Source organism: Hyphomonas sp. (genome assembly GCF_041398385.1).
In the GTDB taxonomy this organism is placed as follows: domain Bacteria; phylum Pseudomonadota; class Alphaproteobacteria; order Caulobacterales; family Hyphomonadaceae; genus Hyphomonas.
The window spans coordinates 395,284-506,366 of record NZ_JAWKUW010000001.1 but is presented as its reverse complement, the minus strand read 5'-3'; the positions used below and the strand labels follow the sequence as shown (position 1 = coordinate 506,366).

109 protein-coding genes, 1 tRNA gene and 1 other RNA gene (2 of these 111 only partly in view) are annotated in these 111,083 nt (G+C 63.1%); 63 read left to right on the top strand and 48 right to left on the bottom strand.

Annotated elements, in window-relative coordinates:
- Window positions 1–851, bottom strand: partial view of a patatin-like phospholipase family protein gene (locus R3C13_RS02440; RefSeq protein ID WP_371309204.1) — the 5' end (the start) only. The gene continues 952 nt to the left of window position 1, outside the view; 851 of the gene's 1,803 nt are visible here — the first part of the coding sequence; its start codon is at window positions 849–851; its stop codon lies off the left edge, out of view.
- A gap of 116 nt (window positions 852–967) precedes the next feature.
- Between R3C13_RS02440 and R3C13_RS02435 the strand changes: the two genes are divergently transcribed.
- The 4 genes from R3C13_RS02435 (at window position 968) to R3C13_RS02420 (ending at window position 4,617) form a co-directional block, all read left to right on the top strand.
- A complete protein-coding gene (locus R3C13_RS02435; protein WP_371309203.1) occupies window positions 968–2,575 on the top strand; it encodes a carboxyl transferase domain-containing protein in 1,608 nt (535 codons plus the stop codon).
- Between the two features lie 76 nt (window positions 2,576–2,651).
- Window positions 2,652–3,233 carry an NAD(P)H-dependent oxidoreductase gene (locus tag R3C13_RS02430; RefSeq protein WP_371309202.1) on the top strand — a complete coding sequence of 194 codons (582 nt, stop codon included), beginning with the start codon at window positions 2,652–2,654 and terminating at the stop codon, window positions 3,231–3,233.
- Between the two features lie 123 nt (window positions 3,234–3,356).
- The gene (locus R3C13_RS02425; RefSeq protein ID WP_371309201.1) at window positions 3,357–3,659 is read left to right on the top strand and encodes an EF-hand domain-containing protein; all 303 of its coding nucleotides are present in this window, start codon (window positions 3,357–3,359) and stop codon (window positions 3,657–3,659) included.
- Window positions 3,660–3,816: 157 nt separating this feature from the next.
- Entirely contained in the window at window positions 3,817–4,617 is an 801-nt protein-coding gene (locus tag R3C13_RS02420; RefSeq protein WP_371309200.1) for an enoyl-CoA hydratase-related protein, read from the top strand.
- A 6-nt stretch (window positions 4,618–4,623) separates the two neighbouring features.
- Here the strand turns inward: R3C13_RS02420 and R3C13_RS02415 are convergent, their stop codons facing one another.
- Window positions 4,624–4,980 carry a hypothetical protein gene (locus R3C13_RS02415; protein WP_371309199.1) on the bottom strand — a complete coding sequence of 119 codons (357 nt, stop codon included), beginning with the start codon at window positions 4,978–4,980 and terminating at the stop codon, window positions 4,624–4,626.
- Between the two features lie 129 nt (window positions 4,981–5,109).
- Here R3C13_RS02415 and R3C13_RS02410 point away from each other — a divergent pair, with 129 nt between their 5' ends.
- From R3C13_RS02410 to R3C13_RS02400, 3 genes are all read left to right on the top strand, one after another.
- A complete protein-coding gene (locus R3C13_RS02410) occupies window positions 5,110–5,997 on the top strand; it encodes a DUF817 domain-containing protein (RefSeq protein WP_371309198.1) in 888 nt (295 codons plus the stop codon).
- Window positions 5,994–7,898: a biotin carboxylase N-terminal domain-containing protein gene (locus tag R3C13_RS02405; RefSeq protein ID WP_371309197.1), complete on the top strand. Its 1,905-nt coding sequence runs from the start codon at window positions 5,994–5,996 to the stop codon at window positions 7,896–7,898. Before R3C13_RS02410 ends, R3C13_RS02405 begins: the two co-directional genes overlap by 4 nt.
- A gap of 205 nt (window positions 7,899–8,103) precedes the next feature.
- Entirely contained in the window at window positions 8,104–8,649 is a 546-nt protein-coding gene (locus R3C13_RS02400; RefSeq protein ID WP_371309196.1) for a peroxiredoxin, read from the top strand.
- A gap of 83 nt (window positions 8,650–8,732) precedes the next feature.
- On the opposite strand, the gene R3C13_RS02395 is transcribed toward R3C13_RS02400, so the two are convergent.
- A complete protein-coding gene (locus R3C13_RS02395; RefSeq protein ID WP_371309195.1) occupies window positions 8,733–9,062 on the bottom strand; it encodes a hypothetical protein in 330 nt (109 codons plus the stop codon).
- Window positions 9,063–9,226: 164 nt separating this feature from the next.
- A complete protein-coding gene (gltX, locus tag R3C13_RS02390) occupies window positions 9,227–10,567 on the bottom strand; it encodes a glutamate--tRNA ligase (protein ID WP_371309194.1) in 1,341 nt (446 codons plus the stop codon).
- A 146-nt stretch (window positions 10,568–10,713) separates the two neighbouring features.
- Between gltX and R3C13_RS02385 the strand changes: the two genes are divergently transcribed.
- Window positions 10,714–11,544, top strand: coding sequence for a hypothetical protein (locus R3C13_RS02385; RefSeq protein WP_371309193.1), 831 nt, complete (start codon window positions 10,714–10,716; stop codon window positions 11,542–11,544).
- Here the strand turns inward: R3C13_RS02385 and R3C13_RS02380 are convergent.
- From R3C13_RS02380 to R3C13_RS02360, 5 genes are all read right to left on the bottom strand, one after another.
- Complete coding sequence (locus R3C13_RS02380) at window positions 11,541–11,699, bottom strand: hypothetical protein (RefSeq protein ID WP_371309192.1); 159 nt, start codon at window positions 11,697–11,699, stop codon at window positions 11,541–11,543. The two genes, R3C13_RS02385 and R3C13_RS02380, sit on opposite strands and share 4 nt — an antisense overlap.
- 2 nt (window positions 11,700–11,701) lie before the next feature.
- Window positions 11,702–12,595 carry a lysostaphin resistance A-like protein gene (locus tag R3C13_RS02375; protein WP_371309191.1) on the bottom strand — a complete coding sequence of 298 codons (894 nt, stop codon included), beginning with the start codon at window positions 12,593–12,595 and terminating at the stop codon, window positions 11,702–11,704.
- A complete protein-coding gene (locus R3C13_RS02370; RefSeq protein ID WP_371309190.1) occupies window positions 12,549–13,076 on the bottom strand; it encodes a winged helix DNA-binding protein in 528 nt (175 codons plus the stop codon). Before R3C13_RS02370 ends, R3C13_RS02375 begins: the two co-directional genes overlap by 47 nt.
- A gap of 110 nt (window positions 13,077–13,186) precedes the next feature.
- The gene (locus tag R3C13_RS02365; protein ID WP_371309189.1) at window positions 13,187–14,839 is read right to left on the bottom strand and encodes an NAD+ synthase; all 1,653 of its coding nucleotides are present in this window, start codon (window positions 14,837–14,839) and stop codon (window positions 13,187–13,189) included.
- A gap of 88 nt (window positions 14,840–14,927) precedes the next feature.
- On the bottom strand, window positions 14,928–15,293 hold the full coding sequence (locus tag R3C13_RS02360; protein WP_371309188.1) for a hypothetical protein: 366 nt from the start codon (window positions 15,291–15,293) through the stop codon (window positions 14,928–14,930).
- 36 nt (window positions 15,294–15,329) lie between these two features.
- Here R3C13_RS02360 and R3C13_RS02355 point away from each other — a divergent pair.
- Window positions 15,330–16,510 (top strand): IS3 family transposase gene (locus R3C13_RS02355; protein ID WP_371309187.1). Its coding sequence is split into 2 segments (ribosomal slippage): window positions 15,330–15,588 and window positions 15,588–16,510, totalling 1,182 coding nucleotides; the frame shifts between segments, so codons are not numbered across the junction.
- Here the strand turns inward: R3C13_RS02355 and R3C13_RS02350 are convergent.
- Together R3C13_RS02350 and parE are read right to left on the bottom strand one after the other, a co-directional pair.
- On the bottom strand, window positions 16,433–17,872 hold the full coding sequence (locus R3C13_RS02350; RefSeq protein WP_371309186.1) for a P-loop ATPase, Sll1717 family: 1,440 nt from the start codon (window positions 17,870–17,872) through the stop codon (window positions 16,433–16,435). The two genes, R3C13_RS02355 and R3C13_RS02350, sit on opposite strands and share 78 nt — an antisense overlap.
- A 399-nt stretch (window positions 17,873–18,271) precedes the next feature.
- Complete coding sequence (gene parE / locus R3C13_RS02345; RefSeq protein WP_371309185.1) at window positions 18,272–20,275, bottom strand: DNA topoisomerase IV subunit B; 2,004 nt, start codon at window positions 20,273–20,275, stop codon at window positions 18,272–18,274.
- A gap of 53 nt (window positions 20,276–20,328) precedes the next feature.
- Here parE and R3C13_RS02340 point away from each other — a divergent pair, with 53 nt between their 5' ends.
- Window positions 20,329–21,630 (top strand): NADH:flavin oxidoreductase/NADH oxidase family protein, encoded by a 1,302-nt coding sequence (locus R3C13_RS02340; RefSeq protein WP_371309184.1) that lies wholly within the window; start codon window positions 20,329–20,331, stop codon window positions 21,628–21,630.
- A gap of 164 nt (window positions 21,631–21,794) precedes the next feature.
- On the top strand, window positions 21,795–24,212 hold the full coding sequence (gene lon / locus R3C13_RS02335) for an endopeptidase La (RefSeq protein WP_371309183.1): 2,418 nt from the start codon (window positions 21,795–21,797) through the stop codon (window positions 24,210–24,212).
- A gap of 63 nt (window positions 24,213–24,275) precedes the next feature.
- Here the strand turns inward: lon and R3C13_RS02330 are convergent.
- Window positions 24,276–24,351: transfer RNA gene (locus tag R3C13_RS02330), tRNA-Val, on the bottom strand.
- Between the two features lie 275 nt (window positions 24,352–24,626).
- On the opposite strand from R3C13_RS02330, the gene R3C13_RS02325 reads away from it, so the two are divergent.
- The 9 genes from R3C13_RS02325 (at window position 24,627) to R3C13_RS02285 (ending at window position 35,189) form a co-directional block, all read left to right on the top strand.
- The gene (locus tag R3C13_RS02325) at window positions 24,627–25,214 is read left to right on the top strand and encodes a chemotaxis protein CheB (RefSeq protein ID WP_371309634.1); all 588 of its coding nucleotides are present in this window, start codon (window positions 24,627–24,629) and stop codon (window positions 25,212–25,214) included.
- A 64-nt stretch (window positions 25,215–25,278) separates the two neighbouring features.
- A complete protein-coding gene (locus tag R3C13_RS02320) occupies window positions 25,279–25,821 on the top strand; it encodes a chemotaxis protein CheD (protein ID WP_371309182.1) in 543 nt (180 codons plus the stop codon).
- A 108-nt stretch (window positions 25,822–25,929) separates the two neighbouring features.
- Window positions 25,930–27,699, top strand: coding sequence for a hypothetical protein (locus tag R3C13_RS02315; protein WP_371309181.1), 1,770 nt, complete (start codon window positions 25,930–25,932; stop codon window positions 27,697–27,699).
- 315 nt (window positions 27,700–28,014) lie between these two features.
- On the top strand, window positions 28,015–29,055 hold the full coding sequence (locus tag R3C13_RS02310) for a rod shape-determining protein (protein ID WP_371309180.1): 1,041 nt from the start codon (window positions 28,015–28,017) through the stop codon (window positions 29,053–29,055).
- Window positions 29,056–29,097: 42 nt separating this feature from the next.
- Window positions 29,098–29,979 carry a rod shape-determining protein MreC gene (gene mreC / locus R3C13_RS02305; RefSeq protein WP_371309179.1) on the top strand — a complete coding sequence of 294 codons (882 nt, stop codon included), beginning with the start codon at window positions 29,098–29,100 and terminating at the stop codon, window positions 29,977–29,979.
- Window positions 29,979–30,530 (top strand): hypothetical protein, encoded by a 552-nt coding sequence (locus R3C13_RS02300; protein ID WP_371309178.1) that lies wholly within the window; start codon window positions 29,979–29,981, stop codon window positions 30,528–30,530. The genes mreC and R3C13_RS02300 overlap by 1 nt, the downstream gene beginning before the upstream one ends.
- Window positions 30,527–32,464 carry a penicillin-binding protein 2 gene (gene mrdA, locus R3C13_RS02295; RefSeq protein WP_371309177.1) on the top strand — a complete coding sequence of 646 codons (1,938 nt, stop codon included), beginning with the start codon at window positions 30,527–30,529 and terminating at the stop codon, window positions 32,462–32,464. Before R3C13_RS02300 ends, mrdA begins: the two co-directional genes overlap by 4 nt.
- Complete coding sequence (gene rodA, locus R3C13_RS02290) at window positions 32,461–33,684, top strand: rod shape-determining protein RodA (RefSeq protein ID WP_371309176.1); 1,224 nt, start codon at window positions 32,461–32,463, stop codon at window positions 33,682–33,684. The genes mrdA and rodA overlap by 4 nt, the downstream gene beginning before the upstream one ends.
- An 83-nt stretch (window positions 33,685–33,767) precedes the next feature.
- On the top strand, window positions 33,768–35,189 hold the full coding sequence (locus R3C13_RS02285; RefSeq protein WP_371309175.1) for a sodium-dependent transporter: 1,422 nt from the start codon (window positions 33,768–33,770) through the stop codon (window positions 35,187–35,189).
- A gap of 68 nt (window positions 35,190–35,257) precedes the next feature.
- Here the strand turns inward: R3C13_RS02285 and pip are convergent, their stop codons facing one another.
- Entirely contained in the window at window positions 35,258–36,247 is a 990-nt protein-coding gene (gene pip, locus R3C13_RS02280) for a prolyl aminopeptidase (RefSeq protein WP_371309174.1), read from the bottom strand.
- 173 nt (window positions 36,248–36,420) lie between these two features.
- On the opposite strand from pip, the gene R3C13_RS02275 reads away from it, so the two are divergent.
- Window positions 36,421–36,984 carry a hypothetical protein gene (locus tag R3C13_RS02275; protein ID WP_371309173.1) on the top strand — a complete coding sequence of 188 codons (564 nt, stop codon included), beginning with the start codon at window positions 36,421–36,423 and terminating at the stop codon, window positions 36,982–36,984.
- On the opposite strand, the gene R3C13_RS02270 is transcribed toward R3C13_RS02275, so the two are convergent.
- Window positions 36,981–37,340 carry a DUF423 domain-containing protein gene (locus tag R3C13_RS02270; protein ID WP_371309172.1) on the bottom strand — a complete coding sequence of 120 codons (360 nt, stop codon included), beginning with the start codon at window positions 37,338–37,340 and terminating at the stop codon, window positions 36,981–36,983. The two genes, R3C13_RS02275 and R3C13_RS02270, sit on opposite strands and share 4 nt — an antisense overlap.
- A complete protein-coding gene (locus R3C13_RS02265) occupies window positions 37,337–37,765 on the bottom strand; it encodes a PaaI family thioesterase (protein ID WP_371309171.1) in 429 nt (142 codons plus the stop codon). The genes R3C13_RS02270 and R3C13_RS02265 overlap by 4 nt, the downstream gene beginning before the upstream one ends.
- Before the next feature lie 102 nt (window positions 37,766–37,867).
- On the opposite strand from R3C13_RS02265, the gene R3C13_RS02260 reads away from it, so the two are divergent.
- The gene (locus R3C13_RS02260; protein ID WP_371309170.1) at window positions 37,868–38,977 is read left to right on the top strand and encodes a hypothetical protein; all 1,110 of its coding nucleotides are present in this window, start codon (window positions 37,868–37,870) and stop codon (window positions 38,975–38,977) included.
- On the opposite strand, the gene R3C13_RS02255 is transcribed toward R3C13_RS02260, so the two are convergent.
- Complete coding sequence (locus R3C13_RS02255; protein ID WP_371309169.1) at window positions 38,978–40,105, bottom strand: serine hydrolase domain-containing protein; 1,128 nt, start codon at window positions 40,103–40,105, stop codon at window positions 38,978–38,980. It abuts the gene before it with no gap.
- 79 nt (window positions 40,106–40,184) lie between these two features.
- On the bottom strand, window positions 40,185–40,847 hold the full coding sequence (locus R3C13_RS02250; protein ID WP_371309168.1) for a TetR/AcrR family transcriptional regulator: 663 nt from the start codon (window positions 40,845–40,847) through the stop codon (window positions 40,185–40,187).
- Window positions 40,848–41,103: 256 nt separating this feature from the next.
- Between R3C13_RS02250 and R3C13_RS02245 the strand changes: the two genes are divergently transcribed.
- Both R3C13_RS02245 and R3C13_RS02240 read left to right on the top strand, forming a co-directional pair.
- Window positions 41,104–42,270, top strand: coding sequence for an HlyD family secretion protein (locus R3C13_RS02245; RefSeq protein ID WP_371309167.1), 1,167 nt, complete (start codon window positions 41,104–41,106; stop codon window positions 42,268–42,270).
- Window positions 42,271–42,324: 54 nt separating this feature from the next.
- On the top strand, window positions 42,325–43,884 hold the full coding sequence (locus R3C13_RS02240; protein WP_371309166.1) for a DHA2 family efflux MFS transporter permease subunit: 1,560 nt from the start codon (window positions 42,325–42,327) through the stop codon (window positions 43,882–43,884).
- A 7-nt stretch (window positions 43,885–43,891) separates the two neighbouring features.
- Here R3C13_RS02240 and dgcA read toward each other — a convergent pair whose 3' ends face one another.
- Window positions 43,892–44,875: an N-acetyl-D-Glu racemase DgcA gene (gene dgcA / locus R3C13_RS02235; RefSeq protein ID WP_371309165.1), complete on the bottom strand. Its 984-nt coding sequence runs from the start codon at window positions 44,873–44,875 to the stop codon at window positions 43,892–43,894.
- An 87-nt stretch (window positions 44,876–44,962) separates the two neighbouring features.
- On the opposite strand from dgcA, the gene R3C13_RS02230 reads away from it, so the two are divergent.
- From R3C13_RS02230 to R3C13_RS02215, 4 genes are read left to right on the top strand one after another with little or no spacing between them, the layout of a single operon-like run.
- On the top strand, window positions 44,963–46,084 hold the full coding sequence (locus R3C13_RS02230) for an ABC transporter permease (RefSeq protein WP_371309164.1): 1,122 nt from the start codon (window positions 44,963–44,965) through the stop codon (window positions 46,082–46,084).
- Window positions 46,081–46,845 carry an ABC transporter ATP-binding protein gene (locus tag R3C13_RS02225; RefSeq protein WP_371309163.1) on the top strand — a complete coding sequence of 255 codons (765 nt, stop codon included), beginning with the start codon at window positions 46,081–46,083 and terminating at the stop codon, window positions 46,843–46,845. Before R3C13_RS02230 ends, R3C13_RS02225 begins: the two co-directional genes overlap by 4 nt.
- 15 nt (window positions 46,846–46,860) lie before the next feature.
- Window positions 46,861–47,823 carry an MlaD family protein gene (locus tag R3C13_RS02220; protein WP_371309162.1) on the top strand — a complete coding sequence of 321 codons (963 nt, stop codon included), beginning with the start codon at window positions 46,861–46,863 and terminating at the stop codon, window positions 47,821–47,823.
- A complete protein-coding gene (locus tag R3C13_RS02215; RefSeq protein WP_371309161.1) occupies window positions 47,820–48,416 on the top strand; it encodes an ABC-type transport auxiliary lipoprotein family protein in 597 nt (198 codons plus the stop codon). Before R3C13_RS02220 ends, R3C13_RS02215 begins: the two co-directional genes overlap by 4 nt.
- Here the strand turns inward: R3C13_RS02215 and R3C13_RS02210 are convergent.
- From R3C13_RS02210 to R3C13_RS02185, 6 genes are all read right to left on the bottom strand, one after another.
- Entirely contained in the window at window positions 48,405–49,568 is a 1,164-nt protein-coding gene (locus tag R3C13_RS02210) for a low temperature requirement protein A (RefSeq protein WP_371309160.1), read from the bottom strand. The two genes, R3C13_RS02215 and R3C13_RS02210, sit on opposite strands and share 12 nt — an antisense overlap.
- 73 nt (window positions 49,569–49,641) lie before the next feature.
- Window positions 49,642–49,836 carry a DUF2892 domain-containing protein gene (locus R3C13_RS02205; RefSeq protein ID WP_371309159.1) on the bottom strand — a complete coding sequence of 65 codons (195 nt, stop codon included), beginning with the start codon at window positions 49,834–49,836 and terminating at the stop codon, window positions 49,642–49,644.
- Between the two features lie 63 nt (window positions 49,837–49,899).
- Window positions 49,900–50,517, bottom strand: coding sequence for a Crp/Fnr family transcriptional regulator (locus R3C13_RS02200; protein WP_371309158.1), 618 nt, complete (start codon window positions 50,515–50,517; stop codon window positions 49,900–49,902).
- Window positions 50,518–50,559: 42 nt separating this feature from the next.
- Window positions 50,560–51,765 (bottom strand): acyl-CoA dehydrogenase family protein, encoded by a 1,206-nt coding sequence (locus tag R3C13_RS02195; RefSeq protein WP_371309157.1) that lies wholly within the window; start codon window positions 51,763–51,765, stop codon window positions 50,560–50,562.
- Between the two features lie 17 nt (window positions 51,766–51,782).
- Entirely contained in the window at window positions 51,783–52,262 is a 480-nt protein-coding gene (locus R3C13_RS02190) for a hypothetical protein (protein ID WP_371309156.1), read from the bottom strand.
- Window positions 52,259–53,374, bottom strand: coding sequence for an acyl-CoA dehydrogenase family protein (locus R3C13_RS02185; protein ID WP_371309155.1), 1,116 nt, complete (start codon window positions 53,372–53,374; stop codon window positions 52,259–52,261). Before R3C13_RS02185 ends, R3C13_RS02190 begins: the two co-directional genes overlap by 4 nt.
- A gap of 197 nt (window positions 53,375–53,571) precedes the next feature.
- Here R3C13_RS02185 and R3C13_RS02180 point away from each other — a divergent pair, with 197 nt between their 5' ends.
- Window positions 53,572–54,156 carry a hypothetical protein gene (locus R3C13_RS02180; protein WP_371309154.1) on the top strand — a complete coding sequence of 195 codons (585 nt, stop codon included), beginning with the start codon at window positions 53,572–53,574 and terminating at the stop codon, window positions 54,154–54,156.
- 6 nt (window positions 54,157–54,162) lie between these two features.
- Here the strand turns inward: R3C13_RS02180 and R3C13_RS02175 are convergent, their stop codons facing one another.
- Complete coding sequence (locus tag R3C13_RS02175) at window positions 54,163–54,525, bottom strand: VanZ family protein (protein ID WP_371309153.1); 363 nt, start codon at window positions 54,523–54,525, stop codon at window positions 54,163–54,165.
- A gap of 126 nt (window positions 54,526–54,651) precedes the next feature.
- On the opposite strand from R3C13_RS02175, the gene pepN reads away from it, so the two are divergent.
- Window positions 54,652–57,228 carry an aminopeptidase N gene (gene pepN / locus R3C13_RS02170; protein WP_371309152.1) on the top strand — a complete coding sequence of 859 codons (2,577 nt, stop codon included), beginning with the start codon at window positions 54,652–54,654 and terminating at the stop codon, window positions 57,226–57,228.
- A gap of 111 nt (window positions 57,229–57,339) precedes the next feature.
- Window positions 57,340–59,721, top strand: a complete 2,382-nt coding sequence (locus R3C13_RS02165) for a PAS domain-containing sensor histidine kinase (RefSeq protein ID WP_371309151.1) — start codon at window positions 57,340–57,342, stop codon at window positions 59,719–59,721.
- A gap of 3 nt (window positions 59,722–59,724) precedes the next feature.
- Here R3C13_RS02165 and R3C13_RS02160 read toward each other — a convergent pair whose 3' ends face one another.
- From R3C13_RS02160 to R3C13_RS02140, 5 genes are all read right to left on the bottom strand, one after another.
- Complete coding sequence (locus R3C13_RS02160; RefSeq protein ID WP_371309150.1) at window positions 59,725–60,330, bottom strand: histidine phosphatase family protein; 606 nt, start codon at window positions 60,328–60,330, stop codon at window positions 59,725–59,727.
- A 5-nt stretch (window positions 60,331–60,335) separates the two neighbouring features.
- Window positions 60,336–61,145 (bottom strand): 3-deoxy-manno-octulosonate cytidylyltransferase, encoded by an 810-nt coding sequence (locus R3C13_RS02155; protein ID WP_371309149.1) that lies wholly within the window; start codon window positions 61,143–61,145, stop codon window positions 60,336–60,338.
- 9 nt (window positions 61,146–61,154) lie between these two features.
- Window positions 61,155–61,601 (bottom strand): hypothetical protein, encoded by a 447-nt coding sequence (locus tag R3C13_RS02150; protein WP_371309148.1) that lies wholly within the window; start codon window positions 61,599–61,601, stop codon window positions 61,155–61,157.
- 147 nt (window positions 61,602–61,748) lie between these two features.
- A complete protein-coding gene (locus R3C13_RS02145) occupies window positions 61,749–63,740 on the bottom strand; it encodes a M56 family metallopeptidase (RefSeq protein WP_371309147.1) in 1,992 nt (663 codons plus the stop codon).
- On the bottom strand, window positions 63,737–64,099 hold the full coding sequence (locus R3C13_RS02140) for a BlaI/MecI/CopY family transcriptional regulator (protein ID WP_371309146.1): 363 nt from the start codon (window positions 64,097–64,099) through the stop codon (window positions 63,737–63,739). The genes R3C13_RS02145 and R3C13_RS02140 overlap by 4 nt, the downstream gene beginning before the upstream one ends.
- Window positions 64,100–64,318: 219 nt before the next feature.
- Between R3C13_RS02140 and R3C13_RS02135 the strand changes: the two genes are divergently transcribed.
- The 3 genes from R3C13_RS02135 (at window position 64,319) to R3C13_RS02125 (ending at window position 67,933) form a co-directional block, all read left to right on the top strand.
- Window positions 64,319–65,044 carry a DUF4197 domain-containing protein gene (locus R3C13_RS02135; protein ID WP_371309145.1) on the top strand — a complete coding sequence of 242 codons (726 nt, stop codon included), beginning with the start codon at window positions 64,319–64,321 and terminating at the stop codon, window positions 65,042–65,044.
- The gene (locus R3C13_RS02130) at window positions 65,044–66,021 is read left to right on the top strand and encodes an alpha/beta fold hydrolase (protein ID WP_371309144.1); all 978 of its coding nucleotides are present in this window, start codon (window positions 65,044–65,046) and stop codon (window positions 66,019–66,021) included. The genes R3C13_RS02135 and R3C13_RS02130 overlap by 1 nt, the downstream gene beginning before the upstream one ends.
- Window positions 66,022–66,109: 88 nt before the next feature.
- The gene (locus tag R3C13_RS02125; RefSeq protein ID WP_371309143.1) at window positions 66,110–67,933 is read left to right on the top strand and encodes an SLC13 family permease; all 1,824 of its coding nucleotides are present in this window, start codon (window positions 66,110–66,112) and stop codon (window positions 67,931–67,933) included.
- Between the two features lie 6 nt (window positions 67,934–67,939).
- Here the strand turns inward: R3C13_RS02125 and R3C13_RS02120 are convergent, their stop codons facing one another.
- Window positions 67,940–68,407, bottom strand: coding sequence for a MarR family winged helix-turn-helix transcriptional regulator (locus R3C13_RS02120; protein WP_371309142.1), 468 nt, complete (start codon window positions 68,405–68,407; stop codon window positions 67,940–67,942).
- 86 nt (window positions 68,408–68,493) lie between these two features.
- On the opposite strand from R3C13_RS02120, the gene hppD reads away from it, so the two are divergent.
- From hppD to R3C13_RS02080, 8 genes are all read left to right on the top strand, one after another.
- Complete coding sequence (gene hppD / locus R3C13_RS02115) at window positions 68,494–69,585, top strand: 4-hydroxyphenylpyruvate dioxygenase (protein WP_371309141.1); 1,092 nt, start codon at window positions 68,494–68,496, stop codon at window positions 69,583–69,585.
- Window positions 69,582–69,779 (top strand): hypothetical protein, encoded by a 198-nt coding sequence (locus R3C13_RS02110; protein ID WP_371309140.1) that lies wholly within the window; start codon window positions 69,582–69,584, stop codon window positions 69,777–69,779. Before hppD ends, R3C13_RS02110 begins: the two co-directional genes overlap by 4 nt.
- Before the next feature lie 10 nt (window positions 69,780–69,789).
- A complete protein-coding gene (locus R3C13_RS02105) occupies window positions 69,790–70,341 on the top strand; it encodes a VOC family protein (protein WP_371309139.1) in 552 nt (183 codons plus the stop codon).
- Window positions 70,342–70,473: 132 nt separating this feature from the next.
- Complete coding sequence (locus R3C13_RS02100) at window positions 70,474–71,484, top strand: fumarylacetoacetate hydrolase family protein (protein ID WP_371309138.1); 1,011 nt, start codon at window positions 70,474–70,476, stop codon at window positions 71,482–71,484.
- Between the two features lie 46 nt (window positions 71,485–71,530).
- On the top strand, window positions 71,531–72,238 hold the full coding sequence (locus tag R3C13_RS02095; RefSeq protein WP_371309137.1) for a CoA transferase subunit A: 708 nt from the start codon (window positions 71,531–71,533) through the stop codon (window positions 72,236–72,238).
- Window positions 72,238–72,867, top strand: coding sequence for a CoA transferase subunit B (locus R3C13_RS02090; protein ID WP_371309136.1), 630 nt, complete (start codon window positions 72,238–72,240; stop codon window positions 72,865–72,867). The genes R3C13_RS02095 and R3C13_RS02090 overlap by 1 nt, the downstream gene beginning before the upstream one ends.
- 5 nt (window positions 72,868–72,872) lie before the next feature.
- On the top strand, window positions 72,873–74,060 hold the full coding sequence (locus R3C13_RS02085; RefSeq protein WP_371309135.1) for an amino acid aminotransferase: 1,188 nt from the start codon (window positions 72,873–72,875) through the stop codon (window positions 74,058–74,060).
- 357 nt (window positions 74,061–74,417) lie between these two features.
- A complete protein-coding gene (locus tag R3C13_RS02080) occupies window positions 74,418–74,990 on the top strand; it encodes a hypothetical protein (RefSeq protein ID WP_371309134.1) in 573 nt (190 codons plus the stop codon).
- Window positions 74,991–75,039: 49 nt separating this feature from the next.
- Here R3C13_RS02080 and R3C13_RS02075 read toward each other — a convergent pair whose 3' ends face one another.
- Both R3C13_RS02075 and R3C13_RS02070 read right to left on the bottom strand, forming a co-directional pair.
- Complete coding sequence (locus R3C13_RS02075) at window positions 75,040–75,963, bottom strand: thioesterase family protein (RefSeq protein ID WP_371309133.1); 924 nt, start codon at window positions 75,961–75,963, stop codon at window positions 75,040–75,042.
- Window positions 75,960–76,439: a transcriptional repressor gene (locus R3C13_RS02070; RefSeq protein WP_371309132.1), complete on the bottom strand. Its 480-nt coding sequence runs from the start codon at window positions 76,437–76,439 to the stop codon at window positions 75,960–75,962. The genes R3C13_RS02075 and R3C13_RS02070 overlap by 4 nt, the downstream gene beginning before the upstream one ends.
- Before the next feature lie 143 nt (window positions 76,440–76,582).
- Here R3C13_RS02070 and R3C13_RS02065 point away from each other — a divergent pair, with 143 nt between their 5' ends.
- Both R3C13_RS02065 and R3C13_RS02060 read left to right on the top strand, forming a co-directional pair.
- Window positions 76,583–76,969, top strand: coding sequence for a MarR family transcriptional regulator (locus tag R3C13_RS02065; protein ID WP_371309131.1), 387 nt, complete (start codon window positions 76,583–76,585; stop codon window positions 76,967–76,969).
- Window positions 76,970–76,991: 22 nt separating this feature from the next.
- Window positions 76,992–77,870, top strand: coding sequence for an NlpC/P60 family protein (locus tag R3C13_RS02060; protein WP_371309130.1), 879 nt, complete (start codon window positions 76,992–76,994; stop codon window positions 77,868–77,870).
- Here the strand turns inward: R3C13_RS02060 and R3C13_RS02055 are convergent, their stop codons facing one another.
- The gene (locus R3C13_RS02055; protein ID WP_371309129.1) at window positions 77,871–78,707 is read right to left on the bottom strand and encodes a cytochrome c family protein; all 837 of its coding nucleotides are present in this window, start codon (window positions 78,705–78,707) and stop codon (window positions 77,871–77,873) included. It lies immediately after the preceding gene.
- 138 nt (window positions 78,708–78,845) lie between these two features.
- Between R3C13_RS02055 and R3C13_RS02050 the strand changes: the two genes are divergently transcribed.
- The 5 genes from R3C13_RS02050 (at window position 78,846) to R3C13_RS02030 (ending at window position 81,939) form a co-directional block, all read left to right on the top strand.
- Window positions 78,846–79,682: a prephenate dehydratase gene (locus R3C13_RS02050; protein ID WP_371309128.1), complete on the top strand. Its 837-nt coding sequence runs from the start codon at window positions 78,846–78,848 to the stop codon at window positions 79,680–79,682.
- Window positions 79,683–79,734: 52 nt separating this feature from the next.
- Window positions 79,735–80,343 carry a hypothetical protein gene (locus R3C13_RS02045; RefSeq protein ID WP_371309127.1) on the top strand — a complete coding sequence of 203 codons (609 nt, stop codon included), beginning with the start codon at window positions 79,735–79,737 and terminating at the stop codon, window positions 80,341–80,343.
- Between the two features lie 151 nt (window positions 80,344–80,494).
- Entirely contained in the window at window positions 80,495–81,016 is a 522-nt protein-coding gene (locus R3C13_RS02040; protein WP_371309126.1) for a hypothetical protein, read from the top strand.
- Between the two features lie 79 nt (window positions 81,017–81,095).
- Window positions 81,096–81,554, top strand: a complete 459-nt coding sequence (locus R3C13_RS02035; protein WP_371309125.1) for a YHS domain-containing (seleno)protein — start codon at window positions 81,096–81,098, stop codon at window positions 81,552–81,554.
- Window positions 81,555–81,648: 94 nt separating this feature from the next.
- Complete coding sequence (locus R3C13_RS02030) at window positions 81,649–81,939, top strand: hypothetical protein (protein ID WP_371309124.1); 291 nt, start codon at window positions 81,649–81,651, stop codon at window positions 81,937–81,939.
- A gap of 65 nt (window positions 81,940–82,004) precedes the next feature.
- Here the strand turns inward: R3C13_RS02030 and nudC are convergent, their stop codons facing one another.
- Window positions 82,005–82,928: an NAD(+) diphosphatase gene (nudC, locus tag R3C13_RS02025; protein ID WP_371309123.1), complete on the bottom strand. Its 924-nt coding sequence runs from the start codon at window positions 82,926–82,928 to the stop codon at window positions 82,005–82,007.
- Window positions 82,929–82,953: 25 nt separating this feature from the next.
- On the bottom strand, window positions 82,954–83,910 hold the full coding sequence (locus R3C13_RS02020) for a glycoside hydrolase family 43 protein (RefSeq protein ID WP_371309122.1): 957 nt from the start codon (window positions 83,908–83,910) through the stop codon (window positions 82,954–82,956).
- A 74-nt stretch (window positions 83,911–83,984) separates the two neighbouring features.
- Here R3C13_RS02020 and R3C13_RS02015 point away from each other — a divergent pair, with 74 nt between their 5' ends.
- Window positions 83,985–85,694, top strand: a complete 1,710-nt coding sequence (locus tag R3C13_RS02015) for a hypothetical protein (protein ID WP_371309121.1) — start codon at window positions 83,985–83,987, stop codon at window positions 85,692–85,694.
- 93 nt (window positions 85,695–85,787) lie between these two features.
- Window positions 85,788–87,620: a translational GTPase TypA gene (typA, locus tag R3C13_RS02010; protein WP_371309120.1), complete on the top strand. Its 1,833-nt coding sequence runs from the start codon at window positions 85,788–85,790 to the stop codon at window positions 87,618–87,620.
- Here typA and R3C13_RS02005 read toward each other — a convergent pair whose 3' ends face one another.
- Together R3C13_RS02005 and R3C13_RS02000 are read right to left on the bottom strand one after the other, a co-directional pair.
- A complete protein-coding gene (locus R3C13_RS02005) occupies window positions 87,621–88,028 on the bottom strand; it encodes a globin (RefSeq protein WP_371309119.1) in 408 nt (135 codons plus the stop codon). It abuts the gene before it with no gap.
- A 96-nt stretch (window positions 88,029–88,124) separates the two neighbouring features.
- Window positions 88,125–90,803, bottom strand: coding sequence for a caspase family protein (locus tag R3C13_RS02000; RefSeq protein WP_371309118.1), 2,679 nt, complete (start codon window positions 90,801–90,803; stop codon window positions 88,125–88,127).
- Between the two features lie 144 nt (window positions 90,804–90,947).
- On the opposite strand from R3C13_RS02000, the gene ffs reads away from it, so the two are divergent.
- An RNA gene (gene ffs, locus R3C13_RS01995) (signal recognition particle sRNA small type) lies at window positions 90,948–91,040 on the top strand.
- A 19-nt stretch (window positions 91,041–91,059) separates the two neighbouring features.
- Here the strand turns inward: ffs and R3C13_RS01990 are convergent.
- Together R3C13_RS01990 and R3C13_RS01985 are read right to left on the bottom strand one after the other, a co-directional pair.
- Window positions 91,060–91,659 (bottom strand): YiiX/YebB-like N1pC/P60 family cysteine hydrolase, encoded by a 600-nt coding sequence (locus R3C13_RS01990; protein ID WP_371309117.1) that lies wholly within the window; start codon window positions 91,657–91,659, stop codon window positions 91,060–91,062.
- Window positions 91,644–92,444, bottom strand: a complete 801-nt coding sequence (locus tag R3C13_RS01985; protein ID WP_371309116.1) for a hypothetical protein — start codon at window positions 92,442–92,444, stop codon at window positions 91,644–91,646. Before R3C13_RS01985 ends, R3C13_RS01990 begins: the two co-directional genes overlap by 16 nt.
- Window positions 92,445–92,897: 453 nt before the next feature.
- On the opposite strand from R3C13_RS01985, the gene R3C13_RS01980 reads away from it, so the two are divergent.
- The 6 genes from R3C13_RS01980 to R3C13_RS01955 all read left to right on the top strand — a co-directional run bounded on the left by R3C13_RS01980 (window position 92,898) and on the right by R3C13_RS01955 (window position 101,029).
- Window positions 92,898–94,670, top strand: coding sequence for a ribonucleoside-diphosphate reductase subunit alpha (locus tag R3C13_RS01980; protein ID WP_371309633.1), 1,773 nt, complete (start codon window positions 92,898–92,900; stop codon window positions 94,668–94,670).
- A 380-nt stretch (window positions 94,671–95,050) separates the two neighbouring features.
- On the top strand, window positions 95,051–95,902 hold the full coding sequence (locus R3C13_RS01975; RefSeq protein ID WP_371309115.1) for a hypothetical protein: 852 nt from the start codon (window positions 95,051–95,053) through the stop codon (window positions 95,900–95,902).
- A gap of 18 nt (window positions 95,903–95,920) precedes the next feature.
- The gene (locus tag R3C13_RS01970; protein ID WP_371309114.1) at window positions 95,921–96,961 is read left to right on the top strand and encodes a lipid A deacylase LpxR family protein; all 1,041 of its coding nucleotides are present in this window, start codon (window positions 95,921–95,923) and stop codon (window positions 96,959–96,961) included.
- 84 nt (window positions 96,962–97,045) lie between these two features.
- Window positions 97,046–99,025: an alkyl/aryl-sulfatase gene (locus R3C13_RS01965; protein ID WP_371309113.1), complete on the top strand. Its 1,980-nt coding sequence runs from the start codon at window positions 97,046–97,048 to the stop codon at window positions 99,023–99,025.
- Window positions 99,026–99,126: 101 nt separating this feature from the next.
- A complete protein-coding gene (locus R3C13_RS01960) occupies window positions 99,127–99,816 on the top strand; it encodes a TerC family protein (RefSeq protein WP_371309112.1) in 690 nt (229 codons plus the stop codon).
- 97 nt (window positions 99,817–99,913) lie between these two features.
- Window positions 99,914–101,029 (top strand): acyltransferase family protein, encoded by a 1,116-nt coding sequence (locus tag R3C13_RS01955; RefSeq protein WP_371309111.1) that lies wholly within the window; start codon window positions 99,914–99,916, stop codon window positions 101,027–101,029.
- Here R3C13_RS01955 and R3C13_RS01950 read toward each other — a convergent pair.
- Entirely contained in the window at window positions 101,026–101,880 is an 855-nt protein-coding gene (locus R3C13_RS01950; RefSeq protein ID WP_371309110.1) for an alpha/beta hydrolase, read from the bottom strand. The genes R3C13_RS01955 and R3C13_RS01950 overlap by 4 nt on opposite strands.
- A gap of 157 nt (window positions 101,881–102,037) precedes the next feature.
- Between R3C13_RS01950 and R3C13_RS01945 the strand changes: the two genes are divergently transcribed.
- Complete coding sequence (locus R3C13_RS01945; protein ID WP_371309109.1) at window positions 102,038–103,756, top strand: SulP family inorganic anion transporter; 1,719 nt, start codon at window positions 102,038–102,040, stop codon at window positions 103,754–103,756.
- A 483-nt stretch (window positions 103,757–104,239) separates the two neighbouring features.
- Window positions 104,240–104,590, top strand: a complete 351-nt coding sequence (locus R3C13_RS01940; RefSeq protein ID WP_371309108.1) for a UrcA family protein — start codon at window positions 104,240–104,242, stop codon at window positions 104,588–104,590.
- 123 nt (window positions 104,591–104,713) lie between these two features.
- Here R3C13_RS01940 and R3C13_RS01935 read toward each other — a convergent pair whose 3' ends face one another.
- On the bottom strand, window positions 104,714–105,055 hold the full coding sequence (locus R3C13_RS01935) for a hypothetical protein (RefSeq protein WP_371309107.1): 342 nt from the start codon (window positions 105,053–105,055) through the stop codon (window positions 104,714–104,716).
- Between the two features lie 14 nt (window positions 105,056–105,069).
- Window positions 105,070–105,402, bottom strand: a complete 333-nt coding sequence (locus tag R3C13_RS01930; RefSeq protein WP_371309106.1) for a hypothetical protein — start codon at window positions 105,400–105,402, stop codon at window positions 105,070–105,072.
- Between the two features lie 18 nt (window positions 105,403–105,420).
- Here R3C13_RS01930 and R3C13_RS01925 point away from each other — a divergent pair, with 18 nt between their 5' ends.
- Window positions 105,421–105,738 (top strand): hypothetical protein, encoded by a 318-nt coding sequence (locus R3C13_RS01925; RefSeq protein WP_371309105.1) that lies wholly within the window; start codon window positions 105,421–105,423, stop codon window positions 105,736–105,738.
- A 127-nt stretch (window positions 105,739–105,865) separates the two neighbouring features.
- On the opposite strand, the gene R3C13_RS01920 is transcribed toward R3C13_RS01925, so the two are convergent.
- Both R3C13_RS01920 and R3C13_RS01915 read right to left on the bottom strand, forming a co-directional pair.
- Complete coding sequence (locus R3C13_RS01920; protein ID WP_371309104.1) at window positions 105,866–106,552, bottom strand: hypothetical protein; 687 nt, start codon at window positions 106,550–106,552, stop codon at window positions 105,866–105,868.
- A gap of 29 nt (window positions 106,553–106,581) precedes the next feature.
- Complete coding sequence (locus tag R3C13_RS01915; protein ID WP_371309103.1) at window positions 106,582–107,613, bottom strand: ribonucleotide-diphosphate reductase subunit beta; 1,032 nt, start codon at window positions 107,611–107,613, stop codon at window positions 106,582–106,584.
- 207 nt (window positions 107,614–107,820) lie between these two features.
- Between R3C13_RS01915 and R3C13_RS01910 the strand changes: the two genes are divergently transcribed.
- Window positions 107,821–108,540, top strand: a complete 720-nt coding sequence (locus tag R3C13_RS01910) for a hypothetical protein (RefSeq protein ID WP_371309102.1) — start codon at window positions 107,821–107,823, stop codon at window positions 108,538–108,540.
- An 8-nt stretch (window positions 108,541–108,548) separates the two neighbouring features.
- Here R3C13_RS01910 and hemN read toward each other — a convergent pair whose 3' ends face one another.
- Complete coding sequence (hemN, locus tag R3C13_RS01905) at window positions 108,549–109,901, bottom strand: oxygen-independent coproporphyrinogen III oxidase (RefSeq protein WP_371309101.1); 1,353 nt, start codon at window positions 109,899–109,901, stop codon at window positions 108,549–108,551.
- Between the two features lie 114 nt (window positions 109,902–110,015).
- Between hemN and R3C13_RS01900 the strand changes: the two genes are divergently transcribed.
- The gene (locus R3C13_RS01900; RefSeq protein ID WP_371309100.1) at window positions 110,016–110,540 is read left to right on the top strand and encodes a DsrE family protein; all 525 of its coding nucleotides are present in this window, start codon (window positions 110,016–110,018) and stop codon (window positions 110,538–110,540) included.
- On the opposite strand, the gene R3C13_RS01895 is transcribed toward R3C13_RS01900, so the two are convergent.
- On the bottom strand, window positions 110,537–110,896 hold the full coding sequence (locus R3C13_RS01895; RefSeq protein WP_371309099.1) for a RusA family crossover junction endodeoxyribonuclease: 360 nt from the start codon (window positions 110,894–110,896) through the stop codon (window positions 110,537–110,539). The genes R3C13_RS01900 and R3C13_RS01895 overlap by 4 nt on opposite strands.
- A gap of 5 nt (window positions 110,897–110,901) precedes the next feature.
- On the bottom strand, window positions 110,902–111,083 hold the 3' portion of the coding sequence (locus tag R3C13_RS01890; RefSeq protein ID WP_371309098.1) for a ribosomal protein L7/L12. The gene runs 133 nt beyond the window's last position; only the last 182 of its 315 coding nucleotides appear in the window; the start codon falls outside the window, past its right edge; the stop codon is at window positions 110,902–110,904.

The following is a 111,083-nucleotide window of genomic DNA, read 5'->3' as shown; positions in this document are numbered from 1 at the left end:
CGCGCGCCGCCGGGATGCAGAAGCACCACGTCGACCAGCTTCAGCGCGCGGGCAGGGGAATGATCGTCCGGCATCAGCGGGTTGGACGGGCGTGCATCGGCCCGGCCCACCACCCAGATCCGGTCCGCCTGCCGGATCGACAATTTGTACCAGGATGTGTCGCCGATGGCCGACACGAGGATCACCACATCGTGGCGCAGTTCCAGGTCGTCGAAATAGGAGGCGGGCTTTTCCTGCCCCTGCGCTTCCTCGACGATGACGACGCGGCGGCCGATCTTTTCAAGGCTGGCCTTGAGGGCCTTCGCCCTCAGATTCAGGTCGATGGTTGGTGAGGTGGCGATCAGGGCAAACACTTTCGGCGCCGAACGGACATTGCGCTGCCCTTCCCGGCCGACCCGCCGCAGGATGATGCGGATCATGTGCTCCAGCAGTTCCGGCTCTGCCTTGACCAGCTTGTGCCAGCCTTCACGCGAGAAGCCGACAATCTCGGAATCGCGCAGGGCGTAGACAGAACTCGTATGCGGTGCATCGTCCGGCGTGCCGTCGCCGTCGAGGTCGATCCCGCCGAGGAACAGGGCCATTTCGCCGACCGGCTCGCCCGGCCGGATATGGCCGATGAATTCCGAGCGTCCGTTGGCGCCGTCACGGAAGGCGCCCAGCGAGCCCGACAGGACAAAATAGATCCGGTCGGCCGCTTCGCCCTTCAGGAACAGGGTCGCCCCGGCGGGCAGGGAAAACCAGTTGGCTTCCCGCCCGGCCGCGCGCATGGCACGGGCCGGCACGTCCTTGAGGAAGGAAATGGTCTTCAGCGACGGGGTGATGTCCAGGCTCATCCCCTTGAAAATGCGCATTTCCGTAGCCCTTTCAACGGTGAGGCCCGGCCAGCCATGTCAAAATCCGGTGACATGCGCGTGACACCTGTGCCGCACCTCGCTAAGCCTGCCAGAAAGAATTGAAGGGAGGCTGAATGCCCGTCCTGAAATCCACTCTGGACGTCGCGGGCGCCAAGTTCGCGGCCAACAAGGCCGTCATGCACGGCCTCATCGACGACCTGCGCAACCATACCGAAAAGGCCGCGCTGGGTGGCCCGGAAGCCTCCCGCCAGCGCCATGTCGAGCGCGGCAAGCTGCTCCCCCGCGAGCGGGTCGAGCGCCTGCTCGACCCCGGCAGCGCTTTCCTCGAAATCGGCGCGCTGGCGGCGCATGGCATGTATGACGGCGAAGCGCCGGGCGCCGGCATCATCACCGGCGTCGGCCGCGTCGAGGGCCGCGAATGCATGATCGTGTGCAATGACGCGACGGTCAAAGGTGGCGCCTACTTCCCGGTCACGGTGAAGAAGCATCTCCGGGCTCAGGAAGTCGCACTCGAAAACCATTTGCCTTGTATCTACCTTGTCGACAGCGGCGGCGCCAACCTGCCGCACCAGTCGGAAGTCTTCCCCGACCGGGAGCATTTCGGCCGCATCTTCTACAACCAGGCCCAGATGAGCGCGAAGGGCATCCCCCAGATCGCCGCCGTCATGGGCAGCTGCACGGCAGGCGGCGCCTATGTGCCGGCCATGTCGGACGAGACGGTGATCGTGCGCAAGCAGGGCACGATCTTCCTCGGCGGCCCGCCGCTGGTGAAGGCAGCGACGGGCGAGGTGATTTCGGCAGAGGATCTCGGCGGCGCCGACGTGCATGCCCGCCGCTCCGGCGTTGCGGACCATTACGCGGCCCATGACTCTCATGCCCTCGCCATCGTGCGCTCCATCGTCCGCACACTGGCAAAGCCGAAGCCGCAGCCATTCGAGCTGACCGATCCGGCAGAGCCGCTCTACGACCCGGCCGAACTGCACGGCCTCGTCCCGCAGGATGTGCGCGAGCCCTATGATGCCCGCGAAGTCATCGCCCGTCTCGTCGACGGCTCCGAGTTCCACGAGTTCAAGAAGCTCTATGGCGAAACCCTCGTCTGCGGCTTCGCGCGGCTCTACGGCATGCCGGTGGCGATCCTTGCCAATAATGGCATCCTCTTCTCGGAGAGCGCGCAGAAGGCCGCGCACTTCATCGAGCTGGCGGACCAGCGGCGCATTCCGCTCGTCTTCCTGCAGAACATCACCGGCTTCATGGTCGGCTCGAAATACGAGGCCGGCGGCATCGCCAAGGATGGCGCCAAGATGGTGACCGCCGTTGCCACCGCCTCCGTGCCGAAATTCACCATCGTCACCGGCGGCAGTTTCGGGGCTGGCAATTACGGCATGTGCGGCCGCGCCTATTCGCCCCGCTTCCTGTTCATGTGGCCGAACGCCCGTATCTCCGTCATGGGCGGGGAGCAGGCAGCCAGCGTGCTGGCCACCGTCCGCCGCGAAGGCATCGAGCGCAAAGGCGGGGAATGGTCCACCGCCGACGAGGAATCCTTCAAGCAGCCGATCCGGGATCTCTACGAAACCGAAGGTTCGCCCTATTACTCCACCGCGCGCCTCTGGGACGATGGCATCATCGACCCCGCCGACACCCGCCGCGTCCTCGGCCTCGCCCTTTCGGCCAGCCTCAATGCTCCGTTCCCGGACCGAGGCTTCGGCGTTTTCCGGATGTAGTTTTCCAGGCGTTTGACCGCCATCAAGCGCCTGTCATCCTTTCCTGCTAGACATGGCGGGGAAGGGAGCGACGCTTATGCCTCAATCCATCTGTATCCTCGACGGCCACCCGGACCCGGAAAAGCACCACCTGATTCATGCCCTGTGCGATGCTTATGCCGACGGGGCGGCTGCCGAGGGCCATGAGGTGTCGCGCATCGATATCGCCGGCATGGACATTCCCCTGCTGGAAAAGCCCGACGACATGTTTACCCCTCCACCGGAGCCCATCCTGTCCGAGCGGGAAAAGATCGGCGCGGCCGACCATCTGGTCATCGCCTTCCCGCTATGGATGGGCGGCATGCCCGCCAAGCTGAGGGCCTTTTTCGAACAGGCCGCGCGCGGCGGCTATTTCGTGAAGATGCAGGATGAAGGCTGGCCCGCGCAGATGATGAAGGGCAAAAGCGCGCGTGTCATCGTCTCCATGGCCATGCCCGGCCTCGTCTATCGCTTCGGAATGGATGCCGGCGCCCTGAAGGCGCTGGAGCGCGGCATCCTTGGCCTGTCGGGCTTCAGGAGCGTGCATCACACGATCATCGGCATGGCAGGCGATCTTGGTACCGAGGATTTCCGGTCCTGGCAGACGCATTGCCGCCAGCTTGGCACCGAGGGCGCCTGACCGGCATTATTAAATCCGCGTCGTGAACGTGTTTTCACGCCACATGAACCCGGTCCTCATTTAATCTCCCTTCCATGGCGCTGGCATCCGGGTGGCGGGGGCATAGCAAGAGGGAGACCTGACATGAAACGCACCCCATTCCTGGTGCTCGCAGCCTTTGCCACGGCCCTGATGGGCCATGCCGGCGAATTGCCGGACTTTGCAGATTTCGACGCCGACGATGACGGCCTGATCAGCGAGGCGGAGTTCGTTTCCCACAAGACAGGTGATGGCCGCACGACGGAAGCCGAAGCGGTCGCGAAGTTCGGAAAATTCGACATGGATGCCAATGGCTCGGTAAGCGAAGAGGAGTTTGTGGCCACGCTGGAAGCCTGGAAAGCGAGGCAAGCTCAGCCGGTCCCGGAAACGAGCGGTCTGACGAACTAGGTTCGTCGTCCCCGCTCGCCCCGGACGGCCTCCCCGCGCGCGGCGGGGGGGCCGTTTTCTTTGGCCCGCACCTGCTGCGGCATCTTGAGGACACAGGCCCGGTTGCCCCGCCCGCCGTCCGGGTCCAAAACACAAGGGACATTCCAGGAGGGCTCCCATGCGCGATTCCAATTATGACCTGATCCAGCTCTTTGCCACCGAGGAGGGCCTCGCCGTCGTCACGCTCAACCGTCCGGACGTGCACAATGCCTTCAATGCCGAGCTGATCGCGGAGCTGACCGACGCCTTCAAGTCGATCGCCGACGAAAGCACCATCCGCATGATGATCCTGCGCGGGGCAGGGGCGAGCTTTTCCGCCGGTGCCGACCTCGACTGGATGAAGCGCGCCGCCCTTCACACCAAGGAAGACAATGTCCGCGACGCGATGAACCTCGCTGAAATGCTGCGCACGCTCTGGGAGATGCCGCAGATGACGCTCGCCATGGTGCAGGGCGCGGCCATGGGCGGCGGGGCAGGGCTGGTCGCGGCCTGCGATGTCGCCGTCGCCATGACCGATTCCAAGTTCCGCTTTTCCGAAGTCCGCCTCGGCCTCACCCCGGCCACCATCAGCCCTTATGTCATTGATGCGATCGGCCCGCGCTGGGCCCGCGCCCTGTTCACCACCGGCGAAGTCTTCGACGGGGCGTTCGCCGAGAAGATCGGCCTCGTCCAGTATACGGTCGCCAACATGCAGGAGATGACGAAAATGGAGGAACACCTCGCCGGCCTCGTCTTCTCCGCTGCGCCCGGCGCCGTGTCGGACGCTAAGAAGCTGGTCGCCGATGTCACCGGTGAAGTCATCGACAAGAGCCTTGGCCATGAGACGGCCAGGCGCATCGCCGAACGCCGCGCGTCCGACGAGGGCAGGGAAGGCATCACGGCCTTCCTCGAAAAGCGCAAACCCTATTGGGTGAAATAGGCGCGGTTATTCGGACGGTTCGCCGATCGCCTTGCGGATGCTCTTCACCGGCAGGCCGATGTCTTCCATCATCGAGATCGTGGCATTGACCGGGTTTATCCCGGTTAACTGCTCGATTTGGGTCTGGAATACCCAGGCGAGCACGCCGAACATGATCAGGTAGATCAGGAACTGCATCAGCGACTTCAGCAGGAAAGCGCCCGCACTGCCGACCACAAGGCCGACGCCGCCAAGAATGACCGCACCGGCAATCGGCGTCAGCTCGCTGACATTGGCAGCTTGCGTATATCCGATATACCCGCCGACAGCCGCCCCGACCAATCCCGCAAGGCTGCTCAGTTTAACCCCAGACGCATAGGCCATGTTTCTTCCCCTCGTTTCAGGATGGTTAACCCTCGCAAACCGCACTCGCCTGCACAAGGCCGGATTTGCGGTGCGGATAGCCGCGAACGCGCCTGAAACCCGCCGCGATCTGAAGCGACACCGGCAGGCATGACACCGCCCCCGTTCGCCCCGAAACCCCCGAATGCCGTCCAGCGCTGGCTGCACCGGGAGCGTGAGGCCTTGCGGGCGCGCTGGGTGAAGGGGCCGTGGAGCCTGGCGGCCTTCGAATTCGTCAGTTTCGGCATCAAGCAGGGCTGGGCCTGCCTGTTCGGCGGGGCCATGCTGGGGCTTCTGCTGGCGACGTTCCTGTTTTATCCGGAGCACGCCCCGCTTTCGCGTTACGATTTTCTGGTTATCGGCGCAGTATGTATCCAGGTGCTGATGCTCTGGATCGGCCTCGAAACACTGGAAGAGGCAAAGGTGATCTTCGTGTTCCATGTCGTCGGCACGATCATGGAACTGTTCAAGACCGCGCATGGCAGCTGGATCTATCCGGAGGACTCAATCCTGCGGATCGGCGCGGTGCCTCTGTTTTCTGGATTCATGTATGCCGCCGTCGGCTCCTATCTTGCCCGGGTCTGGCGGATTTTCGAGTTCCGCTTCACGCAGTTTCCGTCACTCTGGCTGCAGGGCCTGCTGGCGGCGGTGATCTATGTGAATTTCTTTGCGCATCACTGGCTGCAGGACATCCGCCTCGGCCTCTTCCTGGCCACCTTTCTGATCTATGGCCGCTGTTTCGTCTGGTTCCGGCCGGACCAGCATCACCGGCCCATGCCGCTCGTCATCGGCTTCCTGCTCGTCGCCCTGTTTATCTGGTTTGCCGAGAATATCGGCACCTTCGCCCGCGCCTGGGCCTATCCCGGCCAGGAAAATGGCTGGCACCCGGTCTCTTTATCCAAGCTCGGATCATGGTATCTCCTCATGATCATCAGTTTCGTCCTGGTCGCCGCGGTGCATCGCAGCGGGCATCGGGACGCCGGAGGGGCCGGGCAATGACCATCAGAAAACTCCTCGTCGCGAACAGGGGCGAGATTGCCTGCCGCATCTTCGAAACCTGCCGCGCGCTCGGCATTGGCACCGTCGCGGTCTATTCCGACGCCGACGCGGCGGCCAAACATGTCCGCGAAGCGGATGAGGCGGTGCATATCGGCCCGGCGCCCGCGGCCGAAAGCTATCTCAAGATGGACGCCATCATCGCTGCCGCACGCTTTGCCGGGGCCGACGCCATCCATCCCGGCTATGGCTTCCTGTCGGAGAATGCCGACTTTGCCGAAGCGGTCACGAAAGCCGGCCTGATCTGGGTCGGCCCGCCGCCGGCTGCCATCCGCTCCATGGGCCCGAAGGATGAAGCGAAGCGCATCGCGGAAGCGGCGGGCGTGCCCGTGCTGCCCGGCTATCGCGGTGAAGCGCAGGACGCAAAAACCCTCACCGAGGCGGCAAAGGAGATTGGCTTCCCGCTGCTCATCAAGGCGGTTGCCGGCGGCGGCGGCCGGGGCATCCGCCTCGTGACCAAAGCCGCCGATCTCAAGGCAGAACTCGAAAGCGCCGTGCGCGAAGCGGAATCCTCCTTCGGCGACGGCCGGGTCATGCTGGAAAAGCTGGTCGAGCAGCCGCGCCACATCGAGGTGCAGGTGTTCGGCGACAGCCATGGCAATGTCGTGCACCTCTATGAGCGCGACTGCTCGCTGCAGCGCCGCCGCCAGAAAGTCATTGAGGAGGCGCCCGCGCCCGGCATGCCGGAAGACGTGCGCAAGGCGATGACTTCTGCCGCCGTCGCATTGGCAAAGGCCGTGAAGTATGAAGGCGCCGGCACGGTGGAATTCATCGTGGACGGATCAAAACCGCTGTCGCTCGACACGTTCTGGTTCCTTGAAATGAACACCCGCCTGCAGGTGGAACATCCGGTAACGGAAATGATCACCGGGCAGGATCTGGTCGAATGGCAGCTGATGGTGGCGGGCGGCGAGGCCCTGCCGCTGGCACAGAAGGACATTCCGCTGCATGGTCACGCCATCGAGGCGCGGATCTGCGCCGAAGACCCGGCACAGGATTTCCGCCCCGGCGCGGGCCTCATTCTCGAATTCGGCCTGATCGAGCCGGTGGATGGCGAGATTGTGCGCTGGGATGCGGGCTTCGAGACCGGCGACCGCGTGCCCGGCAATTACGACTCCATGATCGCCAAGCTGATCGTGCACCAGGGCAACCGCCGCGCCGCCTGCGAGCAGCTGATCGAGACCCTGTCGCACCTCCAGCTTGCCGGCGTGCCCTCCAATGCCGGCTTCCTCAGCCGGTGTGCGGCATCGGACGATTTCCTGAACCATACCCATCATGTGAACTGGATCGCGGAGCAGGGTGAGGCGCTGACCCATCCGCCGTCGGAGCATCAGCATGCGTCCGTCTTGGCGGTGGCCGATGTCCTGCTGACCGGCACGGGCGGGGCCAGCCCCTGGGACATCCGCGATGGCTGGCGATCGAATGCGGCGCCCGTGCGCAAGGCCATGGTGGCCGTCGGCGCCGATGCCGACTGGCTCGATCCCGATGATTTCGATTTGGACGCAGAGACGCCGATGCCGGTGGTGACGGACCTCTCGCCTCGCCGATATGCGGTGACGACCGGAGGCGACACCGTGCTGGTCGAGGTGCCGGATTTCGATGCCGATGCCGAGGCGCTCGCCGGCGGCGACATGGTCAAGGCGCCGATGCCGGGCAAGGTTCTGTCGATTTCCGTGAAAGCGGGCGCTGAAGTGAAGCGTGGCGACACGGTCGCCGTCATGGAGGCCATGAAGATGGAACATGCCCTGACGGCGCCGCGCGATGGCGTGGTCGAAACCGTCTCGGGCAAGGCCGGCACTCAGGTCGCCGAGGGTGATATCCTCGTCCAGCTGGTGGCGGAGTAGGGCGGCGCCGCACACGGGGCGAGCAAGACTGCACGGGAATCGGGCCCGGGCCCGTGCGCCTGAATCTGCATGCAGGGCATGACGATGTGTCGCCTTGAATTTCTGGCTGATTCCCAATAGCGGCTTGGGTCTGGCGGCCGTCCGGCTGTCGATTCACCGTTTGCCGTTCCGGCTCCAACATCCGAATTTCAAGAGAGGTCTGGCCATGACCCCTGGCTATCGCATTCCGAATGTAACTTTCCACACGCGTGTCCGCGACGAGAGCGTCGGAGGTCCTAACCCCTTCCGCTGGCAGGACATGACGAGCGACGATTATTTCAAGGGCAAGCGCGTCGTCCTGTTCTCGCTGCCGGGCGCCTTCACGCCGACCTGCTCGACCTACCAGCTGCCGGGCTTCGAAAATTCCTTCGACGCGTTCAAGGCGCAGGGCATCGACGAGATCTACTGCATGTCCGTCAACGACAGCTTCGTCATGAACAAATGGGCCGAAGCGCAGGGCCTGAAGAATGTGAAAGTCATTCCTGATGGCGCCGGCGAGTTCACCCGCCGCGTCGGAATGCTGGTCCGCAAGGACAATCTCGGCTTCGGCCTGCGCTCCTGGCGCTATGCCGCCATCATCAATGACGGCATCGTCGAAGCCTGGTTCGAAGAGCCGGGCCTTTGCGACAATCACGGCGAAGACCCTTACGGCGTCTCCTCGCCGGAGAATGTGATGAAGTGGCTGAAGGAAAACCAGCTCGCGGACGCGTAAGCCTGCCGCCGACGGGCTCCGCCCTCACGGCCGGTCCGAAACAATGCCGGCATCTCCGCCTTGGGATGCCGGCATTTCTGTTTTCAGGCGGCGACGGCGTAGGCCGGCCGCGTGTGAACCGGGCGCACCGGCACGGCGCGATAGCGCGGGCGGATGACCGGCGGGGCGATGATCTCGCCGAGATGGTTGGCGGCAAAGGCGGACGGGTCGGTCTTCAGGATGCGCTCGCCATATTCGTTCACGCCGATGACCACGCGCGCCAGCGTCACATCCGGCCCGGCGGCCCAGAATTCGACGCCTGCCTCGGACAGTTCCATCACCTTGTCGAGCCCGAGCCGGAAATGGTCGCCATAGACCACATCCCGGTCTTCGGCCGCATCGAACTCACATCCCTGAATGACCATCCGCACCATCACGCAACTCCCAGCCTGTATCTGAACCCATTTGCGCGGGCATCCGTGTGCCCCGCGATATGAGAACATAAGCAGAATATTTACGCTTTGGAAAGAGAAAAGTTCCATTTTTGTTCACGGCGAACTAAAACGGAACAGAATCAAGCAACTGGCCGCGCCGGTCTCTAGCCGCCCAGCCGCATCAGCGCCCGTTCGCGCCCGATCAGGGGCAGCAGCGCGCCCATGTCCGGCCCGTGTTCCTGGCCGGTCAGGGCCTTGCGGAGGGTCATGAAGAGGGCCCGGCCCTTGCGGCCGGTCTTGTCCTTCACGGCATTCGCCCAGGCGCTCCATGTTTCGGCGGTCACGTCACCTGCCGGGAAGAGCGCCGCCGCCTCGGCCACGAAGTCCTTGTCCTCATCGGCCACAATCGGGTCGATGTCTCCGAACACGGTTTCCACCCAGGCCTTCACGTCCGGCAGGAGGGAACAGTTCTCGCGCACCACGGTCCAGAAGGCCTCGTCTGCCGCGCGCGGGTCGGCCTCCGCCAGCCGCTCCTTCACCGCGTCGAAGGGCAGGGCATGGAGGATGGCGGCGTTCAGGTTCAGCAGTTCCGCCTCGTCGAAGCGCGCCGGCGCCCGGCCGATCTTGGCAAAGTCGAATTCCGCCGCCAGTTCGCTGAGGCTGCTGCGCGCTTCCACATTGTCCGACGTGCCGATCTTCGCCAGCAGCGAGCAGATCGCCATGGGCTCATAGCCCTGCACGCGCAGTTCGCCCATCGACAGAGAGCCGAGCCGCTTCGACAGGCCCTGTCCGTCCGCCCCGATCAGCAGCGGTGTGTGCGCCATCTCCGGCGCCGTGCCGCCGAGGGCGCGGAAAATCTCGATCTGCGCGCCGGAATTCGTCACATGGTCTTCGCCGCGCACCACATGCGTGATGCCGGCATCGATATCGTCCACCACGCTCGGCATGGTGTAGAGATACGATCCGTCCTCGCGGATGAGGATCGGGTCCGACAGGCTGGACGTGTCGATGCTCTGCGGCCCGCGCACGAGGTCGTTCCACTCCACCCGCTCACCGGAAAGCCTGAAGCGCCAGTGCGGCTTCACGCCGTCGGCTTCCAGCTTCGCCTTTTCTTCATCGGTCAGCTTCAGCGCGGCGCGGTCGTACACCGGCGGGCGCCCGCGCGAGAGGGCGATCTTGCGCTTGCGCTCCAGTTCGTCGGCCGTCTCATAGCACGGATAGAGCAGGCCCATGGCGCGCAGCTTGTCGGCCGCGGCATCGTATTCGGCAAAGCGGTGCGACTGGCTGAAGGTCGACTCCCAGACAAGGCCCAGCCAGGTCAGGTCTTCCCGCAGGCCATCCTCATATTCCTGTGTCGAGCGCTCCAGGTCCGTATCGTCGATGCGCAGGATGAACTTGCCGCCATTGGCATGCGCAAACAGCCAGTTGATCAGCGCCGTGCGCACATTGCCGACGTGCAGGCGGCCGGTGGGCGAGGGGGCGAAGCGGACGATGGGGGCAGTCATGAGCGTGATGGGGGCCTGTTTTGCAGGTGAAATTGTGCCGCTTTCGACACCAAATCGCAGAAAAAGCCAAGCGATCCCTGCCACATTGTTGCTATTCTATGCACTAATGTGGCACCGGCAGGTGAGTCGTATTCCAGGAGGGGACAATGAGACAGGCCCTGTGTCTTGCTCTGGCAGCAGGCCTTGTGGCGTGCGGAAAGCCTGCGCCGCCGCCGGAAGCGCCCGATGTGAGCGTCACCGAACCGGCCGCGCCCGGCGCCGACGAGATCGTCAAGTCGCCCTATGAGATCGGCCAGCCTTCCGAGGATGACGTGGACTATGCCGCACTCGCCGCCTATCCGGCCGGCTGGCATGTCTCCACCGGATGGCCGGGCGAATACCCGGCCGGGTTCGTGGTGCTGGATCCCGGCGTGAAGGTGGCCGGCCGTGCGCGCCCCAACCCGGACGAGCCGGCAAGCCTCACCTGCCCGCTGCCTGAATATGCGAATTACCAGATCTGGAACCAGCCGCGCGTCGCCGCCGACGACCTCATCTTCATCGTCGCGACGAAAACCGTGCCGGTGACGATGACGGCCGACGCCTCGATCGAATACCCCACCGACAATGGCATGAAGGTGCTGGAGCTGAAGCGCGGCGATGTCCTCTCCTATCTCCGCTATCTGGGGGAGGGGTTCGCCATCTTCGGCTTCAATGATGCCGAGTATGACATCAACGAGGCAGAGCTGCGCGATATTTCCGATCTCACCGCCGGCGTGGTGGACGAAGACCAGTGGGTGGACGTCACCTGCATGGACGGCACGCGCGCCTGGCTGCTCTATGACGAGGTGATCGCCCACGACTCCATCGTGCCCTCGCCCATCGTCGGCTTCGGCGAAGCCTCCGACATCTATCCCGACGAAGTCGAGCGCGTGCGCGAAGACGGCCTGCAGGCCGAGGCGCTCAGCGACGAGCCATTCGACGGCGGAACCGGGGACTAGGTTCCGGCCCTCCAGGCGCGTCCCGCGCGGCTAGATATCCCATCCCATGTGCCTCCGGTGATGCCGGGCGAGTCCACAAAGGTGTGGGCGATGATCAGGGGCCTGAGGTTTCGCCTGTAGAGCAGGAACAGGCCGCCGAGGACGACCCCGATCATGCCTACATCCCCTCGGCTTTTGCGCGCCGCCAGTAATAGATTGCCATGAGCGTGACGATGAGGGGGACCATCAATCCATATTCGTCGATCCAGAACCGCGTCTGATCATTGGGTGTGGTCAGGGGTGAGAAGATCTTTTGGATGTAGATGTTGTGGGCGCCGTGAAAGAAGACAGCGGGCCAAAGCGAATTCGACCGGAACGCATAATACGCCATGATGACCGACATGCTCGTGATCATCAGGGTGAAGCAGGCGACCTGGAATAGCGGGTCTCCAGATCCGTATTTGAGGACGATCGGATAGTGCCAGGCGGACCAGACGACGCCGCTGACCAGAGCAACGCCGCCAAACGGCAGAACCTTCCTCAGTTCCCAGATGAAGAAACCGCGCCAGCCGATTTCCTCTCCCGCGATCGTGCCGAGGGATTTTGCGAATTGTATCGTTGCGAACAACGCCACCATCAGCGCCGCCGCCAGACCCGGGCTGTCCGGCAGGCCAAGTTCTTCAGACCAATCGGACATCGTGTCGGCGTCGAATGCGCCGCCGAACCCGACACTCCAGGCGATCGCATAGCTGATCGTCACATAGGCGACCGGGACCAGATAGGACTGGATGTTGTCGCGCCAGTTCCCGATCCTCCACGGCAGCGAAGCAATTTTTCGCCCCGTGATCTTGAGCGTCAGAAACGCGGCGATGGCCGGACACCACATCAAGGCGCCCACATAGATGCTGACCGGCGCGAGGCCGACAATGGCGAAATGCCCCACCGCACTGATGGCCGTCAGGATAATCAGGAATATGGCGATCGACTTCCGTGCAGCCCGCTTATCCGCTTCGGCGACCGTCATCCTATTTCGCTTTCTGTTTTTTGCTTGATGCGCCGGCCGTTGCCGCATGCTTGCGAATGCGCTCGAGCAGGGGCGTGCGCCGCAGCGCATCGATCGCGCGATCCAGGATCGCCGGAAGGTCGTGATCGATCTCGGCGTACAGTTCGGTGAGCGCCTGTTCGATCTCTGCCAGGCGAACGAGCAGGCGCTGATACTGTGCCTTTCCGCTTTTCGTCAGACGCAGAACCTTGCGCCGGCGATCCTTTGGGTCATCCCTGCGTTCCAGCAAGCCAAGCTCTATGAGACCCTCGACACGTTGAGCCGACAATTGGTGGGGTTCATCGAGGGCCTTGGCGATGTCCGCCAGGGATACCTGGCCTTTGTCTCCGATGAACAGGGTGCAGGCGACCGCCCTTGCGGGGACGGTAATGTCCGCCTCACGCAACAGATCGTCGCCCTGGTCGGCGATCAGGTCCACCAGCCTCAGGAGTTTGTTGGACACGAACGCGCCCTTCAGCGCGTGCTCGTCTCTGAAGTTCATCGCCGCCATGCTCTGAGCCTTCCAACATAAAAGCAATTAATTGCGCAATAAGTTGCATGTATGTCTCGAGCGAGGGAATGTCAAACTGAGCGCTGGTCGTCTCGTCCGACTGCGGAGATTTAATCGTCCCGGAAGCGGTTGGTGATCGGGTAGCGCCGGTCGCGGCCGAAATTCTTGCCGCCGATCTTGACGCCGGGCGGGGCCTGGCGGCGCTTGTATTCGGCGATGTACAAGAGGTGCTCGATGCGGCGCACGGTGGCCGCGTCATGCCCGCGGGCGAGAATTTCGTCGACATCCTCCTCGCCCTCGACAAGGCCGCGCAATATATCGTCCAGCACGTCATAGGGGGGCAGGGAGTCCTGGTCCGTCTGGTCTTCGCGGAGTTCCGCGCTCGGCGGCTTGGTAATGATCCGCGTGGGGATCACTTCGCCGCCCGGCCCCAGCGCGCCCTTCGGCACGGCCATGTTGCGCCAGCGGGCCAGCTCGAACACTTCGGTCTTCCAGAAATCCTTGAGCGCGTTATAGCCCCCGCACATATCGCCATACAGCGTCGCATAGCCGACGGCCATTTCGCTCTTGTTGCCGGTGGTCACCACCATGTGCCCGAACTTGTTGGAGAGCGCCATCAGCGTCACCGCGCGCAGGCGCGACTGGATATTCTCTTCCGTCGTATTGGGCGCCAGCCCGGCAAACTGCGTGGCCAGCATCTCGTCCAGCGCATTCACGCCGGGGCGGATATTGATGATGTCATACTTGGCGCCCAGTGCCTCGGCACACAGTTTCGCATCTTCCAGACTGTCCGAGGACGTATATTTCGACGGCAGCATTACGCACCAGACGCGCTCCGGCCCGAGGGCATCCACCGCAATCGCCGCCGTCAGCGCTGAATCGATGCCGCCCGACATGCCCAGCACGACGCCCGGAAACCGGTTCTTGTCGACATAATCGCCGAGCGCCAGCATCGCCGCGCGGTATTCCGCCTCCCAGCCTTCCGTAAGCGGAACAGTCGGCCCCTCAGGTGCAAACCGGTGCGCGGTGCCGTCATACGTCACCATCGCCGTGCCGGTGACGAAATCGCCCAGCAGCTGGTGCTCTGTCCCGTCGAAATCGACGGCATAGCTCGCCCCGTCGAAGACGAGTTCGTCCTGCCCGCCCACCTGGTTCACGAAGAGATAGGGCACGCCGGTCTTGCGCCAGGCCGAGAAGGTCGTGTGCCGCTCCACCTGCACGGTGCGCCGCCAGGGGCTGCCATTCGGCACGACCAGCATGTCCGCCCCGGCCTCGGCCAGCGCCGAGGGCACGCGCGGGAACCAGATATCCTCACAGATGGCGATGCCGAAGGTCACGCCGTTCAGCGCGAACACCGGCATCTCGCCGTCGCCGGCATCGAAGATGCGCTTCTCGTCGAACACGCCATAATTCGGCAGCTCGCGCTTGTCATAGCGCCCGGCGATTTTCCCGTCCGCCAGCAGCACGGCGGAATTGTGCCGCTTTCCCCCCTCGGCCCAGGGCGACCCGACGATCACCGCCGGCCCGTCCGCCGTCTCGCGCGCCAGCTCATGCACCGCGCTCATCGACAGCTCGACCGCGGCCGGCTTCAGCACGAGGTCCTCCGCCGGATAGCCGAGAATGAAGAGTTCCGACAGGACGACCAGGTCCGCGCTCTTGTCCTTCGCCTCACTGAGCGCCCCCCGCGCCAGCGCGAGATTCCCCCGGATGTCCCCCACCACGGGATTCAACTGCGCGACAAGAATGTTCAGCTTTTTGCTCATGGGGAGCATTTAGGGGGGAAAGGATGGTGAGGCAATTGTCTCGCCGGACAGTTTCGCTTTGGTATGGTGCTTTGACGAGTGCGGCGGTTTATTTGGCCGATGTACCGGCTATTTCGCCTTTTCGCTTTCTAATGATTTGTAGGGCCGGCCATAACATCGGCGAAACCGACAAGTAAGTGTCATCAGTCAATGTCTTCAAATCCAAATCATATGGATGCTGATATGCGTACACAACCTTATCAGAGTGAGGGGTTTTTACCCCAACGGTTCCCGTCTTATAGAGTATTGATACCAATGCATGCATGAACTCTTTGCGTATATGCTGATCGCTCGTCGGCCCTAAGTAGGTAACAGCAATTTGTTGGATCAATTCCTTCGCACCGTCGTTTGTTGATAAAGAAAGAATACACTGTTCTGCTCCAACTCGTGACCCAGCCCCCTGAATTCCGGCCATGATTTTGCAGACTCTCTCGATTAGAGAGGATGACACATGCGCAAGAGCAGATTCACAGACGAGCAGATCATCGCGATGATCCGGGAGCACGAGAGCGGCGTGAAGACGGCAGACATCTGTCGCAAGTACGGGCTGTCGGATGCGACCTTCTACAAGCTGAAGGCCAAATTTGGCGGGATGACGGTGTCGGACGCCCAGCGGCTGCGGACGCTGGAGTCGGAGAACAGCAAGCTGAAGCGCCTGTTGGCCGAAGCGATGCTCGACAATGCTGCGCTGAAGGATCTTGCCTCAAAAAACTTCTGACGCCCGATGTCAAACGCAAGGCCGTGCAGCACCTAATGGCGGTGCATGAGCTGAGCGAACGTCGGGCCTGCAAGCTGGCTGAGCTGGATCGATCAACGTTCCAATATGAGAAACAGGCGGGCGATGACGCGGCCATGCGGGAGCGTCTGCGAGCGCTGGCTGCGGCACGCCGCCGGTTCGGTTACCGCCGGCTGGGGATACTGCTCGACCGGGAGGGGCTGGGCGCCAACCACAAGAAGATCTTCCGGATCTACCAGGAGGAGGGTCTCGCCGTGAAGCGCCGGCGCGGCCGCAAGCGCGCGGTCGGCACCCGCAGCCCGATGCACCTTCCCGAGGGACCGAACCAGAGATGGAGCCTCGACTTCGTCTCCGATGCCCTGAGTGATGGCAGGCGGTTCAGGACGCTCTGCGTGGTCGATGACTTTACACGCGAGGCCCTGGCGACGGTTGTCGATGTCTCGCTGTCGGGCATCCGCGTCGCCCGGGAGCTCTCGCGGCTGATCGACCAGCGCGGTCGTCCTCAGATGATCGTCTCTGACAACGGCACGGAGCTGACCAGTCACGCAATCCTGAAATGGGTCAAGGAGGCCCGGATCGAATGGCACTACATTGCGCCCGGAAAGCCAACGCAGAATGCGTTTGTGGAATCATTCAATGGCCGGCTGCGGGACGAATGTCTCAACGAGCACCTGTTCGACCGTCTCAGCGAGGCTCGCAGCATTATCGAAGCCTGGCGGATCGATTACAATACCGTCCGCCCTCATACATCCCTCGGCGGCCTCGCTCCGGCGAGGTTCGCTGATAATGTCAGGCGAGCCCGGCCCGCTTCGCCTGAGCTACGCAAGAGCTCCGCTCAGCGGGCCTTGACCACCACCACCCAACCAGAAAGAAAGGCGAACGGAGTCTCCAAATAAACGGCCCGGATCAGGGGGCTGGGTCACTCGGTCCAACTCTTTGATTGAGAAGCGAGAGGGCATGCCACGAATTGTGTCGAGGCAAGTGGCGAGATTGGGGTGTTCATCGCCCCATTCGTCAATCAAAGCCTGTTTTCGTTTCTTTGAGTATTCGTTTTCTGCGTCATCAATTTGATCAGCCGAAACACGCGGGGAATTCGCGCTCTTTTCAAAAATTGTATTTGTGAATGCGATAATGTCTCTAGGGCGAAACTGAGTTCTGTGGATCAAGTGGTCTTCGATAGAAGTCCGATTTCTATATCGCTTTGGGAAAAGGTCATAAAAGCCGACGCTGTCCGTGGTATAGCGTCTCTTATAAGTGTATTTGATCCGCTCACTGATCAAATCGATAAGCTGAGTCTTTGTCCATCTTATTGGAATTATGTAGTCTTCAAACTTTTCTCTTTGAAATCCAGAAGTCTGAGTATGCTTGAGAGTTCGCTCAAGGAGATCAAAGCGAAGTGCAACGAGAATTTTGACATTTCGGACTTTTCTAAATGCTCTCAAAGTCTCAATCAGCGCTCTAATCAGTCGATACCGAAGATCGTCGTCGACCCAATCCTCGTCGAGTTGGTCTATCATCACATAGTATTTTTGCTGCTTGTCCGTGAAAATCTCTTCGGCCATCAGGTCCATAAGATCAGATAGCTTTTTTATCTGGACTTGGCTAACGACGTTCTTTGCGCGATGGATCACTTCGGACTTTTGCTCTTGAGAAAGGGTGTCTGCCAAACCCACCTTTCCCGATACGGTCTGCGCGTCAAACCCCACTCCAGATTTTAGTTCGTGTTCGAACTTTTCTACGATCTCTTTTATGCGCACTTCAGTTTCTTGCCAGAATTTTGTTCCCCATTCTTGAAGGTACTCAAGTGAGAGCTTCCTTGCTTGGTTTAGCCCTGCGAAGGAGCTGAGTCGCGCGAGAACGCTTTCAAAATCGCCTTCGTTTTTGACTTTGTAGCGATAGTTGAGAAGTTCGAGCACAAGCACATGGCGCCAAAGCAACTGAAAGAACAAATCGAGATCGACGCCCAGGTCATGGAAAAAGCGGATAATCGTAGAATTTGAAATGAACTGTAGAGATAGGTTTGATGGCGTGAGAACGATGCAATTCTCTTCCGTACTCCGAATCTTGTACAATGCAGCGGATTTTCCTGCGCCTGTCCTACCTAGAATTATGCATCCGGGGTCTTCAGTGTTCTTCGCGCGATCAATTGCTGTGTTTGAAATGAAGCAGTTATCTAGAAACTCTTTGTCTTCATCTGCATCGGCATAGCCAATTTTGATTCCCGGTCGGACTACAATTGAGTTTTGGCTTTTGTTCATGAAAGTCTCCCGACGTTCGCAAAATCCATCGGTTATCGACTCGTCTTCAACCCTGAATGGACTCGCCGGTGAGCATCTTTTGTGGATTTTTGAGTCGGGGAAGAGGCAGTGCGGTGTGACACTCCATGATCTTACTGTGGTGCCGGCTTAGAGGGGTATTGTTGTCTTTCTCACCCCTCAATCCCCCCTCCAATCCTACAAAATCTCTGGCCGGAGCCTTCCCGGAGCCTCAGCGGAGTTTTTTCCGGAGCCTGAGGGGCGGGTTAGTCCCCCGAGGGGGTGTGGGAAATGCAGCGCCGGGGAAGGGGGAGAGAGGGGCGGCCGCGGGCCCCCTCCGTCAGCCGGCGTCGCCGTCTGCCACCTCCCCCGCGGGCGGGGGAGGATGAAGGGGCTCAGGCCCTAGATATCCAGGTCTTCCACGAAGGCCGCGTTTTCCTGGATGAAGCGGAAGCGCAGCTCGGCCTTCTTGCCCATCAGCGTGTTGATGAGGTCGGCGGGCTTCATCTCGGTCAGTTCGTCCATGGAATCGGGCAGCGTGACACGGGCGAGCGTGCGCGTCGCCGGGTTCATCGTCGTCTCTTTCAATTGGCCGGGATTCATCTCGCCAAGGCCCTTGAAGCGCGTCATGTCGACCTTCTGGTTCGCCTTGAAATGCTCCTTCATCTTCTCGGCGCGGTCGGCATCGTCCATGGCATAGACGATCGTGCCCTTGTTCGAGAGCTTGTAGAGCGGCGGCATGGCCAGGAACAGGCGGCCGGCCTCGATCAGGCCCGGCGTCAGGCGGTAGAAGAAGGTGATCAGCAGCGCCGCAATGTGCGCGCCGTCGACGTCGGCATCGGTCATGATGATGATGCGCTCATAGCGCAAATCGTCGACGCTGAACTTGCGGCCAAGGTCCGTGCCCAGAGCAAGGGCGAGATCGTTGATCTCCTGATTGTTCATCAGCTTGTCGTCGCTGGCGCTTTCGACGTTCAGGATCTTGCCGCGCAGGGGCAGGATAGCCTGCGTCTTGCGGTCGCGCGCCTGCTTGGCGCTGCCGCCGGCCGAGTCGCCCTCGACCAGGAACAGCTCGGTGCCCTCCGGGCCCTTTTCCGAACAGTCGGCCAGCTTGCCGGGCAGGCGGAGTTTCTTGGTGGCCGTCTTGCGGCTGATCTCTTTCGCCTTGCGGCGGCGGGCGCGCTCATCGGCGCGGTCGACGGCCCAGCTGAGCAGCTTGTCGGCTTCTTTCGGGCTGCCGGCCAGCCAGTGGTCGAACCGGTCGCGCACGGCGTTTTCGACAAGGCGGAAGGCCGCCGTGGTGGACAGCTTGTCCTTGGTCTGGCCGACGAATTCCGGGCCCTTGATGAAGACCGACAGCAGCAGGCCCGAATGGCCCATGATGTCCTCGGCGGTGATGTCCGAGGCTTTCTTGTTGCCGGTCAGTTCGCCAAAATTCCTGAGGCCCTTGGTGATCGCGCTGCGGAAGCCCGCCTCGTGCGTGCCGCCTTCCGGTGTCGGGATCGTGTTACAGTAGGAACGGGCAAAGCCGTCGGCCTCGCCGAAGCCCGCCTGTGTCCAGGCGATGGCCCATTCCACCTTGCCTTCGCCCTTCATATCGACCAGGCCCGTGAACGGACTATCCGTGATCGTCGCCTTGCCGGCGAAGACTTCGTCCAGCTGGTCGGCGAGGCCGTTCGGGTAGGAGAGGACGGCCTCGGCCGGGATCTTGGAATCTTCCGGCAGCAGCGACGGGTCACAGGCCCAGCGCACTTCCACGCCGCGATAGAGATAGGCCTTCGAGCGCGCCATCTGGAACAGGCGCGCCGGGCGCCAGCGCATCTTGTCGCCGAAGATCTGGTGGTCCGGCTTGAAGCGGACGGACGTGCCGCGCCGGTTGGGCGCCGTGCCGACCTTGGCGAGCTTGCCCTGCGGCAGGCCGCGCGAGAAGATCTGGCGGTAGAGCAGGCGGTCGCGCGCGACCTCCACTTCCACCGTCTCGGAGAGCGCGTTGACCACCGAGATGCCGACCCCGTGCAGGCCGCCCGCGGTCTCATAGGCCTTGTCGGAGAATTTGCCGCCCGCGTGCAGCGTCGTCATGATGACTTCGAGGGCAGACTTCTTGGGGTATTTCGGGTGCGGGTCGACCGGGATGCCGCGGCCATTGTCGGTCACGGTCAGGTAGCCGTCGGCCTCAAGCTTGATCTCGATCCGGTTGGCATGGCCGGCGACGGCCTCGTCCATGGAGTTGTCGAGCACTTCGGCGAACAGGTGGTGGTAGGCCCGCTCATCGGTGCCGCCAATATACATGCCCGGCCGCTTGCGCACCGGCTCGAGGCCTTCAAGGACTTCAATATCCTTGGCCGAATATCCTGATGTGTCGGAGCTCATTTGGTCGAACAGCTTAGCTTGCTTGGCGGCAGCCATGTATGGTCTCCCTTAGGGGCGCTGCGAGTCGGTGTCGATATGGGAGCACATCAATGCCTGCTACGATTAACACGCCATTAACCCTGCAGAGCGGGCTGACATTCCCCAACCGCCTTGTGAAAGCGGCGATGACAGAGGGACTCGCGGATCCGCGCAATAGGGTCACTGAAGCTCACCTCCGTCTCTATCGCCGCTGGGCCGAAGGGGGCCTTGGCGGTATCATTACAGGCAATGTCCAGATTGACCGGGACCATCTGGAACAAGTGGGCAATGTAGTCATAGGGCCGGGCCTGTCGGATAAGGATCTCGACGGTTTCGCCCGCTGGGCCGAGGCGGCCAAGAGCCATGGCGCCGCCCTCATAATGCAGGTCAGCCATGCCGGGCGGCAGACGCCGAAGGCGGTGAACCCGCGCCCCGCCGCGCCAAGCCCGGTCCCCCTCGGCCTGCCAGGCGGGCAATATGGCGCGCCGAGGGCCATGACGGCTGAAGAAATACAAGGCGTTATCGTAGGATTCGGCCGCGCGGCCAGGGTCGCCAAACAGACCGGCTTTGACGGCGTTCAGGTCCATGCCGCGCATGGCTATCTCCTCTCGTCCTTCCTCTCGCCGCTTGCCAACCAGCGTCAGGATGAGTGGGGCGGGCCGCTGGAAAACCGCGCCCGGCTGCTGGTTGCCTGTGTGAAAGAGGCGAAAATATCCGCCGGTCCCGGCTTTTCCGTCTCGGTGAAGCTCAATTCGGCCGACTTCCAGAAAGGCGGCTTCAGTTTCGAGGACTGCCTCGGCGTCATCGACATCCTGAACACGCTGGGCGTTGATTTCGTGGAGATTTCCGGCGGCAACTATGAACAGCCCAGGATGATGGACCTCGAAGGCCTGCAACCCGTCTTCGAAGAACCCGTCCGCGAGTCGACCCGCGCCCGCGAAGCCTATTTCATCCGCTACGCCCGCGCCGTGCAGGACCGGGCGAGCATGCCGCTGATGGTCACCGGCGGGTTCCGCACCACTGCCGCCATGAACGAGGCGGTGGCAGCCGGGGAGGCGGACCTGATCGGCCTCGGCCGCCCGCTCTGTGTCGATCCCGATGCCCCGGCAAGGCTGCTTTCTGGCGAAGCCGCTTCGATTGATGGCTGGGAGAAGCATTTGCGCATCGGCCCCGGCCTGTTGGGGCCCCAGTCTCCGCTAAAACTCGTAAAAGCCCTTAACGGATTTGCGGGCATGAGCTGGTACTATGAACAGCTCAAGCTGATGGGCGCAGGAGGGGCCCCTGACACACGGCTTGGCGTCTTGTCCGCTTTCATGACCAACCAGCGCGCGATGGCGGCCGGAGCGAAAGCCTGGAAGGCAGCCGCGCCCTGATTTCAAGCGGATGCGCTGTTCACAATTTTGTTGCGCATATGCCGGGTTGAAGCCCCCGGTTTCGCGTTCCACATCTAGTCCATCGCCCGACTCCCGCCATGATTGGCGGTCAGGGTCACATGGTCGCCGCCAGATGGGGCCATAAACTCGAAGGAGGCATGCAGATGCCAAAGATCAAGAACCTTCCGGTGTTGCCGCTTCGGGACATCGTTGTGTTCCCGGACATGGTCGCCCCGCTCTTTGTGGGCCGCGACAAGTCCGTCCGCGCTCTCGAAATGATCGAGGAAACGGACAATGAAATCATGCTGGTCGCCCAGCTCGACGCCGCGATCGACGATCCCGGCCCCGATGACGTGCACGGCACGGGTACGATTGCGACCATCCTTCAGCTCCTGAAACTGCCCGACGGCACCGTGAAGGTGCTGGTCGAGGGCAAATCCCGTGCGCACCTGCGCCAGCTTCACGATCGCGGCGACTATTTCGAAGCCGAGATCGAGACGCTCGACGAAGCCGACACCGACGGCAGCGACATTCAGGCCCTGATGCGCGCCGTGCAGGAGCAGTTCGAAAACTATGTGAAGCTCAACCGCAAGATTCCGCCGGAATCGGTCGGCACCATCGGTGCCATAACCGAGCCGGGCCGGCTTGCCGATGCGGTCGCCTCCAATCTCTCCGTCAAGCTCACCGACAAGCAGGAACTGCTTGAACTCGCCGATGCGAAAGACCGGCTCGAAAAGGTCTTCGCCCTCATGGAAGGCGAGATGGGCATGCTGCAGATGGAGCGGAAGATCAAAAACCGCGTCAAGCGGCAGATGGAGAAGACCCAGCGCGAGTATTACCTCAACGAGCAGATGAAGGCGATCCAGCGCGAGCTGGGTGAGCAGGGCGGCGAAGGTGGCGAGCGCGATGAACTTGCCGAACTCGAAGCCCGCATCAAGGAAACGCCGCTGTCTGACGAGGCCCGGACCAAGGCCGATGCGGAGCTGAAGAAGCTGCGCCAGATGTCGCCCATGTCGGCAGAATCGACGGTCGTGCGGAACTATCTCGACTGGCTGCTCTCGCTGCCCTGGGGCATGCGCAAGGACATCCAGACCGATCTCGTCAAAGCCGAGAAACAGCTTGAGGACGACCATTACGGCCTCGAGAAAGTGAAAGAGCGGATCCTCGAATATCTCGCCGTGCAGAAACGCACCGGCAAGATGAAGGGCCCGATCCTTTGCCTCGTCGGCCCGCCCGGCGTCGGCAAGACCTCGCTCGGCCGCTCCATCGCCGAAGCCACGGGACGCGACTTTGTGCGCGTGTCGCTGGGCGGCGTGCGCGACGAAAGCGAGATCCGCGGCCACCGCCGGACCTATATCGGCTCGATGCCGGGACGCATCATCCAGTCGCTGAAGAAGGTGAAGAGCGGCAACCCGCTGTTCCTGCTCGACGAGATCGACAAGATGGGCATGGACCATCGCGGCGATCCGGCCTCGGCCCTGCTGGAAGTGCTCGATCCTGAGCAGAACTCGACGTTCAACGACCACTATCTGGAAGTCGATTACGACCTGTCCGACGTGATGTTCGTGACCACGGCGAATTCGCTCAACATGCCCCAGCCCTTGCTGGACCGCATGGAGATCATCCGCATCGCCGGCTACACGGAAGACGAGAAGCTGGAGATCACCAAGCGCCACCTGATCCCTCAGGTGCGTGAGGATCATGGCCTCAAGGCGACGGAATTCGTGGTCACCGATCAGGCCATCCGCGACCTCATCCGCTACTACAGCCGCGAAGCCGGCGTCCGCAGCCTGAAGCGCGAGATTGCGCGCCTTGCCCGCAAGGCGGTGCGCAAGCTGGCAGAGCAGGGCGATGCCGCCGTGCTGACCATCACGCCGGAAAATCTCGGCGAGTTCGCTGGCGTGCGGAAGTATCGCTACGGCCTTGCCGACGAGACCGACCAGGTGGGCGCCGTCACCGGCCTTGCCTGGACCGAGACCGGCGGCGACCTCCTCACCATCGAGGCGGTCAAGATGCCTGGCCGCGGCAACATGAAGGTCACGGGCAACCTCCGCGACGTGATGAAGGAATCGATCCAGGCGGCGAGTTCGCTCGTCCGCGCCCGGTCGGTGATGTTCGGCATCAGGCCGACCGTCTTCAACACGACGGACATCCACGTCCACGTGCCGGATGGCGCCACGCCGAAGGACGGTCCGTCTGCCGGTGCCGCGATGACCACGGCCATCGTTTCGCTGCTCACCGGCGTGCCGGTGAACCGCGAAGTCGCGATGACGGGCGAGATCAGCCTGCGTGGTCGTGTGCTGCCCATCGGCGGGCTCAAGGAAAAGCTCCTCGCGGCCCTGCGCGGCGGCATCAAGACCGTCATCATTCCGGAAGAGAACGAGAAGGATCTCGAGGACATTCCGGACAATGTGAAGGAAGGCCTCCGCATCATCCCGGTGTCCGACATCGAGGAAGTGCTGAAGATCGCCCTCACGCGGCCGCTGACACCGATCGAATGGTCGGAAGCCGACGAGGCGGCCCTGCACGCCTCGCTTTCCGGACAGGGCGGCGAAGCCGGCGACCAGCCGCGCGCGCACTGATCCGAGGGCACTGAAAAAACAAACGGCCGCTCCTGACGGGGCGGCCGTTTTGCTTTGCGGGGATGGTGGGCGGTAACGGGCTCGAACCGCTGACCCTCTCGGTGTAAACGAGATGCTCTACCAACTGAGCTAACCGCCCATCCGGGCTGGGGATATGCCGGGCCTTCGGGCAAAAAGCAAGACGGCCTGTCCGGTCAGGGGCAGTTGGCAGCGTCGTAGCGCTGCGGAAGGCTGGCAGTCGGGCCAAACCGGACCACCGGCACGGAGCTACCGTCCCGCTGCGAACTTTTTGCCGGGGCGCAGGGCGGGGGCGCCCGCCGCCGGCCCCGGCAACGAATTATTAGGTATATCTGAAGACTATCCGCCATCCCCGTATCCCGGCGCGCGGGGGCTATGCCGGAGGATTCCTTGTCCGTGACTCTCGATACGACCGCCGAAATCCATCAGGATCGGACCGTTTTGCTGGGCGCCCGGGTGAACACGGATGACGCAGTCAGCCTGCGCCGGACCCTGCTCGAGCTGGGCCCCGGCGACATCGTCGTGGATGCGTCGGCCGTCGAGTTCCTTGGCGCCGCCGGACTGCAGGTCTTGCTGTCTGCCGCCCGGACCGTCCGGCGCGACGAAAAATCCCTCACACTCAAAGATCCATCTGACGCATTCCTCACGAGCCTCGCACGGCTGGGGGCAGGGCGCGGCGATCTGGCGCCCGGCGGCGACTATCACCTTGAGGTCGATGGAGGCGGTCCGACTCCGAAATGCCGATTGAAGGCCGGGGATCTGCATTCCGGCCACCGCCCGTCCGTAGACGTCCTGTTCAATTCGATGGAGCAATTCGGCAGTCGTGTTGTCGGTGTCATCCTGACAGGCATGGGCAAGGATGGCGCGGCCGGCCTTGGTGCCATCCGCAATGCGGGCGGCACGACCATCGGGCAGGACGAAGACTCCTGCGTCGTTTACGGCATGCCGCGGGTCGCATTCGAAACCGGGGCGGTGCAGACTTAGTTGCCACTGGATGCCATCGCGCCCGAAATCCTGCGCCTCTGCGCAGCAAGCGAGGTGTCCCGCCGTGCAGGCTGAAGCCGATCTCGCAAGCGGCGCGCGCAGCATCCATGTCATTCAGGGCACGCATGCGGTGTCCGATGATCCAAATACGATGCTTGTGACTGTGCTGGGGTCTTGTGTCGCCACCTGCCTCTGGGATGAAACGGCCGGCATCGGCGGCATGAACCATTTTCTCCTGCCGGAAGCGACCGGGAACGATACCGAAGCCACCTTGTTCGGTGCCTTCGCTATGGAACTCCTGATCAACGAGCTCCTGAAGCGCGGGGCGCGCAAGGACCGGCTCAACGCCAAACTGTTCGGCGGCGGGCGGATCGTCAGCGGGCTCAGCGACATCGGCGCCAAGAATGCGGAATTTGCGCGCCGCTTTCTTGCCCGCGAGGGAATCCCCTGTGTTTCCGAAAGCCTTGGCGGAGACCGGGGGCGGCGGATTCGCTTCTGGCCCGTCACTGGCCGGGCGCAACAGATGTACCTCAAATCGGCGGTGGCGGAGCAAGTCGTGGCGCCGCAGCCGGCCGCTCCGGACGCTGGCGAAGTCAGCCTGTTCTGAGTGCTCCCGGCAGATCGGGCAGAACCGGAACCTCTCTGCTCGCTCTTAGGCTTTCCTACACTCCGCCAGAGTTAGTTTTGCCGTTCGAGGAAGGGGCTACACACCGCCATGTCCGGGACATCGCAAATCAGCCGCACGTCCTGGCAGTGGGCCCTGGGCATCGCCGGCCTCATCTTTGCCAGCGTCATTGTCTGGAGCCTTCTGGATGGCCATGTGGGCCGGCCGGGTCCGGATGGCGACGATGTCATGCGCCTTGTCCAGATCCGCGATCTGCTCGCCGGGCAGGGCTGGTTCGACATGCACCAATATCGCCTTGGTCCCGAAGGGGGCACGCTGATGCATTGGTCGCGCATTCCGGACGTGCCGATCCTGCTGTTCTATCACCTGTTCGACCTGTTCATGCCGTCGGAAACCGCGCTGATGTGGGCGATTTCGGTGTGGCCGCCGCTCAGCATCCTGATCGTGCTGGCGGGCCTGATCCTGGGGGCACGTCATCTTGGCGACGGGCGGGTGCTGGTCTTCACCCTGATTGTGGCGCTGCCGGTATTCCTGGTGCACTTCCGCTTCCTGTCCGGCGCAATCGACCATCACAACCTGCAGCTCGGCCTGCTGGCGCTTGCCGTCGGCGCGAGCCTCGATCCGCTCGCACGGCCCGGGCGTTACAGCCTGTCCGGCATTGCGCTGGGCCTGTCTGTGGCCATCGGTGCCGAGACATATCCCTATATCGCGGTGCTGTGCGCCTTCCATGCGCTGGATTGGGCGAATTCAGGCGCGCGCGTGCGCCGCGGCACGGCCGCATTCGGCGGCGCCTTTGCGGCCACAGTGCTGCTCAGCTTCCTCACCATGGTCGGCCCCGCGCAATGGGGCGCAGCCTATACCGACACTCTGTCGGTCATCAGCCTCGCAGGGGCACTGATCGGCGGTACGGGGCTTGCCGCAGCTGCCTGGTTTGCATCTGACAGGCCGAAGCCGGTCAGGTTTGGCGCCCTCGCCGCAATCGGTCTTACGACAGCGCTGGCCGTGGCCGTCCTTGCGCCAGACGGCTTTGCGAACCCACTCGATGCGCTTCCGGAAGAGGTCCGCACCCTCTGGCTCAGCAATGTGTCGGAAGCGCGGGCCATGTTCGCGCCGGCCGACGATCGCTGGCAGTTTGCTGCCTTTGCGCTCGGCCTGCCTGTGTCGGCGCTCGCCATCTCCGCCTTGGCCATCCTTCGGGGCCGTGAGACGCGCGTGCATGTCCTGTTCGCGGCCTTGCTGGTCGTCGCCATAGCGCTGATGTTCTACCAGATTCGCTTCTATGTGTTCGCCCATCTGATCGCGATCTGGCCAATGGCGCTCTGGTGCGCCTCGGCCTTCCAGTCGGGACGGGACGGGCAGGGGAGCCGGGTCGCCTATCTTCTGCCGCTGGCCCTGGCGAACCCGATGCTGTGGATCCTGCCGGTCATGCTGGTGGAGCCGCCGGTGCCGCCGCAGGGGACGACCGATGCCGCCTGCCTCAGCCCGCAAATGCTCGCCCTCCTCCACCAGGTTCCACCCGGCACCATCGTTGCCGGGGTCAATATGGGCAGTCCCATCCTTGCCGAGACGCCGCATCGCGCGCTCAGCGGCAATTACCACCGCGATGCGGCCGGGATTGCTGCGGCATTCGATATTTTCGCAGCCGAACCGGCCGAAGCCCACCAGAAGCTTGAGGCAGTAGGCGCCTCCTATGTGCTCTTCTGTGCGGGCACGCCTGAAAACCGGATCCTGGCGAAAACGCGCCCTGACGGCCTGCTCGCCCGGCTCGATGCCGGGGCCGCGCCGGGCTGGCTTGAGCCGCTCGGACGGGAGGAAGATCCGGCCGGCGGAAGGCTCTATGCGGTCAGTTCCGGCGAGTGACGGCCCGTACGCTGCCGCAGCCTCGGGCCGGGTCCGGACTCACCTGGAAGTCTGGAAATTAACGGATCGGCCACCCCCGTTAAGCTTTGGTGTACGGGCCGTTCCGATCGGGCGTCCGCATAGTCAAGGCTCTGCCGGAAATCTTCAATAATACCAACACAATTGAATATTAAGAACGCAGCGTTCCGTTTATCTGCGTGCCGTCTCTTGCATTAAAGCGGCGTTAACGGCAAGTGAGGTATGGGGCTGTGTAGGAAATTGCACACGCGCGCCGGGATTTGTCGCCCGGCCGCTCAGGAAAGAGCGCGGTACGACATGATTGGTAGCCTCCTCGGCATGCTGTCCACGGACATGGCCATCGACCTCGGTACGGCCAATACGCTGGTCTATGTGAAGGGTCAGGGCGTCAAGCTCGATGAGCCTTCGGTCGTCGCCTACATGACCCAGGGCGGCCGCAAGATCGTCTATGCGGTCGGCGAGCAGGCCAAGAACATGCTCGGCAAGACGCCGGTGAACATGGAAGCCATCCGCCCGATGCGCGATGGCGTGATCGCCGACTTCGAAGTCGCCGAGGAAATGATCAAGCACTTCATCCGGAAGGTTCACAACCGCCGGGCGTTCGTGTCCCCGCTCATCATCATCTGCGTGCCCAGCTCCGCCACCAGCGTCGAGCGCCGCGCCATCCACCAGTCGGCCCTTGCGGCCGGCGCCCGTCAGGTCGAACTGATCGAGGAACCCATGGCCGCTGCCATCGGGGCGGGGCTGCCGATCGACGATCCGGCCGGCTCCATGGTCGTCGATATCGGCGGCGGCACCTCGGAAGTCGCGGTCCTGTCGCTGGGCGGCATCGTATATTCCCGTTCCGTACGCATCGGCGGCGACAAGATGGACCAGGCCATCGTCAACTATCTCCGCCGCGAGCAGAAGATCCTGATCGGCGAAATGTCGGCCGAGCGGATCAAAAAGGAAATCGGCACTGCCCAGCCGCCGGAAAACGGCACCGGCATGTCACTCACCGTACGCGGCCGCGGCACCCTCGATGGCGTGCCGAAGGAAACCGAAATCAACGAGGCGATGATCGCAGAAGCCCTGCGCGAGCCCGTGACCGACATCATCGATGCTGTTAAGATCGCCCTCGAAGCCATGCCGCCGGAACTGGCGGCTGACATCGTGGACCGTGGCATCGTGCTGACGGGCGGCGGTGCGCTGCTGCGCAATCTCGACGCGGTGATCCGCGAACAGGCGCAGCTGCCGGTGATGATCGCCGACGATCCGCTGAAATGCGTGGTCAATGGCTGCGGCCACGTGCTCGAGAATTTCAGCAAGATGCGCAACGTGCTCTCACCCGAAGTGTGAGTCACTGAACTCTAGAGGCAGAACAGGCAGGGAATCCGCCACATGGCACGCTCCGGCCGGACAGGGCAGAAAAGCTCCCGGCGCTCGCCGAAGCGCCTCGTCCTCGGCGTGTTCATTTTTGCCTTCGCCGCCCTCATCATCGCCCAGTCCGCCCCGCAGATCGCCGGCGCATTCGATCCGGTACGCACCTCTGTCGGCGACCGGCTGGGCGCGGGCGAACGCATCAGCCTCTGGTCACGGATCTCAGGCCAGGCCGCCAAGGATGAGCGCATTCGCGAACTCGAAGCCGCGGTGCGCGACCTTGCCCGCTACAAGGCGGCCGCCATCTCCATGGCCGAGCGCCTCGAAGCCTATGAGCAGATCCTCAACCTGATGGGCGAACCGCCGGCCCGCGGCGTGACGGCGCGCATCACATCGGAAAGCGAAGGCCCCTTCGCCCAGACGCTGCTCGCCAATGCCGGCCGCGCCCAGGGCGTCGAGCCGGGCTCGGTCGCCATGAATGAAGGCGGCCTTGTCGGCCGCGTCATCCAGCTCGGCGAGCGTTCGTCGCGCATCCTTCTGGTGACGGACTTCAACAGCCGCGTGCCGGTGATTGGCGAAGTGTCGGGCGTCCATGCCATCATGCAGGGGGGCAGCACCGGTAGCGGTACGCTCACCGACATGCCCGAACGCAGCGACTTCATCGAAGGCGAGCGCATCCTCACCTCGTCCGAAGGCGGAGCTTTCCCGCGGGGGCTCGTCGTGGGTGAAGTCGTCGAATCCGGCAATGGCTGGCGCGTGAAGTATGCGATGGCGGAAGGCAGTGCCGGATATGTGCAGCTGATCCCGCCGCCGATCATTTCGAAGCCCATACCGGAGCCGGATGTTCCGCCAGCGGAGGAAGGCGCACCCGCCGCCAGCCCGACCCAGGGAGCCCGGCAGTAATGGCCCGCTCCTACGCCGAACGGCGCAAGCCCGGTCTCTGGTCAAAGGCCGGCCCGACACCGCGTCTCATGCTTGGCAGCCTCGTGATCGCGGCCGTCGGCCTGTTCGGTCTGACGCGGAACGATATTTTCGGCATGTCTTTCGCCTGGCCGCACGCCGCGCTCTGGGGCGCGATCGGCTGGGGAAGGGTGGGCCTGTCGATCCGCCCCATGCTGATCCTGATTGCGTTCGGCCTGATCCAGGACGTCACCTTCCACGCACCGTTCGGCTGTTTTGAAGTCGTCAACCTGCTCACCTATGCCGGCTCGACGGCCATCGCCAGCCAGTTCGATGTTACCAGCGAGCCGCTGATCGCGATTGTGGCGACCGTGCTGCTGTTTTCCGGCGCGTTCCTGTTGCTCTGGCTCATGGCGTCGACCCTGGAAGACCATCCGGTCCGCATCCTGCCGCTGGTCGCCTCCATGCTCACCACCGGCGCGCTCTATGCCCTCATTCAACGTGTCTTCGATCTTGGCCGGCGGCCGGGCGAGCTGTCGGGGCAGGCGGCATGAGCAAGACATACAATCCCGAGATCGAATTTTCCCGCCGTATGCTGATGACCGGTGTCGGCGGCGGAGTCGTCTGGGCCGGCCTCGTGGCGCGCCTTTTCCAGCTGCAGATTCTCGAAGGCGAGAAATACGATCAGCTGGCCAACGCCAACCATATCAAGCTCGAACTCGCGCCGCCGCAGCGCGGGCGTATCCTTGACCGGTTCGGAAAGCCGCTCGCGTCCCACCGCCGTGCGGGGCGCGTGACCGTCATTCCCGAACAGCTTGAAGATCCCGCCGCCACGATCGCCAGCATCGCCGCCCACATCGACCTGTCGGATACGCAGGTCAACCGCGTCCTGGAAGACATCCAGCGCGCGCGCCGCCGCCGCGCGGCCTTCCTGCCGGTCATTGTCGCCAATGAGCTGACCTATGAGGACTTCGCCCGCATGAATGTTCATGCGGTCGAATTGCCGGGCGTGCAGGTCGAGATGGCGCTCACGCGCTCCTATCCGCGCGGACGGGATTTTGCGCACGTCCTTGGCTATGTCGCCCGCGCCAGTCAGGACGACCTGGAGCGCCTGACCGAAGGCAAGACCCAGGACGAAGCCAAGACGATGGAGGACATGTTCCGCCATCCGGACATGCGCACCGGCCGTCAGGGCATGGAGCGTTTTGCCGAGGAATGGCTGCGCGGCAAGCCCGGTTTCCGGAAGCTTGTCACCAACGCCGCCGGCCGGATCATCGATCAGATCCCGGATGAACGCCTCGCGCCGGAGCCCGGCAAGGATCTGTTCGTCACCATCGACATGGATCTCCAGCGCGTCGCCATTGAACGCTTTGCCGGCGAGAGCGGCGCCGCCGTCGTGCTGGAAGTGGAAACCGGTGACGTGCTCGCCATGGTGTCGACGCCGGCCTTCGATCCCAATGATTTTGTCAACGGCATTTCCGGTACGGACTATGCCGCGCTGCGCGACGATTCCAGGGCGCCGCTCTATCCGCGGGCCCATGGCGGCGTGTACCCGCCGGGCTCGACCTTCAAGATGGTGGTCGCCACGGCCGCGCTCGAAACCGGCGCGATCAAGCCGACCGACCGGGTGCATTGCAATCGCTACTACCATTTCGGCAACCGGACCTGGCACTGCTGGAAGCCGGGCGGCCACGGATCGGTGGACATGCACGCCGCCATCAAGGGCTCGTGCGACGTCTATTTCTACGAGGTCGCGCGGCGCACCGGCGCGCAGGCCATTGCCGACACGGCCCGCAAGTTCGGCTTCGGCGAGGCCTGGTCCCTTGGCATGACCGGCGCACGCGGCGGGCTGGTGCCGGACCCCGAATGGAAGATGCGGGTCCAGAAAGAGCCCTGGTTCGAAGGCGAGACGCTGAACTTCGGCATCGGGCAGGGACAGCTGGGCGTGACGCCGCTGCAGCTCGCCCTGATGACCGCACGGATCGCTGCCGATGGCGCGCCGCTGAAGCCGAACCTGATCGGCCTCGGTCCGAAGGATCCGGACAAGCATGTGCTCGACGCACCGCTCGACCCCAAGATCATGGAAATCATGCAGTCGGGCATGTATGGCGTGACGTCCGAGGCGGGCGGCACCGGCTATCGCTCGGGCGATCTCGGCCTTGGCGGCCCGCGCCTTGCCGGCAAGTCCGGTACGGCGCAGGTTCGCCGCATCACCCAGGCGGAGCGCGACAGCGGCATCCGCAAGGGTATCAATATCGAGCGCGAACTTCGCGACCACGCCTTGTTCGTGGCCTATGCGCCTGCCGACAATCCGAAATATGCCTGCGCCGTCGTCGTCGAGCATGGCGAGAGCGGCTCGGGCGCGGCCGGCCCGGTCGCGCGAGACATCCTGTCCTATGCGATCCGCTCCAACAGCGGCCGCAAGCCGGCCTGGTCCCAGAACGCCGCGCTCAAGCCAACCGAGGATGAAGAGGGGAGCCCCGCATGAGCCGTGACGGCAGCTTCCAGGGCTTCAGCCGCGGCGAGGCGCGCACGCGCACCGCCACGACGCTCAACTTCGACGCCTCCGCCGGCAGCATCTTCAGCAAGCTCGCGCGCCTGCCATGGGGCTTCATCCTGCTGGTCGTCGCCATGGCGCTCATCGGCATCGCCATGCTGTATTCCTCGGCCCATACGAACCCGGCCGAACAGCATCTCTGGCGGGTGCAGCTCATTCGCTTCAGCTTCTTTTTCGGTGTCATGATCGTTCTGGCGCTGTTGCCGCTCAGCTGGTGGATGAACCTGTCCTGGATCGCCTATGCCGGCACCATCGTCCTGCTGGTCCTGACCGAAGTGATGGGCGTGACCGGCGGCGGCGCACAGCGCTGGCTGCAGATCGGCCCGGTCGCCGTCCAGCCGTCGGAATTTGCGAAACTTGCCGTGACCCTTGCGCTCGCGCGGTATTACCACGCCATGCTCGGCGTCAACGGCAGCCGCTTCCTCGTCCATATCGGGGCGGGCGCGATCATCATGGTTCCGTCGGCCCTCGTCTTTATCCAGCCGGACCTCGGCACCACGCTCGCCATCATCGCCTCAGGCGGGGTGGTCGTGTTCCTTGCCGGCTTGTCGGGCCGGATCATCCTCGGCGGTATCGCTGCCGGCGCGGCGGCCGTCTGGCCGATCTACCAGTTCGTCCTCGAACCTTACCAGCGCGGCCGGGTCGACACGTTCATCGCTCAGCTGTTCGGCTCCAGCGGCGCGTCCACCTCGCTCGGCGAGAGCTACCAGATCGAACAGGCCAAGATCGCGATCGGCGCGGGCGGCCTCAACGGCAAGGGCTGGCTGCAGGGTGTCCAGTCGCAGCAGGACTATGTGCCTGAACAGCATACCGACTTCATCCTGACGGTGATCGCCGAGGAATTCGGCTTCCTTGGCGCAACGGCCATCCTGATCGGGTTTGCCATCCTGCTCGGCTGGTCCCTGAACACCGCCCGGCAGGCGAACAGCAATTTCGGCCGCTTCGCTGCGGCGGGCGCGGCTGCGACGGTCGCCTTCTATGTCGTGTTCAACGTCGCCATGGTGATCGGCCTCCTCCCGGTGGTGGGCATGCCGCTGCCGCTGATTTCCTATGGCGGCACGGCCATGTTGACAGCCATGTCCTGCTTCGGCCTGATCCTGTCGGTCTACATGCACCGCGATGACAAACTGAACACGACCGGGTTGTTCTGACCCGAACACAGCACCAAGCGTTGCTTTTTGTTTCTTCGCGGCTAGGTTCGCGCGAAATCTTTTACCCTGGGGAGAGGGAACTCATGGCGACAATCGCCCGTAAATCGGAAACCTGGGGCTCGCGGTTCGGCTTTATCATGGCCGCCGTCGGCTCCTCTGTCGGTCTCGGCAATTTCTGGCGTTTTCCATACACGGCAGGGGAGAATGGCGGCGGCGCCTTCATCCTGATCTACATTGCCTGCGTGGTGCTGATCGGCCTGCCGGTGCTGATGGCGGAATATGCCATGGGCCGGAAGTCGGGCATGTCGGCCGTCGAGGGCGTGGAATCGCTCGCCCGCGCCGAAAGCAAGAGCGGGAACTGGGGGATCGTCGGCTGGGTCGGCACGATCACCGCCACCTTCATCCTCACCTTTTACATGGTGATTTCGTCCTGGCTGCTCGCCTTCGTGATCCAGGCCTTCAAGGGCGGATTTGATGGCATGGACGCGGCCACGTCCGGCGCCAATTTCGCCAATGTCATCGGGCAGGGCGAGCATCCGCTGGCCTCGAAGTGGTACATGCTGATGCTGCTCGCCATCTTTATCGCGGCAAACGTCGCGATTGTCGGCCGCGGTGTCAAAGGCGGCATCGAGAAAGCCGCTTCGCTCCTGATGCCGGCCTTCTTCATCATGCTGGTGGTGATCCTCGGCTTCTCACTGACCAAGGGCGATGCGGGCCAGACCGTCTCCTTCCTGTTCCAGCCGAAATGGGAAGATGTCGGCTTCAAGACCTTCCTTGAAGCGATCGGGCAGGCCTTCTTCTCCATCGGCGTCGGCTCCTGCCTGATGATCACCTATGGCGCCTATCTCGACCGGGGCACGAACATTCCGCGCGCTTCGGCCATCGTTGCCGGATCGGACACGTTCGTGGCGCTGATCGCCGGTTTCGCCGTGTTCCCGATCGTCTTCGCCGCGGGCCTCGACCCGGCCGGCGGTCCCAGCCTGTTCTTCGTGTCGATGCCGGTCGCCTTCGGCGGGCTCGGCCAGATCGGCTACATCATGGCCGTCCTGTTCTTTGCACTCGCGCTTTTCGCGGCCTACACATCCTCGATCTCGCTGCTCGAAGTGTCGGTGTCGTGGCTTGAGGAACGTCAGGGCGTCACCCGTATGGGCGCCGCGCTCGGCGTCGGCTTCATCCTCTGGCTGGTCGGGGCGGCGTACATCTTCTCGACCGAATATCTCGACTTTGTGGACTTCATCACCGGCAACGTCCTGCTGCCGTTGGGCGGCCTGATGGTGGCGGTCTTCGGCGGATGGATCCTGTCGCGCGACATGCTGACGTCAGAGCTCGGCGAAGGCACGATCATGAATGTCTGGCGCTTCCTGATGCGCTGGTTCGTGCCGGTGTTTGTCGGGCTCGTCCTGTTCTTCGGCTTCTTCGACAAGATCCAGGACCAGTACCACGTCCAGCTGCCGTCCTTCCTTGAGGGCCTGCTGGGCGCGAATTACGAGCTGCCCGCAGAATAATCCGCAAGCCAACAAAAAAGCCCGCCATCCCAATGGGGTGGCGGGCTTTCTTCATGTGGGCCCAAAGATCAGGCGCCGGCCTTCTCGGCATAGATTGCGGCAAAATCATCCGTCGCCTGAATCAGCTTGTCGACGATGCCGGGTTCCATGGACGAGTGTCCGGCATCCGGAATGATGTGCAGCTGCGCCTTCGGCCAGGCCTTCGACAGCGCCCAGGCCGTCGAGAGCGGCGTGACCACATCATAGCGGCCATGCACGATCACGCCGGGAATGTTCTTCAGCTTCTTGCTGCACTCTTCGAGCAGCCAGGTGTCATGCGCGAAGAAGCCGCGATTGACGAAGTAGTGGCATTCGATGCGCGCGAACGCATCGACGAAATCATCCTCATTGAAGCGGGGCGGGGTGGTCACCGGGCCCTTGATTGACAGCGTCTCTCCTTCCCAGCGCGACCAGGCGCGGGCCGCATCGAGACGTGCCTGCTTGTCGTCGCCGGTCAGGCGCCGGTGGAACGCCATCAACAGGTCGCCGCGCTCCGCTTCCGGGATCGGGGCGACATAGCGGTCGTAGGCATCGGGGAAGAGGCGGCCCGCCCCGTTCTGGTAGAACCACTGGATCTCGGCTTTCGACACCAGAAAGATGCCGCGCAGGACGAGGCCCAGCACGCGCTCGGGATGGGTCACCGCATAGGCGAGCGACAGGGTCGAGCCCCACGAGCCGCCGAAAACCAGCCATTTGTCGACGCCGACATGGTCGCGAAGTGTCTCAATATCGTCCACCAGGTCCCAGGTCGTGTTTTCGCGCAGCTCCGAATGCGGCGTCGAGCGGCCGCATCCGCGCTGGTCCATCAGGAAGATGCGATAGCGCTCAGGATCGAAGAAACGCCGCATTTCCGGGCTCGATCCGCCGCCCGGCCCCCCATGCAATGCAACCACAGGCAGCCCGTCAGGGTTGCCGGATTCCTCCCAGAAGATTTCGTGCAATTCTGACACACGCAGGCGCCCTGTGCGCCGCGCATCGTGTCTGGGGTACAAAATGCGTCTCGGGGCGCGTCTGTTCATGCGGTCTTCACCTAATCTCTGCCAAACTGCCGTTACGTTCTGGACAGGCCCCCCGACTAAACGTAGAGATTATTACGTTTTTGGGGCCCAAACAGGTTGTAGGTGGCTGTTTGATGCGTAGCGTTTTTCTCGGTGTATCCCTATGCCTTCTTGCAGGATGCGCAACCGTTTCGATGGTTCCGGGTGAAACGACTGTCAAAACCGGTATTTCCCAGTCACAATCTGCCCTGCGTACAGCGTCCAGCGATTATTGCGATGAAGCGGTCGAGGCCGGCTGGGTGAAATCCGGCGGCGGTCTTGCCGGCCTCGCCGACACACTGATCAACGGCATCACCAATGAACAGGCCCGGGCCGACACGTATGCCGCGCGCATCGGTGCCGACACACGCGCGCCGGTCCTCGTGCTCTCGCGCATCGTGAAGGACACCAAGGACGCCCGCGCCGGCCTGATCGATGTCAACCGCGAAGCCCGCGTCCTGCTCGAAACGCCTGCGGCTGTGGACGGCGCCACCCGGTCAGACCTCATGAGCTATGAGCGTGCGCTGGTGAAGGCACAGATGGCCTATCGCAGCTTCCAGAGCGCGCTCGGTGAAGTTGCCGCGCGGCCGGAGCTCGACCTCGACACCGGCGTTGTCGACAAGGAACTCGATGCCTTCGCCTCGACCATCGACGAAGCGCGCGACGTGGCCGATGAACTCGCAGACAAGTATGCGTCTGTCGGGACGGCTGCGTCCTAAGTCTTCCGTGCGCCGCCGATTGCCGCGAGCGTCCATCCTGCCAGCATCAGAACCCCGCCGATCGGTGTGATCGCCCCGAACCAGCGCGGCGCGCCCAGCGCCATCGCATAGAGCGTTCCCGAGAAGATAAGCGCCCCCGCCACCAGCAGCCATCCGCCGGTCTTCAACATGCCGGCGCGTCCGCTCAGGCTGATCGCCAGTGCCGCCGCCGCATGGGGCAGGGCATACAGCGTCGCCGTGTGCCACCAGGCCTCGCCCTCGGCCGTCAACTGCCCCTCCAGCGCATGCGCCCCGAACGCGCCAAGCGCAACGGTGAGGAAGCCGGTCAGGGCGGCGGCAACAACAAGACGGTTCATGCGCGGGCCTCCTTGCGCGGAATGGCATAAGTGACGATAGCGTGGCTGGAGGCTTTCTCCGCGCCTTCGATCCTTATATCCACTTCGATCACCGCCAGCGCCGCGCCGATCTTCATGACTTCGCCATGCGCCACCACAACCGTCCCGATGCACGGCCGCAGGAAATTGATGTTGAGATTGCTGGTCACCGTCATTGGTTCCAGTCCGATCAGCGACATCACGGCGAAATAGGCGGCCGTGTCGGCCAGTGACATCTGCGTTGGTCCGGAGATGTAATTGCCGGGCCTCAGATGCGTGTCGTCAGCGACCAGCCGCACGGTCGCTTCCCCTTCGGCGAGGTGGGTGATCTGCGTGCGCGACTGGTTGCCTGGAAAGGCCTCATTGATGAAGCGGTTGGATTCCTCGATCCCGATCTTGCTGGCCACGATGCCTCCCTTGCGTCACCCCTTGCCGTGCTCCGGCGCCCGGCTACCCTAGCGGCCGGAGAAGGCCCGCCAAGTGGTCACGCTGAGGAAGGAACCTAAGCCATGCTCACCGCCGGTGACGAATACCCGATCCACCAGACGCCGGAGCCCATCGCCTATTCGGGCTCCGACCGGAATTTCTACGACCGCTATTTCTACAATGGCTATTCGGCCGACGGCAGCGTGTTCTTTGCCGCGGCCATGGGCGTCTATCCGCACCTGAATGTCATCGACGCCTCCTTCTCCGTCCTCCGGAACGGCAAGCAGAGCTCGCTCTACTTCTCCCGCCCGCTCAACATGGAGCGGATGGATACGTTCGTGGGCGGATTTTCGGTCGAGGTGGTGGAGCCTCTGAAACGCATCCGCCTGCAGGTGAAGGAAACCGAGGGCATCGCCTTCGACGCGGAATTCACCGGCCGTTCTTTCCCCATCGAGGAACCGCGCTTCACCCGCCGCCAGGGCCCGCGCATGCTGATGGACCTTACCCGCATGACGCAGAATGGCCGCTGGTCCGGGACGCTGAAGATCGATGGCGAGGAGATCCAACTCGACCCCGCCTCATGGACCGGCACGCGCGACCGCTCCTGGGGTGTGCGCCCGATCGGCGCACCGGATGCCCAGCCGCTGATCCCGCCGCTCGACCCGCAATTCTACTGGATCTGGACGCCCACCAACTTCCCGAACCTGTCGCTTTACTTCCACGTCAATGACGATGCGAAGGGCGACGCCTGGAACAAGCGCTCCGTCCTCGTCATGGATGGCGCAAAGCAGGGTGAGCGCCTGCATCTCGATGAGGCGCAGATGAAAGTCACCTATGCCCCCGGCACCCGCCGCATGGCGAAGGCGACGCTGAATGTGAAAGACGGGCAGGGCAATCCGCATGCGGTGCATTTCGAGCCCATCGGCACTTTCCTCATGAAGGGCATCGGCTATGGCCACGCCAAATTCCGGCACGGCATGAGCCATGGCGACCAGCTGGTCGTCGAACGCGAGGACATGGACCCGAACGCTGCCTGGAATATCCCGGAAAACCTGCACATCCAGGAAATCGTCCGGGCCCGCCATGAAGGGCCGGGCGGCCTCGCTTCCGAAGGCATCGGCGTGTTCGAGCAGCTGTTCATGGGGCCGCACGGTCCCAGCGGCTTCAAGTCGATCCTCGACGGCGCGGCCTGATCAGGCCATCGCCTGCCAGACCTGAGCGGCCAGCGTGATGGCGCGCATGTCGCCGGTCGTCGTGCCCTGCATCCGGTTCATGGCATAGGCGATGGTCAGCCGGTTCTTCAGGTCGACCAGCACGAGCGAGCCGCCATAGCCACCCCAGAACATGGACTCGTCATTCAGCGCCGGCGACAGCGGGCCGGAGAGGCCAAAGCCCATGCCATAGCGCACCGGCATGCCCAGAACGATGTCCGTCGTATCGATCTGGCACTCCAGCGCCCTGCGGCATCCGGCTTCCGACAGGAAGCGCCTGCCGCCCATCTCGCCATGGTTTGCAAGGATCGACTGCACCATGGCGACCGAGCGGGCATTGCCGGTACCGCCGGCGGCCGGAATTTCCGCGCCGCGCCAGGCCCGCGTGCGCGTCTCGCTGACATCGACCGGCGGATTGTTGAAGGCCGCCTTCTGCGCTGCGTTCTGCTCTCCGGAGGCAAGGCCGACACCCGGCGGCGGCGTCAGGTCTGCGACGCGCGCATCTTCCGTGGCCGGAAGGCCGATATGGAAATCGGCGCCCAGCGGTCCCGCAAGCTCCTCGCGGAAAACGGTGCCCAGCGAACGCCCGTCGATCCGCCGCACGACTTCGCCGACCAGATAGCCCTGCGTCACCGCATGATAGCCGGCCTGCGTGCCCGCCTCCCATAGCGGGGCCTGCTCGGCCAGCAACCCGCACGCCTTGTCCCAGTCGTAAAGGTCATGCTTGTCCATCGGCGCGGTCCAGCCGGGCAGGCCGGCGGAATGACTCATCAGATGGCTGACTTTCGTTGCCGCTTTCCCGTTCGCCGCAAACTCCGGCCAGTATTCCGCTACCGGCGCATCGAAATCCAGCCTGCCCTGGTCGGCCAGCCAGAGGGCGGTCAGGGCCGTCATGGTCTTCGTCGTCGAATACACATTGACGATCGTGTCGCGCTCCCAGGCCCGCGTCTTTTCCGGATCGGCCCAGCCGCCCCAGAGGTCGACGACCGTCTCGCCATCCTTCACCACGCAGAAGGAAGCGCCGATGTCCGTGCCGTCATCCAGGTTGCGCTCGAACTGGTCGCGCACCGCCGCAAATTTCTCGTCCGTAAAGCCGCCCGCTTGCGCCATGCTGTACCTCCTGAGTTTCGCGGGAACCCTAGGCAGGGCAGGGCGGCACGGCAATTCCGTCCGTGGCGGAAACTCCGGATCAGCGCCGCGCGGCGACGCCGTTCAGGAAGATGCTGACGGCGCGTTCGACATTCGCCGAAACATCCGCCTCGGTCGGCTGGATGGTCGAGTCGAGCAGCGCGCGGGTCTGGATGCCGGAGCGGACCATGTCGAGGAACATCGAGGCCAGCTGTTCGAAATCGCCGGCTTCGATCTCTCCGGCCGCCTGCCGGTCTTCCAGATAGGCAGCCAGCGCGGCCCGAAGGGCGTTCGGCCCCCGGTCGAGAAAACGCCGGGCGATATCCGGAAACTTCCGGGCGAGGCCGACGATCAGCCGGTAAAGCTCCAGCGACTGCGGCTGCACCAGCTTGCGGGCATATTGCTCGCCGATCCGCGTCAGGCCCACCGCGATCGGCGTATGCGCCTTCAGTTCCACTTCCAGCGCCTCGGTGAACTCCGCCATCCGTGCTTCCAGCATGGCGAGGAAGATGCCTTCCTTGTCGCCGAACTGGGCGTACAGCGTCGCCAGCGATCCGCCGGCCCGGCGCACGATTTCGGACATGTTGGCCGCTTCATAGCCCTGTTCGAGGAACACTTCCCGCGCCGCCTCAAGGAAGGCGGCCCGCCGCAATTCGGCGCGCGAGCCCGCTTCGGCCTTCCGGCGTCCGGGCTGTGCAGGGGAGCTATGCTTCATCGCAGTCATGTTTAGCCGATCTGGTTACTTGATTCTTGCGTAATACAGATTACATTGCAAGCCGATGTAACACCAATTACACTTTTTGGGCGTACCACCGGCGCCAGAAAAGCCAACTCGCAAAGCTAGTGCCCCGGAACCTGACATGGCCGTCAAACCGTTCAAACGAGAATCCGCGTCTTCCTCCCAGACGCTGCCTGTGGCGGAGGTCGTTCCTCCGCCACAGGCACTTCCTCAGGCTGAGCCCCCCGTCGCGAAAGAGGCCATGCCCTCGTCCGCTGTTTCGGCGCTCCTCTACCGCTTCAGGGCTGATCCCCGCCGCTACATCCTCTCTGGTATCGGCGCCGTGGCGGCCCTGTTTCTTGTCTATCAGGGTGTCCACTGGCTGATCGCCGGCCGGTATGAAGTGACCACTGATAACGCCTATATCCGGGCCGACATCGCCACCATTGCGCCGAAGGTGCAGGGCTATGTCGACCAGGTGCTGGTAACGGACAACCAGGTTGTCAAAGCGGGTGACCTGCTGGTGACGCTGGAAGTTGCCGACTATTCGACTCGCATCGCCGAAGCCGATGCCGGCCTTCAGCAGGCGATCGCCGACGCCCAGCAGGCGCGCGCCCGCGTCGCCTCCGCCGAAGCGGCCCTCGAGACCGCCAAGGCACAGGTGGCCGCCCAGCGCGACCGGCTGACCCAGACCCGCGCCCAGACCGACGCCTCCAAAGCCGATGCGGACCTCGCCGCTTCGGATCTCGCGCGCTATTCCGAACTCGCCGCCAAGGGCCACTATCCGAAAGCGAGCCTCGATGCCGCCGCGACCAAGGCGGAAGCCGCACGGGCAACGCTTGCCCAGTCGAAAGCCGCCATCACCACCAGCCAGAGCGAACTCAGCGTCGCGCAGGCCTCTTATCACCGCGCCGAGGAAGACCTCGCGGCTGCGAAGGCCGCCGTGGCGGGTGCCGATGCCCGCATCGATGCGGCGAAAGCCGGTGTCGATGCGGCGAAGCTCGATGCGACCCGCACCGAACTGCGCGCGCCGTTCGACGGCGTCGTTGCCAATCGCGTCGTCGCCCCCGGCCAGCTGCTCAATCCGGGCCAGCAGACCATGGCCATCGTGCCGGTCTCGGAAGCCTATGTTGTCGCCAACTTCAAGGAGACCCAGGTCGAGCGCATGGTCGCCGGCCAGAAGGTCCACCTGCATGTCGACGCCTATCCGGACCTCGCAGTCGAGGGCACGGTCGAGTCCATCGCGCCGGCCACCGGCGGCCAGTTCAGCCTGATCCCGATGGACACGGCCACCGGCAATTTCACCAAGATCGTCCAGCGGGTTCCGGTGCGCGTCCGTCTCTCCGATGAGGCGCTCGCGACCGGACTCATGCGGCCGGGTCTGTCGGTCGAGGCAACCGTCATCGCCCGCACGCCGTCGGCCGATTAATCTGCAATCCGGATCGCGAAAAACCGGTCCGCAAAGTCAACGCTGTCGCCCTCCATGGTCACCTCTCAGGCACGTCCGGTCAGCAATGTGGCGCTCAACATCGGCTTCTTTGCCATGGTGATCGGCATGTTCATGGCCATTCTGGACATCCAGATCGTGGCCAGTTCCATCCGCCAGATCCAGGCGGGCGTGTCGGCCAGCCAGGAAGAAATTGCCTGGATTCAGTCCGGCTATCTGGTTGCTGAAGTGGTCGGCATTCCGCTGTCGGGCTTCCTCAACCGCGTCTTCGGCCTTCGAAAACTGTTTATCATCTCCGCCGGAGGCTTTGTAATCTCTAGCATTTTGTGCGCACTGTCCTGGGATCTCGACTCTCTGATCCTGTTCCGCGTGCTGCAGGGCTTTGCAGGCGCCGCCATGGTGCCGACCACGATGGCGGCAAGTTTTACCCTTTTCCCGGCCGGTCGCTCGATGAACCAGCAGGTCGCCATCGGCATGGTCGCCACGCTGGCTCCCTCCATCGGCCCGACCCTCGGCGGCTGGATCACCCAGCATGCCTCCTGGCACTGGCTGTTCCTCATCAACGTCGTCCCCGGCATCATCGCGATCACCCTCGTCTCCCTGTATATTCCACGACAGAAAGGGGACATGGCGCTGCTCCGCCGGCTGGACCTGACGGCCTTTGTCGCGATGGCCCTGTTCCTCGGCCTGCTCGAATGGATCGTTGATGAAGCCCCCGGCGACAACTGGTTCGAGAGCAGCACGATCGTGAAGGCGACGGCTGTATGCGCCGCTGCAGGGTTCATCTTCATCAGCCGCGTCCTGAAGTCGCCGACGCCGCTCGTCGACCTCACCGTGTTCAGGGACCGGAATTTCGCCTCCGGTGCCCTGATTGGTTCGGTCATGGGCTTTGGCCTGTACGGCTCGGTCTTCCTGCTTCCGCTGTATCTGGGGCAGGTCCGGGGTTATTCCTCTCTTGAGATCGGGCAGGTGATGAGCGTCGCGGGCATTGCCATGTTCATCGGCGGACCGCTCGGCGGTGCCCTGACGCGGCGCTACGATCCGCGCTATGTCCTGGCGCTCGGCCTTGTCCTGGCGGCTTGCGGCACCTGGATGAATGGCCACCTCAACAGCGAGTCGGGCTTCCGCGAACTGCTCTGGCCGCAGGCGTTCCGCGGCATGGGCCTGATCCTCACCATGATCCCCACGACCAATCTCGCACTGGGCACGCTGCCGCCCGACCGGGTCGCCAATGCGTCCGGCCTGTTCACCGTCTGCCGTAACCTCGGCGGCGCCATCGGCATTGCCATCCTGACGACCATGATGATCGGCTACAACCAGCTGCACGAGCAGCAGATTGCCTCCGGCCTGTCGCTGTCGCGGCCGGACGTGCAGTCCTTCCTCGCGATGATGACCGAGCGGATGCGCGCGGCCGGCGTTGCCGATCCGGAAGCGTCGGCGATGGCGCAGCTTGTCTACCGCACAAAGCTCGAAGCGGCGGTGATGACCTACAACAACCTCTTCCTGACCATGTCGATGTCGTTTGCCCTGATCCTGCTGGTCGTCCTCGTGCTCGACAAACCCAAGCAGGTCGGCAGCGCGCAGCCGGCGCACTGACGGGGCGCTATCCCCAGAGCGCCGCGTCGGGCGGCATGACCATACCGTCCGAATATTTCAGCCCGTTGGCGACATCCTCTTTCAGCCAGAGCGGCCCATCGACATCCGCCGCATCGGCAAGGCCGGCCAGCAGCACGGCCGGCGCCATGGAAACCGATCCCGCCACCATGCAGCCGATCATGACACCCAGTCCGCAGGCGCGCGCTTCGCGGACCATGGCCAGCGCTTCGGTCAGCCCGCCCGCCTTGTCGAGCTTAACGTTCACGGCATCATAGCGCCGGGCAAGATCCTGCAGGTCCGCGCTCGTATGCGCGCTCTCATCGGCACAGATCGCCACCGGTCCAGGCCGGCGCATCAGGCCGGCATCCTGTCCGGCAGGGAAGGGCTGTTCGATCAGCACCACGCCCAGCCGCGCCGCAGCACTGGCCATGGCGGGGAGCTGGTCTGCGCCAAGGCCTTCATTCGCGTCCACGATAAGCCGTGCATCCGGCCGGGCCGCATGCACGGCCTCGACGCGTTCGAGGTCTTCCGGGCCGCCGAGCTTCAGCTTCAGCAACTTGCCGGATGTAGTCTTCGCGGCCGCCGCCATCGCCACCGGCGTGTCGAGGCTGATCGTGACGGCGGTTTCCAGCGGCTTTGGCTGCGGCAGTCCGGCGAGCTGCCAGACCGGCTTGCCCGTCAGCTTCGCTTCGAGATCCCACAGTGCGCAGTCAACCGCGCAGCGGGCCGCCCCCGGCGGCAGCAGGGTCTGTAGTGCGGCCCGGTCCAGACCGCCTTCAAGTTCCGGCCGGATCGCCTCGATGGATGCCACCACACCCTCGACCGTTTCGCCGTAGCGGCCATACGGCACGCACTCGCCCCGGCCGGTGGCGGCGCCCTCTGTCAGGGTGATCAGAACGGTCTCTGCACGCGTCTTGGCGCCCCTGGAAATGGCAAATGCCGCCCTGAGGGGGGATGAAACTGCTTGAATTTCGAGGATTCGTTTGCCCATCGCTCGCCCGGACCGATAAAATTTCACACACTTCCGTTCGTGGTGCTTAAGCATGTTTTGCTAGAAATAACAGGCCAGTTGCCAGAGATGCCAGATACAAGGGCCCCCGGTTTCGCGCTCGATGAGAGCGGCGAAGTGCTCCGCCTCCGACTTTCCGGGGACTGGACGGTCATGACGATTCACCAGGTGGCCGAAGGCATCGAGGCGCTTCAGCCGGCCCGGCCGCTGCAGGTGGATGTCAGCGGTCTCGCCCGCATCGACACTGCCGGCGCCTATCTGATCGACAAGGCGATGCGTGCGGCGCCGGCCGGCTCCGGCCTTGAAGGCGATCATGCGGTCGCCCGGCACCTGCTGCAGCAAGTACATGCCGTGTCGGACCCTGTTCCGCCGGCGCGCAGACCGGACCATGGCTTCACGGCCCTGCTGGAGCGCACCGGCCGCGGTTTCATGAACATCCTGTCGGAGCTTGTCGCCACGCTCGCCTTCCTTGGTGAAACGCTGGTCACGACACTCCGCCTCCTGATGAATCCGTGGAAGATGCGCTGGACGTCGGTCGTTGCGGTGATGGAGGAGGCCGGACTCGACGCGATGCCGATTATCGCTTTCCTGTCCTTCTTCGTGGGGCTTGTCGTTGCTTTTATCGGCGCGACGACGCTGCGCGACTTCGATCTTGAAATCTACACAGTCGAACTGATCGGCTATTCCATGCTGCGGGAATTCGGCGTTGTGCTGACCGGAATCGTGCTCGCCGGACGCACCAATTCCTCGTTCACTGCCCAGATCGGCACGATGAAGATGCGGCAGGAAATCGACGCGATGCAGACGCTGGGCCTGAAGCCGATGGATGTTCTTGTGGCGCCGCGCATTATTGCGATGGTTCTGATGACGCCCGCGCTGGCATTTGTTGCGACGGCTGCCGGGATTGCCGGCGGCATCGTTGTCGGCTGGACGTCGCTCGACATAAATCCGGGCGTGTTCATCGAGCGCCTGCGTAACAATGTGCCGGTGGACCAGTTCTGGGCCGGGATCGCCAAGGCGCCGGTATTCGGCTTCGTCGTATCCCTGATCGCATGCCGCCAGGGGCTGAATGTCGGTGGCAGCGTCCAGTCGCTCGGGCATTCGACGACGACCTCCGTCGTTCAGGCCTTGTTTGCCATCATTGTTCTCGATGCCATGTTCGCCGTCTACTATATGGAGATGGGGATATGAGCGGCGACGTCATCATCCGTATCCGGAATCTGAAGACCGCCTATGGCACCCATGTCGTTCATGAGCATCTCGACCTCGACATCTATCGCGGCGAGATCATCGGCATCATCGGGCCGTCCGGCTGCGGCAAGTCGGTCCTCCTGCGGGCCATCACAGGTCTCAAGGAAATTGCGGACGGCAGTGTCGAAGTCTTCGGCGAGCGGCTCGAAAAACTCGACCCGGAAGAACGGGCGGAAATCGAGCAGCGCTGGGGCGTGATGTTCCAGGATGGAGCCCTGTTTTCGAACCTGACGGTACGGGAAAACGTGGAAGTCCCGCTCAAGGAACATACGCAGATAGACCCGGTTCTCCGGCACGAAATTGCCGACATGAAGATCCGCATGGCAGGGCTCGAACCGTCGGCGAGCCCGAAATATCCGTCCGATCTCTCCGGCGGGATGCGCAAGCGCGCCGCGCTCGCACGGGCGCTGGCGCTGGATCCGGAGCTTCTCTTTCTCGACGAACCGACAGCAGGCCTCGATCCCATTACTGCGGCGGGTTTCGACACGCTGATCCGCAGTCTGCAACAGGCGCTTGGCCTGACGGTCTTCCTCGTGACGCATGATGTGGATACGCTGCATGCAGTCTGCGACCGGATTGCGGTGCTGGGCGACAAGCATGTATTGGCAGTTGGCACGATCGATGAATTGCGTGCCTTCGATCATCCGTGGGTGCAGGAATACTTTGGCGGGCCGCGCGGGCGGGCCGCTACGGGACACTAGAAAGGGGGCCCGGAGATGGAAACGCGAGCGAATTATGCGGTGATCGGCGCCTTCGTCATCATAGCCACGCTGGCCATTGCAGGCTTTGTCCTCTGGCTGGGCCAGTCGCAGTTCCGGCAGGATTTCAAGGCCTATGACGTCGTTTTCGACGGGCCGGTTTCCCTGGAACAGGGTTCTGACGTCCGCTATATCGGCATCAAGGTCGGCGAAGTTTCCTGGGTCCGCATTGACCGGGGCGACCCCTCAAAAGTCCGGGCACGGATCCGGATTGACCGTGAAACGCCGGTCAAGACCGACTCCAACGCCTCGATCCAGCTTGCCGGCATCACGGGCCTCACCTTTGTGCAGATCAGCGCCGGGTCGCCGACCGGAAAATTGCTGGAGGCGCGCGCCGGAGATCCCGTTCCGGTCATCCAGGCCGAACGGACGCCGCTGGATGAAATCGTCGCCGGCAGCGCGCAGGTGCTCGGCCGGGCCAACACTGCGATCGAGAAACTGAACGTCCTCCTGACCGAAGAAAATATCGCGTCGCTCAGCCGCTCGATCGGAAATATCGAAACGATCACAGCGAAACTCGCGGCAGATGACGGCTTGATCACGCAGGCGTCTGTGACGCTGCGCGATGTCTCTTCGGCCAGCAACCGGTTCGAAACCGCATCCGCGTCCCTCGGAGAGTTCGGCGCGACAGCAAACACCGAAATCGGCGACATCGGAGAAGACCTGGATGAACTCCTGGTCGAGTTCCGCAATGTCGTTGCCTCTGCCAACACGGTTGTGGGCGAAGGGGGCAAGGCGCTGACGGCGGCGCGAACGGTGATTGAAGGGCCGGCAACCGGCGCGGTTGAGGATTCTCGGCTCGCCGCTCAGGACCTGCGCGTCCTCATCGCGCGGCTTGACCGGCTTGCCCGTGACCTTGAACAGAACCCGCAGGGCGTCCTGGTCGGACAGCCCATTCCCTACGAGGACAAACGCAAATGATCCGCTTTCTGACGATCTCTGCACTGCTCGCCGCCACGGCCGCTTGCGTGAGTGTTCTGCCGGAACCTGAAACGCCGGACGGCCTCTATCGGTTCGGAGCCATGGCGCAGCAGGCATCCCTCGATGCGACGGTCATCGTGCGCGAGCCGGAGGCCTCCCGCCTCTTCGGTGGTCGGGCCATCGCCGCGGAAGACAGCACCGGCGCCCTCCGTCTCGTTCGCGGGGTCGAATGGGCAGACAGCGCCACGCGCATGATGCAGGTGGCCCTGCTGGATTCCTTCGACAGCGATGGCAAGGGCGTCGCCATCGCCGCTGAGTCCGGCGCGACGGCCGACTATGAGCTTGCCTGGCGCGTCTCGGATTTCACACTCTCGGGCACAACGGCGCGCTGCGGAATCGAGGCGACCTTGCTCGCCGCTCGCACGCGCGATGTGGTCGCTCAGACGAACGTGTCGTCCCGTGCCGATGCCAGCGGGTCTTCAAACGCCTCGCGTGCCCAGGCGCTTGCTGAGGCGGGCCGCACCTGCGTGCGCGAGGTCAGTCGGTTTGTCGCTGCACGCGCAGTCGCCATCCCGGACCAGTCAGGCGAATGACGCCACGACCTTCGGGTCGTTCTTCGCAAGGATAGTCCGGATCGCCGCCGTCGCGACCATCAGCGTTGCAAGCGATTCCATCGGCCAGGGCAGCAACGGCGTGGCGAGGCTCAGCAGGGCGCCGGCGAGCAGGATGAACCGGTTTGCCCCGGTGAGGTTGAAGGCTTCCCGCGCGATTGTCAGTCCGACAAGATAGACAGCAACAGCGATCGCGATCGCCCAGTGTCCGGCAGCGAGCGGCGCATGCGCATGATGCGTCTGCATGTCGATCGCCGCCGCGACGCCCGCGCCGACCGCTGCGGCGCCGGCAAATATCGGGATATGACCATATCCCCAGGTGAAGATGCGCCAGGGTTCGCGTCCCTGCACACTGTCTTCGCGCGTGAAATACACCCACCACATCGCGAACGTGATGATGGCGGCGCTGGCCGCCAGCCGGATCAGCGCGACGTCGACCTCTCCCGCGTCGAAGGTTTCGCGCAGCGCGAAGGAGGTCGACAGAAGCGTCTCGCCGAGAACGATGATGGTCAGCAGGCCGTAGCGTTCGATGATGTGATGCCGATGCCAGGGCGTCATCCCGGCGCGCTCCGACCAGAAGGGAATGATCAGTTCAAGGACGGCGCCAACGGCAAACAGGACGAGCATGGGCGGGGCCCATTCCCACAGGAACAGGCCGAGGACGACCCAGTAGACCTGTACGGCCAGGATGGACCACCCATAGCGCAGGCAGGTCGCCCTGTACCGCGCCGATCCCTTGGCAGCAGAAAACCAGAGATAGGCCATCGCAAGGCGCATGATCACATAGCCGATCACCATGACGCGGATCAGGCGGGAATGCGTAAACTCTGTCACGCCCGCCGCCATGACGAGAGATCCGGACAGGAAAACGAATGTTGCCAGTTTGAAGGACACGCTGTCATCGTCGAACGCCGAGGCGAACCATGTGTAGTTCAGCCAGGCGATCCAGATGGCGAAAAAGGTGATCAGGAAGACCAGCAGGCCTTCCAGATAGTGCGCTTCGGCAAGGGCGTGGTGCAGGCCGGCCGCCGCCGCCGCAATTGCGATGACGGAGGCGAGGTCCACAAACAGTTCGAGCGGCGTCGCAACCCGGTGGTGCTCGTCCGGGTCGCGCTCTTCAAGTCTTCCGATCATTCCCCACCCCTCGCCTGGAACTGCGTCTCAGGCAGGAGTAGGGGCCTCTGCGACCGGGATCAAGCGTGGGGTGCTAGCGCTTCAGCTTGCAGGTATTGATGCCGAGCAGCGAATAGACCGGACATGTGCCGGCAAGTCCCGTCAGCAGCGGTACGAGGCCGATCCAGCCGAACGGTGTCTTCGGGCCGACGAACACGATAGCGATCAGGGCCAGGCCGACGATTACGCGCAGGACGCGATCGATGGTGCCTTCATTGGTCTTGAACATGGCGGGTCTCCTTTTCCAATGACGCCATCATGCCATGTCTGCCGCAACGCTTCCGTGACTAAGTCACGCTTCGTGTGTTTTTTGCTCGAGCCCCTGACGGCGGAGGATTTTTACCCGCCCCCGGCTGCTGTCGACCAGCCCGGACCGGGCAAAGCGGGCGAGTTGCCGGCTGACGACTTCTCGCGCCGAGCCGATCTCGGCGGCGAGCGCTTCGTGCGTCATCTGGATTTCACCTGAAGGGTCCGCCAGCCGCAGCAACGCCTCGGCGAGCCGGGCCTCCAGCCCGGTCAGGGCGAGGCTTTCGACCAGGTGTTCGAAGTCGGCGAAGCGATGCGCGATCGCGCTCGATATGTGTGCGCGAAAGGCGCTGTCCTCTGCCATCAGCCTTTCATAGACCGGCAGGGGAATGATCTCGGCGACGATGTCGGTCTCCGCGATGCCTTCGGCTGTGTAGGTGCGCCCGTCGGCGAGGCAGGCAAAGGTCTGCAGGCAGACATCTCCCGGCTTGACGCGATAGAGCACGATTTCGCGTCCTCCTGGCCCGGTCAGCGACACCTTGATCGTGCCCTCATGCACTGAGACGAAACCGGGACATTCATCCGTGGGCCGGAACAGCACAGTGCCCGCCTGACAGGTCATCGGGCGGGCACCGGCAATGGGGGGAATCGGGCGTGCACTCATGACATCAAACTGCCGTGTGACCGCCCGCGCGCCAAGGGGCGGTCAGCCGCTCTTCATCTGGTCGAAGGGTAGATCCTTGTCGACGCGCACATCCTGGGGCAGGCCCAGCACGCGCTCGGCGATGATGTTCTTCAGGATCTCGTCCGTGCCACCGGCGATGCGAAGGCCCGGCGCCCACATGAAGCTCTGCTGGAAGATCGCATCGGCCGGCATCCGGTCGGGCTCGTTGATGATGCCGTAATGGTCCTGCATCTCGATCGCGGAGTTGCAGATGTCCTGCAAGTGGTTTGCGGTGATGATCTTGCCGATGGAGTTTTCCGGACCCGGCGTCTGGCCCCGTGACAGGGCCGTCTGGGTACGGAACTTGGTCAGCTTGTAGCCCTGCGCCGCGACATACCAGTCCGCCAGCTTTTCGCGGAAGGCCTGGTCCGACAGCGTGCCCGATTGGCGCGCATAGTCCATGATCTCGCCCCAGTCCGGGCCGGGAGAGCCGCCGACGGCAAGCCGCTCATTCATCAGCGTGACGAGCGCCACTTTCCAGCCTGCGCCGACCTCGCCAAGCCGGTCGCTATCCGGGATGCGCACATCCGTGAAGTACACCTCGTTGAACTCGCGCCCGCCGGAGGCCTGATGGATCGGCCGCGCTTCGACGCCTTTCTGCTTCATGTTCACGATGAACATGGTGAGGCCCTTGTGCTTCGGCACTTTCGGATCCGTCCGGACAAGGAGGATGCCGAAGTCCGAATAGTGCGCGCCGGAGGTCCAGACTTTCTGGCCGTTGATCACCCAGTCGTCGCCATCCTTCACGGCGCGGGTCTTGAGGCCTGCGACGTCAGACCCGGCAGAGGGTTCGGAGAACAACTGGCACCAGATTTCCTCGCCCATCAGGGCCTTCTGGACATACCGCTCCTTGTGCGCATCAGAGCCAAAAGCGATGACGGTTGGGATGCACATGCCGAGGCCGATGGCAAAGGGGCCGGTGGGCGCGTCGAATTTCGACTCTTCCTGGCCCCAGATGACGCTTTGCATCGCGGTGCCGCCGCGGCCGCCCCATTCCTTGGGCCAGGTGATTTGGGCGAACTTGTTTTCGGCTTTGATCTTCTGCCAATCCTTTGCCTTCTGCAGCAGGTTCACCCGGTCGCGGCTGGAGGCCATACGACCCGAGCCCTTGGGCTGGAGGTGCTTTTCAAGGAAAGCGCGCGCTTCGGCGCGGAAGGCGGCTTCTTCAGGCGTGTCGTTGAAGTCCATGATGTGTCTTCCTTACCTTATTCCATACCTTTGGCCGTCGAGCTGAGCACAGTCTCGCGGTCTTCATCGGTTAAAAAACTCTGGGCATGCTGTGCAACAAGTGCGGCAAGTTCCGGGCTTTTCATGTAGGTCACCATGACATCGCCTTCTGAGTCCCACTTTATGCCGTCGTCAGGGTTCCTTCCGTCATCGCGCAAGGATTGACGCAGCATCGCTTGCCAGCTGTATCCGCCGCCTTGAAACCCCTGACTCTGCAAGCGTTCAGAGCTCTGATCAATCAGCGGGTCCACTCCTGCAGCAATCTGCACGCTATAGTCGCCGGACTCGGCAACTCGGTTCCAGACAATAACTGGACTGAATGTGGAACGATCAACTCCGAACTCATCATCGAAATTAAACGTCACTTCCATGGGTTCCAATACCTTACCTTGAGGCTCTTGCTTCGAGCAGCCCGATATCATGAGGCTTGCGGCCAGGATGCCAGTACTTGCCTTCAAGCTGCATTCTTCTGTTCAAGGGCTCGCACAAGTTTCTCTTTCCACACCTTCGGTCCGCCGGCCTGCACGGCCAGCAGTTTTGCACGGCGGTAGTAGAGGTGGCAGTCCACTTCCCATGTGAAACCCATGCCGCCATGCGTCTGGATGTTCTCCTTGGAGGCATACCAGAACGCTTCCGATGCCGCGACGCGCGCGGCGGCGGCCGCTTCCGGCATCTCCGGCGCGTCCGTCGACAGGGCCCAGGCTCCATAGAAACAGTTCGAGCGGGCCACCTCGTTCTTCACATACATTTCGGCCAGCTTGTGCTTGATCGCCTGGTTGCCGCCGATCGGGCGGCCGAAGGCGTAACGCTCCAGTGCATACGCCTTCGCCATCTCCAGCGCTTTCGAGGCGCCGCCCAGCTGTTCGAAGGCAAGCAGCACGGCCACCTTGTCCATCAGCGCATCATTCAGTGCCGCGCCATCGCCTGCTTTTCCAAGGCGCGTTGCCGGCGTCTTGGTGAAGGTCAGTTCGGCATGGCCGCGGGTCGGATCGAGCGTGGCTAGCGCGCTGCGTGTCACGCCCGCGCCGGAGAGGTCCACCAGGACGAGGCTTGCGCCCTTGCCTTCCTTGGCGAGGACCACGGCATGGGTGGCGATGCCGCCATCGGTCACCGGAATTTTGGTGCCGCTGATCGTCTTGCCGTCGAATTCGGTGCTGAGATGCGCCGGGTCCGGATGGCCGGGGCCTTCGCTCGCGGCGTAGCAGCCGATGATCTCGCCCGCGACGATGCGGGGCAGGATGTCGTTCTTCTGCTCGTCGGATCCGGCCAGCTTCACCGCTTCGGTCAGGAAGTAGGCCGTCGACGAGAAGGGCACCGGCGCCAGAACGCGGCCCATTTCCTCTGCCAGCACGCACATTTCAAGCATGCCGAGGCCGAGACCGCCCTGTTCCTCGGGGATCGCGGTGCCGAGCCAGCCCATTTCCGCGATCTTCTTCCACAGGCCTTCATGATAGGCCTTGGAGTCATCGTTCAGGATCTCGCGCACGACAGGGATCGCGCTCTCGGCCTCAAGGAATTTCCGCGCCTCGCCGGCAAGGAATTTCTGGTCTTCGGAAAAGTCGAAGTTCATGAGTTTCTGGCCTCCCTCCGCCCGTTGCCCGGGCGCAATTGCATTGTCTGACGGGAAAATAGCGCGCTTTACGTGCGCGGAAAGCCGTGACCACGCGGAAAGGACGAAAGCCCGATCGGTGAAATTTGATCCATGCGTTTCACCGTGCCGCAATCCGCACGTGCCATGATGGTCCATCTTATGGGGAGACACTCAGTATGGCGAAAGCCCTCTTTCACAAGTCGCAGCGCGTCTATGTAAAGCCGGTCGGCACATGGGCCCTGGTCGAGAACGTCGTGCCCCATTGGGTCAAAGACGTCGATGAACCGCTGCGCGTGACCTATGAGTGTGGCCTCGGCCGCCAGTTCCAGGCGCACGAACTGGTCTCCGAACAGGCGATGCAGAATACTGACCGGTCCGATGACGATGACGAAGACCTGCTGATGGAGCATTGGCGGATCAGCCGCCGCAGCCCGTCACGCCGTGCCGAGCTGGGATTGACCCAATCTTCGGTCCAGCAGGGCACCTATCCGGTCGTCCTGACCGACGAGGGCGAGGCAGGCGGCTGGCGCGTTGGTCCGACCGTCTATGACCGTGACCCGCAGCGGATCGAGCACCAGGCCCGCATGATCGTGCACACGCCCGACCTTCTGCGCATCGCGCGCCGGATCGCCGAATTCGCCTCCGAACGTCCGAACGAGTTTCCGAGAGACCTGCGCCCGGTGGCACAGGGCTGCGCGTCCATCCTTCGGTTCGTTTACCAGCTCGACGATGCGCCGGAGGCCGTTGCCGCCGCCGAATAGGCGCCGTCAGCGCTTGCGCAGCGCAAGGGCGAGGCCGGTGCCAAGCGCACCGCCCAGCACATTGGCCAATTCGTCCAGCAGCGACCCCTCCCGCCCGGTGGGCGCCAGCAACTGCGCGACTTCCACACATCCGCCGAACAGCGCCGTCAGCACGAGCGCGCGCAACGCCTTTCCGGGTCCGGCCCAGACCGCCACTGGGAACCCAAGTGCCGCATAGGCGACGAAATGCTTGACCTTGTCGGAACCTTCCACAGGCGGCAGGTCGGCCGATGGCAGCAGCGACAGCGTCGCAATCACAGCCATCAGGAATAGGGCAGCCACACCGGCAACCTGCCGGGCGCGTGGGGAATCCTGGAATAGTGCGATCAATACGGCCTCCGGCGCTTCGCCAGACCCATAGCAAACCATATGTCAGCGCTGAAGCCCCCCTCTCTCGACGTGCGGCACGGCTTGTCCTATCTCAGACCCACCGTTTTCTTTCCCTCCGGAGTTCCCATGCGCACCGAAGCTCCCGTCGCCGTCCATTTGTCCGACTATGCGCCGTTCCCATTCCAGATTGACCAGGTGAACCTTGAGTTCGACCTCGATCCCGACGCGACGCGGGTAAAGGCGACGCTGGCGATCCGCCGCTCCGGCGCTGCGGATGCGGGGCTGACGCTCGATGGCCAGGGCCTGAAACTGATGAAGATCGCAATTGACGGGGCGCCGCTCGATCCGTCCGCCTATACGGTGGAGGAGGAGCGCCTGGTGATCCCGTCAGTGCCGGATGCCTTCACCCTGACCACGGAAGTTGAAATCGCTCCGGCGAAGAACACGGCTCTCTCCGGCCTTTACATGTCCGGCGGCCGCTTCTGTACCCAGTGCGAAGCCGTCGGCTTCCGCCGCATCACCTATTATCCGGACCGTCCGGACGTGATGAGCGCCTTCCATGTCCGCATGTCGGCAGACAAGAAGAAGTATCCGATCCTCCTCTCCAACGGGACGCCCGGTGAAAGCGGAGACGAGAAGGGTGGGCGTCACTTCGCCACCTGGGACGACCCGCACAAGAAGCCGTCCTATCTCTTCGCGCTCTGTGCCGGCGATTACGACGTCTATCGCGACCGCTTCACCACGATGAATGGTGACGAAATCGCGCTCGCCATTCATGTCGACAAGGGCGACGCCGAGCGCGCCGCCTGGGCCATGGACAGCCTCAAGCGCTCGATGAAATGGGATGAGGAAGTTTACGGTCGCGCCTATGACCTTGGCGTGTTCAACATCGTGGCCGTGCGCGACTTCAATTTCGGCGCCATGGAAAACAAAGGCCTCAACGTCTTCAACTCCGCCTATGTGCTGGCGGACGAGGCAACGGCCACCGATGCGGACTTTGAAGCCATCGAAAGCATCGTCGCCCACGAATACTTCCATAACTGGACCGGCAACCGCATCACCTGCCGCGACTGGTTCCAGCTCTGCCTGAAGGAAGGCCTGACGGTCTTCCGCGACCAGAACTTCTCCGCCGACATGCGCTCGCGCCCGGTGCAGCGCATCAAGGACGTGATCCGCCTCCGGGCCCGTCAGTTTGCGGAAGATGCCGGCCCGCTCGCACACTCCGTGCGTCCGGACACCTATGCCTCGATCGACAATCTCTACACCGCGACCGTGTATGAGAAGGGCGCGGAGATCATCGGCATGCTCCGCAGGATGATCGGCGAAGAACAGTATCGCAAGGGTATGGATCTCTATTTCGAGCGTCATGACGGCGAAGCGGTGACGATCGAAGACTTCTATAAGTGCTTTGAAGATGTGACCGGAGAGGATTTCGCTGCCTTCCGCCGCTGGTACGCTCAGGCCGGCACGCCTGAGGTGACGGTCGCCGAAACATGGAATCCCGATACGAACGAAATCGAGATTACCCTGTCGCAGAAAACGGCGCCGACACCGGGACAGCCAGACAAGAAAGCGGTTCCCATTCCGCTGCAAATGGCGCTGGTCGATGGCGAAGGCAATCTCGCGGAATGGATGACGCTGCTCGAAGACGAAGACGTCACCCTGACCATGGAATTGCCAGAAGGCACCGGGCGTCCGCTCGTCTCGGTCAACCGCGATTTCTCCGCGCCCGTCCGCCTGAAGCGCGACCTGACGCGAGATCAGCGCCTTGCGCTGGTCCGTGCAGAGACGGATCCGTTCAACAAGTGGGATGGCGTTCAGTCACTCGTCAAAGAGGAAATCCTCGCCTTGTCCGAGGGCAGCCAGGCCGAACCTGACAGCGCGCTGGTCGATGCGCTCGGCGGGGCGGTGGAGCAGGCCGCCGGCGATCCGGCCTACGCGGCCTTGCTGACGCGCCTTCCGGATGTCGGGGAGCTCTTCCTCGAGCGCCAGCCAGCCGATGCTGTGGCACTCAACGCAGCCCGCCGCAAGCTGCAGACGGCTCTGGCCGCACGGCTTGGCCCCTTCATCGCCGAAACGCTCGGCAAGCCGACGCCAACGCCTTACGATCCGGGTGCGGAACAGGCGGGGGTCCGTGCCCTGCGCACGGCATTGATCGTCCTTCTGGGCGTTGCGAAGGAGCCTTCCGCTCCGGCGATGCTTGAGCGTCTCTATAGTGAGGCGACCAACATGACCGAACAGATCGCCGCGCTCCGCGCCCTCTGTGTTCAGGGGGGCGGGGCCGCAACGGCACCGCTCGCCAAGTTCGAAGTGGAGTGGAAGTCCAATCCGCTCGTCATGGACAAATGGTTCGCCGTCCAGGCATCGACCGGGACAGCGGAGACCGTGGCCAAGCTCGCCGCTCATCCGGCATTCGACCTGCTCAATCCGAACCGTGTCCGCTCTGTCGTCGCCACCTTTGCGATGCAGAATCTGGCAGCTTTTCACGCGCCGGACGGATCGGGCTATCGCGCGGTCGAAACGATCGTCCTGTCGGCGGACAAGGCCAACCCGGCCCTCGGCGCCCGGCTGTTGACCGCATTCGAGCAATGGCGCGTGCTGGAGCCGAAGGCGAAAGCGGCAGCCGAAGCGACGCTGAAGCGTCTCCAGGCGGCGGACCTCTCTCCAAACTCGGCCGATATCGTTGCCCGCGCGCTGGGCTGAGTCCAGGTATCGTTAACGAATCTGTCTGTTTCGTTAACGAACGGGCAAGGATTCCAGCCGAGAACAGAGTGTGCGCGCTTGCGATCCGCCCTGCGCAATCGGGGTAAGCCATTGGCCAAGAAAGACCGATTTTCCCAGCCAGAACAGGCTGTTGGCGATGTGTCAGCGGCCGAATCGGCGCGCCTGAAATGGACGATTGCCGCCGTCATCGCCCTCCTGGCCATCGCGCTCGGTCTCAAGGCCTGGGACGAGCACCAGCGCGCGGATGCGGATCTGCTGAATTCGTTGCAGGCTGAATCTTTCGCGCTGGCCGGCCGGATCGAAGGCCGGGCTGAAATGGTCGAGACAGCCATCAGGCTGGTTGCCGAAGGCAGCGCGTCCGGTTCCTCCGTTGCCGCGAATACGCCAGGCGTCGATGTTGTCGTGTCGCTGAACGACGCGGCCCTCGCGCCTGAGGGCAGCCGCCTCAAATCTGCCGCCGAAGTTGCGGAAGCGCTGTTCACCGCCGAACAGCGGGCCGGCCTCACCGATTTCGGCGACATTGTTCTCGTGTCGAGGGTTGGCAAGCGGACCATGGTCGCACTTGCGCCTGCGGGCACCTGGCTCCCGGCATCGGCGGGCGCCCATCAGGTCTCGCTCATCCATGAGGGCCGCAAGGTGCTCGCCGGTGATCCGAATGTGCGGCCCGCCGGTGGTCTTTCGCCGCCACGCTCCGCGCATTTCGCGCGCGGCTCCGGCCTTGAACGGTCGGCTGCGGCCTGCACCAGGATTTCCGGTGGCGCGCTTGCCGTCTGCACGGCGGTGCGTGCCGACCTCCTGACCATCGACGACCTCATCAGCCTGTCGATCTTCGCGCTTCTGTTGCTGGCGCCGATGCTGGCTATCATCGGCCTCATGAACCGGCTTTTGCGCACGAAGACAGAGACGATTGTCGAGGCCGTGCGCGACGAAACCGCCGACCGTATCATGACGACCGTGATGCGGGGCGCGCGCGCCGGTTACTGGGAATGGACGGACAATATGGACGCCATCTTCCTCAGCGAGGCGACCGGCGAACTGTTCGGACGACGTGACCTCGGCAAGGTGCGCGTGGATGAACTCCTGCCTCTGGTTCACCCGGAACATCATGCCCGTGTGCGCGACGCCTTTCTGAAATCCCGCAGCATCGGCTGGATCCAGGTGAGCTTTGCTACCGCCGAGTCCCCGCATCGCTGGATCGAACTGCGCGGGGCGCAGACCGATACGGATGCGGGCTCGGTGTTCGGCGGCATCGCGCTCGACATTACCGAACGCAGGCAGGCAGAAGACCGCGTGAAAGCGGCCGAGCGGCGCCTGCGCAATGCCATCGAAGGCTTCAACGGCCCGTTCTCCCTGTGGGACAATCGCAAGCGGCTTCTCTACTGGAACCGCGCTTTTGCCACCGATTTCCGCCTCACGGACACCCTGCGTCCGGGCATGTCGCACCAGACCGTGGCCATCGCCCGCGCAGGCGCGATCCGGTCCGAACGTCAGTCCTCGGAAGACTCGCAGACGCTGCTCGTCTGCCTTCAGAACGGCCGCTGGCTGAAGCTGGTCGAACGCCCCACACCGGATGGCGGCCTCATCACGGTTGGCATCGATGTCACCGAGAACGTCCTCAACGAAGAAGAACTGAAGCGCCAGAAGGAACGCATGCGCAAGGCCGTGCTGGACCTTGAGCGCTCAGAAGGCCGTGCGGGCGAACTTGCCCGGAAGTACTCGGAAGAAAAAGCAAAGGCGGAACACGCCGCCAATTCCAAGTCTGCCTTCCTTGCCAATATGAGCCATGAGCTGCGCACGCCGCTCAATGCCATCAACGGCTTCTCGGAAATCCTGGCGCACGAACTCTACGGGCCCCTCGGTGACAATCGCTACAAGGGCTATGCGCAGGACATCCTGACATCTGGCCAGCACCTGCTCGACATGATCAACGACATTCTCGACATGGCGAAGATTGAAGCCGGCAAAATGACGATCAATCCGCAGCCGATCGATCCGGTCGAGCCGGTGGATGCGGCCGTGCGCATGATCCGCAGCAAGGCGGCCGACAAGAATGTCGACCTGGTCCTCGATACCCAGCCGGGCCTGCCGGAGATCGACGCCGACCATCGCGCGATCCGCCAGATGGTTCTGAATCTCATTTCGAACGCCATCAAGTTCACCGACGCCGGCGGCACGATCACGGTCGCGGTGCAGCAGCGCGGCCCGGAAATCCTCGTCTCGGTCACCGATACCGGCATCGGTATCCCGGCCGAAGACCTGCCGCGCCTTGCCAAGCCATTCGAGCAGGTGTCAGGCACGCGCGACCGCAATTACGAAGGCACCGGCCTCGACCTCGCGCTGACCAAATCCTTCGCGGAAATGCACGGTGGCCGGATGATCCTGTCCTCGATCGAGGGCGAGGGCACGACCGTTTCCTTCACGCTGCCGATCGAAGGGCCGGACAGCGTTGCCATCGACCGCGAAGTCGCCTGACCGTCAGGCCGGGCGCTGGTTCCAGCTGACGATCCGGCTCTGTCCTCCGTCCACGATCACTTCGCCCCAGGCCCCGGTTTTCAGCTTGCGGTCAAGATCGGCGGGCTTGTCCTTCACGACGCCCGGCAGGAAACGGGCCACGCCATTGCTGGTCACGACCAGAATGATGGCGTCTTCCGGCATATTGGAGGCCCTCGTGATCAGCCTGCGCCAGCCATCGCGGATGCCTGCAACGTCGACCTTCCAGCCGTCCGGCACTTTCCCGTCTTCATCCCAGGCCCGGATCGCCGCTTCGCCCAGCCGGGCGACGACCTCCTCCTCTGGCTGGTTCTCATCGGGTCCGTAGTCGACTTCTCTCAGGAAGGGCAATTCTTCCAGGTCCGGACTGCCGTTACAGGCGTCTAGGATCGCCTGGGCCGTCTCGCGCGTGCGCTGCAAGGCGGAGCAATAGGCCGCCGTAAACGGCGTTCCGGCAAAATGTGCGGCCAGCGCCGTCGCCTGCGCCTTGCCGGATATCGACAGGGGCAGGTCGGTGCGGCCGCCGACACGGGTGACGGTATCGCCCTTGTCGAACGTATTTCCGTGCCGGCAGACAATGATCCGTGCCATGAGGGTCAGGCGTCCAGCGGGTCGCCGAGCTCGGCCACGAGGCGCTCGGCCAGCGCGACGTCTTCCGCCGTGTCGATGCCGGGTATGGCGATCCGGTCCGGCGTGACCTCCACGCACTGGATGCTCATGCCGTTTTCCAGCAGGCGCAGCTGCTCAAGACCTTCCAGCTGTTCATAGTCGCCCTCCGGCAGGCTCACATACCGGCGCAGCGCATCGAGGCGATAGGCATAGAGCCCGATATGACGGCAGACCGGCGACACTCCGCCCTTTGCCCGCAGCGCAGCTTCCTTGCGCATCGCGGGAATAAGGTTCTTCGAAAACCACAGCGCCCGCCCGTCGCGGTCGTGTACCAGCGTCGTTCCCGAAAACGGGGTTTCCTTCTTGTGCAGGCGGAACTCGTCCAGCGCGGCCCAGCTGAGGCGCACGTATGGCGTGGCGGCGTCCGCACCGGAGTCGCGCGCGGCTTTGGCGACGGCAATCACATGATCGGGCGGCGTGAAGGGCGAGTCGCCCTGAAGGTTGACGACAACATCCGGCGCGGCGCCGAGCGCATCTGCGGCCGCGAGCGCCCGGTCGGTGCCGGACGGCAGGGCCGGGTCGGTCATCACGACCGGAATGCCGAGGTCTCGGCAATGGGTTTCGATCCGCGTGTCGTCCGTTGCGACGACGCTTTCCGCGTTGCCCAGTGCCGTGGCCGCGCGCGCCGCCATCGCTGCCACGCGCGACACCATGCTCCGGCCCGCAATCTCGACAAGCGGCTTGCCCGGCAGGCGCTGGGACGCATAGCGCGCCGGAACGACGATCAGGGTACGCATGATGAAATCCTAGTCGTCCGTCGCGTCGTCGAATTCGCCGTTGCGCATGTCCTGCATCAGGCCGATGACGGGGCCCACCCATTCCAGCGCCTCGTCATTGACGCCTTCCTTCCTCAGGAATTCGGTAAAGGCCGGCACGAATTCGGGGCGCTGGCCGCACTGATCCATCGCCGCCTGCAGTTCGGGCAGGACGATGTCGTTGAAGGAATAGGCGAACCTGCGCAGCTTGTCTGTCTTGCCCATCAGGCTCATCGCCGTGACCGGATTGATGCCGCCATCCTCGCGCGCAAGCCGCTTCAGATCGTTGATCAGCCCGCGATTTTCCCCGGCAAATTTCTTCAGCACCTTGTCGGTCTTGTAGTCGATCCATTCGGCGGTGCAGGGTTCCGGTTCCATTGTGGCGCAGGCCGCCAGCGGAACGAGGCAGACGGCGAGGGCGGCGAGGCGCACTTTCATGACAGGACCACTCCTTGGGTTCGTCCGCACACTAGTGCGCGCGGCCCGGCCTGCAAAGCCTGTGCGTCAGCCATAAAAAATGCCCCGGCGCAGAGCGAGCGCCGGGGCCTTGCAATCCGGTGGGAACCTGTCCCGCCGGCCGCGGAGTCAGTTGTCCGAACCTTCGAGTTCGCTGTCGTCGCCGACCTGGTCGCGGAACGAATCCTTTTCTTCCGGGGTCAGGCTGGAGCTGGTCGTCACGATCGTCATGACTTTCGATGAGCGCAGCGTATCCTTGTCTCCTTTGACGCAGACGATTTTCATGTCTTTCCCGGCTTCCAGGTTGCGCGAGATGATACGGGTTTCGCCGTCAGCGAGATTTGCGTCCTTGCACTCGTCGACCATCTCGTCGAGGGCGTCGGTCTTCAGCTCGATGGTTGTTTCAAAGTCTTCGCCGAAGCGGCTCTCGATGATGGCTTCCAGCCTTGCGGCATGTTCTTCCATCTTGGCTTCGGCTTCCGCGCTCAGCATTTCGATCCGGGGCTCGAGCTCTGCTTCGTGCGCTGCGGCGCGGGCTTCGATACGTTCGCCCCAGGCTTCCATCCGGGCGCCGAATTCCTCACCCCAGGCTTCCATGCGTTCATCGAAGGAGTCGGCCCACTCTTCCCCGCGGGCTTCCCATTCGGCTTCCAGCGCTTCGCGTTCCTCGTCGGACATGTCCGAGTAGAAGTCGAAGGCCATGCGTATGCCGTCGCTGTCGATAACCGGCAGATCCTTGATCTCCAGCATGATCGACTGCAGCTCCGCTTCGTCTTCCGGGGTCAGGGCGAAAGCGACGGCTTCCAGCGACATCTGTGCGGCCAGATCGCCAATCTTCGCGCCCTCTTCGGCCATCAGGGCGGAGAGGTGATCGATCTCGGCCTGTTCGGCGTCGGACAATTCATAGTCGCCGAACGGTTCGCCGAGAATGACGATCTGACGGTCCTTGACCTTCTCGCCATCGATATAGATGCCGCCGTCTTCGACGGTCAGGCCGGTGACCGTGAGGTCTTGTTCCGGTTCGCCGGCATTGGCGGTCACTGAGGAGGTGCAGGCCAGGGCGCCGGCGCCGAGCAGCACGGCGGCGGACGCGCCGATCAGGCGTCTCGAACGGGACGGGGTCGGGTGGGTCATACGGCTCAACCTTTCTTTCAGAGCATGTGTCAGGGGCAGGCCTGCGGCGGCCGGCAGGCGTTCCTGCGAGGCGGACCGGACGGCCTTGATCAGCGTGGCGCCATAGGCGTGCGGCGAGGCCGCGCCCGAGCGAATGACATCGGCATCGCAGGCCGCTTCCTGGTCGGTCCGGAATGCCCGCCGGGCGGCATAGGCAAGCGGATTGAACCAGAGCAGGGCGACGCAGATTTCAGCAATCTGCAGGGCCCAGAGATCGCCCCGGCGGACATGCGCCAGTTCGTGGGCCAGGGCAGCGCGCTGTTGCGTTTCGTCATAATCATTCTCGAACCAGGCCGGCAGCAGCACGACCGGGCGCAACAGGCCCGTCACCAGAGGACCGGACGAGATGAGGCTCGACGCGATCACCGGCAGGCGCTTCAGGCCGACCTGCGCGCCGACCGCGCCGGCAATCATGTTCAGCCGCGGCGAGACCGACACGGCCTCGCGCTTCACCGTCTGCATGAAGCCGTAATGGCGCCACAGGCTGAGGCCGAAGCAGAAGATCGCCCCGCCAGCCCACACGATGAACAAGGCTGGCACAGCCAGTTCGCTCACCATGTCCCAGGACAGCTCAGGGGTGCCGGCCTGTTCTGACACCACCCCGGAAAGGGTTGCCGGAGGCAGCGCCGCAGGGGCTGGCGGAGCCACGACAAAAGCGAGGTTCCCCGCCTCGCCCGCGTGAACTTCAGGACTGAGGGGCAGTGTGTCCTGAGGTGTCGGTGTGTTTGCAGATGGCCAGCGCAGGAACGACATGACCGAAACCGGCACGGTCAGCGGCGGCAGGAACAGCCGCGCCACCGGGATCGCCCACAGGGCATAGGCCACGCCTGCCCCGAAATGCCGCGCCACCGCTTTGCGGCTGACCAGCACCAGGGCCAGCAACAATGAAACGGCGATCAGCGTCTGAAGGACGGAGTTCGCATCGTGGAAAAAGAATCCCCCCGTCATTTCTTCAGCTCCCCCAGCAGGCGTTCGAGTTCTGCAATGTCCTCAGGCGTCAGGCCCCGGCTGTCGGCCAGATGCGCGACCAGCGGCGCGGCGCGTCCGGAGAAGACCCGGTCGACGAACTGGCGCGCGGCCTTCGACTTGTAGGAATCCTCGGTGATCATCGGGAAGTAGAGGTACCGGCGGCCATCTTCCTCAGTGCTGAGGGCGCCCTTTTCAACGAGCCGCGCCAGCAGGGTTTTCACCGTGCGGCTGGTCCAGTGCTTCTCATCGCCGAGCGCTTCATGGACATCCGCGGCCGCGAGGCCGGGCGTCTTCCACAGGACGCTCATCACATCGAGTTCAGCGGCGGAGATCTTCATGATAACACTCCCCTTAAGACTACAGATGTGGTCTAATTCATGACTACAAGCGTGGTCAACCGGATTCTTATCGTTTTTCGTGACAAGTTCGTAAGAGTGGATTTCGCTGCAATGCACGTGACGCGGTGCCTTCTATTCCGGCAGCGCGTCGGGTAGGCTTGGTAAACGAGGCGCGGCCTGCTGCCTCCTGCATAAAGGTAGAGGGTGATGAGACGAGCCATGCTTGGGGCCCTGGCGCTGGCGCTGCTGACGCCGGGATGTGCCGACACCGGCACCAATGCGGAATTTGGCCGCGTTCTGGGAGAGGTTCTCGGCGCCACCACGACTCAGGGCGCGCTCACCAATGCCGAGATCGACGCCGGCCTGCGCGAAGCGCTGACCGTCGGCACGAATCTCGTGGCCGGCCAGCTCGGCCGCACCGATGGCTATTTCGCCGACCCGAAAGTCCACATCCCGCTGCCCAGGACCTACCGCAACATCCAGACGAACCTCTCGAAGATCGGCGCCAGCGGCCCGCTCGATGATCTTGAGCTGCGGATGAACCGCGCGGCGGAGGCCGCGGTGCCGCAAGGCAAGCAACTGATCCTTGGCGCCATCCGCCAGATGACCATCGAGGATGCACTGAACATCCTGAAGGGCGGCGACACGGCAGCGACCGATTTCCTCCGTGCCAAGACGGAGACCCAGCTGCGCACCGCCTTCACGCCTTATGTGAAAGACGCGCTGGCAAAGTCCGGTGCATTCACGTCCATGGAAAGCGTCGCCAGCCAGTATGGCGTCGGCGGCGTCACCTCCAACCTGCAGTCCGATCTGACCACCTATGCGGTCGATCTCGGCCTCGACGGCATTTTTCTTTATGTCGCCGAGGAAGAAAAGAAGATCCGCGAGAATCCGCTCGCCAGGACGACGGACCTGCTCCGCCGGGTGTTCGGGACGCCTGTCTGATGCGCCGTTTTGCCGTGGACATGAAGGCGGGCGGCCAGCTCGCCGGGATCGAATTCGGCGATCCCATCAAACCGTTCGCTGCCGTCTGGCTGCATGCGACCGGCTTCAATGCCATGACGTACCAGTCGATGCTTGCCCCGCTTGGCCTGCGCCAGCGCGTCGCGGCGCTCGACATGCGTGGACATGGCCGGTCCACGATGCCGGCAAAGCCCGGCAAGATGAAAACCTGGAACCGCTACCGCGACGACGTCATCGAGTGGCTGGAGAAAGAGGCTCCGCATGGCGTGGTGCTTGGCGGCCATTCCATGGGCGGCACGGTTGCGCTTCTGGTTGCCGGCAAGCGTCCGGACCTGGTGAAGGGTCTGGTGCTGGCCGATCCGGTGATCCTCTCGCGCACCATGTATTTCTGGAAGCACGTCTTCCCGCCGGCCTCCTGGCTCGTGCACCGCAGCCCGCTGGCGAAAAACGCGCGCAAGCGCCGGGCCGATTTCGGCTCGTTCCGCGAAGCGCTGGAATCCTATAGCGGCCGTGGCGCGTTCCAGTCCTGGCGCGAACCCTTCCTCGCCGACTACCTGCTCGACGGGATCGACCGGGCAGACCACAACTCCGCCGACAGTCCGGACCAGACCTGGCGGCTTCTTTGCGCGCCGAAATGGGAAGCGGCGACCTTCCGCGCCCAGCGCAACACTCCCTGGGCGGCGATGAAGAAAGTGCGCAAGCACAAGATCCCGATCACCATCCTCCGGCCGAACGGATCCTCGGTCATCTCGCCGAAAGTGCGGGCCCAGATCATCCTGCTGAATCAGGGCCTCATCATGAGGGGCGTGCGGGGCGTCTCGCACTTCCTTCCGATGGAAGCGCCCTATGAAGTGCGGGATGTCCTGTCGGCCTATATCGCGCGCCTCGTAGAGCGGTTCACGCTGGAAGAAGACACGCACGTCGCCCGGACGCTGAGCGCACCCCGCAGGCGGGCCTGAGGCGCTCAACACGCCTTTCAGGCGTCCTCAATTCCCGGCCATTCCGAACTGCGCTAAGAAACATCGTTCCTTCGGAGTTTGAGGCCCTATGCTGGCCGGCCTGGTAGCGTTTTTTTCCTCTCAGCCCTTCCAGATCGGTGCCGTGATCGTCCTCACGGCGATCGTGTTCTTCGGTTTTATCCGGGAACGCATCCCGCCGGACATCGTCGCCCTGCTGGCCATGGGCGCGGTGATGGCGCTGCAGATCCTGAACGTCCGCGAGGTGTTTGCCGTCTTCTCGAATCCGGCGCCCATCACCATCGGGGCCATGTTCGTCCTTTCGGCAGCGCTCGAGCGCACGGGCGTCATTGCAGCAGGCGGCACGCTCGTCTCACGGCTCGCGAAAGGCGCGCCGCCCTTCGTCACGGTCCTCTGCATGATGCTGGGCGTGATTGTCCTCTCGGCGTTCGTCAACAACACGCCGGTGGTCGTCATTCTCATTCCGGTGATGGTTCACCTGTCGCACACCCTTGGCATACCGCCCTCCAAACTCCTTATTCCCTTGTCCTTCGCGGCAATCCTCGGCGGCACGACCACTCTGATCGGCACCTCCACCAATATTGTGGTCGACGGTGTGGCGCAGGAGGCGGGGCTTGCGCCATTCGGCATGTTCGAGATTACCGCAGCCGGTGCGATCATGGCACTTGCGGGCGCGCTCTACATGGCGCTCATCGGACCGTTCCTGCTGCCGGTGCGGGAGTCGCTGTCCAGCCTCCTGCCCGATGCCAGTCAGCGCCGGTTCCTGGCCCAGATCCTCATTCCCATGGGCTCGGTCCTGGTCGGCAAGACGCTCGCCGAAACCGGCTTCGGCGCGTCCAAGGGATTTTCCGTCATCGACGTCTTCCGCGACGGCGTATCCCTGCGGGCAAACCTGAAAGACATCATCCTGCAGGCCGGTGACCGCGTCGTGCTGCGCACACCGGTCGCCGAAATGCTGACCCTGCGTGACGAGGGGCATATCGCCGTCGGCGCCTCGGCCGACCGCAAGCCCGCCTTCGAACCGATCCAGACCAGCGAGACGGTCATCATGGAAGGCGTGATCGGTCCCCAGTCGCGGCTCGTCGGCCGCCGCCTCGCCGGTCTTGGCCTTGCGCGCCTCTACAGCGTCTACGTCCTCGCCATCCACCGGCGCGGCGAGAACGTCACCCGCCAGATGGACGATGTGCGCTTTGAAATCGGCGATACAGTTCTGCTCGAAGGCCCGCCGCGCGGCATGCGGGCCATGTTCGATGACGGCATGCTCAACAATCTCACCGGCGCGACCGACCGCGCGTTCCGGCGGGACAAGGCGGTCATCGCGATCGGGGCCATCCTGATCGTCGTGCTGCTGGCGGCACTGGGGATCTTCCCGATTGCGCCACTTGCCCTGACCATGGCGGCGCTTGTCGTCGCGTTGGGCTGCATCGACCATCAGGAGGCCTACCGCGCGATCCGCTGGGATGTCCTCATGCTGATCTTCGGCATGCTGGTCCTCGGCCAGGCGATGGAGGCGACCGGTGCGGCCGGACTGTTCGTGGTCCAGCTATCCCGCCTGACCGAAGGCCTCGGGCCGCTCGCCACGCTCGCCGTCATCTATTTCGTTGCCATGGTCCTGACGGAAATGATCTCCAACACGGCGACGGCCATCCTGCTGACGCCCATCGCCATCGGCATCGCGCAGTCGCTGGGGGTCGATGCCCGGCCTTTCGTTGTCGCCATCATGTTCGCCGCCAGCGCGAGCTTCGCAACGCCCATCGGCTACCAGACCAATACGCTGGTCTACACCGCGGGCGGCTACAGGTTTTCCGACTTCCTGAAGATCGGGGTGCCGCTCAACCTCGTCATGTTCGCCGTGGCGATCTGGGTGATCCCGAAATTCTGGCCGCTGGGCTAGGGCGCCTTACCAGAGCGGGCGCTCGGGCGAGGCAGCGCCGGCCAGCTTCTCCATCAGGCGCTCCAGTTCGGCGCGCTCCGACGCGCTCAGCACATCGGTCAGCAGCTTTTCCTCCGACATCGCCATCGGCACGATCTCCTCGTACACGGACTGGCCGGTGCGGGTCAGGTAGAGCTTCGACCGGCGGCCATCGTCTTCAGATGCCTTGCGTTCGAGGTATCCGAGTTCGATCAGGCCGGCGACCGCGCGGCTCACCGCCACCTTGTCCATCGCCGTGCGCTGGCCGATCTCGGTCGCGCTGATGCCCGGCGTGTCGCCCGTGACGGCCATGGCGCGCCACTGCCAGATCGTCAGGCCAAACTCGCGGTCATAGATCTCCGCGATCCGCCGCGAGATCGTGTTCGACAACACGGACAGCCGGTATGGCAGGAACTCGCGCAGGCGCAGCGGCGGGCGGGAAGGCGTGTCAGGCATGGGCGATCCATTATCACTTGTCATCGGCCGATCAATTAGTTACATATGAAACTAATTTAGTCCACCGCTAACACTGGAGAGAACCCATGGCCGACCTGTTTGACAACCCCGCAGGGCTCGATGGATTTGAATTCATTGAGTTTTCCGCACCGGAAAAGGGCGTTCTGGAGCCGGTCTTCGAAACCATGGGCTTTACCAAGGTCGCGCGCCACCGTTCGAAGGACGTCGAACTCTGGCGCCAGGGCGGCATCAATCTGATCACCAATTACGAGCCGAAATCGGCGGCCTGGTATTTCTCGCGCGAGCATGGCCCGTCTGCCTGCGGCATGGGCTTCCGCGTGCGCGACGCCCGCAAGGCCTACAGGCATCTGCTGGAGCAGGGCGCAGAGCCCGTGCATGTCCAGACCGGCCCGATGGAACTCCACATCCCCGGCATCCGCGGCATCGGCAATTCGATCATCTACCTGATCGACCGCTATGGCGACGATCTCGACATCTATGACATCGACTTCGACTACCTGCCGGGCGTCGACAAGCACCCCGTCGGTGCCGGTTTCACGCTGATCGACCACCTCACTCACAACGTCTATGGCGGCCGCATGAAGTACTGGGCTGACTTCTACGAAAAGCTCTTCAACTTCCAGGAAATCCGCTATTTCGACATCAAGGGCGAATATACCGGCCTCACCTCCAAGGCGCTCACCGCCCCTGACGGCAAGATCCGCATTCCCCTCAACGAAGAAGGCAAGAGCGGCGGCGGCCAGATCGAGGAATTCCTGCGCGAGTTCAACGGCGAGGGCATCCAGCACATCGCCCTCATCTGCGACGACCTTGTCGCCTGCTGGGACAAGCTGAAGGAAAAGGGCGTGCCCTTCATGACGGCGCCGCCCGCCACTTACTACGAGATGCTGGAAGGCCGCTTGCCGGGCCATGGCGAGCCGGTGGACGCACTACAGGCGCGCGGCATCCTGCTCGACGGCACGACCGAAGGCGGCGATCCGCGCCTCTTGCTCCAGATCTTCGCCCAGCCGCAGATCGGCCCGGTCTTCTTCGAATTCATCCAGCGCAAGGGTGACTACAAGGAAGGCTTCGGCGAGGGTAATTTCAAGGCCCTGTTCGAATCCATCGAACGCGACCAGGTTGAGCGCGGTGTCATTGGTGTGAAAGAAGACGCATGAGCGAACCCGAGAAGAAACAATACCCGCCCTACGTCGAGGGCCTGTTCGGCGCCGGGATCGGCACGCTGCTGGGCGTCGCGCTCTGGCAGTTCGGCATGATCTCCGCGCCGGCCATTCCGGGCGTCACGCTCGGCCTCGGCCTGGGCAGCTGGTTCAATGCCTGGCGCCGCCAGCGCAATGCAGACAAACAATAGGGAGGCCACCATGACAGCCCCAGCCCCGCTGAAAGGCGTCCACCACGTCGCCTATCGCTGCAAGGATGCGAAAGAAACGGTCGAGTTCTATCAAAAAGCGCTCGGCATGGATTTCCAGCTCGCCATCGCGGAGGACAATGTGCCCTCCACCGGCGAGCATGATCCGTACATGCACATCTTCCTCGACGCCGGGAATGGCAATGTGCTGGCCTTCTTCGAATTGCCGACCCAGCCGGACATGGACCGCGACCGGAACACACCGCAATGGGTGCAGCATATCGCTTTCCGCGTCGGCTCTCTCGAAGAACTGATGGCGACAAAGGAACACCTGGAAGGCATGGGGCTCGAAGTCCTCGGCCCGACGCATCACGGCATCTTCAAGTCGATCTATTTCTTCGACCCCAACGGCCACCGCATCGAACTCGCCGCCGACATCGGCACGCCGGAACAGTATGCGCAGCTGAAATCCGTCGCCGAACCAATGATCGAGGAATGGACCGCCACGAAGAAGGCCCCCCGCCACGCCGCCTGGCTGCACGAGAAGATCGCGGACGAGAGCTGATTCAATTAGCGGCTCATCCTGAGCGAAGTCGAAGGATGCGCCGCGTGCGACGAACTTCCCCTTGATAATCACCAGACACCGGGCTCATCCTTCGACTTCGCTCAGGATGAGCCTGCACGCAGGAAACGCCCCATGAAACTCGCCACCCTTCGCAACGGCGCCCGCGACGGCCGCCTCGTCGTCGTCTCGAAAGACCTGACCCGCGCCACGGACGCCGCCTCCATCACACCGACGCTGCAGGCCGCGCTCGACAAATGGGATGTCTACGCCCCGCGCCTGCAGTTGCTGGCAGAGCAGGTGGAGCTGGGCAGTGTGCCCACTTTCCGCTTCCACGAGCATGACTGCGAAAGCCCGCTGCCCCGCGCCTATCAGTGGGCGGACGGCTCGGCCTATATCAATCACGTCGAACTCGTCCGGAAAGCGCGCGGCGCCGAAGTGCCGGACAGCTTCTACGATGACCCGTTGATGTACCAGGGCGGCTCAGACGCCTTCCTCGGCCCCCGCGATGCCATCCCGCTGGGCGATGTCGCCTGGGGCTGCGACATGGAAGGGGAAATCGCCGTCATCACGGATGATGTCCCCATGGGCGTCGCCGAGGCCGACGCGAGCGCCCACATCAAGCTCGTCCTGCTGTGCAATGACGTCTCGCTCCGCGGCCTCATCCCGGCCGAACTCGCCAAGGGCTTCGGCTTCTTCCAGTCGAAGCCGCCCTCCGCGTTCACGCCGGTCGCCGTCACGCCGGATGAGCTGGGCGATGCCTGGAAGGACAGCCTCGTCCACCTGCCCCTGCACGTCGATTACAACGGCCAGCCCTTCGGCCGGGCAGAGGCGGCGGTGGATGCGACCTTCAGCCTCGCCCGCCTCGTCGCTCATGCGGCCAAGACCCGTCCCCTCAGCGCCGGCACGATCATCGGCTCCGGCACCGTCTCCAACAAGGGCAGCGATGGCGGCCCCGGAAAACCGGTCAGCGAAGGCGGCCTCGGCTATTCCTGCATCGCCGAGATCCGCATGATCGAAACCATCGCCACCGGCGCGGCCAAGACCCCCTTCATGAAGCCCGGCGACACGGTGCGCATCGAGATGCTGGACAAGGCCGGACATTCGATCTTTGGCGCCATTGAACAAACCGTCGAGCAGGTCTAAACCTCCTGCTGCACCGCAACATGACCCTAGGGGAGGCCCATCCCGCATGGCCGGAAAAGTCTATTCAACTGCCAAGGAAGCCCTCGAAGGCCTGACCTTCGACGGCATGACCGTGATGGCCGGGGGCTTCGGCCTCTGCGGCATCCCGGAGAACCTGATCCTCGCCTTGCGCGACTCGGGCGTCAAAGGCATCACCGCGATTTCCAACAATGCCGGCGTCGACGATTTCGGCCTCGGCCTCCTGCTCCAGACGCGGCAGATCAAAAAGATGGTCTCGTCCTATGTCGGCGAGAACAAGGAGTTCGAGCGCCAGTATCTTTCCGGCGAGCTGGAAGTCGAATTCAACCCGCAGGGCACGCTGGCAGAGCGCTGCCGCGCCGGCGGGGCAGGCATTCCCGGCTTCTACACCAAGACCGGCGTCGGCACGCTGGTCGCCGAAGGCAAGGAACACCGCGAGTTCAACGGCGAGACGTACATTCTCGAAACCGGCCTCGTGTCCGACCTCTCGATCGTGAAGGCCCAGAAGGGCGACACGCAGGGCAATCTCGTCTTCAACAAGACGGCCCGCAACTTCAACCCGCCCATGGCCATGGCCGGCAAGGTCACCGTGGCCGAAGTGGAGGAACTCGTCCCCACCGGCGACATCGACCCCGATGAAATCCACCTGCCGGGCATCTTCGTCCAGCGCATCGTGAAGGGCACCTTCGAGAAGCGCATCGAGCAACGCACAGTACGGAAGCGGGAGCACTACTAATGCCCTGGACACGCGACGACATGGCGGCCCGCGCCGCCAAGGAACTTCACGACGGTTACTATGTGAACCTCGGCATCGGCATCCCGACGCTGGTGGCGAACCACATTCCGGACGACATGGACGTCACCCTCCAGTCGGAGAACGGCATGCTCGGCATGGGCCCGTTCCCCTATGAAGGCGAGGAAGACCCCGACCTCATCAATGCCGGCAAGCAGACCATCACCACGCTGCCGCGTTCCAGCTTCTTCGACAACGCGACCAGCTTCGCGATGATCCGCGGCGGCCATATCGACGTCGCCATCCTCGGCGCCATGGAAGTCGCGGAAAATGGCGACCTCGCCAACTGGATGATCCCCGGCAAGATGGTGAAGGGCATGGGCGGCGCGATGGATCTCGTCGCCGGCGTCAAGCACATCGTCGTCGTCATGGATCACACCAACAAGGCCGGCGAAACGAAAGTGCTGAAGGCCTGCACCCTGCCGCTCACCGGCAAGGGCGTGGTCAAGCGCATCATCACCGATCTCTGCGTGATGGATGTGGTGCCCGGCGGCCTCAAGGTCATCGAACTCGCCCCCGGCGTCTCCATGCAGGACGTGAAGGACAAGACCGAAGCGACGCTCGTCGCCTGATCGCCATGTCACTCTATTCCGGACTCTCGACCCTTCCGCCCGATGCACTGCTCGGCCTGATGGTCGCTTATCGCGAAGACGCGCGGCCCGAGAAATTCGATCTCGGCGTCGGCGTCTACAAGGACGAGGCGGGCAGGACGCCTATCCTCTCGGCCGTGAAAAAGGCCGAAGCGCGCATGCTCGCGGCGCAGGACACCAAGGTCTATGAAGGCCCCCGCGGCAATGTGGAGTTCTGCTCCCATGTCGAGGATTTCGTCTTCGGGGCCGACCATCCCGCCCGCAAGCAGGGCCGCACGCTGTCCTTCACCGCGCCCGGCGGCTGCGGCGCCCTCTTCGCCGGCGTCAGCCTCATGCGCCGCATGGGCACGAAGAAAGTCTGGGTCTCGAACCCGACCTGGCCGAACCATCCGAATGTGGTGAAATCCCTCGGCCTCGCCGTCGCGGAATACGACTATGCCGTGGGCGGACGGCTCTCGCCCACCGGAATCCTCGACGCCCTGATGCGGGCTGAGCCCGGCGACGGCGTCATCATCCAGGGCCCGTGCCACAACCCGACCGGCATCGACATACCCTACCGCTTCTGGACGACGCTCGGCGAACTCGCAAAAGCCAAGGGCCTCGTCGTCATGATCGATGTCGCCTATCATGGCTTCGCCGAAAGCCTCGACAAGGACATGGCTGGCGTGCGCGCCTTCCTCGATGCGGCGGGGGAGGGCATGGTCGCCTATTCCTGCTCCAAGAATTTCGGGCTCTACCGCGAGCGCACCGGCTGCTTCCTCGCCCTCGGCGCGACGCCGGAAGGCATTACAGCGGCGACCACCCATGTCGCCGACATCGGCCGCGCCACCTGGTCCATGCCGCCCGCCCACGGCGCCGGCATCGTCGCCACCATCCTTGGCGACAAGGAATTGCGCGCCGAATGGGAAGCCGAACTCACCTCGATGCGCGAACGGATGATCGCTCTGCGCAAGGCGCTCTCCGACGCGCTTGTCGCCAAGACCGGCTCCAACGAACTCGCCGAGCTTTCCAACCAGAACGGCATGTTCAGCCAGCTGCCGATCTCGCCCGACGGCGCGAAGAAACTCCGCGAAGAGCTCGGCCTCTACATGCCGTCCTCCGGCCGCATCAACATCGCCGGCATCAACGCCAACGACATCCCCCGCATTGCGGAGATACTGGCGACGGCGCTTTAGGGTTCATTCACTTGCATTCGGAAATAGCGGCACTGTAGAGAATGGCGCGTGTCCAGTGGATGCCGGAATGGCTGCGAACCGAGGGCCGACAATCGAATCCCCTTGTCGAGCCAGATCCTTCTATGGTCATGTCCTAGTGTTCAAAGCGCGAGGAACAATATGGCTGATCTAGTTCTATTGACTGTGGGAGGCCAAGACCCCGTGCGCTGCGCGTCGATAGCAGATGCGGAGGACTTAGCGAAGAACGCTACCGAGGAGCCGATAGTATTGACGATAACGCCATGTGGAGGCGGTCCCGTGACAACCCTTCAATACAATCAGTTAATCGCGGATTGGGTTGCGGGAGAATAAGAATAGATGCCGAAGTTGTATTCTTTTGCCGGACCACTGCTTGTCTTGGTGTTGGCCCTTTCCTTCGGCTCAGCGCGTGGAGAGATAGGCTCTCAAGACAACCCAAAATACAACTCGTCAATCAACCCCAAATACAATTCCTCGATCAATCCAAATTACAACTCGTCGATCAATCCAAAATACAACACCTCAATCAACCCGAAATATAACACGTCGATCAATCCGGATTACAGCACTGCGATCAACCCGGATTACAATACGTCGATCAATCCAACCTATAACATTTCGATCAATCCGACCTACAAGCCTTCTCTCTCCCCGGAATACGGAAGTTGGAGTGGCTATTATCTGTTCGATCTTGATGCAGAGCCCATCGGCATCGTGGTTTTCGCAAACAGTGACAATCTGCTGGTCTTCTCTCCATCAATGGAATGGATCGGAAACCTTATCGGCAATAGCGAAGGCGGCTTCAATTGGTTCTCGCTTGAAAACGATTGGATCGCCTTTGCCGCGAAAAATAGCGAAGGAGGCTACAACATTTTCACACAGGACGGCGAGTGGATCGCTTTCATGGATTGAAACCTGAAAATGGCGAGCCGCCGATCCTGCTTCTTGTCTCTGAAGTCGCCTAAATCCCCAGCCCCTTCGGCGCCAGCCGCTCAAGTTCCGCCAGCGCCTCTGGCGCCGCCGGAATCGCCTTGCGCGCGTCGAGGTCCAGCGTGATCGCCACCGCGCGGGTTGTCGCCCAGGGCTTGCCCGTCACCGGGTCCATTACCCAATGGTACAGGCTGTGCGTCTTTCCGATGACGTCGCCAAGGCCGGTATAGACTTCGAACAAATCGCCCGCCTGCGGCCAGGCATGATAACGGATGCGGTACTCCAGCACCGCCGCGCCCATGCGCAGGCCGCCCGCCGTCTCGGCCACTGTCTTGCGCCAGCCATGCAGGAGGTTCGGCACCGAATCCGACACCCGGCCGATGATCCATTGCGGTTCCATCCATCCGTGCACGTTGAGATGCTTGGCCGGCACGGCGCCCATGCCGATGCACGGAACGCCCAGCGAGCGGGGCAGGTCGATGGAGATGTCTGTCAGCGGAATGCCCGGCGCATCCGGGTCGATCGAGCGCGGCGCGGATTCCTCCGGCGGCGTGCCCAGATCGTCGGCCATCGCGGCGCGCACGCGCTTGCCCCAGGCGAAGGGCTCGATGCTCGACGTATCGACATGCGCAATCCGTGTGCGGAAGCAGGCGGCCAGTTCGCCATCGCCATGGCGCAGCTCCTGGTACACCACCGCATCGCGCTCGCCGACTTCGACGAGGCAGCCCTGCATCGTGATCGGCCGCCCTGGCAACACTTCGCGCACGAAGCGGATATGCTGGTCCACCGGAATGATCGTCGACGGCGCATTCTTGGCAAAGGCGTGCGGCATGCCGAGCGCATGGGCGAACACCGCAAGGCCTTCCATCTGCTTCTCGACATAGACGCGCACATTCATGTGCCCCATCTCGTCGCAATCCCACTGGTTGCAGATGCCCCGCCAGACAGTCTTCACGCGGCACAGTCCCGGCAGATGCCGCGCACTTCGACCACGGCGCGGTTCATATGGAAGCCGGCCGCAGCCGTTTCCGTTTTCAGCGCCGCATTCGTGGCCACCGCATGCAGTTCCTCTGCGCCATGGCACTTCTCGCAGATCAGGAACACGGCCGAATGCTTGTGGCTGGTATGGCCGCAGGCGACATAGGCGTTGAGGCTCTCGATCTTGTGGGCAAGGCCCGTCTCCTGCAGGAAGTCGAGCGCCCGGTAGATGGTCGGCGGCTTCGCCGCGCCTTCGCCGTCGAGATTGGCCAGCAGGTCATAGGCCTTGGCCGGCTCCGCACTCTCCAGCAGCAGGCGCAGCACCTTGCGGCGGATCTTCGTCATCCGCTGGCCCTGACGGGCGACGAGGGTCTCTGCCTCGTTCAGGAACGCGTCGATATCCTGCGGGCTGCAGGGCGTGTTGGCATGGGAATGTGAGTGCGCGGTGGCCATGGCCCCAATGTCGGGTGTTTTGTCCACAATGTGAAGGGGCTGCAGCGCCTCAGGCGAGTGCGGCCGCGGGTCTCGAGGGGTGGACGGCCCCGGCAAATCAGCCGAGATTCTTCCAGAGAACGAAACCGGGAAGGGCTAAAGGGATGGAATTGTCGGAGCGCGATGGTCTGGAACTCTGGCGCCGCGCGGTCACCGCGTCGGTCCGTTCCGAGGCGCCGGACCTCACCGCCCGCCAGCAGGCCATCCTGATGACCATTTGCCTCTCGGCCGGTCCGCACACGGTGCGCGGCCTTGCCGAACAGCTGAACATTGCCAAGCCTGCCGTCACCCGCGCGCTCGACACGCTGGAGCGGCTCGACTTCATCCGCCGCGTGCGCGACGAGGCGGACCTGCGCAACATCTTCCTTGAGCGCAAGCCGGAGGGGACGGCCTATCTCCGGGCCTTTGCCGGCCTTATAATGGCCGCAGCCGCCGGCAAGGATGCCGAGGCTGCCGCTGCCAAGCCGTCGCGCAAGGCATCTGCGGCCTGAGGAAACCGCCGCGGGGCCATTCATGCCTGACTTTGACGACAAGCGCCTGACCCCGCCACCCGGACGGGGCACGCCCTGGCAGGTGCTGGCCGCATCGGTCGCCGTCCGCGAAGCGCCCGCCGCCGATGCCCGCCTCGCCTCCGAAGCGCTGCATGGCGAAGCGCTCGACGTCCATGACGCGAAGGACGGCTTCGCCCTCGTCCAGTGCCGCCGCGACCGCTATATCGGCTGGGCCGATGTCAGGGGGATAAGCGAGGGGATAACTGGCCGGACACACCGCGTCGCGACCCTGCGCACCCATGCCTATGCGGCGCCGGACCTCAAATCGCCTCCCATGATGGTGCTGAGCCTCGGCGCCCTGGTGCGCGTCACGGGGCAGGAGGGCGACTGGCGGCACTGCGACGGCGCCGGCTGGGTCAACTCACGGCATCTGGAAGTCAATTATGACCCCTCCGGAAGTCTCGCGCCGGTCATGCCGGATGCCGTATCGGTTGCCCTCAAATTCCTCGGCACGCCCTATCTCTGGGGTGGCCGCACCAGCCTCGGCCTCGACTGCACCGGCCTCACCCAGCAGGCCTTCGAGGCCGCCGGCGTGCTCCTGCCGCGCGACAGCGACATGCAGTTCGCCTGGTGTGGAGCGGCGATTGCAGACTGGCGGGCGCCCGGCGTGCTCCGTCGCGGCGATCTCGTCTTCTGGAAGGGCCATGTCGGCGTGATGACCGATCCGGAAACCCTGCTGCACGCGAACGCCTGGCACATGGCTGTTGCGCAGGAACCATTACAGGATGCAATCACCCGGATCGCAAACTATTACGCCGAGCCCATAGGGGCCCGGCGCATAGATGTCTCGTCTGAGAGAGGGCAGGTTCCGGCCTGGAAGGCCTCGCCCGCCGCGGCCTGACTATTCCTCGACGTCGGTACCTTCCGGCGTCAGGGCGTCCAGCGCGTCTTCCGCAGCATCCGTTGCCGCGTCAGCAGATTCTTGCACCACGTCGGTCACGGCTGCGGCTGCATCCTCGACTGTCGCCGAAGCACCTTCCACGACGCCCTCAGGAGCCGCTTCGCCTTCTGCAGGGGCTTCAGCGCCGTCGGCAGGCGCATCACCGCCAGCCGCCAGCGGTGCCGGGAACGCCGGAGCATTCGGCGAGTTCTGCGCGAGGTAGGCAATCACGTTCATCCGGTCGGCATCCTTGCGCAGGCCGGCGAAGGACATCGACGTGCCGCGGGCGAAGGAAGACGGATTGGTCAGCCAGTGGTCCAGGTCCTCATAGGTCCAGGTGCCGCCTACGGCAGAAAGCGCTGCGGAGTAGCTGAAGCCGGAATGGTGGCCTTTGTCCGCGCCGACCACGCCGTGCAGGTTCGGGCCGGTGCCGTTGGAGCCGCCATCCTCGATCGTGTGGCAGGTGGTGCACTGGCCCTTGAAAGTCCGCTCGCCGCGGGCCGGGTCGGCCGCTGCCAGCAGGGCGCCGAGGTCGAACACTGTTTCCTCAGCCACTTCACCGCCGCCGCTGCCGCCGGCGATTTCGATGCAGTAAGCGAATTTCCCGCACATCTCTTCCGACATCGACGTCGCTTCAGCATGCTCTTCGCCGTGATGGCCTTCGCCGCCCGAGCTGAACACGATGTCCGAAAGCGACTTCAGGCCAAACAGGCCGAGCGCGGTAGCCAGCAAGGCCCCGAGGATCTTGTTGAGACCGAGTTCCCCCATGAGGATGTTCCTTCGAATCTGTCTGGTCATAAGTCTTGGCGCGCGCCTTTTGGCACGCTAACGGAAACGTCGCAATATAAAGCCTGCGCACGGGGGTGGCTTCACCCTTCTGTCGCGGCGATCCGACGCAGTGTTTGTTACAGGAATTCAGGGGTGAGGGCCGGGAAAATGACGGGAAAGATCGCTTATCAGGGCGAGCCGGGGGCCAATTCGCATATCGCCTGCAACCAGGCCTTTCCGGGCATGGAACCGATGTCCTGCCGCACCTTCGAGGATTGCTTCGCTGCCGTCGAACGCGGCGACGCCGATCTTGCCATGATCCCGGTCGAGAACACCATCGCCGGACGGGTGGGGGATATCCACTCCCTCCTTCCGGGGACAAGCCTGCAGATCGTCGGCGAATACTACCTGCCGATCCGGTTCCAGCTGATGGCCCTGCCGGGCAGCAGGCTGGAAGAGGTGACCAGGGCGCGCTCCCACATCATGGGCCTCGGCCAGTGCCGCAACTTCCTGCGCCAGCACGGCATCGAGCCGGTGACGTCTGCCGACACCGCTGGCGCCGCCCGCGAAGTGGCCGAACTGGGTGACCGCACCGTCGCCGCCATCGCCCCGCGCCTGGCCGCTGAGGTCTACGGCCTCGACATCCTCGCCGAGGACATCGAGGACGCCGCGCACAACACGACGCGCTTCATCATCATGGCGCGCGATGGCGCCGAGATCGACGCCGAGCACGGGCCCGCCAAGACGGCCTTCCTGTTCGAAGTGCGCAACATTCCGGCGGCCCTGTTCAAGGCGCTCGGCGGCTTTGCCACCAACGGCGTCAACATGACCAAGCTGGAAAGCTACATGGTCGGCGGCCAGTTCACCGCCACGCAATTCTATGCCGAGATCGAGGGGCATCCTGACGAGCGCCCCGTACAGCTGGCGCTAGAGGAACTCGGATTCTTCACCCAGTCGATGAAGCTGCTCGGCGTTTTTCCCTCTGCGCCTGACCGCGCCGTCTGAGGGATAAGTCCCGCTCAATCCGCCTGATAGAGCGCCGTGCGATCTTTCACGCATGACGGCGAACCGCGACTTTCTCGACGAAGGCTTCCGCGCAGTGGGCGATGGCCTGTTGCGCATCGTCGACCGCGCGAGCCTGCATCTGCAGCCCTTGGCCCTGACAAAGCGGATGAGGCGCCGCTGCATGGCCGGGATGAGACAGCTCACGCTCATTCTGCGCCGTCTTCTGTTCCTGCTCGCGCTGTCCATCGTCCTGCCGCCGGCGAAGCCGCGGCACAGGTCCGGTGCGGCCTGCCCGGACGGTGTCGAAGACGTCACCGCCACGTTCAGGGCGCCGGTGAGGGGGATCGCGCTCGTGCCCGGCCTCTCCGGAGCCTTTCCGGAGCGTCTTCGGAGCCTCACACGTGTCATCGTTTCCGGCCCGGTGCCGGCAGCGCCGGTCCTCGCGCGCTGGGCAGCGCTGCACCGTATCCTTCAGGCGCCTGACGCTCATGCCCGCCGTCTCGCACAGACGCTCCGCCGCTGGCGGCTGCGCGGTGAACCCCGCCCGCTTGTCGCGCCCTTGGCAGGCGCCCACCGGTTCAGCCCGGCACTGGGCCTTGTTGCCGCGGTCCTGCCCGTGCACCTGAAGCGCGCGCTTGAGGCGTGGCCTGACACCGGCTGACCGCACACGGAAATGAGGCGTCAATGACCGGACCGCGACAGCGTCTCCGGCCTCCTGTGCTGCTCACGCTTTCGTCAGTCCGCTTCACAGGCCTTTGCTTTGCCGGTGAGCGGCATTCCGTGCGACGAACAGCGCCAGAGGGAGACGCACCATGCTCAGCAAGATCAGGACTTACTTACCCATCGCCTACAGCCTCATCGCGTCGGCGGTATTTCTCGACAGCCTTCGCTTCAAGTTCACCAACGCCATCGAGACGCAGGTGATCTTCGGCCGCCTCGATGCCTGGGCGTCCAGCTTCGGGGCAGGCGGCCTGTTCGCCCAGACGGGCCTCTTCAGCCAGTATGTCATCGGCACGGCGGAATTCGCGGCGTCGAGCTTGCTCCTGCTCGGCCTGGTGCCGGCGCTTCGCCGCCTGCAGACAGTCGGCGCGCTGATCGCCGTTGCCGTCATGACCGGCGCGGTCAGTTTCCATCTTTTCACGCCGCTCGGCATCGACCCGAACAATGATGGCGGCGGCCTGTTTGCAATGGCGGTGACGGTCTGGCTGACCTCGATCGCCATGCTCGCCGCCCGGCGCAAAACCCTCTTCACCATCCTTGGCGGCATCCGGGACGTCCTCGTGCCGCCATCGAAAACCGCTCTTCGTTCCGAAGCCCCACTGGCCACAGCCTGAGGCTTCGCGCCGGCCGCCGGACTGCCCCAAACCTCACCCCGTCCGGTGGCCGGCCCTACTTTCGCAAAGGATATTCCAGATGAAACTGCGCACGCTTCTTCTCGCCGCATCGATCGCCGCCATGCCGGTCGTAATTGCTGCGCCAGCGGCCAATGCCGAACCGCCGATCTACACCGCCCGCTTTTCGAACCTCGCCGTGCAGGGCTACGATCCGGTTGCCTATTTCACCGACGGTATGCCGGTCAAAGGGAGCGATGCCTTCACGACGGAATACATGGGGGCGACCTTCCAGTTCTCGTCGGCCGCCAATCGCGATGCGTTCGTCGCGGACCCTGCAAAATTTGCCCCGCAATATGGCGGCTACTGCGCCTGGGCGATGGCCGACGGCAATTATGCCAAGGGCGACGCGAAGTTCTGGCGCATCGTCGATGGCAAGCTCTATCTCAACTACAATGCCGGGGTTCAGAAGAAGTGGGTGAAGGACATTCCGGGCTTCATCTCGAAAGCCGACACGGAATGGGCGGAGCGGAACGACTAGGCGCCCTGCATTCGCTGCATGACAGGCAAGAAAAAAGCGGACGAGGTTTCCCTCGTCCGCTTCTCTTGAAGAAAGTCCGGAGACTTATTTCTTCTTGGCAGCAGGCTTCTTAGCAGCCGGCTTCTTTGCAGCAGGCTTTTTGACGGCCGGCTTTGCTGCTTTCGGGGCAGCTTTCTTGGTCGCTGCAGCGGCCTTGACGACCGGCTTCTTCACAGCCGGCTTCTTAGCCGCCGGCTTTGCAGCTGCCTTTGCGGCCGGCTTCGCAGCCGGCTTCTTGGCGACAACTTTTTTTGCTGCCGGCTTTGCAGCCGTTTTCTTCGCAGCAGGTTTCTTTGCGATTGCCATTTCCGATCTCCTGTCAGTGGCAAGATTTTCACTAATGTGATTCGCGCGAAATCAACTCCAGATTTTCGTCTGTAAGACGAGCGGAAACACGTCTTCCGTGTGCGGTCAAACAGATTTTTCCGTCCAGGCCTTCATGATGTGATGCGCGATGGCCATCGGCGGAGGTGCGAAGATGCTCTCATGAGTTCCTTCGAGGATGCTCACCATCTCTTCACGAGTCACCCAGCGTGCCGACTCGAGTTCTTTCGTATCGACGGAAATGTCGAACGACTCCGCTTCGAGAATGAGGCCGACCATGAGCGAAGACGGGAAGGGCCAGGGCTGGCATGCAATGTATTCTGCGCTGGCAGCATCAGATTTTACACCAGCTTCCTCGAACAGTTCACGCGCTGCGGCCTGTTCGATCGTTTCGCCCGGTTCGCAGAAACCTGCGAGGCAGGAATGGAATCCAGGCGGCCACATTTTCTGTCTTCCGATCAGCGCGCGATCGTCTTTGACCGCCAGCATGATCGCAACCGGATCTGTGCGCGGGAAATGTTCGGCACCGCAAGTCGGACACTGGCGCTTCCATCCGGCTTCGACCATCGCACTTTGCGAACCGCATTTTGAGCAGAACCTGTGACTCTCATGCCACAGGAAAATCGAGCGCGCGGTCGACGCGCAGTTCGCATCCATCGGCGGAATCACCGCGGCCGCTGCGCGGAAGTCGCGAAACTCTCCCGCGCCTGCAATGAGAGAAGAGTCGAGATCGAAGCGGTCAGGAAGATTCATCGCGAACACAGGTGCACCCGCAGAGTCTTCGCCAAGGAAAAGACGCGGCGATCCCGCCGACACGCGCGCAGCTTCCGGTCCCATCCAGACGAGCCCGCTGTCGCGGCCGGGCGAGACGAACGGTTCGCCATTGCGCATCATGAGGATGAGCGCGTCGTCGCGCTGGAACGCGCCTTCAAGCCAGGCTTCGTCTGTGCGCCGGTGCGCTGCGCGATCGATAGGCCGCGCCGCGAGCGGCATGTCGTTTGAATTCGTCATCTGCTGTTCCTGATCTGCGCGAAGCCTATTCCTGCGTCGCGTCGATGATCCTGTCGATCACCGCCTTGTCGACTTTCAGCACGCTGCCATGACGCGTGCCTGCTGGGAAACTGATCTCGCCTGTTATGTCGTCCCATGTTTCGAGATCGTCCGATCGCATCGCGCGCATGCGATGCTCCATATAGGCATCGAAATAGACAAGATAGGTGCCATCAACTTTCATGACTGTGGGCCCTTCGACCCAGACGCCCTCAGGCGAGACCGGTGCGCTCGCCTCACCGAATGGACCGTGTGCCGTTTCGGCAATGGCGATGCGGACATTCTTCTCCGGTACGGGGCGCTTCGTCTCATCCTTGATGAACATGATCGCGCGATCCGGTTCCTGCAGGATCGACGCGTCGATGGAGACAAAGCCGCCATCATAGAAAAGGAAGGTGTCCGAATATGTCTCGAAGTCCCGTGTGGTCACGGCATAGATACGATGGTTGAGCGATTTGCCGATCGTCGAGCGGATGTCGCCGCGGTCGGCCGTATCCGGAAACGTGTCCGGGATCGCGGAAGACCAGAAGATCAGGTATTCTTCCGTGTCCTTCATATAGATAATTTCCGGTGCCCAGGTGTTCATCACATCCGGCACATGCCCCATCACCGGCACGTCCTGTTGTCGGGACCAGTGGATGAGATCGGCGGAATGGGCGACGCCAAGATTGTTCTCCCACCAGCCGGTGGTCCACACCATGTGATACATGCCGTCCGGCCCCTTTATGATGCAGGGATCGCGCATCAGCTTTCCGCCAATCTCGGGCAGCATGAAACTCCGGTCGCCCTTCAGCGCAGTCCAGACATATCCGTCCTCGCTCCAGGCGAGATGAAGGCCGTCTTCGCCGTCGCCGCGAAAGGAAGAAAAGAGATAGGCCTCCTCAGTCGAGGCGCAGGCACCAAGGCACAGCATGGCGGCGAAGCTTGCGAGCACAGGTTTCATTTTTTGATTTCCTCCCGTCTTGCTGTTCGCATCATCGGCCTCCACAAGGGCAAAGAAAAGGGAAGGGCTCCAGAATGGCATTATCGTTCCTGTCTCCGCGCGTGCTGATGGTCGGAGTCATTGCCTTCCTTATGAGTGCGTGCATGTCCGCGCCCGAGACAGACGGAACGGATGAGACCCAAGCGGCCGCCGAGGTCGTCCTGTCGCGACAAGGCTATCATCTCGTCGCGGAGTGGACATTGCCCCTGCCGGTCACGCAGTTCACTTTCCAGCCCGATCCGATGTCGGTTCCGGAACGCGCAGCGGAATGGTCTGCCGATGCCGGCATTTATGCCTTCGACGGTTACGCCCTCTCCCGGCGCGACGGCGCGGCATTCGACCATTTCTCGCTGACGATCCTGCCGGCGCAGAAATTCTATGACCGATTTTATGTGCCGGTCGCGCGCATTGGCGAGGAGGGCTGGGTCGTCTATGGCTGGGCCTTCGCTCCGGAAGGGCAGGACGTCCGGATCCGTGTCGACGGCCTGACGGATGACGACATCATCTACGCGCATGGCGACATGCTGGACGCGGATTCCGAGGTGGATCCCTCCGACTCCGAACTCATTTATTTCGGCCCGCCGCAGAACGTGTCGCAGGGCGTCGCCGGTATCGTCGCGGGGAACGACGTTCCGGGCTGGCTGCATGACCGTCTCGATGCGGAGATCAAAAAGGCCGCGATCCGTTTCTCCGAACGCTATGGCGTGCCGCCGAAAGAATCGCCGGTGCTTGTTGTCACCTATTCCCCAGAGGGCGAGGGACGCAGTTGGAAGGGTGGCTCACTCGGCCGGTTCATCACGATGCACTTGCGCGGCCTCGCGCTGGATCCGTCGAGCGATGACATACTCGGCCAGCTGACAAATCTCGCAGCCCATGAAACGGCGCATGTCTGGCTGGGCCAGATGTTCAACGCGACGGAAAACGATGCGCAGAGCTGGCTGCATGAAGGCGCGGCGGAATATGCGGCCAACCGGGTCTGGATGTCTCCGGACCAATTGGTCGCCTCCGCCGATAGGGCGTTGGCTGAATGCCGCTCGCTGCTCGGTGCCGCATCGCTGCGCGACACCGAAAAGGCAAGCCGAGGTCCTGCGCCTTACCAATGCGGGTTGCTGGTCCAGCTGATTGCCGATGCGGCAGCACATAAAGCAGGGACGGGCGACATTTTCGATATCTGGGCGACCGTGTTTGAGGAGTCCGTTCCGGACGAAGAGGGCCGTCCGTCCTTCGACACAGCGCTTTTCCGCTCGGTCGCTGAGCGCTTTGGCGGCGAGGCGTTCGGGTCGCGCCTCGACAGGCTGGAGGAAGGCTTGAGCGAGGGAGGCTGGCGCGAGTTCGCGGCCGGGCTCTCCGAACTCGGCATCGAGACCGAAGTGCTCGGGCCGGACGACACGCCGCCCGACGAGCCACAACTCGCCATCGATGTTCTCGTCGCCACCCTGAAGGACCACTGCACCGGCGGCTACAGCATCTATGGCAACCCGGACCACTACTTCCTCGACATGGGCGACCGCTGCGCGCCCCCACTCAATGGCGGCCCCAGGGTGGCCTTCGTGAATGGCAAAAGCCTCGTCACCGCCCCCCGAGAGGCCTATACGGCCGTCCGCAGGAGCTGTGCGGCGGGTGAGCCGCTCGTGTTTGCCGGGCCGGATGGGGCGGAGCTGGCGCCAATATCCTGCGGCGACCAGCTGAATGCCCTGCAGACCGTCATCAGCCTCCGCAGCCTGCCTGCCTTCGGCCCGGTCTGAGGCCTTTCTGACACTTGGGCATAGCCAAAACGGGTCTCTTCGGGTACCGGGGCGCCAAAAGCCCCCCATTTCCTCCCCGAAAGACGCTTCGTTATGTCCACGCCTATCGAGAAAATGCGCAATATCGCCATCATCGCCCACGTCGACCACGGCAAGACGACGCTGGTGGACGAGCTGCTGAAGCAATCCGGCACCTTCCGTGAGAACGAGAAGACCGCCGAGCGGATGATGGATTCCAACGATCTCGAAAAAGAGCGCGGTATCACCATCCTTGCCAAGACGACCTCGGTGGAATGGAACGGTTACCGCATCAACATCGTCGACACGCCCGGACACGCCGATTTCGGCGGCGAGGTGGAGCGTATCCTCGACATGGTGGACGGCGCCATCGTGCTGGTCGACGCCGCCGAAGGCCCGATGCCGCAGACCAAGTTCGTGGTCTCCAAAGCGCTGAAAGTGGGCCTGAAGCCCATCGTCGCCGTCAACAAGATCGACAAGCCGGAGCGCCGCCCCGACGAAGTGGTCAATGAAGTGTTCGACCTCTTCGCCAATCTCGATGCGACCGACGAGCAGCTCGACTTCCCCATCCTCTACGGCTCGGCCAAGCAGGGCTGGATGTCGAAACAGTACGAGGAGGCGAAGGCCAACATGGACGAGCTGTTCCAGCTCGTCGTCGATCATGTGCCGGTGCCGAAAGTGGAAGAGGGGCCGTTCCGCTTCCTCGCCACCACGATCTCCGCCGACAATTTCCTCGGCCGCATCCTCACCGGACGCATCGCGTCCGGCATCGTGAAGCCGAACCAGTCCATCAAGGTGCTGAACCGTGAAGGCGAACTGGTCGAGCAGGGCCGCGTCTCGAAAGTGCTCGCCTTCCGCGGCCTTGAGCGCGTGCCGGTGGACGAAGCGCAGGCCGGCGACATCGTCTCGCTCGCGGGCATGACCAAGGCGAACGTCGCCGACACATTCTGCGACCCGTCCGTCACCACGCCGATTGCCGCCCAGCCGATCGACCCGCCGACCATCTCGATGACCTTCCGCGTCAACGACTCGCCGCTCGCCGGCACCGAAGGCACGAAGGTCACCTCCCGGATGATCTGGGACCGGCTGCTGAAGGAAGCTGAAGGCAACGTCGCCCTGAAGGTCGACCGCGCCACCGATGCCGAAGCGTTTACCGTCTCCGGCCGCGGCGAACTCCAGCTGGCCGTGCTGATCGAAACCATGCGCCGCGAAGGCTTCGAACTGGGCGTCTCGCGTCCGCAGGTCGTCTACCAGACCAGCGAGAGCGGCGAACGCCTGGAGCCCATCGAGGAAGTCATCATCGACGTCGACGACGAGCATTCCGGCATCGTCGTGCAGAAACTGTCGGAGCGCAAAGCCGACATGGTCGACATGCGCCCCTCCGGCGTCGGCCGCACGCGGATGGTGTTCTATGCGCCGACGCGCGGCCTGATCGGTTATCAGGGCGAGCTTCTGTCCGATACGCGCGGCACCGCCATCATGAACCGCATCTTCCACGAATACGCCCCGCACAAGGGCCGCATCCAGGGCCGCCACACCGGCGTGCTGATCGCGATGGAGCAGGGCGAGGCCGTCGCCTTCGCGCTGTGGAACCTCGAAGACCGCGGCCCGATGATGATCCATCCGGGCGACAAGGTGTATGGCGGCATGATCGTCGGCGAGCACACGCGCGACAACGATCTCGAAGTGAACGTCCTCAAGGGCAAGAAGCTCACCAACATGCGCGCCTCCGGCTCGGACGAGGCCGTGCGCCTCACGCCGCCGCTGCAGATGACGCTGGAAAAGTCGCTCGCCTACATCGCCGACGATGAACTCGTCGAAGTGACGCCGAAGAACATCCGCCTGCGCAAGATCCATCTCGATCCGAACGTGCGCAAGCGCCAGGCCAAGACGAACGTCGACGCCTGATCAGGCTTTGACGGGTTGCTGCGCGGCGAAGGCGTCCGCCTTCGCCAGCACAGCCGTCCACGCCGTCTCCATCGCCGGCGTCCAGTCCGCGCCCGCGGCTTCCTTCGTCACGTCGCGGATGATGTCGAAGAACACCTCGAACATGCCCGCCGGCACATCATAGGTGTCGTGGTTTTCCCGTTCGGCCCGGATCACCGTCTCGGCCAGCCTGCCGGGACCCTCCGCAAGATCCATCAGGCAGTCGAAAGCCTGCGACAGCATCGACCCCCGCACCCCGCCATCCGTATCCATGCTGAACAGGGGCTCCAGGTCAGGATGCGTACGGAAGAGGCGCGCATAAACCTCCTCCGTCGGATCGCCGAGACGATCGGAGAGAAGGGTGAGGCTATCTGTGAGGGGCTCAGTCATGTGTGGCATTCATGTCTTCCAGAGCCGCCTCGGCAAGGGCGAGGTTGTAGGAGGCCATTTCGTGATGAGCAGGTGCCCGTTCCTCCGTCCATACTTCTAGAGCGAGTTTATACCGCGCTGGCCGAGAGTCAACAGAGCAGTCCCGAGATTGTTCTGTGTCATTGCCCAATCTAGGGGCGTACGATTCTGGGTGCGCTCCTTTAGTGCCTCGCGATATGCGCTAATGGCCTGCTGCAAAGCCGCATCATCGCCATGCTTGCCTATAGTTCGTAGAGCTGTACCGAGATTATTTTGAGCCATGGCCCATTTGAGTGGAGCGCGCTCTCGGGTCCATTCTTTGAGAGCTTCCCGATAAGATCGGACAGCTTCCTGTAATGCAGCGTCATCGCCGCGCGCGCCGAGCGTCGACAATGCAACGCCGAGATTGTTATGTGCGCCCGCCCAATCGAGCGGTGTGCGTTCTTGAGACCATTCTTTTAGGGCCTCCTGAAAAGCGGTGACAGCTTCCTGTAATGCGGCGTCATCGCCGCGTTCGCCTAAGGTCCACAATGCAGCGCCGAGATCGTTCTGGGTTGCAGCCCATTCGAGCGGCACACGTTCCCGAGTGCGTTCTTTGAGGGCTTCCCGGTGGGCGGTAATGGCTTCCAACAGTGCTGCATCGTCGCCTCGCGCGCCGAGTATCCGCAATGCAGTGCCGAGATTGTTCTGGGTTGCGGCCCATTGGAGAGGTGCGCGTTCCCGAGTGCGTTCTTTGAGGGCCTCCTGATAGGCGGTGACGGCTTCCAACAGTGCTGCGTCGTTGCCACGCTCGCCGAGCATCTGCAAAACAGTGCCGAGATCGTTTTGGGATTTCGCCCACTGAAGCGGCACACGGTCACGAGTTCCTTCCTTTAGTGCCTCGCGATATGCGCTAATGGCCTGCTGCAAAGCCGCATCATCGCCGTGCTTGCCTATAGTTCGTAGAGCTGTACCGAGATTATTTTGAGCCATGGCCCAATTGAGTGGAGCGCGCTCTCGGGTCCATTCTTTGAGAGCTTCCCGATAAGATCGGACAGCTTCCTGTAATGCAGCGTCATCGCCGCGCGCGCCGAGCGTCTGTAGTGCTGTGCCGAGATTGTTTTGGGTTGCGGCCCATTGGAGGGGCGCACTGTCACGAGTCACCTCTTGCAGAGCTTCTCGATAGGAAGCGACAGCTTCCCACAACGCGTTGTCATCGCCATGTTTGTCGAGGGCCTGGAGCGTGTTGCCGAGGTTGCTTAAGGTGGCGGCCCACTCAATAGGCGAGTGCTCCCGAGTGCGCTCTTTTAGGGCCTCGCGATAAGCTGCCATGGCCTCTTGTAATGCAGTGTCATCGCCACGTTCGCTCATGGCCCAAAGCGCATTGCCGAGACTGTTCTGGGTCGCGGCCCAATCCCGCGGCACTCGTTTGCGTGGCCGTTCCGACAAAACCTCTCGATAGGCCGCAATGGATGCCAAAAGCAGGTCTGGTTCTGCGTCGTACCGGCCTTGCTCATACAAGGCGTTTCCCTGATTGTATTTCAGCCTTGCCCATTCGAGCGGTTCGGAGCGGGGAACATGGTCGGCGGCGCGGCTGTAGAAGGTGGCGGCTTCCACGAACCGGCCTTCGGTAAAGGCGATGTCGCCGCGTTGCTCTGCACTCTCGATGCCGATGCGTGTCAGCCGGTCGCCGGCGGCGAAGGCGATGCGTTCGACCTCTGCCAGCAATTCGTCGGCGCGGGCGAAGTCGGCCAGGTCGAGGGCGGCGCGCGCTTCCTCGCGCAGGGCCATGATCGCCGGCTCGCCATCTGTAGTCGCCGCATATTTCGCTTCCAGCTCCTTCAGCCGCGTGGCGCTTTCGGCCAGCGCCTCCGGCCATTTTTCGAAGGGGATGTCCGTGTAGCCGAAGGACGCAAGAATGGCCTTCGCCTGTGCCGTGTTGAGGCCCGCGTTCTCGCCCGCCGCCACGAGGAAGTCCGGCGCGCAGGAGACGAGACACACATCCTCGCCATAGAGGAGGTTGTTCGTCCACGGCTTCTGGCCGCCTTCGGTGCGCTGGGCGACGCGCCGCTGCGTCCAGGCGAACACCGAGACGATGTTCTGGTAGGGCCGTGTCATCGCATCCGTCAGAACCGGGGCGAAGACGCCCTCGGTTGCCGTGTCGCCGACGCCGGTGGAGTAGGCGATCAGCATGTCGCTCTGCGCCTCGACGATTTCGAGCCCGCGGGCATCCACGCCCGGCGCCCCGGCATCCTTGCGGGCCATGCCCTTCGTGCCCGGCGCAATCGCGGCGAGCGAGCCGTCGTCCCGGCAGGAATCGAAGATGAGGATGACCGACCGCGCGCCCAGCGCGTCGAACGCGTCGCGCAGGCGGGCGATCTGCAAGCCGTCGCGGGCAAGGTCGTCAGCGCTGGCGATCTCCGCATCGGTGCCGAGCAGGTAGCTTTTCCCCGTGCTCCGGTCGCTTGCGCCATGCCCGGTGAAATAGACCAGCGCGACCGTCTCCGACGCCCCGGCGGCGGTCACATCCTGCCGGAACGCGGCGAGGGCGGCGCCCAGTTGCGCGCGGGTTGCGTCGCGCGTGCGGGTGACGGTGAAGCCGGTGCGGGCGAGGGCGTCTGCCACCGCGTCGGCCTCTCCGGCGGCGGAGGCTATGTCGCGCAGATTGCCGGTATAGTCGCTTTCCTCGATCACCAGGGCGAGGCGTTGTTCGGCAACCGCCGCCTGCGCGGTGACCATCGCGGCGAGAAACGCTATCGCAGTCCATCGGCCGTGCATGTGTCGCTCCCGGTCGGTTCCCCTGGTCGCAGCTTAGCGGCAACGCGGCGGACTTGGGAACCCTCCGGTGGAGCGGGGGGCACCTGCACCCGACTCACTCCCGCTCTTGCGTCCGTCGCCCACGCTGCGCATATAGCCCCCGGGAGGCAGGTGGCGGACGGGCCGCTCGCCAACCGGGTCAGGCCGGGAACGGAGCAGCCCCAACGAGTTTCCGCCCGGGTCGCTCGCCTGTCTCCTTCTTCTATCTCCTGAAACGTCAATGTCCCGCCGAACCGCCCTTTACAGTGCGGGCCTCATGCGCGTGCGGGTTCTGCGAAATATCGGACACGGAGACATAGGTGCGTCCCAGTCTGCTTGTCTTCTCCGGCACTGCGTCCGCGCCCAGCCCGGTGGAGAGGGCGCGCCAGACAAGTTCGGAACAGTAGAGACTGTCATCGTCTGCCAGCGAGAAGCCATGGTCGAACGGCCGGCCGACCACGCTTTCAGCATAGTCGATGTAAGCCGCCCGGGCAGGGCCGGAGAGGTCAACCTCGTAGACGCCGAGATCAGTGACGTCAGAGAGGAAGCCGGCGAGGCTGACGCGGCGGACCGCGCCCGCTTCACCCGGCTTTCCGGTATCCGCATGAATCACCTGCAGGGCTCCGTGCTCATCCGCAACGACAATGCCGATATGGCCCCAGCGCTTGTCGCCTTTCGACCAGTCCGCCGCCAGCCGCGTGCCCGCGCCGGTGGTCGCGCCTTTGAACAACAGGTCTCCGGCTTTGAGCGGCCCGGCCGCTTCAGCCGGAAGTTCGGCCATGGCCGGGAGGGCCATGGCAAGAACAAGAGCGAAGAAGGCGCCTATTTGCTGAAGCAAGATGACATCACCGACTGGCCTTCCGTCGACAGGCCGCCATAGATCGCCTGGCTTGCCTGCGCCATGTTCGAGGCCGCCTTGAGCGAGTCCACGATAAGTTTCGCATCGGCCTCGCTCATGAAGGGACCAGTATAGTCATAGTCATAATCGTCCCAGGCCCGGGATGTGATTGCGCCGGCCGCGCAGGCGCAGGTGAAGTAGCCCTGCGTCTCGGTCGTTGATGAGTTCCCATCGAGCGCCGTGCAGAGCGGGGCCGCCTCGGCCTTGTAACGCGTGAGCGCCTCGGGCACGATCGCTGGCGCGGCCTGAGTCTCCTGCGGCGCAGGTGCGCTGGATTGCTGCGGGCGATTGTTGTTGCCTGTCGCTGGCGCTGAGACGGCATTGGTGAGGTCTTCCCCGTCATCCTTGAAATAGCAGCTGGTCGCAAGCGTGAAGCCGTCTTCCGACATTTCGTCGGTCAGCCGGTAGAGCATGTCGTCGACCGTCTGTTCGTTGGTCACTGCATCCGCGATGACGGCTGCATCCGCTTCGCTCATCAGCGGACCGGTCCAGTCTTCGTCGTCTTCGTTCCAGAGGCGGCCGGTGATCTTGTCCGCGAGGCATCCGCATTCCGACTCGGAATAACCTTCGGGATCGAAGTCCGGCGTTGCGAGTGTCCGCTGCCAAAGCGCAGGGCAGGCCGTCCGGGTCTGAACCTGGTAGGCCTGCAGCGTCGAAAGGGACGACTCAGCCGCTGCGGGCAGCGCCACGGACAGAATCAGGGCGCCAATGATCGGGAATTTCATGGAAACAGGCCTTTCAGCATCAGGAGTGAGGCCCTGCGAGGTGCGCGGCAGGGGACACAAGACAGTGTAGCTGGTCCTCCGGGCCAGGGAAGCGGCCGAATTTTATTTTCGCCTGACAGGCGACCTGCTGCCGCATTTTTCCACAGGCAGATTCCCCGGTGGCGCTTGGGTTTTCGGGGATTTGGCAATAAACTGTTAACCAGATTTCCACGGCGATTTTGACGGTTTTCAGACAATCGTCGTTGACCGGCTGTTAACCTTCAGACACTATATCTAGTGTTCGGAACAACGGATGACGCCACATGTTGGCGTTTGGGGCTGAAGTTCCTATATTTTACTGATGATCTGGAGGGGTGCATGTCTGCAACCAACGCCAAAGCTGTGACCGATAATTCGCCGCGTAAGGGAAAGCCGAAGGTTGGTGCCGATACGCAGTTGCGCATCGTCTCTGCGATGGACGTGCAGACCGACCCGTCGCGCGATGCGCTGCTGACCGAGTTCGGCAAGAAAACCCTCGAAGACCGCTATCTCCTGCCGGGCGAGTCCTATCAGGACATGTTTGCCCGCGTGTCGAAGGCGTTTGCCGACGATCAGGCGCATGCCCAGCGTCTTTACGACTACATGTCGAAGCTCTGGTTCATGCCGGCGACGCCCGTGCTTTCCAATGGCGGTGCTGACCGTGGCCTGCCGATCTCCTGCTTCCTGAACCAGGTCGGCGATTCGCTGGACGATATCGTCGGCACCTGGACCGAGAATGTCTGGCTCGCCTCGAACGGCGGCGGCATCGGCACCTATTGGGGCAATGTCCGCTCCATCGGCGAGAAGGTCGGCCAGAACGGGCAGACGTCCGGCATCATCCCCTTCATCCGCGTGATGGATTCGCTGACGCTCGCGATCTCGCAGGGCTCGCTCCGCCGCGGCTCGGCGGCCTGCTATCTCGACATCCACCACCCGGAAATCGAGGAGTTCCTGGAAATCCGTAAGGCCTCCGGCGACTTCAACCGCAAGTCCCTGAACCTGCACCACGGCCTCAACATCACCGACGCCTTCATGGAAGCCGTCCGGAATGACGAGGATTTCGGCCTGATCTCTCCGAAGACCGGGCAGGTGCTGAAGACGGTCAACGCCCGCAAGCTGTGGCAGAAGATCCTGGAGCTGCGCATCCAGACCGGCGAGCCCTACCTGCTGTTCACCGACACCGTGAACAACGCCATGCCGGCGCACCAGCGCAAGCTGGGCCTGAAGGTCACCCAATCGAACCTCTGCTCGGAAATCACCTTGCCGACCGGCGTTGACCATCGCGGCGTCGACCGCACGGCTGTCTGCTGCCTGTCGTCGGTGAATGCCGAGAAATATCTCGAATGGTCGAAAGACGAGATGTTCCTGGAAGACGTCTTCCGCTTCCTCGACAACGTCCTCGAAGACTTCATCGAGCGCGCGCCGGCCGAGATGGAGCGCGCCGTCTATTCCGCCAAGCGCGAGCGTTCGGTCGGACTGGGCGTCATGGGCTTCCACTCCTTCCTGCAGACCATGAACGTCTCCATGGAAAGCGCGATGGCGAAGGTCTGGAACGAAAAGATCTTCAAGCATGTCCGCAAGGGCGCCGATGCCGCTTCGGTGAAGCTGGCGAAAGAGCGTGGCCCCTGTGAGGATGCGCGCGATGCCGGCATGATGGCCCGTTTCAGCCACAAGATGGCTGTGGCCCCGACGGCATCTATCTCGATCATCTGCGGCGGTACGTCAGCGGGCATCGAGCCGATCCCGGCCAACGTCTACACCCACAAGACCCTGTCGGGCTCCTTCACGGTGAAGAACCAGCAGCTGGAAGAGATGCTGGAGCGCAAGGGCGCCAACACGCCCGAAATCTGGACCTCGATCCTTGAACACGAAGGGTCTGTGCAGCATCTCGACGTGCTCGACGAGCATGAAAAGGCCGTCTTCAAGACCGCATTCGAGCTCGACCAGCGCTGGATCGTGGAGCTTGCAGCCGACCGCACGCCGTATATCTGTCAGTCGCAGTCGCTCAACCTCTTCCTGCCGGGCGATATTTCGAAGTGGGATCTGCACATGCTGCACTGGACGGCGTGGGAGAAGGGCCTGAAGTCGCTCTATTACTGCCGCTCCAAGTCGGTCCAGCGCGCGGCTTTCGCCGGATCCGAGAAAGCGGTCGGCGACAAGATGGAAACGCCCAACACCGACTATGACGAGTGCCTTGCCTGCCAGTGAGCCTGCGCCGGCAAGTAGAATAGTTCTATGTTGCGGCGAGAACGGGTGGCCCCGTTCTCGCCGCAAGTGTTTCCGGATCAGCCTCGGGTGAGTGCCCCGAAACCGGGCAATCCGCACGCCGCAGAACATATTTCTGCCAATTTTTTCAACACGTTAACTTTGCAAGGCAGTCGTTCGGCCCGGATTCTGCATCGAATTTCTCAAGAATTTCCGGGTTCTGTAGTTGTTTCTTCAGGGGCCGGATGTCCAAACATGAATTAATAATTTCAGGGTGGAATGACGTTTGGGCCCGTGTGGCCTTCATGCTACATTAAATGAACCATGGCCTACTTCCCGTTAACGGTTATGTCCGGGAGTTCGCCATGAGAGGTGGTTGGCAGATGGTGTTGGTAGCAGCGAGTACGCTTATTACGATGGCCTGCCAGGGGTGTGTCGCCACGCCCCACGAACAGGCTGTGTCCGGCCCGGCTGTGCCGCCGACGGTTGGCATGCTGTTGGCCGCGCCATCGACGTCCGGACATGTGGCTGATGCCCGTGTGGACGAGATTTCCGTACATATTGTGGATGCGGTTCCAACGCGGTTCTCCGGAACGCCGGTCGGGCTGGGCAGCGAAATGGTCGCCCGTGCGTTTGCCGGAACGCCTGCGGATTTCTCCGCCGGCCCGATGATCGCGACAGCGCCGATTGATACGCCGGAGCTGACCTGGTCCGGCACATCAGCGCTGACTGCGGTTGCTGCAGAACGGACGCGTGCCGCTGCGATCCGGCCAGGCGCTTCTCGCGTCGAGAAAGACATCGCGGCGGAGATTGCTTTCTCCGCGCCCCGTGAAAAGACCGGCCTCGATTTTGAAGTCGGGATCGCCCCGCGTATCGCCGTGCGTGAGGACGGCGAAATTCTGACTCAGCGGTACGGCGGTGAAGTCCGGATCGGTCGCGATTTCGACCTGCTTGATTCAGATGGTCAGCCGCAGGGCTGGTACATCTTTGCCGGTGCCGACGGCGAAGCCCTGGTCTGGGACGCTGACCGCAATGGATTCAATCCGCAACTGGGTGACATGGCCCTGACGGATCAGGTTACGGTCGGCGACATGCAGGCCGGCATCTCCATCCAGCGCGGCGGTGGCCAGCTGTCGCTGTCCTATATCCGCCGCGAAGTGAAATACCAGGATCGCAACGGAAGCGTCAGCGAGAATGAAGATTTCGCAGGGGTAAGTTTTACCATGCGCCGATAGGTGCTATCGGCATGGTCCATGAAGGCCCGATTCCCATCTGGGGCCGCGCTTGTCGCGGCCTTTTTCTTTGCTCCCCATGCTTCCGCTCAGGAGGAGGCTGACCTGCAGCCGATACAGGCGCGCAAGCCCGCCGTGATTTCGGTCACGACCGAGAATGATTTTTTCGGCGGCGGCACGGACCGGAATTATTCCAACGGCCTGAGGATCGAGCGCGTGTCGGCCGCCGACGACGTGTTTCCGGCGCTCGACTGGGTGGCAAACCGCTTGCCCTGGCTGGACATGGAGCGCACGGACCTGCGGCAGGGCTTCGGCATTTCCCAGGCGATCTTCACGCCGGAAAACATCCACACGCCGGACCCGGATCCCAAGGACCGGCCTTATGCTGCTTGGCTTTCTCTGTCCGGCACGGCTGTCGCAACGGATGTGGAAAAGGGGATCCAGGACACGTTGCAGATCAATCTCGGAATCGTCGGCCCGTCCGCGGCCGGTGAGTTCGTACAGAACAACTGGCACAAGATCATCGGAGTTGATCAGGCTGAAGGCTGGGACCATCAGCTGAAGGATGAGCCCGGGCTGGAGATCATTGCCCAGCGTCTGCGCATCTATGACGGGCCGGACTTGCCACTCGGGCTCAAGACCGACATTGGCACGCACGTCGGCGTGGCGCTCGGCAATGTGCGGACATATGCGAACATGGGCATGACCGCCCGGATCGGCTGGGACCTCGATTCCGGCTTCGGTCCGCCGCGCATTCGTCCGGCACTGGCCGGGGCCGGAGATTTCATCCCCGGCACCCCGGAAAACCCGTTCGGCGGGTATGCGTTCATTGGCGTCGACGGACGAGCGGTGGCACGCGACATGTTCCTTGACGGCAATCTCTGGCGAGATTCCCCGCGCGTGGAGGACCGCCGCGATTTCACGGGCGACTTGCAGGCCGGCGTCGCTGTGCATTACCGCGATGTGCAGCTCGCCTTCACGTTTGTGCACCGGACCGAACAGTTCAAATACCAGGATGGACCGCAGCGCTTCGGGGCGGTCTCCATCAGTATCGCCCACTGATCGTCCTGCCTTCCGGTGGGTCATGCTTGCCCAGCTGCAGGCGCCAGCGCACAGTGGCGCAAAATATTGCCCGGGAGGAAACTGATGAGACTTGCTGTTCTGGCCGTCGCTACACTGGCCTGCCTTTCGGCGTGCGGCGCGCCTGGCGCGAATGCCCCGCCGGTGGCGACTGCGCCTGAGCCGGGGGTCGCAACCGAAGCGACGAAATCGGCGAACGCCGCACTTGCCGGTCGCCTGCCGCTGGGTGACCAATCCGATTTCGAAGATGCCAACCGCGGCCTGCTCGCCCAGATCAGCGAAGACATCACGGACGACAATGGTAATGTGGTCTGGGCCGTGAAGGCGCATGACTTCATCACCGGCGAGGCGCCTGACACGGTCAACCCGTCGCTGTGGCGTCAGGAATCCCTCAACGCCATCCATGGCCTGTTCGAGGTGACGGATGGTGTTTACCAGGTGCGCGGCTATGACCTTGCAACCATGTCGGTCATCCGCGGGCGGACGGGCTGGATCATTGTCGATCCGCTGCTCAGCAAGGAGACGGCTGCCGCCGCGCTGAAGCTGGTCAACGATACACTGGGCGAGCGCCCGGTTACCGGCGTGATCTACACCCATTCCCATGGCGACCATTTTGGCGGCGTGCGCGGCGTGATTGACGAGGCAGACATCTCTGCGCGCAATGTGCCGGTGCTTGCACCCATTGGCTTCACCGAAGCGGCCATCTCCGAAAACCTGCTCGCCGGGAACTATATGAGCCGCCGGGCCACCCTGATGTTCGGCAACACCCTTCCCATCAATGCGACGGGGCAGGTGGGCGTGGGGCTGGGCGCAGGCTTGTCGCAAGGCACGATCGGCTTCATTCCGCCCACAGAGGAAGTGCCGGGGCGCGGTACGAAACGGGTCGTGGACGGCGTCACATTCGAGTTTGTGGACGCGGCGAACACGGAAGCCCCCGCCGAGTTCATGTTCTACATGCCGGATTTCCGTGTCTTCTGCACGGCTGAAGTCGCGACAGCGACCTTCCACAATGGCCTCACCCTGCGTGGAGCAAAGGTGCGCGATTTCCTGGAGTGGAGCCGCGTGCTCGACTACGCACTGGTCAACTATGGCGACAAATCAGACATTGCCATCGGTTCGCATCATTGGCCGACATTTGGGCAGCAGAATGTGACAGACTTCCTGCAAGGGCAGCGCGATATTTATCGCTACACGCATGACCAGGCGGTGCGCCGCGCCAATCGCGGCGAGACCCAGTTCGAACTTGCCGAGGCAATCGAGGAACCTGCCGTTCAGGGAACGCATTTCGATACGCGCGGCTATTACGGAACCCTCAACCACAATGCAAAAGCGGTCTACCAGCACTATTTCGGCTGGTGGGACGGCGTCCCGGCAACCTACAACGCCTGGTCCATGGAACAGCGTGCGCCGCGGTTCGTCGACCTGGCGGGCGGGGAAGACGCGGCACTTGCGGCAGGTCAAAAAGCGTTCGATGCCGGCGATTATCGCTGGGCAGCGGAAATCTTCAACAACATCGTCTTCGCCAACCCGAAGAACCAGCCGGCGCGTGACTGGCTGGCGGCAACCTATGAACAAATGGGCTTCCAGGCTGAAAGCGGTGCCTGGCGGGACTATTATCTGTCCGGTGCCGCTGAATTGCGCCGCGGCCTTCCGGATGAAGGCAGCATTCGCACAACCAGTCCGGACTTCATCAAGGGCGTGCCGACGGTCGAGTTGTTCAATGCCCTTGCAGTCCGCTACGACCCGTCGAAAATGGCGCGGGATCCGTTTTCGCTGAACTTCGTGTTCCCTGACACGGGCGAGACACTGGCGCTGGATGTCGGTTCCGCCATCACCTTCCCGAGGCCGGGCGTTCCGAGCGGGTCGCCGGCCGCAACCCTCACCATGGACCGGGCGGCCTTCAACCAGCTGATCCTCCGGACGCGGACGTTCCAGGAACTGGCGGCGGCGGGCGAGGCGAAGCTGGAAGGCGACCCCACCGCCCTGCTTGCCTGGTTCGGCGCACTGGAAACGCCGCCATTCTGGTTCAATATCGTGGAGCCCTGAGGCAACCACGTCTGCCTGTTTCGATTGCGGCACCGGCCGAACGCGCCCATATCAAGGCAGCGTCCCGGCGCATGCCGGAATGGGAGAAAGGCTGAATCCCCATGTCGCTGCATCTGCTGACCCCCGAATTTGTCGAGGCGTTCTTCGCTGTCGTTGCGATCGACCTCGTGCTTGCCGGGGACAATGCGGTTGTCATCGGCCTTGCAGCGGCCGGGCTTGAAAAGGCCCAGCGCGGCAAGGCCATTCTCATCGGGATCATGGCGGCCACGGTCCTGCGCATCCTGTTTGCGCTCATTGCGGCGGAACTGCTGCTGATCGTCGGCCTGCTGCTGGCGGGCGGGGTGTTGCTGCTTTGGGTCGCGTGGAAGATGTGGCGGGAGCTACAGGAAGGCGCGGCCCACAACGCAGAAGAGGCGCTGGCGGGAGAGGATCTCAACAGGGATGGGGCTGTCGCCGGACAGGCGCGCGGAAAGACCCTGCGTCAGGCCGTGACCCAGATCATCCTCGCCGACGTCTCGATGTCGCTCGACAATGTGCTGGGCGTTGCCGGCGCTGCACGGGAGCATCCAATCGTCCTCGTCTTCGGGCTTACCCTTTCTGTCCTGCTCATGGGCGTCGCGTCGACCTTCATCGCCCGCATCCTCAACCGTCACCGCTGGATCGCGTTCGCAGGCCTGGCCGTAATCGTTTACATCGCCTTGCACATGATCTGGGAAGGCGGGTTCGAGATTTGCAATGAAGGCTTGCCGCTGCTGGGCATCGACACGCCATCGGCCTGTCGCGGGCACTAGGCCGGAGGCGGTCGCGCGGCCGGAGAATTCCGTCGCCCTGTTCGCGACTGGCGCTTAGTGTAGGGTGCGCTGGTACGGGACACCTGCAGGAGGGGACATGACCACGCCGTCAGAGGCAGTTGCGGCTTCGCGCGTCGTCTTTGGGTCACTGAACGGGTTGCGGTTCTTTCTCGCGATCTGGATTGCCTATTTCCATGTTGGCCACATGTTCGACGAGCACGGCTTCGGCGACCTGCCGCTGTTGCGCATGGGCATCGCGCGGGTCGACATGTTCTTCGTCCTTTCCGGTTTCGTCTTGACCCACGTGTATTGGGCCCGGCGCACAAAGCCCTTCGACTTTCCCGACTTCATGGCCGCCCGTATCGCGCGCATCTATCCGATGTATCTCATCGCGCTCGCGCTGATCGGCACTTATCTCATTCTCGGCATCGCCCTCGGCAAGTCCCCCGAGGCAAGTTATCCGGTCAGTGATCTCATCAAGTGCCTGTTCTTCCTGCAGGCATTCGGCCTGACGGAAACCAATGCCTGGAACTTCCCGGCCTGGGCCGTTGCCGCCGAGATGGGCGGCTATGTCGCGTTCCCGGTATTCATCTTCGCAGCCAACCGAATGCGCCAGCACCCCTGGATACTGCTCGGCATTGCCATCGGCATCGTCGCCGCGGTGCAGGCATTCCTCTGGAACGCATTTCACATGCACATGAACCTCGCCACGACAGACTGGGGCGCCCTGCGCGGCGCATCGGTCATGTTCTGCGGGTCTGCCGCGCGCGTAGCCTATGACGCCTACAAGCCTGGCAAGGCGGGCACTTATGCCGGGCTGGCCGCTGGAATCGGAATCGCCGTAATCACGGCGCTGAACCAGTGGGGCGTGCCGCTTATCGGCTTGGGCGCGGCGCTGATGATGATGTCTCTCGCGCGGCTGGATGCGGATTATGGCGGCACGTTCCTGTCACGTCCGCTGATGCAGACGCTGGGCAACTGGTCTTATGTCATCTTCATCCTGCACGCGCCGGTCTACACGATCCTCGTACACGGCATGTCGCTGGTCGGGATCGACTTCGTTGCCAATGCGTGGACGTCCCTCGGCATGACCGCCATCGTGGTCGCCATTTCGGGGCCGATCTTCAATTTGATTGAGCGCCCGGCGCGGGCCCGCATCCGTCAGGCCTGGGAGAATTTCCGTGGCCACCGGATCGCGAAGGCGGGGCTTTAGTCCAGCTGGCCGCGGAAGAACTCGACGATCATCGGGCCGTATTTGTCGCCCTTTGAGCCGAGCCGGCGATTGAGGCTCTTATGGTTGCGCTTTTTGGCTTCCACGGCCTGCGCCATGTGGCCATGCATCACCAGCGTATCGGCCAGTTCCTTGGCGCGCTTCGGCGATACAGCGCGGTTCACGTAGAGCAGCAGCATCGGCGGAACGGGCTGGCCCTCGAGGATCTGCAGGGTCGGGGAAGCCTCTTCCCAGGTTCCGGGATCCTTGCCGAACACGGGCCGGTAGAAGCGCGGTAGTTCGCCTTTTTTCTCCCCCGTCTTCACGAGATTGTAGGCCGCGCCGTCCAGCGGCACGGTGCCTTTGATCACATCGAGGCCCAGATCGTGGGCCGCGAGGTATTTCGGGTCGATCGACACAAGCGCCACAGTGTGTGCGCCTGCCGAATGCCCCATCAGGAAAATCTCGCCCGGGTCGCCGCCATACTTGCCGATATTGTCGTGCACGAACGCGATGGCAGACGCAGCATCCTCGATTTGCGCCGGGAAGGGGTGATCGGGGGCGAGGCGGTAATTGATGGCGATGAAGATAAAGCCTTCATCATTGAAGAAGCGCGGCTGGTCGATGCCGATGGCGCTCTGTTTGTTGCCGACCACCCATGCGCCGCCATGAACCATGATGACCACCGGGGCCTTCTTCGCGCCATCGGGCGCATAGATGTCCATGGTGAAATTGCCGTCGCCAATGCCGGAATGGTGGTCATACACGACATCGCGCCACACCTTGGCCGAGGCCTGCCCCGGCAGGGCAAGCCAGCTAAGCAGGAGGGCAAGGACGAATCCGGCAAACCGCATAAAGCAATCTTTCCATACTGTTGGCGGGGATGAAACGCGTCGCACGCACTAATCCGTCGCCCATGGCAGCATTGCGGCAGCGAGGTGGCGTTGTCACCCCGAACTGGTGCTTTCTGTTGCGGATGTGTAGATTCCTCTGATCTGCGGGGTGACACCGATGACAACGAAATCCCAGACCATGCCGCCCGCCTCACCGGGATTTTCCGACCTGTTCACGCCGAAGCTGATCACGGTTTTGCGCGAAGGGTATGGGCCGAAGCAGTTACGGGCCGACGCGATCAGCGGGCTCACTGTCGCTATCGTCGCCCTGCCTTTGTCAATTGCGATTGCCGTCGCGTCCGGGGCAAGCCCGGCCCAGGGCCTGGTGACGGCGATCATTGGCGGGTTCCTCGTTTCTGCGCTGGGCGGCAGCCGCTTTCAGATCGGCGGTCCGGCAGGCGCCTTTATCGTGCTGGTCAATACCACGGCCGCGCAGTTCGGCATGGACGGGCTCATCCTTGCGGTCTTCCTGTCCGGGCTCATGCTGGCGCTGGCTGGGTGGCTGCGCCTTGGAACCTTCGTGAAGTTCGTGCCTTATCCGGTGACGGTTGGCTTCACGGCAGGGATCGCCGTCATCATCTTTTCGAGCCAGGTCAAGGATCTGTTCGGTCTCACGCTGACCGGGGCGGAGCCGGGGCCTTTCCTTGAAAAGCTGCCTGTTCTTGCTGCGGCTGCGCCGAGTGCAGACTGGCAGGCCTTCGCGGTCGCCGCTGGCACGATGGCATTGATCTTCACCCTGAAGCGCTACCGGCCGGGCTGGCCCGGAATCCTGCTCGCGGTTTCGCTTGCAGCGGCCGTAACAATACTCGCCCGGTTTGACATTGCGACCATCGGATCGCGCTTCGGGGCCATGCCGGCCGGTCTTCCCATGCCGCACCTGCCGGCATTTTCGGCCGACAAGGTTCTTGCTGTCCTGCCGGCCGCAATCGCCTTCACTCTGCTTGGTGCGATCGAGTCGCTGCTGTCCGCCGTCGTGGCGGACGGCATGACCGGGCGGAGGCACCGGTCGAACTGCGAACTCGTTGCTCAGGGCGCCGCAAACATCGGGTCGGCCCTGTTCGGCGGCATCTGCGTCACGGGCACGATTGCGCGCACGGCGACCAATGTGCGGGCAGGGGCGCATGGGCCTGTCTCGGGCATGTTGCACAGCGTGTTCCTTCTCATCCTGATGATGATCGCCGCGCCCCTGATTGCCTTCATTCCCATGGCGGCGCTCGCTGGCGTCCTGGCGGTCGTTGCCTGGAACATGTTTGAAAAGCACGCTTTCTGGCGCCTCCTGCGATCCTCGCGGGGCGATGCGGCGGTGCTCCTTGCAACATTTGGCCTGACGGTGTTCCGCGACCTGACGGAAGCGATCATCGTTGGCTTCGCCCTCGGTTCAGCCCTATTTATCCACCGCATGTCCGAGGCGGCCAGCGTCGAACTTGGTGCGCCTCTGGTCCAGCCCGACGAGGCGGACGATGTTGCGCCGCGCAAGGCCTATGACGAGGCTGCGGACGTACAGCGAGACGTCGTCGTCTATCGGATTTCCGGGGCGTTCTTCTTCGGGGCTGCCGCGGCGATCGGATCGGTACTCGACCGGATCGGGGATTCGCACCGTGCACTGATTATCGACTTTTCCGCGGTTCCCTTCATCGATTCGACGGCCGCGCATACGATTGAAGGCCTGGTCGACTCGGCCGCCCGGCGCAAGGTCGCCGTCTGGCTGACAGGCCTGAATCCCGCGACGGAGGCGGCGCTTGCGGCACAAGGCGTCTGCCCGCCTCATGTCAGGATCGAATCCGACATCGCGACGGCCAGCAGGAAAGTGCGTGCCGCCCTCGATGGCACCACCTGAGCGCCCGCATTCGGTCTGTCTGTAGAGTAAATTCTGAATTTTTTCAAAGAGGTGGTGTCAGATTTGGCCCGCTTCGCCCGGTTATCCCGCAGTTTTTGCAAGGCAGGCCTGCCTGGCTGCAGGACTCGGGGAATCCTCTGCGGGCGGCGGCTGCTTCGTCCGGTTTGCACCCATCCACGCCTGTAATAATTACAGGGAATCAAGGCCTGCGTTGGGAAACCGGGCAAGACTGCTTGCGAACCGGGCGTCACTGCGGTCTCCGGTTCGGCGGACGTTTTGCCACGCAAAATTTCACTTGCATTGCTGCGAGTGCGAGAAGATTGTTGCAGTGCAGCAAGTGGCCGCCTCGGGGCAGGCCAGCATGCGGCCGGCGGCAGTCCGGTTGCGTGCGCTCCGGTAGCGCTTTCGGGTGCGAGGCCACGGGCTGAGGGAGGAGTTTCCGGCGCCCCGAATGGGGTGCCCTAACTCTGAAGGACTGAACCCATGATGAAATCCCTGTTGATTGGCGCGGCGCTGTCCGCCGGTCTCCCGCTTGTGGCCGCGGCCGAGACCCTCACCCCCATTTCGGTGACAGTTGCGTATGACAAGGAGCTGCTGGCCAGCAACTCCGGCGCAGAAGTCGTGCTCGACTCGATGCGTAAACAGGCAAGGGATGCCTGCACCACGCCCCGCAGCCTCGGCCGCAGCCCGATGGTCGACAAAGCCTGCGTCAACGATGTGATGGCCAAAGCAGCCACGAAGATCCTGCGCAAGCAGGAAGATGAGGGCCTTGAGACGGCTCCGGCGTTCGCGCAGGCCGCGCGGCTCCAGACGGCCGACTTGGGACAACGCTAGACCATTTCCTCCCGGAATAGCGTTGGAGGGGCTGCCGGCGGCCACCGGCAGCCCCTCACTTCCCCATCATGAAAAAAGCCCGGGACAAAGGCCGGGCTTTTTCTTTTGGTATGGGGCGTTTGCCTACTTCCAGCGGCCCGGATGACGATACCAGCCTTTGTCCGTCCGCACCCACTGGTCCGGTACCCACCGGGCGCCGGCACGGGGCGGGTTGGGATGCCACCGGCCATCAACCCAGATGAAGTCCGCGCCATTCCAGTCCCAATACCCTCCGATCCAGACCGACAGCGATGTCGGACGGGGCGGAATGATGACCGTGCGCGGCGGCGGCGGCGTTTGCGAGATGTACACAACGCCGGACGGGGGCGGGCCATAATGCCTGTAGGGCCCGTATCCGGCACAGGCGGTCAATGCGGCAAGCCCCAGCGCGACTGATCCGTATACCCATCTTTTCCCGAGTTTCATGGCTTGATCCCCTGTTACATGCCGCGGTTGTACTGGTTCAGTTCCTGCCAGGTCAGGCGGCCGTCATCATTTGTGTCTGCTTCCAGCCAGGCATGCTCGCCGAATTTCATGAACTCGTTGCGCGTGACGATGCCATCGCCATCGCCGTCCATGATACGGAACCGCTCTGTCTTCCGCAGGTTTGCCTGCTCACGCATGATGGCTTGCTGCTCCGGCGCTTTTGCCGCGTAAGGGCCAGGGCCGAACCGGGCTGCATGGTATTCCTGCAGTGTCAGGCCGTTTCCATCGGCATCCATCTGTCCGAACAGGTCATCATGCCAGCCTTCATATTCGGACCGGTTGATCATGCCGTCGGAATCCTTGTCATGGATGCGAAGGCGATCCTGCGTGCCGAGATAAAGCCGGTCGCGGTCCGGATCTCGGATGCGGTCGCGGTCATAGGTGCGCAGGCGATCCCGGTCTTTGTCGTAATCGCCGGTCTAGTCGCGCAGGCGGTCTCGATCCATGTCTCCCGTCATGGACCCGTAGCTGCTGCCAGCGCCACCACCGCCGCCCGCTCCGCCGCCACCACCGCCGCCTTGCGCCAGCGCAGGGAGTCCGGACATGGCGATTGCGCCAGCCAGGATTGCCGTCATTCCCAGGTGTCTCAGTTTCAGCATCTTCATTTTGATCTCCATTGCTGATGCTGCGCGCGACGCGTTCAGGGCGAGGCGCGCTTGGCCACCCCTCTAAAGACGAGGAAACAGTGTGAGCCTGACGGCTTCCTGACATTCAGCAGACCTCGGTAATCTTACCGAGCGGCGCATCGCCTCATTGAACTGGCGTGTCTGAAGAGCGCGAAAAAGCGTGAACTGTTGCGCCTGTTCCAGTCTGCACGGTTTCGCAGTCTCTTGCGTCTGTCGTCCATGTCGCGTCTGTCATGAAGGCAGAAACCTTCATTCTGAGGCCGCCGGTCGTGAGAACGGTTTTCAGGTGCTCCACCGCATGGGCGAAGCTGAACGCACGCGTTTCGAAATGGAATCCGATGTCCGCGCAATCGGCGGTCAGTGTGCAGGCCGGATCGTAAGTCCAGGACAGCCGGCACTCTGTCTCCACCCCCTTCACAAGGAGCAGAACCGTCTCATAGACATGATCTGCAAACGGACCAATAGCGTCACCTGGATGCGGGCCGGGCGGCGTGCGCGATACGGGCAGGAAGCGCCGCCAGCCCCATTTCGGGCCCTTGGGTATTGTTTTGTCGGGCAGGTTTTTTTCAGCGGGAGCGGGCGGCTGGCCGGAGCCATCGGGTTCCTGCTGGGACAGCCAGTAAACATCCTGCCTTGCGATTGCGCTTTCGAGATGGGGCAGGGCGTCTTCCGGTGGACGCCCTTCGAAACCCTGTTCCGCAACCTGTTCCCGTAGGTCAGAAAACAGGGCCTGCCGGCTCTTCGGATCGGCGGCGTCGATATCCGTAAGGCGACGGATGACCCAGCCGAGTATGTCGCTTCGCGCGCTCATGCCGGCCGGGTCGCTCGTCCGTTTCCGGTTTACTCAGCCGGAACCGAGTCTTTCTTCGTGGTCGCGCGCTGGTCGAATTTCGACCAGACGCCATCGTCGCCGTGCCAGTCGCCCTTGGTGGCGCCCTTGGAATATTCCGTGGCGCGCTGTTCGAAGAAGTTGGCGTGCTCGACCCCGTTCAGGATTTCGGTCAGCCACGGGATCGGGTGCTTGGTCACGCCGAAGATCGGCTCCAGCTTCAGCTGGCCGAGGCGCCAGTCGGCGATGTAGCGGATATACTGTTTGATGTCGTCCGCCGTCATGCCTTCGACCGGGCCCATTTCGAAGGCCAGTTCGATGAACTTGTCTTCGAGGTTCACCACGGTGCGGCAGCATTCGCGGATCTGCTCGCGCAGTTCGTCCGTCATGCAATTGGTTTCGGCGCAGAAGGTGTGGAACAGCTTCGACATGCTCTTCGCAGTGCAGCGACTGTCGCGCACCGACCAGCTGACGATCTGGCCCATGCCCTTCATCTTGTTGAAGCGCGGGAAGTTCATCAGCATGGCGAAGGAGGCGAACAGCTGCAGGCCTTCCGTGAACGCGCCGAACACGGCCATGGAGACGGCGATGTCTTCATTCGTCTGAAACGAACTGGCCGAGATATCATGCTTCGCCGCCATCTCCTTGTATTCCATGAAGGCGGAGAATTCGCTGTCCGGCATGCCGATGGTTTCCAGCAGGGCGTAGGCCGCGATGTGGATCGTCTCCATATTGGAGAAGGACGACAGCATCATGGACACTTCCACCGGCTTAAACAGCGGCATGTAGTGTTCCATGTAGTTGGCGCCGACCTCGACGTCCGACTGGGTGAAGAAGCGGAAGATCTGCGTCAGCAGGTTCCGCTCTTCATCGGAGAGCTTAACCGCCCAGTCCTTGCAGTCCTCACCCAGCGGAACCTCTTCCGGCATCCAGTGGACCTGCTGCTGCTTCTTCCAGAAGTCATACGCCCACGGGTAGCGGAACGGCTTGTAGGCTAGGCTCGGGGTGAGCAGTCCGGGCTTGTCAGTGTGTCCGCCAGCCATGGTGGCCTCCTTGCAAATCGAGTCGTCTTTTCGGGATAATCAACACCACATATAGTGCTTAAGAAGCGTTAATGACGCAAGATGAAGGATCACTTCTGCGTCATCTGTCCACAGGTATGCGCACAGGAAAGGCAACTGGACCCCGGCGCCTGCCTGTGGAAAGTTCATGCATGTGTACATACAGCAGCCTGGCGGGGGAATGCGAAGGTGGATTTCGGGAGTTCGCTGTTCGATCCGACAACCTGGGCCGGGGCGCTCTTCACGACGGCCACCTGCGCGGTCATTGTCGGCATCCTAGCCTGGGCGATCACGCCCTTGCGCAATTGGATGGTGCGCCAGCTCGTCTCGTTCGCTGCGTGGCTGCAGGGGCTCGCCAACCGGGTCCTGGGCAGCGAGGTTCTCTGTGTTTTCGCAGACCGCCGCAGCATGGACGCCCACCTCAAGCGCGATTTCGAAAGGACGCGCAACGTATTCCTCCTGACGGGACGGGGGATACAGCTGCAGGCTGAACCGCCATTTGCCTATCTGCTAAATGAACGCAATCCGGCGGCACACAATGTCACGGTCCGGATCCTGCTCCCGTGTCCCGATGCGTCGCCGGATGTGATCGACTGGACGGCAGTGAACGAGTCCTATCTCAGGAAGATCGATATTGCCTATGGAGAGGGCACCCTCTCTGCGCAACTGGCAGCGGCAATCAAGGTTCTGAAATCCTACCAGAAAGATGGCCGTATTGAAGACGTCCGCCTGTTCAACATGCCCCATTTTGCCCGCATCATCATCACGGACTCGGGTGTCTACGTGAATCCCTACAATGAAGAGCGGCTTTCGATGCGCAACCGGATCGTCAAGTTCCGGCCGGATAGCGATACCGGCCGTTTATGGCGGCGCCTGTTTGATCTGCTCTGGACCCACCCGCACACTTAGCCGGCGCTTCAGACAGCCTTCGCGTGTCGCGCCTCGACCGGCTTGAAGCGGCCGTCGAAGCACTGGGCAACGGTGCGGAGCAACAGGCGCGCTTCCTTCGGCACGGTCACGACATGGCCAGTGATCTGGCACAGGCCGGCCGCCTGAAGGAAGCGCGCCGTCTCGAGGGCGTCGGAAAGTGCGCCGGGATGAGCCCCCATCTCACGGCACACTTCGTCGACGTCCACCCAAAGCTGGCACATCAGTTTCTCGATCGCGCGGGCGCGCAACCGGTCGTCATCGGTCAGGACCACGCCGCGTTCGGAGGGCAGACGGCCATCCTCAATGGCGGCGCGCCAGGCGTTGCGGTCCTTGAAATTCTGGACGTACCCCTCTCGGAACTGGGAGATCGAGGTTGAGCCAATCCCCACCAGCGTCTGGCAGGGGTCGTCGGTATAGCCCTGGAAATTCCGGCGCAGCTTGCCATGGCGCTCGGCGCGGCTCAGCGGGTCTCCGGCTTCTGCGAAATGGTCGAGCCCGATGGCATGGAAACCATTGCGGACCAGCGCTTCGGCGCCGGCTTCGGCCTGTTCGAACCGGGCTTCGAGGCCGGGCAGCGCGGCCTCGTCAATCGCGGCCTGATGCTTGGCGAACCAGGGCACATGTGCATAGCCGAACAGCGATACCCGTGAAGCCGCCATTTCCGCCGCGAACTCCGCCGCTTCGACGACATCGTCGATCGTCTGGTGGGGCAGGCCGTACATCAGGTCCATATTGACCGCGTGGATGCCGCTCGCGCGCAGGCGCTCGATCCCGTCCACGAGCAATTCACGCGGCTGAATCCGGCCGACTGCCTCCTGCACCTTCGGCGCAAGCGTCTGGACGCCGAAGCTGACGCGGCTGACGCCGGCGGCGGCCATGGCCTCCACGAATTTCGGCGTCATGGTCCGCGGGTCGACCTCGACGGCGATTTCGGCATTCTGCCGCTTCCCGAAAGCCGCGCACGCATGGTCGGCAAGGCCCTTGAAGTCTTCGGGTGAGAGCGCGTTCGGCGAGCCGCCGCCGAAATGCAGATGAGCGATGCCGCCATGGTCTGGTCCGAGCGCGCCGGCCCACAGGTCGATCTCCTTGTGCAGCGTCTCAAGATAATTGCCGATCCGGGCATACCCATTCGGAACGCTGGTCGCACAGCCGCAATAAAAGCAGAGCTTCTCGCAGAACGGCACATGGATGTAGACCGACAGATGCTCGCCCGGCGCGACGGCCCGCGCCCATTTGCGGGCCTCCGGTTCTGCCACAGCCGGCCCGAAATCTGCGGCGGTGGGGTAGCTCGTATAGCGCGGAACCTGCCGCGTCGCGAATGTGGTCCAACCCTGTTTCATGACAGGGTCTCTAGCAGACGGCTTCTTCGGCCGGATTAGGGGATTCCCCCTACAGCCGGGCGCTCGACGTGAGGCAGAACGGCGCATAGGCTGGCGCCAAAGAGGAGACCTCCAATGCTGAAACCTGCCCTTGCCGCGATTGCCGCATTTACCCTCGCCATGCCTGCCCTTGCTGGCATGGATGCCTTTGGCCCCGGTACCGTCGTACCGTCTTACGGCAAGTTCGTGTCCGTGCCGGGCGCTGAGCTGCCGGCGGATGCCTCCTTCAGGGTGGCGTTCGATGTCTCCGACGCTGGGCCTGAGGACGGCGTCAATCGCTACCTCGAAAGTGCTGCCCGGCTGCTCAACATGCAGGCTGCTGCCGGCGTTCCGGTCGAAAACATGTCGGTTGCCATCGTGGTTCACGGCCCGGCCGCCGCGGACCTTCTGACAGAAGAAGCGCGCGGCACGCCGAATCCGAATGCTGGCCTCATCTCCGAACTGGCCGCTGCCGGCGTCAGCATCCAGCTCTGCGGGCAGACGGCTGCGGCAAAGGATATCGAAGCGGACGACCTGCTGCCCGGTGTCACCATGGCCCTCTCCGCCATGACGGCCCATGCGCTGCTCCAGCAGCAGGGCTACACGCTCAATCCGTTCTAGCCGAGTGCTTCGGCGAGCAGCCAGATGCCTTCCCGCTCCGCCTGCCTTCGCTCCACCAGCAGGCGGGCGACCTGGTGGTCGTCGTCGAAGACATTGCCGGTCAGCGAATCAAGCAGGGCCTTGGCGAGATTGTCGAGGTCCATCCAGGGCGGGTCGCCGGTATATTCCATCATGATGTGCACGGAATATTCGCCATAGCCGGGGCGCAGGGGCGGAAAGTCTTTGCGGAAGAATTCCTTGAGCAGGGTCTTGTAATACTTGGTCTGCGTGGTGAGGCCCGTGCAGCGCACTTCCAGCGCACCCTCCTCGGTGATGCGCGCCTGGACTTTTCCTGAGCGGACCCAGCCCTCGTTCACAGGCGCTACATGCCCCGGTTGCGGAGGCGCGCCTCGACGGCTTCCTTGGAATCCTTCAGGCCCAATCCGGTGGCTTCCCGCAGCAGCTTGATCGCCCTGATCTTCTTTCGGGCGTCCAGTTCCGCGTCGATCTCCATCCATTTCGACAGGGTGACCTTCTTCAGCGCCGCCTTGACCTCTTCGGGCG

Excerpts from the sequence above, each read along its gene's own strand:
- R3C13_RS02435 (WP_371309203.1), top strand. The coding sequence starts at position 968 with ATGCCCGTCCTGAAATCCACTCTGGACGTCGCGGGCGCCAAGTTCGCG.
- R3C13_RS02430 (WP_371309202.1), top strand. The coding sequence starts at position 2,652 with ATGCCTCAATCCATCTGTATCCTCGACGGCCACCCGGACCCGGAAAAG.
- R3C13_RS02425 (WP_371309201.1), top strand. The coding sequence starts at position 3,357 with ATGAAACGCACCCCATTCCTGGTGCTCGCAGCCTTTGCCACGGCCCTG.
- R3C13_RS02420 (WP_371309200.1), top strand. The coding sequence starts at position 3,817 with ATGCGCGATTCCAATTATGACCTGATCCAGCTCTTTGCCACCGAGGAG.
- R3C13_RS02415 (WP_371309199.1), bottom strand. The coding sequence starts at position 4,980 with ATGGCCTATGCGTCTGGGGTTAAACTGAGCAGCCTTGCGGGATTGGTC.
- R3C13_RS02410 (WP_371309198.1), top strand. The coding sequence starts at position 5,110 with ATGACACCGCCCCCGTTCGCCCCGAAACCCCCGAATGCCGTCCAGCGC.
- R3C13_RS02405 (WP_371309197.1), top strand. The coding sequence starts at position 5,994 with ATGACCATCAGAAAACTCCTCGTCGCGAACAGGGGCGAGATTGCCTGC.
- R3C13_RS02400 (WP_371309196.1), top strand. The coding sequence starts at position 8,104 with ATGACCCCTGGCTATCGCATTCCGAATGTAACTTTCCACACGCGTGTC.
- R3C13_RS02395 (WP_371309195.1), bottom strand. The coding sequence starts at position 9,062 with ATGGTGCGGATGGTCATTCAGGGATGTGAGTTCGATGCGGCCGAAGAC.
- gltX (WP_371309194.1), bottom strand. The coding sequence starts at position 10,567 with ATGACTGCCCCCATCGTCCGCTTCGCCCCCTCGCCCACCGGCCGCCTG.
- R3C13_RS02385 (WP_371309193.1), top strand. The coding sequence starts at position 10,714 with ATGAGACAGGCCCTGTGTCTTGCTCTGGCAGCAGGCCTTGTGGCGTGC.
- R3C13_RS02380 (WP_371309192.1), bottom strand. The coding sequence starts at position 11,699 with ATGATCGGGGTCGTCCTCGGCGGCCTGTTCCTGCTCTACAGGCGAAAC.
- R3C13_RS02375 (WP_371309191.1), bottom strand. The coding sequence starts at position 12,595 with ATGCGGCAACGGCCGGCGCATCAAGCAAAAAACAGAAAGCGAAATAGG.
- R3C13_RS02370 (WP_371309190.1), bottom strand. The coding sequence starts at position 13,076 with ATGGCGGCGATGAACTTCAGAGACGAGCACGCGCTGAAGGGCGCGTTC.
- R3C13_RS02365 (WP_371309189.1), bottom strand. The coding sequence starts at position 14,839 with ATGAGCAAAAAGCTGAACATTCTTGTCGCGCAGTTGAATCCCGTGGTG.
- R3C13_RS02360 (WP_371309188.1), bottom strand. The coding sequence starts at position 15,293 with ATGGCCGGAATTCAGGGGGCTGGGTCACGAGTTGGAGCAGAACAGTGT.
- R3C13_RS02350 (WP_371309186.1), bottom strand. The coding sequence starts at position 17,872 with ATGAACAAAAGCCAAAACTCAATTGTAGTCCGACCGGGAATCAAAATT.
- parE (WP_371309185.1), bottom strand. The coding sequence starts at position 20,275 with ATGGCTGCCGCCAAGCAAGCTAAGCTGTTCGACCAAATGAGCTCCGAC.
- R3C13_RS02340 (WP_371309184.1), top strand. The coding sequence starts at position 20,329 with ATGCCTGCTACGATTAACACGCCATTAACCCTGCAGAGCGGGCTGACA.
- lon (WP_371309183.1), top strand. The coding sequence starts at position 21,795 with ATGCCAAAGATCAAGAACCTTCCGGTGTTGCCGCTTCGGGACATCGTT.
- R3C13_RS02315 (WP_371309181.1), top strand. The coding sequence starts at position 25,930 with ATGTCCGGGACATCGCAAATCAGCCGCACGTCCTGGCAGTGGGCCCTG.
- R3C13_RS02310 (WP_371309180.1), top strand. The coding sequence starts at position 28,015 with ATGATTGGTAGCCTCCTCGGCATGCTGTCCACGGACATGGCCATCGAC.
- mreC (WP_371309179.1), top strand. The coding sequence starts at position 29,098 with ATGGCACGCTCCGGCCGGACAGGGCAGAAAAGCTCCCGGCGCTCGCCG.
- R3C13_RS02300 (WP_371309178.1), top strand. The coding sequence starts at position 29,979 with ATGGCCCGCTCCTACGCCGAACGGCGCAAGCCCGGTCTCTGGTCAAAG.
- mrdA (WP_371309177.1), top strand. The coding sequence starts at position 30,527 with ATGAGCAAGACATACAATCCCGAGATCGAATTTTCCCGCCGTATGCTG.
- rodA (WP_371309176.1), top strand. The coding sequence starts at position 32,461 with ATGAGCCGTGACGGCAGCTTCCAGGGCTTCAGCCGCGGCGAGGCGCGC.
- R3C13_RS02285 (WP_371309175.1), top strand. The coding sequence starts at position 33,768 with ATGGCGACAATCGCCCGTAAATCGGAAACCTGGGGCTCGCGGTTCGGC.
- pip (WP_371309174.1), bottom strand. The coding sequence starts at position 36,247 with ATGAACAGACGCGCCCCGAGACGCATTTTGTACCCCAGACACGATGCG.
- R3C13_RS02275 (WP_371309173.1), top strand. The coding sequence starts at position 36,421 with ATGGTTCCGGGTGAAACGACTGTCAAAACCGGTATTTCCCAGTCACAA.
- R3C13_RS02270 (WP_371309172.1), bottom strand. The coding sequence starts at position 37,340 with ATGAACCGTCTTGTTGTTGCCGCCGCCCTGACCGGCTTCCTCACCGTT.
- R3C13_RS02260 (WP_371309170.1), top strand. The coding sequence starts at position 37,868 with ATGCTCACCGCCGGTGACGAATACCCGATCCACCAGACGCCGGAGCCC.
- R3C13_RS02255 (WP_371309169.1), bottom strand. The coding sequence starts at position 40,105 with ATGGCGCAAGCGGGCGGCTTTACGGACGAGAAATTTGCGGCGGTGCGC.
- R3C13_RS02250 (WP_371309168.1), bottom strand. The coding sequence starts at position 40,847 with ATGACTGCGATGAAGCATAGCTCCCCTGCACAGCCCGGACGCCGGAAG.
- R3C13_RS02245 (WP_371309167.1), top strand. The coding sequence starts at position 41,104 with ATGCCCTCGTCCGCTGTTTCGGCGCTCCTCTACCGCTTCAGGGCTGAT.
- R3C13_RS02240 (WP_371309166.1), top strand. The coding sequence starts at position 42,325 with ATGGTCACCTCTCAGGCACGTCCGGTCAGCAATGTGGCGCTCAACATC.
- dgcA (WP_371309165.1), bottom strand. The coding sequence starts at position 44,875 with ATGGGCAAACGAATCCTCGAAATTCAAGCAGTTTCATCCCCCCTCAGG.
- R3C13_RS02230 (WP_371309164.1), top strand. The coding sequence starts at position 44,963 with ATGCCAGATACAAGGGCCCCCGGTTTCGCGCTCGATGAGAGCGGCGAA.
- R3C13_RS02225 (WP_371309163.1), top strand. The coding sequence starts at position 46,081 with ATGAGCGGCGACGTCATCATCCGTATCCGGAATCTGAAGACCGCCTAT.
- R3C13_RS02220 (WP_371309162.1), top strand. The coding sequence starts at position 46,861 with ATGGAAACGCGAGCGAATTATGCGGTGATCGGCGCCTTCGTCATCATA.
- R3C13_RS02215 (WP_371309161.1), top strand. The coding sequence starts at position 47,820 with ATGATCCGCTTTCTGACGATCTCTGCACTGCTCGCCGCCACGGCCGCT.
- R3C13_RS02210 (WP_371309160.1), bottom strand. The coding sequence starts at position 49,568 with ATGATCGGAAGACTTGAAGAGCGCGACCCGGACGAGCACCACCGGGTT.
- R3C13_RS02205 (WP_371309159.1), bottom strand. The coding sequence starts at position 49,836 with ATGTTCAAGACCAATGAAGGCACCATCGATCGCGTCCTGCGCGTAATC.
- R3C13_RS02200 (WP_371309158.1), bottom strand. The coding sequence starts at position 50,517 with ATGAGTGCACGCCCGATTCCCCCCATTGCCGGTGCCCGCCCGATGACC.
- R3C13_RS02195 (WP_371309157.1), bottom strand. The coding sequence starts at position 51,765 with ATGGACTTCAACGACACGCCTGAAGAAGCCGCCTTCCGCGCCGAAGCG.
- R3C13_RS02185 (WP_371309155.1), bottom strand. The coding sequence starts at position 53,374 with ATGAACTTCGACTTTTCCGAAGACCAGAAATTCCTTGCCGGCGAGGCG.
- R3C13_RS02180 (WP_371309154.1), top strand. The coding sequence starts at position 53,572 with ATGGCGAAAGCCCTCTTTCACAAGTCGCAGCGCGTCTATGTAAAGCCG.
- pepN (WP_371309152.1), top strand. The coding sequence starts at position 54,652 with ATGCGCACCGAAGCTCCCGTCGCCGTCCATTTGTCCGACTATGCGCCG.
- R3C13_RS02160 (WP_371309150.1), bottom strand. The coding sequence starts at position 60,330 with ATGGCACGGATCATTGTCTGCCGGCACGGAAATACGTTCGACAAGGGC.
- R3C13_RS02155 (WP_371309149.1), bottom strand. The coding sequence starts at position 61,145 with ATGCGTACCCTGATCGTCGTTCCGGCGCGCTATGCGTCCCAGCGCCTG.
- R3C13_RS02150 (WP_371309148.1), bottom strand. The coding sequence starts at position 61,601 with ATGAAAGTGCGCCTCGCCGCCCTCGCCGTCTGCCTCGTTCCGCTGGCG.
- R3C13_RS02145 (WP_371309147.1), bottom strand. The coding sequence starts at position 63,740 with ATGACGGGGGGATTCTTTTTCCACGATGCGAACTCCGTCCTTCAGACG.
- R3C13_RS02140 (WP_371309146.1), bottom strand. The coding sequence starts at position 64,099 with ATGAAGATCTCCGCCGCTGAACTCGATGTGATGAGCGTCCTGTGGAAG.
- R3C13_RS02135 (WP_371309145.1), top strand. The coding sequence starts at position 64,319 with ATGCTTGGGGCCCTGGCGCTGGCGCTGCTGACGCCGGGATGTGCCGAC.
- R3C13_RS02130 (WP_371309144.1), top strand. The coding sequence starts at position 65,044 with ATGCGCCGTTTTGCCGTGGACATGAAGGCGGGCGGCCAGCTCGCCGGG.
- R3C13_RS02125 (WP_371309143.1), top strand. The coding sequence starts at position 66,110 with ATGCTGGCCGGCCTGGTAGCGTTTTTTTCCTCTCAGCCCTTCCAGATC.
- R3C13_RS02120 (WP_371309142.1), bottom strand. The coding sequence starts at position 68,407 with ATGCCTGACACGCCTTCCCGCCCGCCGCTGCGCCTGCGCGAGTTCCTG.
- hppD (WP_371309141.1), top strand. The coding sequence starts at position 68,494 with ATGGCCGACCTGTTTGACAACCCCGCAGGGCTCGATGGATTTGAATTC.
- R3C13_RS02110 (WP_371309140.1), top strand. The coding sequence starts at position 69,582 with ATGAGCGAACCCGAGAAGAAACAATACCCGCCCTACGTCGAGGGCCTG.
- R3C13_RS02105 (WP_371309139.1), top strand. The coding sequence starts at position 69,790 with ATGACAGCCCCAGCCCCGCTGAAAGGCGTCCACCACGTCGCCTATCGC.
- R3C13_RS02100 (WP_371309138.1), top strand. The coding sequence starts at position 70,474 with ATGAAACTCGCCACCCTTCGCAACGGCGCCCGCGACGGCCGCCTCGTC.
- R3C13_RS02095 (WP_371309137.1), top strand. The coding sequence starts at position 71,531 with ATGGCCGGAAAAGTCTATTCAACTGCCAAGGAAGCCCTCGAAGGCCTG.
- R3C13_RS02090 (WP_371309136.1), top strand. The coding sequence starts at position 72,238 with ATGCCCTGGACACGCGACGACATGGCGGCCCGCGCCGCCAAGGAACTT.
- R3C13_RS02085 (WP_371309135.1), top strand. The coding sequence starts at position 72,873 with ATGTCACTCTATTCCGGACTCTCGACCCTTCCGCCCGATGCACTGCTC.
- R3C13_RS02080 (WP_371309134.1), top strand. The coding sequence starts at position 74,418 with ATGCCGAAGTTGTATTCTTTTGCCGGACCACTGCTTGTCTTGGTGTTG.
- R3C13_RS02070 (WP_371309132.1), bottom strand. The coding sequence starts at position 76,439 with ATGGCCACCGCGCACTCACATTCCCATGCCAACACGCCCTGCAGCCCG.
- R3C13_RS02065 (WP_371309131.1), top strand. The coding sequence starts at position 76,583 with ATGGAATTGTCGGAGCGCGATGGTCTGGAACTCTGGCGCCGCGCGGTC.
- R3C13_RS02060 (WP_371309130.1), top strand. The coding sequence starts at position 76,992 with ATGCCTGACTTTGACGACAAGCGCCTGACCCCGCCACCCGGACGGGGC.
- R3C13_RS02055 (WP_371309129.1), bottom strand. The coding sequence starts at position 78,707 with ATGACCAGACAGATTCGAAGGAACATCCTCATGGGGGAACTCGGTCTC.
- R3C13_RS02050 (WP_371309128.1), top strand. The coding sequence starts at position 78,846 with ATGACGGGAAAGATCGCTTATCAGGGCGAGCCGGGGGCCAATTCGCAT.
- R3C13_RS02045 (WP_371309127.1), top strand. The coding sequence starts at position 79,735 with ATGACGGCGAACCGCGACTTTCTCGACGAAGGCTTCCGCGCAGTGGGC.
- R3C13_RS02040 (WP_371309126.1), top strand. The coding sequence starts at position 80,495 with ATGCTCAGCAAGATCAGGACTTACTTACCCATCGCCTACAGCCTCATC.
- R3C13_RS02035 (WP_371309125.1), top strand. The coding sequence starts at position 81,096 with ATGAAACTGCGCACGCTTCTTCTCGCCGCATCGATCGCCGCCATGCCG.
- nudC (WP_371309123.1), bottom strand. The coding sequence starts at position 82,928 with ATGACGAATTCAAACGACATGCCGCTCGCGGCGCGGCCTATCGATCGC.
- R3C13_RS02020 (WP_371309122.1), bottom strand. The coding sequence starts at position 83,910 with ATGAAACCTGTGCTCGCAAGCTTCGCCGCCATGCTGTGCCTTGGTGCC.
- R3C13_RS02015 (WP_371309121.1), top strand. The coding sequence starts at position 83,985 with ATGGCATTATCGTTCCTGTCTCCGCGCGTGCTGATGGTCGGAGTCATT.
- typA (WP_371309120.1), top strand. The coding sequence starts at position 85,788 with ATGTCCACGCCTATCGAGAAAATGCGCAATATCGCCATCATCGCCCAC.
- R3C13_RS02005 (WP_371309119.1), bottom strand. The coding sequence starts at position 88,028 with ATGACTGAGCCCCTCACAGATAGCCTCACCCTTCTCTCCGATCGTCTC.
- R3C13_RS02000 (WP_371309118.1), bottom strand. The coding sequence starts at position 90,803 with ATGCACGGCCGATGGACTGCGATAGCGTTTCTCGCCGCGATGGTCACC.
- R3C13_RS01985 (WP_371309116.1), bottom strand. The coding sequence starts at position 92,444 with ATGAAATTCCCGATCATTGGCGCCCTGATTCTGTCCGTGGCGCTGCCC.
- R3C13_RS01980 (WP_371309633.1), top strand. The coding sequence starts at position 92,898 with ATGGACGTGCAGACCGACCCGTCGCGCGATGCGCTGCTGACCGAGTTC.
- R3C13_RS01975 (WP_371309115.1), top strand. The coding sequence starts at position 95,051 with ATGGTGTTGGTAGCAGCGAGTACGCTTATTACGATGGCCTGCCAGGGG.
- R3C13_RS01970 (WP_371309114.1), top strand. The coding sequence starts at position 95,921 with ATGAAGGCCCGATTCCCATCTGGGGCCGCGCTTGTCGCGGCCTTTTTC.
- R3C13_RS01965 (WP_371309113.1), top strand. The coding sequence starts at position 97,046 with ATGAGACTTGCTGTTCTGGCCGTCGCTACACTGGCCTGCCTTTCGGCG.
- R3C13_RS01960 (WP_371309112.1), top strand. The coding sequence starts at position 99,127 with ATGTCGCTGCATCTGCTGACCCCCGAATTTGTCGAGGCGTTCTTCGCT.
- R3C13_RS01955 (WP_371309111.1), top strand. The coding sequence starts at position 99,914 with ATGACCACGCCGTCAGAGGCAGTTGCGGCTTCGCGCGTCGTCTTTGGG.
- R3C13_RS01950 (WP_371309110.1), bottom strand. The coding sequence starts at position 101,880 with ATGCGGTTTGCCGGATTCGTCCTTGCCCTCCTGCTTAGCTGGCTTGCC.
- R3C13_RS01945 (WP_371309109.1), top strand. The coding sequence starts at position 102,038 with ATGACAACGAAATCCCAGACCATGCCGCCCGCCTCACCGGGATTTTCC.
- R3C13_RS01940 (WP_371309108.1), top strand. The coding sequence starts at position 104,240 with ATGATGAAATCCCTGTTGATTGGCGCGGCGCTGTCCGCCGGTCTCCCG.
- R3C13_RS01935 (WP_371309107.1), bottom strand. The coding sequence starts at position 105,055 with ATGAAACTCGGGAAAAGATGGGTATACGGATCAGTCGCGCTGGGGCTT.
- R3C13_RS01930 (WP_371309106.1), bottom strand. The coding sequence starts at position 105,402 with ATGATCAACCGGTCCGAATATGAAGGCTGGCATGATGACCTGTTCGGA.
- R3C13_RS01925 (WP_371309105.1), top strand. The coding sequence starts at position 105,421 with ATGGATGCGAAGGCGATCCTGCGTGCCGAGATAAAGCCGGTCGCGGTC.
- R3C13_RS01920 (WP_371309104.1), bottom strand. The coding sequence starts at position 106,552 with ATGAGCGCGCGAAGCGACATACTCGGCTGGGTCATCCGTCGCCTTACG.
- R3C13_RS01915 (WP_371309103.1), bottom strand. The coding sequence starts at position 107,613 with ATGGCTGGCGGACACACTGACAAGCCCGGACTGCTCACCCCGAGCCTA.
- hemN (WP_371309101.1), bottom strand. The coding sequence starts at position 109,901 with ATGAAACAGGGTTGGACCACATTCGCGACGCGGCAGGTTCCGCGCTAT.
- R3C13_RS01900 (WP_371309100.1), top strand. The coding sequence starts at position 110,016 with ATGCTGAAACCTGCCCTTGCCGCGATTGCCGCATTTACCCTCGCCATG.